General features: G+C 64.8%; 118 protein-coding genes and 2 tRNA genes (2 of these 120 running past the window's edge). 57 read left to right on the forward strand and 63 right to left on the reverse strand.

The window, feature by feature from the left end; all coding sequences use genetic code 11:
• Together NMP98_RS17085 and secF are read right to left on the reverse strand one after the other, a co-directional pair.
• On the reverse strand, positions 1-1,024 hold the 5' portion of the coding sequence (locus NMP98_RS17085) for a preprotein translocase subunit SecD (protein WP_254859060.1). The gene continues 575 nt to the left of window position 1, outside the view; the window shows 1,024 of its 1,599 coding nt (coding positions 1-1,024); the start codon lies at positions 1,022-1,024; its stop codon lies off the left edge, out of view.
• Positions 1,021-1,890 (reverse strand): protein translocase subunit SecF, encoded by an 870-nt coding sequence (gene secF, locus NMP98_RS17090; RefSeq protein ID WP_254859061.1) that lies wholly within the window; start codon positions 1,888-1,890, stop codon positions 1,021-1,023. Before secF ends, NMP98_RS17085 begins: the two co-directional genes overlap by 4 nt.
• Before the next feature lie 122 nt (positions 1,891-2,012).
• Here secF and NMP98_RS17095 point away from each other — a divergent pair, with 122 nt between their 5' ends.
• Together NMP98_RS17095 and NMP98_RS17100 are read left to right on the forward strand one after the other, a co-directional pair.
• Positions 2,013-2,813 carry an MOSC domain-containing protein gene (locus NMP98_RS17095; protein WP_254859062.1) on the forward strand — a complete coding sequence of 267 codons (801 nt, stop codon included), beginning with the start codon at positions 2,013-2,015 and terminating at the stop codon, positions 2,811-2,813.
• 63 nt (positions 2,814-2,876) lie between these two features.
• A complete protein-coding gene (locus NMP98_RS17100; RefSeq protein ID WP_254859063.1) occupies positions 2,877-3,974 on the forward strand; it encodes a hypothetical protein in 1,098 nt (365 codons plus the stop codon).
• Between the two features lie 4 nt (positions 3,975-3,978).
• On the opposite strand, the gene NMP98_RS17105 is transcribed toward NMP98_RS17100, so the two are convergent.
• Together NMP98_RS17105 and NMP98_RS17110 are read right to left on the reverse strand one after the other, a co-directional pair.
• Positions 3,979-4,443 (reverse strand): DUF5812 family protein, encoded by a 465-nt coding sequence (locus NMP98_RS17105; protein WP_254859064.1) that lies wholly within the window; start codon positions 4,441-4,443, stop codon positions 3,979-3,981.
• Positions 4,444-4,483: 40 nt separating this feature from the next.
• On the reverse strand, positions 4,484-5,014 hold the full coding sequence (locus tag NMP98_RS17110) for a DUF8056 family protein (protein WP_254859065.1): 531 nt from the start codon (positions 5,012-5,014) through the stop codon (positions 4,484-4,486).
• A gap of 119 nt (positions 5,015-5,133) precedes the next feature.
• On the opposite strand from NMP98_RS17110, the gene NMP98_RS17115 reads away from it, so the two are divergent.
• Positions 5,134-6,420 (forward strand): phosphoglucose isomerase-related protein, encoded by a 1,287-nt coding sequence (locus tag NMP98_RS17115; protein WP_254859066.1) that lies wholly within the window; start codon positions 5,134-5,136, stop codon positions 6,418-6,420.
• Here the strand turns inward: NMP98_RS17115 and NMP98_RS17120 are convergent, their stop codons facing one another.
• Positions 6,421-7,167: a CPBP family intramembrane glutamic endopeptidase gene (locus NMP98_RS17120; protein WP_254859067.1), complete on the reverse strand. Its 747-nt coding sequence runs from the start codon at positions 7,165-7,167 to the stop codon at positions 6,421-6,423. It lies immediately after the preceding gene.
• Between the two features lie 104 nt (positions 7,168-7,271).
• Between NMP98_RS17120 and NMP98_RS17125 the strand changes: the two genes are divergently transcribed.
• Complete coding sequence (locus NMP98_RS17125) at positions 7,272-7,403, forward strand: CopG family transcriptional regulator (protein ID WP_254859068.1); 132 nt, start codon at positions 7,272-7,274, stop codon at positions 7,401-7,403.
• On the opposite strand, the gene NMP98_RS17130 is transcribed toward NMP98_RS17125, so the two are convergent.
• Both NMP98_RS17130 and NMP98_RS17135 read right to left on the reverse strand, forming a co-directional pair.
• The gene (locus NMP98_RS17130; RefSeq protein ID WP_254859069.1) at positions 7,400-7,855 is read right to left on the reverse strand and encodes an NOB1 family endonuclease; all 456 of its coding nucleotides are present in this window, start codon (positions 7,853-7,855) and stop codon (positions 7,400-7,402) included. The genes NMP98_RS17125 and NMP98_RS17130 overlap by 4 nt on opposite strands.
• A gap of 6 nt (positions 7,856-7,861) precedes the next feature.
• A complete protein-coding gene (locus tag NMP98_RS17135; protein ID WP_156710424.1) occupies positions 7,862-8,101 on the reverse strand; it encodes a PRC-barrel domain-containing protein in 240 nt (79 codons plus the stop codon).
• A 114-nt stretch (positions 8,102-8,215) separates the two neighbouring features.
• On the opposite strand from NMP98_RS17135, the gene NMP98_RS17140 reads away from it, so the two are divergent.
• The 3 genes from NMP98_RS17140 to NMP98_RS17150 all read left to right on the forward strand — a co-directional run bounded on the left by NMP98_RS17140 (position 8,216) and on the right by NMP98_RS17150 (position 10,843).
• On the forward strand, positions 8,216-8,728 hold the full coding sequence (locus NMP98_RS17140; protein WP_254859070.1) for a plastocyanin/azurin family copper-binding protein: 513 nt from the start codon (positions 8,216-8,218) through the stop codon (positions 8,726-8,728).
• Positions 8,729-8,806: 78 nt separating this feature from the next.
• Positions 8,807-10,615 carry a translation initiation factor IF-2 gene (infB, locus tag NMP98_RS17145; protein ID WP_254859071.1) on the forward strand — a complete coding sequence of 603 codons (1,809 nt, stop codon included), beginning with the start codon at positions 8,807-8,809 and terminating at the stop codon, positions 10,613-10,615.
• 45 nt (positions 10,616-10,660) lie between these two features.
• Entirely contained in the window at positions 10,661-10,843 is a 183-nt protein-coding gene (locus NMP98_RS17150; protein WP_254859072.1) for a DUF8015 family protein, read from the forward strand.
• A gap of 12 nt (positions 10,844-10,855) precedes the next feature.
• On the opposite strand, the gene NMP98_RS17155 is transcribed toward NMP98_RS17150, so the two are convergent.
• Together NMP98_RS17155 and NMP98_RS17160 are read right to left on the reverse strand one after the other, a co-directional pair.
• On the reverse strand, positions 10,856-11,182 hold the full coding sequence (locus NMP98_RS17155) for a DUF5811 family protein (RefSeq protein ID WP_254859073.1): 327 nt from the start codon (positions 11,180-11,182) through the stop codon (positions 10,856-10,858).
• A gap of 99 nt (positions 11,183-11,281) precedes the next feature.
• Positions 11,282-12,340 (reverse strand): aldo/keto reductase, encoded by a 1,059-nt coding sequence (locus NMP98_RS17160; protein ID WP_254859074.1) that lies wholly within the window; start codon positions 12,338-12,340, stop codon positions 11,282-11,284.
• 207 nt (positions 12,341-12,547) lie between these two features.
• Between NMP98_RS17160 and NMP98_RS17165 the strand changes: the two genes are divergently transcribed.
• Entirely contained in the window at positions 12,548-13,444 is an 897-nt protein-coding gene (locus NMP98_RS17165; RefSeq protein WP_254859075.1) for an acyltransferase, read from the forward strand.
• Positions 13,445-13,454: 10 nt separating this feature from the next.
• Here NMP98_RS17165 and NMP98_RS17170 read toward each other — a convergent pair whose 3' ends face one another.
• Complete coding sequence (locus tag NMP98_RS17170; RefSeq protein ID WP_254859076.1) at positions 13,455-14,795, reverse strand: arylsulfotransferase family protein; 1,341 nt, start codon at positions 14,793-14,795, stop codon at positions 13,455-13,457.
• Positions 14,796-14,890: 95 nt separating this feature from the next.
• Here NMP98_RS17170 and NMP98_RS17175 point away from each other — a divergent pair, with 95 nt between their 5' ends.
• The 3 genes from NMP98_RS17175 to NMP98_RS17185 all read left to right on the forward strand — a co-directional run bounded on the left by NMP98_RS17175 (position 14,891) and on the right by NMP98_RS17185 (position 17,929).
• The gene (locus tag NMP98_RS17175) at positions 14,891-15,613 is read left to right on the forward strand and encodes an Nmad3 family putative nucleotide modification protein (protein WP_254859077.1); all 723 of its coding nucleotides are present in this window, start codon (positions 14,891-14,893) and stop codon (positions 15,611-15,613) included.
• Positions 15,614-15,660: 47 nt separating this feature from the next.
• Positions 15,661-16,218: a hypothetical protein gene (locus NMP98_RS17180; protein WP_254859078.1), complete on the forward strand. Its 558-nt coding sequence runs from the start codon at positions 15,661-15,663 to the stop codon at positions 16,216-16,218.
• 79 nt (positions 16,219-16,297) lie between these two features.
• Entirely contained in the window at positions 16,298-17,929 is a 1,632-nt protein-coding gene (locus NMP98_RS17185) for a potassium channel family protein (protein ID WP_254859079.1), read from the forward strand.
• Positions 17,930-17,933: 4 nt separating this feature from the next.
• Here NMP98_RS17185 and NMP98_RS17190 read toward each other — a convergent pair whose 3' ends face one another.
• Positions 17,934-18,338: a CBS domain-containing protein gene (locus tag NMP98_RS17190; protein WP_254859080.1), complete on the reverse strand. Its 405-nt coding sequence runs from the start codon at positions 18,336-18,338 to the stop codon at positions 17,934-17,936.
• A 311-nt stretch (positions 18,339-18,649) separates the two neighbouring features.
• Positions 18,650-18,720, reverse strand: a tRNA-Gly gene (locus tag NMP98_RS17195).
• 193 nt (positions 18,721-18,913) lie between these two features.
• Here NMP98_RS17195 and NMP98_RS17200 point away from each other — a divergent pair.
• Positions 18,914-19,741, forward strand: coding sequence for an NAD+ synthase (locus tag NMP98_RS17200; RefSeq protein WP_254859081.1), 828 nt, complete (start codon positions 18,914-18,916; stop codon positions 19,739-19,741).
• A 3-nt stretch (positions 19,742-19,744) separates the two neighbouring features.
• On the opposite strand, the gene NMP98_RS17205 is transcribed toward NMP98_RS17200, so the two are convergent.
• Positions 19,745-20,332: a hypothetical protein gene (locus NMP98_RS17205; protein ID WP_254859082.1), complete on the reverse strand. Its 588-nt coding sequence runs from the start codon at positions 20,330-20,332 to the stop codon at positions 19,745-19,747.
• Positions 20,333-20,403: 71 nt separating this feature from the next.
• A complete protein-coding gene (locus NMP98_RS17210) occupies positions 20,404-21,111 on the reverse strand; it encodes an enoyl-CoA hydratase/isomerase family protein (RefSeq protein WP_254859083.1) in 708 nt (235 codons plus the stop codon).
• A 59-nt stretch (positions 21,112-21,170) separates the two neighbouring features.
• On the opposite strand from NMP98_RS17210, the gene NMP98_RS17215 reads away from it, so the two are divergent.
• The 4 genes from NMP98_RS17215 (at position 21,171) to NMP98_RS17230 (ending at position 26,134) form a co-directional block, all read left to right on the forward strand.
• Positions 21,171-21,815, forward strand: a complete 645-nt coding sequence (locus NMP98_RS17215; RefSeq protein WP_254859084.1) for a DUF7114 family protein — start codon at positions 21,171-21,173, stop codon at positions 21,813-21,815.
• 29 nt (positions 21,816-21,844) lie between these two features.
• Positions 21,845-21,916, forward strand: a tRNA-Thr gene (locus tag NMP98_RS17220).
• Positions 21,917-22,124: 208 nt separating this feature from the next.
• Positions 22,125-24,032 (forward strand): type II/IV secretion system ATPase subunit, encoded by a 1,908-nt coding sequence (locus NMP98_RS17225; RefSeq protein WP_254859085.1) that lies wholly within the window; start codon positions 22,125-22,127, stop codon positions 24,030-24,032.
• Entirely contained in the window at positions 24,029-26,134 is a 2,106-nt protein-coding gene (locus NMP98_RS17230) for a type II secretion system F family protein (RefSeq protein ID WP_254859086.1), read from the forward strand. The genes NMP98_RS17225 and NMP98_RS17230 overlap by 4 nt, the downstream gene beginning before the upstream one ends.
• Here the strand turns inward: NMP98_RS17230 and NMP98_RS17235 are convergent, their stop codons facing one another.
• Genes NMP98_RS17235 through NMP98_RS17250 form a run of 4 tightly spaced genes read right to left on the reverse strand, consistent with a single transcriptional unit; the run spans position 26,135 to position 29,909 of the window.
• Positions 26,135-26,518, reverse strand: a complete 384-nt coding sequence (locus NMP98_RS17235; RefSeq protein ID WP_254859087.1) for a DUF7475 family protein — start codon at positions 26,516-26,518, stop codon at positions 26,135-26,137. It lies immediately after the preceding gene.
• Between the two features lie 24 nt (positions 26,519-26,542).
• Positions 26,543-27,802, reverse strand: coding sequence for an ABC transporter ATP-binding protein (locus tag NMP98_RS17240; protein ID WP_254859088.1), 1,260 nt, complete (start codon positions 27,800-27,802; stop codon positions 26,543-26,545).
• A complete protein-coding gene (locus tag NMP98_RS17245; protein WP_254859089.1) occupies positions 27,799-28,773 on the reverse strand; it encodes an ABC transporter ATP-binding protein in 975 nt (324 codons plus the stop codon). The genes NMP98_RS17240 and NMP98_RS17245 overlap by 4 nt, the downstream gene beginning before the upstream one ends.
• On the reverse strand, positions 28,770-29,909 hold the full coding sequence (locus tag NMP98_RS17250; RefSeq protein WP_254859090.1) for an ABC transporter permease: 1,140 nt from the start codon (positions 29,907-29,909) through the stop codon (positions 28,770-28,772). The genes NMP98_RS17245 and NMP98_RS17250 overlap by 4 nt, the downstream gene beginning before the upstream one ends.
• Before the next feature lie 103 nt (positions 29,910-30,012).
• On the opposite strand from NMP98_RS17250, the gene NMP98_RS17255 reads away from it, so the two are divergent.
• Positions 30,013-30,966, forward strand: coding sequence for an ABC transporter permease (locus NMP98_RS17255; RefSeq protein WP_254859091.1), 954 nt, complete (start codon positions 30,013-30,015; stop codon positions 30,964-30,966).
• Here the strand turns inward: NMP98_RS17255 and NMP98_RS17260 are convergent, their stop codons facing one another.
• Complete coding sequence (locus tag NMP98_RS17260) at positions 30,967-31,614, reverse strand: helix-turn-helix domain-containing protein (protein WP_254859092.1); 648 nt, start codon at positions 31,612-31,614, stop codon at positions 30,967-30,969.
• Between the two features lie 110 nt (positions 31,615-31,724).
• Here NMP98_RS17260 and NMP98_RS17265 point away from each other — a divergent pair, with 110 nt between their 5' ends.
• The 6 genes from NMP98_RS17265 (at position 31,725) to pan2 (ending at position 39,517) form a co-directional block, all read left to right on the forward strand.
• Positions 31,725-32,669: a ferritin family protein gene (locus NMP98_RS17265; RefSeq protein WP_254859093.1), complete on the forward strand. Its 945-nt coding sequence runs from the start codon at positions 31,725-31,727 to the stop codon at positions 32,667-32,669.
• 292 nt (positions 32,670-32,961) lie between these two features.
• On the forward strand, positions 32,962-34,032 hold the full coding sequence (aceA, locus tag NMP98_RS17270) for an isocitrate lyase (RefSeq protein WP_254859094.1): 1,071 nt from the start codon (positions 32,962-32,964) through the stop codon (positions 34,030-34,032).
• Positions 34,033-34,173: 141 nt separating this feature from the next.
• The gene (gene aceB / locus NMP98_RS17275) at positions 34,174-35,478 is read left to right on the forward strand and encodes a malate synthase AceB (RefSeq protein ID WP_254861339.1); all 1,305 of its coding nucleotides are present in this window, start codon (positions 34,174-34,176) and stop codon (positions 35,476-35,478) included.
• Positions 35,479-35,547: 69 nt separating this feature from the next.
• Positions 35,548-36,354: a tRNA pseudouridine(38-40) synthase TruA gene (gene truA / locus NMP98_RS17280; RefSeq protein WP_254859095.1), complete on the forward strand. Its 807-nt coding sequence runs from the start codon at positions 35,548-35,550 to the stop codon at positions 36,352-36,354.
• Between the two features lie 37 nt (positions 36,355-36,391).
• On the forward strand, positions 36,392-38,179 hold the full coding sequence (gene pepF, locus NMP98_RS17285; RefSeq protein ID WP_254859096.1) for an oligoendopeptidase F: 1,788 nt from the start codon (positions 36,392-36,394) through the stop codon (positions 38,177-38,179).
• Between the two features lie 120 nt (positions 38,180-38,299).
• Positions 38,300-39,517: a proteasome-activating nucleotidase Pan2 gene (gene pan2 / locus NMP98_RS17290; RefSeq protein WP_254859097.1), complete on the forward strand. Its 1,218-nt coding sequence runs from the start codon at positions 38,300-38,302 to the stop codon at positions 39,515-39,517.
• A 27-nt stretch (positions 39,518-39,544) separates the two neighbouring features.
• On the opposite strand, the gene NMP98_RS17295 is transcribed toward pan2, so the two are convergent.
• Together NMP98_RS17295 and NMP98_RS17300 are read right to left on the reverse strand one after the other, a co-directional pair.
• Positions 39,545-39,778: a hypothetical protein gene (locus NMP98_RS17295; RefSeq protein ID WP_254859098.1), complete on the reverse strand. Its 234-nt coding sequence runs from the start codon at positions 39,776-39,778 to the stop codon at positions 39,545-39,547.
• 83 nt (positions 39,779-39,861) lie between these two features.
• Positions 39,862-42,105 carry a heme-binding protein gene (locus NMP98_RS17300; protein ID WP_254859099.1) on the reverse strand — a complete coding sequence of 748 codons (2,244 nt, stop codon included), beginning with the start codon at positions 42,103-42,105 and terminating at the stop codon, positions 39,862-39,864.
• Positions 42,106-42,365: 260 nt separating this feature from the next.
• Between NMP98_RS17300 and NMP98_RS17305 the strand changes: the two genes are divergently transcribed.
• Both NMP98_RS17305 and NMP98_RS17310 read left to right on the forward strand, forming a co-directional pair.
• A complete protein-coding gene (locus tag NMP98_RS17305) occupies positions 42,366-42,617 on the forward strand; it encodes a DUF8028 family protein (RefSeq protein WP_254859100.1) in 252 nt (83 codons plus the stop codon).
• Entirely contained in the window at positions 42,614-42,868 is a 255-nt protein-coding gene (locus NMP98_RS17310) for a DUF7123 family protein (RefSeq protein ID WP_254859101.1), read from the forward strand. The genes NMP98_RS17305 and NMP98_RS17310 overlap by 4 nt, the downstream gene beginning before the upstream one ends.
• Before the next feature lie 39 nt (positions 42,869-42,907).
• Here the strand turns inward: NMP98_RS17310 and NMP98_RS17315 are convergent, their stop codons facing one another.
• The 3 genes from NMP98_RS17315 to pyrH form a co-directional block, all read right to left on the reverse strand.
• Positions 42,908-44,689 carry a site-2 protease family protein gene (locus NMP98_RS17315; RefSeq protein WP_254859102.1) on the reverse strand — a complete coding sequence of 594 codons (1,782 nt, stop codon included), beginning with the start codon at positions 44,687-44,689 and terminating at the stop codon, positions 42,908-42,910.
• A gap of 84 nt (positions 44,690-44,773) precedes the next feature.
• A complete protein-coding gene (gene lysS, locus NMP98_RS17320; protein WP_254859103.1) occupies positions 44,774-46,414 on the reverse strand; it encodes a lysine--tRNA ligase in 1,641 nt (546 codons plus the stop codon).
• Positions 46,407-47,093, reverse strand: a complete 687-nt coding sequence (pyrH, locus tag NMP98_RS17325; RefSeq protein WP_254859104.1) for a UMP kinase — start codon at positions 47,091-47,093, stop codon at positions 46,407-46,409. Before pyrH ends, lysS begins: the two co-directional genes overlap by 8 nt.
• An 83-nt stretch (positions 47,094-47,176) precedes the next feature.
• On the opposite strand from pyrH, the gene NMP98_RS17330 reads away from it, so the two are divergent.
• From NMP98_RS17330 to NMP98_RS17340, 3 genes are all read left to right on the forward strand, one after another.
• Positions 47,177-47,959, forward strand: coding sequence for a molybdopterin synthase (locus NMP98_RS17330; protein WP_254859105.1), 783 nt, complete (start codon positions 47,177-47,179; stop codon positions 47,957-47,959).
• Positions 47,960-48,248: 289 nt separating this feature from the next.
• On the forward strand, positions 48,249-48,488 hold the full coding sequence (locus NMP98_RS17335) for a DUF7123 family protein (RefSeq protein WP_254859106.1): 240 nt from the start codon (positions 48,249-48,251) through the stop codon (positions 48,486-48,488).
• Positions 48,489-48,597: 109 nt separating this feature from the next.
• Complete coding sequence (locus NMP98_RS17340; protein WP_254859107.1) at positions 48,598-49,767, forward strand: site-2 protease family protein; 1,170 nt, start codon at positions 48,598-48,600, stop codon at positions 49,765-49,767.
• Here the strand turns inward: NMP98_RS17340 and thiL are convergent.
• Positions 49,754-50,626, reverse strand: coding sequence for a thiamine-phosphate kinase (gene thiL / locus NMP98_RS17345; RefSeq protein ID WP_254859108.1), 873 nt, complete (start codon positions 50,624-50,626; stop codon positions 49,754-49,756). The two genes, NMP98_RS17340 and thiL, sit on opposite strands and share 14 nt — an antisense overlap.
• Positions 50,627-50,696: 70 nt before the next feature.
• Between thiL and NMP98_RS17350 the strand changes: the two genes are divergently transcribed.
• The 7 genes from NMP98_RS17350 (at position 50,697) to NMP98_RS17380 (ending at position 56,114) form a co-directional block, all read left to right on the forward strand.
• Positions 50,697-51,716 carry a lysylphosphatidylglycerol synthase transmembrane domain-containing protein gene (locus tag NMP98_RS17350; protein ID WP_254859109.1) on the forward strand — a complete coding sequence of 340 codons (1,020 nt, stop codon included), beginning with the start codon at positions 50,697-50,699 and terminating at the stop codon, positions 51,714-51,716.
• A gap of 66 nt (positions 51,717-51,782) precedes the next feature.
• Positions 51,783-52,238: a 30S ribosomal protein S19e gene (locus tag NMP98_RS17355; protein WP_254859110.1), complete on the forward strand. Its 456-nt coding sequence runs from the start codon at positions 51,783-51,785 to the stop codon at positions 52,236-52,238.
• Positions 52,239-52,445: 207 nt separating this feature from the next.
• The gene (locus NMP98_RS17360) at positions 52,446-52,796 is read left to right on the forward strand and encodes a DNA-binding protein (protein WP_156710317.1); all 351 of its coding nucleotides are present in this window, start codon (positions 52,446-52,448) and stop codon (positions 52,794-52,796) included.
• Positions 52,797-53,435 carry a DUF7411 family protein gene (locus tag NMP98_RS17365; RefSeq protein WP_254859111.1) on the forward strand — a complete coding sequence of 213 codons (639 nt, stop codon included), beginning with the start codon at positions 52,797-52,799 and terminating at the stop codon, positions 53,433-53,435. It begins immediately after the preceding gene.
• A 100-nt stretch (positions 53,436-53,535) separates the two neighbouring features.
• A complete protein-coding gene (locus NMP98_RS17370) occupies positions 53,536-54,189 on the forward strand; it encodes a potassium channel family protein (RefSeq protein WP_254859112.1) in 654 nt (217 codons plus the stop codon).
• A gap of 248 nt (positions 54,190-54,437) precedes the next feature.
• The gene (locus NMP98_RS17375; RefSeq protein ID WP_254859113.1) at positions 54,438-55,544 is read left to right on the forward strand and encodes a putative sulfate/molybdate transporter; all 1,107 of its coding nucleotides are present in this window, start codon (positions 54,438-54,440) and stop codon (positions 55,542-55,544) included.
• An 87-nt stretch (positions 55,545-55,631) separates the two neighbouring features.
• Complete coding sequence (locus NMP98_RS17380) at positions 55,632-56,114, forward strand: DUF7384 family protein (RefSeq protein ID WP_254859114.1); 483 nt, start codon at positions 55,632-55,634, stop codon at positions 56,112-56,114.
• Here NMP98_RS17380 and NMP98_RS17385 read toward each other — a convergent pair.
• Both NMP98_RS17385 and NMP98_RS17390 read right to left on the reverse strand, forming a co-directional pair.
• Positions 56,111-56,893 carry an SDR family NAD(P)-dependent oxidoreductase gene (locus NMP98_RS17385; RefSeq protein WP_254859115.1) on the reverse strand — a complete coding sequence of 261 codons (783 nt, stop codon included), beginning with the start codon at positions 56,891-56,893 and terminating at the stop codon, positions 56,111-56,113. The genes NMP98_RS17380 and NMP98_RS17385 overlap by 4 nt on opposite strands.
• Before the next feature lie 54 nt (positions 56,894-56,947).
• Complete coding sequence (locus tag NMP98_RS17390) at positions 56,948-57,601, reverse strand: non-canonical purine NTP pyrophosphatase (protein WP_254859116.1); 654 nt, start codon at positions 57,599-57,601, stop codon at positions 56,948-56,950.
• Between the two features lie 109 nt (positions 57,602-57,710).
• Here NMP98_RS17390 and NMP98_RS17395 point away from each other — a divergent pair, with 109 nt between their 5' ends.
• Positions 57,711-58,109 carry a hypothetical protein gene (locus tag NMP98_RS17395; protein WP_254859117.1) on the forward strand — a complete coding sequence of 133 codons (399 nt, stop codon included), beginning with the start codon at positions 57,711-57,713 and terminating at the stop codon, positions 58,107-58,109.
• Between the two features lie 9 nt (positions 58,110-58,118).
• Here the strand turns inward: NMP98_RS17395 and hisS are convergent, their stop codons facing one another.
• The 10 genes from hisS to NMP98_RS17445 form a co-directional block, all read right to left on the reverse strand.
• The gene (gene hisS, locus NMP98_RS17400; protein WP_254859118.1) at positions 58,119-59,414 is read right to left on the reverse strand and encodes a histidine--tRNA ligase; all 1,296 of its coding nucleotides are present in this window, start codon (positions 59,412-59,414) and stop codon (positions 58,119-58,121) included.
• A gap of 124 nt (positions 59,415-59,538) precedes the next feature.
• Positions 59,539-59,814 (reverse strand): DUF5808 domain-containing protein, encoded by a 276-nt coding sequence (locus tag NMP98_RS17405; protein ID WP_178918059.1) that lies wholly within the window; start codon positions 59,812-59,814, stop codon positions 59,539-59,541.
• 69 nt (positions 59,815-59,883) lie between these two features.
• A complete protein-coding gene (locus NMP98_RS17410) occupies positions 59,884-61,488 on the reverse strand; it encodes a bifunctional N(6)-L-threonylcarbamoyladenine synthase/serine/threonine protein kinase (protein ID WP_254859119.1) in 1,605 nt (534 codons plus the stop codon).
• 3 nt (positions 61,489-61,491) lie between these two features.
• Complete coding sequence (locus tag NMP98_RS17415) at positions 61,492-61,626, reverse strand: 30S ribosomal protein S27ae (RefSeq protein ID WP_254859120.1); 135 nt, start codon at positions 61,624-61,626, stop codon at positions 61,492-61,494.
• A complete protein-coding gene (locus tag NMP98_RS17420; protein ID WP_254859121.1) occupies positions 61,627-61,959 on the reverse strand; it encodes a 30S ribosomal protein S24e in 333 nt (110 codons plus the stop codon).
• 126 nt (positions 61,960-62,085) lie between these two features.
• Entirely contained in the window at positions 62,086-62,625 is a 540-nt protein-coding gene (locus tag NMP98_RS17425) for a GTP-dependent dephospho-CoA kinase family protein (protein WP_254859122.1), read from the reverse strand.
• Between the two features lies 1 nt (position 62,626).
• On the reverse strand, positions 62,627-62,824 hold the full coding sequence (spt4, locus tag NMP98_RS17430; RefSeq protein WP_254859123.1) for a transcription elongation factor subunit Spt4: 198 nt from the start codon (positions 62,822-62,824) through the stop codon (positions 62,627-62,629).
• Positions 62,825-63,394, reverse strand: coding sequence for a DNA-directed RNA polymerase (locus NMP98_RS17435; protein ID WP_254859124.1), 570 nt, complete (start codon positions 63,392-63,394; stop codon positions 62,825-62,827).
• 1 nt (position 63,395) lies between these two features.
• Positions 63,396-63,770, reverse strand: a complete 375-nt coding sequence (locus NMP98_RS17440; RefSeq protein ID WP_254859125.1) for a PIN domain-containing protein — start codon at positions 63,768-63,770, stop codon at positions 63,396-63,398.
• A complete protein-coding gene (locus tag NMP98_RS17445; protein ID WP_254859126.1) occupies positions 63,770-64,993 on the reverse strand; it encodes a translation initiation factor IF-2 subunit gamma in 1,224 nt (407 codons plus the stop codon). Before NMP98_RS17445 ends, NMP98_RS17440 begins: the two co-directional genes overlap by 1 nt.
• A 183-nt stretch (positions 64,994-65,176) precedes the next feature.
• Between NMP98_RS17445 and NMP98_RS17450 the strand changes: the two genes are divergently transcribed.
• The 4 genes from NMP98_RS17450 to NMP98_RS17465 all read left to right on the forward strand — a co-directional run bounded on the left by NMP98_RS17450 (position 65,177) and on the right by NMP98_RS17465 (position 68,244).
• The gene (locus NMP98_RS17450; protein WP_254859127.1) at positions 65,177-65,854 is read left to right on the forward strand and encodes a haloacid dehalogenase type II; all 678 of its coding nucleotides are present in this window, start codon (positions 65,177-65,179) and stop codon (positions 65,852-65,854) included.
• A 37-nt stretch (positions 65,855-65,891) separates the two neighbouring features.
• Positions 65,892-66,809 carry a winged helix-turn-helix domain-containing protein gene (locus NMP98_RS17455; RefSeq protein ID WP_254859128.1) on the forward strand — a complete coding sequence of 306 codons (918 nt, stop codon included), beginning with the start codon at positions 65,892-65,894 and terminating at the stop codon, positions 66,807-66,809.
• Between the two features lie 95 nt (positions 66,810-66,904).
• Positions 66,905-67,198 (forward strand): hypothetical protein, encoded by a 294-nt coding sequence (locus NMP98_RS17460; protein WP_254859129.1) that lies wholly within the window; start codon positions 66,905-66,907, stop codon positions 67,196-67,198.
• 77 nt (positions 67,199-67,275) lie between these two features.
• Positions 67,276-68,244 carry a DUF5787 family protein gene (locus NMP98_RS17465; protein WP_254859130.1) on the forward strand — a complete coding sequence of 323 codons (969 nt, stop codon included), beginning with the start codon at positions 67,276-67,278 and terminating at the stop codon, positions 68,242-68,244.
• 5 nt (positions 68,245-68,249) lie between these two features.
• Here NMP98_RS17465 and NMP98_RS17470 read toward each other — a convergent pair whose 3' ends face one another.
• The gene (locus tag NMP98_RS17470; protein ID WP_254859131.1) at positions 68,250-69,074 is read right to left on the reverse strand and encodes an MBL fold metallo-hydrolase; all 825 of its coding nucleotides are present in this window, start codon (positions 69,072-69,074) and stop codon (positions 68,250-68,252) included.
• Positions 69,074-70,393, reverse strand: a complete 1,320-nt coding sequence (locus NMP98_RS17475) for an ATP-binding protein (RefSeq protein ID WP_254859132.1) — start codon at positions 70,391-70,393, stop codon at positions 69,074-69,076. Before NMP98_RS17475 ends, NMP98_RS17470 begins: the two co-directional genes overlap by 1 nt.
• Before the next feature lie 241 nt (positions 70,394-70,634).
• On the opposite strand from NMP98_RS17475, the gene NMP98_RS17480 reads away from it, so the two are divergent.
• Positions 70,635-71,789 carry a thiolase family protein gene (locus tag NMP98_RS17480; protein ID WP_156710037.1) on the forward strand — a complete coding sequence of 385 codons (1,155 nt, stop codon included), beginning with the start codon at positions 70,635-70,637 and terminating at the stop codon, positions 71,787-71,789.
• Between the two features lie 125 nt (positions 71,790-71,914).
• Here the strand turns inward: NMP98_RS17480 and NMP98_RS17485 are convergent, their stop codons facing one another.
• The 3 genes from NMP98_RS17485 to hisB all read right to left on the reverse strand — a co-directional run bounded on the left by NMP98_RS17485 (position 71,915) and on the right by hisB (position 73,784).
• Positions 71,915-72,661, reverse strand: a complete 747-nt coding sequence (locus tag NMP98_RS17485; protein WP_254859133.1) for a universal stress protein — start codon at positions 72,659-72,661, stop codon at positions 71,915-71,917.
• A gap of 113 nt (positions 72,662-72,774) precedes the next feature.
• Positions 72,775-73,137, reverse strand: a complete 363-nt coding sequence (locus tag NMP98_RS17490) for a DsrE family protein (RefSeq protein ID WP_254859134.1) — start codon at positions 73,135-73,137, stop codon at positions 72,775-72,777.
• Positions 73,138-73,196: 59 nt separating this feature from the next.
• Complete coding sequence (gene hisB / locus NMP98_RS17495) at positions 73,197-73,784, reverse strand: imidazoleglycerol-phosphate dehydratase HisB (RefSeq protein WP_254859135.1); 588 nt, start codon at positions 73,782-73,784, stop codon at positions 73,197-73,199.
• Between the two features lie 74 nt (positions 73,785-73,858).
• Here hisB and NMP98_RS17500 point away from each other — a divergent pair, with 74 nt between their 5' ends.
• Both NMP98_RS17500 and NMP98_RS17505 read left to right on the forward strand, forming a co-directional pair.
• A complete protein-coding gene (locus NMP98_RS17500) occupies positions 73,859-74,032 on the forward strand; it encodes a hypothetical protein (RefSeq protein ID WP_254859136.1) in 174 nt (57 codons plus the stop codon).
• Positions 74,033-74,127: 95 nt separating this feature from the next.
• Positions 74,128-74,268, forward strand: coding sequence for a hypothetical protein (locus NMP98_RS17505; protein WP_254859137.1), 141 nt, complete (start codon positions 74,128-74,130; stop codon positions 74,266-74,268).
• Between the two features lie 33 nt (positions 74,269-74,301).
• Here the strand turns inward: NMP98_RS17505 and hisA are convergent, their stop codons facing one another.
• The gene (gene hisA, locus NMP98_RS17510) at positions 74,302-75,021 is read right to left on the reverse strand and encodes a 1-(5-phosphoribosyl)-5-[(5-phosphoribosylamino)methylideneamino]imidazole-4-carboxamide isomerase (protein ID WP_254859138.1); all 720 of its coding nucleotides are present in this window, start codon (positions 75,019-75,021) and stop codon (positions 74,302-74,304) included.
• Between the two features lie 87 nt (positions 75,022-75,108).
• Between hisA and NMP98_RS17515 the strand changes: the two genes are divergently transcribed.
• Together NMP98_RS17515 and fer are read left to right on the forward strand one after the other, a co-directional pair.
• A complete protein-coding gene (locus NMP98_RS17515) occupies positions 75,109-76,305 on the forward strand; it encodes an inorganic phosphate transporter (RefSeq protein WP_254859139.1) in 1,197 nt (398 codons plus the stop codon).
• 103 nt (positions 76,306-76,408) lie between these two features.
• On the forward strand, positions 76,409-76,798 hold the full coding sequence (fer, locus tag NMP98_RS17520; protein WP_156710029.1) for a ferredoxin Fer: 390 nt from the start codon (positions 76,409-76,411) through the stop codon (positions 76,796-76,798).
• A gap of 131 nt (positions 76,799-76,929) precedes the next feature.
• Here the strand turns inward: fer and NMP98_RS17525 are convergent, their stop codons facing one another.
• Both NMP98_RS17525 and NMP98_RS17530 read right to left on the reverse strand, forming a co-directional pair.
• Positions 76,930-77,781 carry a helix-turn-helix transcriptional regulator gene (locus NMP98_RS17525; protein ID WP_254859140.1) on the reverse strand — a complete coding sequence of 284 codons (852 nt, stop codon included), beginning with the start codon at positions 77,779-77,781 and terminating at the stop codon, positions 76,930-76,932.
• A gap of 95 nt (positions 77,782-77,876) precedes the next feature.
• On the reverse strand, positions 77,877-78,464 hold the full coding sequence (locus NMP98_RS17530) for a cysteine hydrolase family protein (protein ID WP_254859141.1): 588 nt from the start codon (positions 78,462-78,464) through the stop codon (positions 77,877-77,879).
• A gap of 180 nt (positions 78,465-78,644) precedes the next feature.
• On the opposite strand from NMP98_RS17530, the gene NMP98_RS17535 reads away from it, so the two are divergent.
• Together NMP98_RS17535 and NMP98_RS17540 are read left to right on the forward strand one after the other, a co-directional pair.
• A complete protein-coding gene (locus tag NMP98_RS17535) occupies positions 78,645-79,664 on the forward strand; it encodes an A24 family peptidase (protein WP_254859142.1) in 1,020 nt (339 codons plus the stop codon).
• A gap of 37 nt (positions 79,665-79,701) precedes the next feature.
• Entirely contained in the window at positions 79,702-80,424 is a 723-nt protein-coding gene (locus NMP98_RS17540; protein WP_254859143.1) for a hypothetical protein, read from the forward strand.
• Positions 80,425-80,433: 9 nt separating this feature from the next.
• On the opposite strand, the gene larC is transcribed toward NMP98_RS17540, so the two are convergent.
• Positions 80,434-81,741, reverse strand: coding sequence for a nickel pincer cofactor biosynthesis protein LarC (gene larC / locus NMP98_RS17545; protein ID WP_254859144.1), 1,308 nt, complete (start codon positions 81,739-81,741; stop codon positions 80,434-80,436).
• Between the two features lie 74 nt (positions 81,742-81,815).
• Between larC and NMP98_RS17550 the strand changes: the two genes are divergently transcribed.
• Together NMP98_RS17550 and NMP98_RS17555 are read left to right on the forward strand one after the other, a co-directional pair.
• On the forward strand, positions 81,816-82,862 hold the full coding sequence (locus NMP98_RS17550; protein WP_254859145.1) for a zinc-dependent alcohol dehydrogenase family protein: 1,047 nt from the start codon (positions 81,816-81,818) through the stop codon (positions 82,860-82,862).
• A 70-nt stretch (positions 82,863-82,932) separates the two neighbouring features.
• Positions 82,933-85,155, forward strand: coding sequence for a CDC48 family AAA ATPase (locus NMP98_RS17555; RefSeq protein ID WP_254859146.1), 2,223 nt, complete (start codon positions 82,933-82,935; stop codon positions 85,153-85,155).
• An 801-nt stretch (positions 85,156-85,956) separates the two neighbouring features.
• On the opposite strand, the gene phoU is transcribed toward NMP98_RS17555, so the two are convergent.
• Both phoU and pstB read right to left on the reverse strand, forming a co-directional pair.
• Positions 85,957-86,637, reverse strand: coding sequence for a phosphate signaling complex protein PhoU (gene phoU / locus NMP98_RS17560; RefSeq protein WP_254859147.1), 681 nt, complete (start codon positions 86,635-86,637; stop codon positions 85,957-85,959).
• Positions 86,638-86,698: 61 nt separating this feature from the next.
• Positions 86,699-87,544 carry a phosphate ABC transporter ATP-binding protein PstB gene (gene pstB, locus NMP98_RS17565; protein WP_254859148.1) on the reverse strand — a complete coding sequence of 282 codons (846 nt, stop codon included), beginning with the start codon at positions 87,542-87,544 and terminating at the stop codon, positions 86,699-86,701.
• Between the two features lie 307 nt (positions 87,545-87,851).
• On the opposite strand from pstB, the gene NMP98_RS17570 reads away from it, so the two are divergent.
• Together NMP98_RS17570 and NMP98_RS17575 are read left to right on the forward strand one after the other, a co-directional pair.
• Complete coding sequence (locus tag NMP98_RS17570; protein ID WP_254859149.1) at positions 87,852-88,847, forward strand: phosphate uptake regulator PhoU; 996 nt, start codon at positions 87,852-87,854, stop codon at positions 88,845-88,847.
• 30 nt (positions 88,848-88,877) lie between these two features.
• Positions 88,878-89,549 (forward strand): MBL fold metallo-hydrolase, encoded by a 672-nt coding sequence (locus NMP98_RS17575; RefSeq protein ID WP_254859150.1) that lies wholly within the window; start codon positions 88,878-88,880, stop codon positions 89,547-89,549.
• Here NMP98_RS17575 and NMP98_RS17580 read toward each other — a convergent pair whose 3' ends face one another.
• From NMP98_RS17580 to NMP98_RS17605, 6 genes are all read right to left on the reverse strand, one after another.
• A complete protein-coding gene (locus NMP98_RS17580; RefSeq protein ID WP_254859151.1) occupies positions 89,550-89,870 on the reverse strand; it encodes a DUF7126 family protein in 321 nt (106 codons plus the stop codon).
• Positions 89,863-90,780, reverse strand: a complete 918-nt coding sequence (gene guaA, locus NMP98_RS17585; RefSeq protein WP_254859152.1) for a glutamine-hydrolyzing GMP synthase — start codon at positions 90,778-90,780, stop codon at positions 89,863-89,865. The genes NMP98_RS17580 and guaA overlap by 8 nt, the downstream gene beginning before the upstream one ends.
• A complete protein-coding gene (gene pyrG / locus NMP98_RS17590) occupies positions 90,780-92,426 on the reverse strand; it encodes a glutamine hydrolyzing CTP synthase (protein WP_254859153.1) in 1,647 nt (548 codons plus the stop codon). Before pyrG ends, guaA begins: the two co-directional genes overlap by 1 nt.
• A 269-nt stretch (positions 92,427-92,695) precedes the next feature.
• Positions 92,696-93,106, reverse strand: coding sequence for a hypothetical protein (locus NMP98_RS17595; RefSeq protein ID WP_254859154.1), 411 nt, complete (start codon positions 93,104-93,106; stop codon positions 92,696-92,698).
• A gap of 39 nt (positions 93,107-93,145) precedes the next feature.
• Complete coding sequence (locus NMP98_RS17600; RefSeq protein WP_254859155.1) at positions 93,146-93,775, reverse strand: hypothetical protein; 630 nt, start codon at positions 93,773-93,775, stop codon at positions 93,146-93,148.
• Between the two features lie 54 nt (positions 93,776-93,829).
• Positions 93,830-94,429, reverse strand: coding sequence for an alpha/beta hydrolase (locus NMP98_RS17605; RefSeq protein ID WP_254859156.1), 600 nt, complete (start codon positions 94,427-94,429; stop codon positions 93,830-93,832).
• 87 nt (positions 94,430-94,516) lie between these two features.
• On the opposite strand from NMP98_RS17605, the gene NMP98_RS17610 reads away from it, so the two are divergent.
• The gene (locus NMP98_RS17610) at positions 94,517-95,326 is read left to right on the forward strand and encodes a PspA/IM30 family protein (protein ID WP_254859157.1); all 810 of its coding nucleotides are present in this window, start codon (positions 94,517-94,519) and stop codon (positions 95,324-95,326) included.
• Here NMP98_RS17610 and NMP98_RS17615 read toward each other — a convergent pair whose 3' ends face one another.
• From NMP98_RS17615 to gatD, 6 genes are all read right to left on the reverse strand, one after another.
• Positions 95,327-95,701, reverse strand: a complete 375-nt coding sequence (locus NMP98_RS17615) for an acyl-CoA thioesterase (protein WP_254859158.1) — start codon at positions 95,699-95,701, stop codon at positions 95,327-95,329.
• Positions 95,698-97,626, reverse strand: coding sequence for a threonine--tRNA ligase (thrS, locus tag NMP98_RS17620; protein ID WP_254859159.1), 1,929 nt, complete (start codon positions 97,624-97,626; stop codon positions 95,698-95,700). The genes NMP98_RS17615 and thrS overlap by 4 nt, the downstream gene beginning before the upstream one ends.
• 78 nt (positions 97,627-97,704) lie before the next feature.
• Positions 97,705-99,360: a class I adenylate-forming enzyme family protein gene (locus NMP98_RS17625; protein WP_254859160.1), complete on the reverse strand. Its 1,656-nt coding sequence runs from the start codon at positions 99,358-99,360 to the stop codon at positions 97,705-97,707.
• Positions 99,361-99,453: 93 nt separating this feature from the next.
• The gene (locus NMP98_RS17630; protein WP_254859161.1) at positions 99,454-99,882 is read right to left on the reverse strand and encodes a PaaI family thioesterase; all 429 of its coding nucleotides are present in this window, start codon (positions 99,880-99,882) and stop codon (positions 99,454-99,456) included.
• Positions 99,883-99,936: 54 nt separating this feature from the next.
• Positions 99,937-100,839 (reverse strand): GNAT family N-acetyltransferase, encoded by a 903-nt coding sequence (locus tag NMP98_RS17635; RefSeq protein WP_254859162.1) that lies wholly within the window; start codon positions 100,837-100,839, stop codon positions 99,937-99,939.
• 4 nt (positions 100,840-100,843) lie between these two features.
• A complete protein-coding gene (gatD, locus tag NMP98_RS17640; protein ID WP_254859163.1) occupies positions 100,844-102,088 on the reverse strand; it encodes a Glu-tRNA(Gln) amidotransferase subunit GatD in 1,245 nt (414 codons plus the stop codon).
• Positions 102,089-102,176: 88 nt separating this feature from the next.
• Here gatD and NMP98_RS17645 point away from each other — a divergent pair, with 88 nt between their 5' ends.
• Positions 102,177-102,683: a DUF8526 domain-containing protein gene (locus NMP98_RS17645; RefSeq protein WP_254859164.1), complete on the forward strand. Its 507-nt coding sequence runs from the start codon at positions 102,177-102,179 to the stop codon at positions 102,681-102,683.
• Between the two features lies 1 nt (position 102,684).
• Here the strand turns inward: NMP98_RS17645 and NMP98_RS17650 are convergent, their stop codons facing one another.
• Positions 102,685-103,365: an ArsR/SmtB family transcription factor gene (locus NMP98_RS17650; protein ID WP_254859165.1), complete on the reverse strand. Its 681-nt coding sequence runs from the start codon at positions 103,363-103,365 to the stop codon at positions 102,685-102,687.
• Positions 103,366-103,442: 77 nt separating this feature from the next.
• Complete coding sequence (locus tag NMP98_RS17655) at positions 103,443-104,252, reverse strand: hypothetical protein (protein ID WP_254859166.1); 810 nt, start codon at positions 104,250-104,252, stop codon at positions 103,443-103,445.
• A 235-nt stretch (positions 104,253-104,487) separates the two neighbouring features.
• Here NMP98_RS17655 and NMP98_RS17660 point away from each other — a divergent pair, with 235 nt between their 5' ends.
• From NMP98_RS17660 to NMP98_RS17675, 4 genes are read left to right on the forward strand one after another with little or no spacing between them, the layout of a single operon-like run.
• Positions 104,488-104,850, forward strand: a complete 363-nt coding sequence (locus NMP98_RS17660; protein WP_254859167.1) for a DUF5802 family protein — start codon at positions 104,488-104,490, stop codon at positions 104,848-104,850.
• 24 nt (positions 104,851-104,874) lie between these two features.
• Positions 104,875-105,753, forward strand: a complete 879-nt coding sequence (locus tag NMP98_RS17665) for a Vms1/Ankzf1 family peptidyl-tRNA hydrolase (RefSeq protein WP_254859168.1) — start codon at positions 104,875-104,877, stop codon at positions 105,751-105,753.
• Between the two features lie 52 nt (positions 105,754-105,805).
• Complete coding sequence (locus tag NMP98_RS17670) at positions 105,806-106,816, forward strand: N-acetyltransferase DgcN family protein (protein ID WP_254859169.1); 1,011 nt, start codon at positions 105,806-105,808, stop codon at positions 106,814-106,816.
• Positions 106,813-107,844 carry a dipeptide epimerase gene (locus NMP98_RS17675; protein ID WP_254859170.1) on the forward strand — a complete coding sequence of 344 codons (1,032 nt, stop codon included), beginning with the start codon at positions 106,813-106,815 and terminating at the stop codon, positions 107,842-107,844. The genes NMP98_RS17670 and NMP98_RS17675 overlap by 4 nt, the downstream gene beginning before the upstream one ends.
• Positions 107,845-107,851: 7 nt before the next feature.
• Here the strand turns inward: NMP98_RS17675 and NMP98_RS17680 are convergent, their stop codons facing one another.
• On the reverse strand, positions 107,852-108,802 hold the 3' portion of the coding sequence (locus NMP98_RS17680) for a hypothetical protein (protein ID WP_254859171.1). 189 nt of this gene lie beyond the right edge of the window; the window shows 951 of its 1,140 coding nt (coding positions 190-1,140); its start codon lies off the right edge, out of view; it ends in the stop codon at positions 107,852-107,854.

Consider the following 108,802-nt stretch of genomic DNA (forward strand, 5'->3'; position numbering starts at 1 on the left):
GTTCGCGGGCCTCCTCAAGGCTCGTCGTCGTCGTCTGGTACTGTGGGTTCTCGTCGAAAGAGCCGTCGCGGAACGACGCCGAGAGGTCGCGATTGATTCCCGCAGCGAAGACGACTTCGCCGTCGAGGACGGTCAGGAGACACCGACCAGGGTTGTTATCCTTGTTTTCGGCCAGCGACTCGTTGAGGTCGTAGTTACAGTTGGTTCCGCCCTGCTGGTCGAAGCCGAAGTCGCGCATCGCTTGGCCGAACTGCGGTCCCGCTTGCTCGGTGAGCGTCACCGGAACGAACGTTCGTCCCTGCTCTTGTGTCGCGCCACCGATGCTGGCGAAATCACGCTGGGTCAGAAGCGAGACGTTGCGGTACGTGCCGTTCTCGCCCGGGAACAGCGCGACGGTTTCGACCTGTCCACGGTCGCCGATGAGGTCGATGACTTCCGAACGGTTGGCGTTCGGCACCTCGACGAGCATGAACTGCTGGCCCGGCGAGGCGATTTGCGTCACGGTGCCGCCGGGGAGACCGCCCTGGCTAATCTTGTTCGTGAGCACGTCTTCGGCGCGGTCACGGGTGGTCTGGGTGACTCCCATCCGGATGTCGTCTTCACTCACGTCGAATCCGGCCTCGGCGAGGGCGGCGGCGAACTCCGATTGGTTCGTGTTGCCGACGAAGCGGTCGTCGAACACCTCGACGGTGTTGCCTTCTGCGTCGGCGCGTACGTCACCCGCCCCGAGGTCGAGCTCGTCCCGCACCGTCCGCTCGATGGCTGGTTCGTCGTCGACGCTGAACTCCAAGCCGCTTGCAGTCATCCCCGCAAGCGGCGCGCGAACTTGGGTACCACCGGAGAGTTCCAGCCCGAACTTGAGGTTCGTGTACTCCGAAGTGGTCGAATCCGCAGTCGCGTTCGCGGCGGTCGCGTTCGCCCCACCCGAACCGCTACCGAGCGGTGCAAACACCGCAATGGTGCTGACGAGGACGAACACGACGAGCAACCAGATACGCCAGTTCTCTCTAAGTTCCAGATTCATTGTGCGATTCCCTCGTATTTGTAGTAGCGAAGCAGACTCACGTTGAGCAGGTAGGTGTTCATCAGGTCGGCGGTGAGGCCGAACACGAGCACGATGCCGACCTGCGGCAACAGCGGAATGCCGAACTGGCCGGCGACAATGGTCATCACGACCATCGCGGCGATGGAGGTGACCGTCATCGTCACCCCGGTCCGCATCGCGCGGAACGTCGATGTGTAGAAGTCACCGTGTCGCCGCAGGACGTGGTTGTTCAACAGCAAATCGGAGTCAACGGAGTACCCGATGAGCATCAAAAGCGCCGCGACCGTGCCGAGTGTCAACTCGATGTCGAACAGTCGCATCAGCGCGAGCGGAATCACGATGTCGGAGAACGCGGAGGCGACCACGGCGATGGAGGGGACGAACGTCCGGAACATGAGGAACACGAGCGCAGCCATCCCCGCGAAGGCTATCGCGAGGCCGATGAGGGCCTGTGTCTGGGACTCGGCGGCGAAACTCGCCGACCGAGTGCCAGATGACTCTATCGTGTAGCCCTCATTCTCCGCCTGCGTGCGGAGCGTTTCGAGGTCTTCGTACTCGCCCTCTTGGAACTCGACCATATAGGAGTCGCCTCCCGCCGTGCCGACCTGCGTGATGGAGGCGACCGGTTCGTCGAACGTCTCCCGTATCTGGTCGGGCGAATCAGTCGTTTCCACCTGCAACTCGGCGCCGCCGGTGAACTCGATTCCGAGCGTCACCGGCGACCCCGCTATCGCTGTCGCGACGACGAGAATGCCGAGGGCAACCGCCAACAGCCCGAGCGGGAGGGCTATCAACTGACGGTTGGTGTAGTCGGCGTAATCGACAGTCGGTACCGTCAGGTCCATGCCGTTCGGTGTGGGGGCACCTCGAATAAGGGTTGTCGTTCGTGTCTCGAAAGGGTTCTCGGCGGTCGAACTCCGAGTCGCCGAACCGCACCCTTCAACACCGCCGGGTCCAATCGTCGGACATGTCCGCGACGCTGGAGCGCATCGTCGTCTACCCCGTCAAATCACTCGACCCACACGACACGATGGAGCGGGCGACGGTTCGGCCGGACGGCGGCCTCTCGTATGACCGGGAGTTCGCCATCGTCGACGCCGACGGCAACTACGTCAACGGGAAGAACGACCGCCGCGTTCACCAACTCCGGTCGTGGTTCGACCCCAAAGCCGGCCGGCTGACCCTCCGGGCGAACGACGGCGACCCAACGGCTTTCGACCTCGAGGATACCGGAACCATCGAGGCGTGGCTCTCGGAGTACTTCGAGCAGCCAGTCGAACTCCGCCGCGACGAGGCCGGGGGCTTTCCTGACGACACGCTCGCTTCGGGTCCGACCGTCATCGCCGAATCGACCATCGAGGCGGTCGCTGAATGGTTCGACGATATTGATGCCGACGAGATGGAGCGACGGCTCCGACCGAACCTCGTCGTCTCCGGCGTCGAACCGTTCTGGGAGGACCGGCTCTACCGCGACCGCGAGACGGCAATCGGCTTCCGAATCGGCGACTGTGAGTTCCTCGGGTCGAACCCCTGTCAGCGCTGTGTCGTCCCCACCCGAGACCCCGAGACCGGCGAGGAGACGCCCGGCTTCCGGGAGACGTTCCACGAACAACGCGAAGCGACGCTTCCGGCGTGGGCCTCGGAGGCGTGGTTCGACCACTACTTCCGCCTGATGGTCAACACGTTCGTCCCCGAGTCGACGGTCGGAAAGTCGCTCCGAGTCGGGGACGATATCGAGATACTCGGAGAACGGCCATACCCGGCCTGAGCGCCGAGACGGTGCGTCAGTTCGGAGCAGTTCTTTTGATGAGGGGCTGTCAACCCCTGCCGTATGAGCGACGACGGTGCGGCTGTCGACGGCACCGATAGTGGGACGGGGCGGAACGAAGACTCCGAGAACGGCGAGGCGTATCCCGACCTGTGGCTCGACCAGTTCGCGAGCTATCTGGGCTTCGGCCGTCTCGCGGCGCTCGTCGATGAGGACTTGCCACCGTCCTACGTCTACGCCACCACCACGATCGTCGGATGGCTCGCAGTCGTCGTCGGATACAGCGTCTACACTGGGACGCCGACGATATACGAGACGAATCCGTACTTCCTTCTCCAACCGATTGCGCTTCTCGTCGCGGTGTACGGCTCACACTCGCTTCGCCGCTCGTATGCCGACGTGATGGACGAGATGCGGATTCGGGACCGCGCGGAGAAACCGGAACAACTCATCGACATCGTACCGGAGTGGCTCCCGTGGTCGCTGTTCGCCTTGACGGCGGGTATGCAACTCCTGCGTACGTTTCTTCTCGACCTCACGTCGTTCTCGGCGACGGAAATCGTCGCCAACGTCTTCGTGTTCCCGTTCGTGTATGGGCCGATACTCGTCCAGTTCCTCTCGATATACATCGCTATCGAGTTCATCGCGCCGTGGCGGCTGACGAACTCCGAAGTCGGCATCCACTTCCTCGACCCACACGGCGTCGGCGGGCTTCGACCGCTCGGGGAACTCATCAAGAAGGCGTATTACTACGTCGTCTTCGGGCTGGTCGTCTACGCGCTGATAACGTACGCACCGGTGCTCGGCAGCCCGGAGCAGGAGGTTTCTGCGGCCGCCAGCACCATCTTCACCGCGGTATGGGTTCTCACCATCGCGACCATCGGCTTCGCCGTGTTCATGCTTCATCGGTTCATGCACCGGGAGAAACATGACGAGATACAGCGCCTCGAAGACGAACTCCGGTCGTACATGGTAGACCCCTGGGACGTGACGAAGTACACCATCGAGGACGGCAAGGAGAAAGAGGCCGAGGACATCCGCCGCCGAATCGAACAGGTGAGTTCGACGAGCGAATATCCCGCGACGTTCAACATCTGGTCGCAGTTGCTTCTCAGCGTCGCGATACCGAAGGCCGTTCAACTGCTCTTGTCGACGCTCTGAACCGCTAGGGCAGATACCGGACGCTGACGACGCCATCGTCGCTCCGAATCTCGACGCGGTTTACGCCCAGGCGGGCCGCCCGTGCGAGCGTGCCCTCGTCGTCGAGGACATCCTCGACGGCGGCTTCGGTTTCGGAGTCGGGAACGGTCAGGACGTGGAGTTCGCCCGTTCCGGCGCGCTCGCGCGTCGTCAACTCGCCTTCGGGCTGTTCGGCGGCGATGTCGCGTTCCTGTTTCGTCGGCGGTTCGGCGCTGTGTTCGACCGAGAGCCGACAGCGGCTCTCGAAGTCGACGAGTCTGTACTGTACCTCCATCGGCGGTTCCGGGGCGACCGTTCCTTCGATCACTTCCCGCTCTTCGACGCCGGGATTCTCCGCGAGCGTGTGGACCTGTCCGCGGTCGACGTCCTTGAGGACGGCCGACTCGGCGTCCGCGTGGGTCACGAGGAACCGACCTTCCTGCTCTGTCATGGATGGATGAAGGCGCTCGGGGCTTTTCCGCGTTTCGAGGCTACCGGAGCCACCGATGGACCAGATAAATCAGGGCCGCGCCGGCCAGCGGTATCGTCCAGGAGAACACTTCCGGAAGGGCGTACAGCGCCTCGACGAGCGGTGCGGCGAGTCCGCTCGGGTCGGGTCGGGCCGTCACCTCGCCGTCGAGTTCGAACTCCGCGGGCATCGAGGCGATGGCGCCCAGATACAGCGTCACGACGTAGACGGCGCCGGTGACCGCAAGCGCGAAATCGTACCGTGAGTCGTCGCCCTCTCGGCGGTGGTGGCGGGCGACGAACAGGACGGGCGCGAGAAGCGGTGCGACGACGACGAACCCCAAAAGCAGGAACACCGACCGGACGAACGTGATTGTTCCCCCGCCGAACCCCGCGGTGTTGGCGATGGCGACGACGAGTGCGAACGTGAAGAACACGCCGAGAATCGCGGCCAGCAGTCCGCCAATGACGACGTAGGCCCGGAAGAGCCGAGAACGGCTCCGTCTGAAGGCGTAGGGGAACGCACCGAGCAGTCCCGAGTACCCGTTGCTCATCGTCGGCCGTAGGCGCGTCCGCCGAATAAACCGCCCGGTTGCGGGCGCTTCTCTGTGCCGAGCAGACACGACCGAGGGGTATCGGCAACGCCTTTGTTGTTCGACCCGCCGCTACCACCATGCACATCGACTTCGGCAACGCCTTGTCCACCGAGACGACACACGGCGTCTCGGAGGCGTCCTTACAACGCCTCGACGAACGCGTCGTCCGCGCCCACGACCGCATCGAGACCGGTATCGAGGACCGCGAGTTCGGCTATGCGTGTCTCGCACTCCCGGAAGACACCGACGCCGACGCTATCCGCGAGGCAGTCGCGGGGTTCGACCCCGAAGCGGTGTTGACCGTCGGCATCGGCGGGTCGTCGCTCGGCGCCGACACCATCACCGCCGCGTTGGGCCTTGAGGGCCACTACACGCTCGACAACATCGACCCCCAATACACTCGACGGCTACTCGACCGACTCCCGCTGTCCGAGACGCTCGTCAACGTCGTCTCGAAGTCGGGAACGACCGCAGAGACGCTGGCGAACTTCCTCGTCGTTCGGGAGGCGATGGCCGACGCCGGTGTCGAGTGGACCGACCGAACGGTCGTCACGTCGGGCGATTCCGGGCCGCTCGTGGAGTTGGCCGAAACCCACGACCTACCGACGTGTCGCGTTCCGGAGGGGCTTCCCGGCCGGTTTTCGGCGCTGTCGCCGGTCGGTCTGCTTCCGGCGGCGGCGCTGGGCGGCGACATCGAGGCCGTTCTCGAAGGCGGTGCCGAGGGCCGAGCGTCGCTGGAACCGTCGCTGTTCGACTGTCCGGCCTACGCCTACGGCGCCGTTTCCTACGCCCTCGAACAGCGCGGCGCGACGACGAACGCCTTCGTCCCCTACGCCGAGGACCTCGAACCGTTCGGGGAGTGGTTCGCCCAACTGTGGGCCGAGAGCCTCGGCAAGGACGGCCTCGGGCAGACGCCCGCCCGCGCCCTCGGTGTGACCGACCAACACTCCCAACTGCAGTTGTACCGGGCCGGCCGGAAGGACAAACTCGTGACGCTCGTTCGGCCCCGGGAACGGACGGACATCGACATCCCGGAAACGAACGTCGAGGAGTTGTCGTACCTCGGCGGCGAGACGCTGGGCGAACTGCTCGACGCGGAGTTCGAGGCGACTGAAGCGTCACTCGTCGCGGCGGGGCAACCCAACGTCCGCATCGAAATCGACCGCCTCGACGCCCACGGCGTCGGTGAGTTGCTGTACGGAATGGAGGCGGCGTGTATCCTCGCCGGCGAATTGTCCGGTGTGTCGACGTTCACACAGCCGGCCGTCGAGTGGGGGAAACGCGCCGCGCGCGGACTCCTCGGTGCGGGGGAGTTCGAGGAGGCCGAGGCCGTCAAGGACAAGACCGTCCGACGCGTCGAGTAGTCAGACGAGACCCACGGCGTTGGCGTAGTTCGACCCGAAGACGACAGCGTTGTAGACACCGTGGGCGACGGCCGGAACGACGAGGTTCTCGGTGTGTTCGTACGCCGCACCAAGGGAGGCACCCAGAAGGAAGAGGACTCCAAGGGTCGTCGCGAGACTGGCGTCAAGCCCGCTTGTCGCCCCGTAGGCTGGGATGTGGACGAGCGAGAAGACCAAGGCAGCGACGGCGACCGCGGGAGTGGCACCGAACACCTCCCGGAGGCGGGTCTGGATGACGCCCCGGTAGAGGAGTTCCTCGGCCGGACCGGTGACGAGCACCGAAAGCGGGATGAGCGGGAGCAACAGCGCGGGGTTCGATTCGGCCTGTTGGGAAACGGAGTGTTCCGTCGCCGACAGTCCGAGTTGGTCGATGAGGAAACTCGCCCCCGCGAGGACGGCGAAGAGGCCGACCGTCGCGATGACCGCCCAGCCGAGGTCCCGGAGCGTGGGGCGTCTGATGCGGAGATACGACCACGAAACGTCCCTGAATCTGAGATACACGACCGCGACGCCGACGAGGCCGATACCCTGTCCGACGAGTGAGAGGGCGCTGGTCAGCGGTGAATCCGACGTAATCGGAAGGAATGCGCTGGCGATGCTGATGACGATGAGGCCGACGACGGCGCCGATGAGAAGCCCGACCAATCCGAGGAAGGCGACGCCGCCGACCGCGAGGGCCGGCGAGGACCGTTCGGCGGAGACGCTCATTGGTTCGTGTTGGGGCTTCGAGCCGATTAACCTTGTCAGTCGAGTCGTCCGTCCGTCACCTGTCTGACGGAGTTTTATGCGAACTGGTACCATACGTTCGTCGCATGCAGCGGTACACCCTCGTCTGTGATGAGACGACGGCGCAACAAATCGAGGGGCTGGCCGTTGAGTACGGCCTGACCGAACAGGAGGTCCTCGAACAGCTCGTCGGTGTCGGGCTCGAAGAGCTCGATTAGGGTCGCTTGCGTTCGAGGTCGCTCCCGCAGATTTCACAGCGCTCGCGGTGGTCGTCGAACGTCCGTCCGCAGCCCTGACACTGGAACTGCCACTCCCTTGTCTCGTCGATGCCGTCGCGCGCGATGACCTCGACGGCTACGTCGAGTTTCTCGGCGACGTTCTGCATCGCGTAGTCGTCGGTGACGAGCGTCCCGTCGAGTTCGAAGGCGGCCGCAAGCAGTCGGATGTCGGTCCGGGAGAGTTCCTCCGCGTCGCCCGTCTCGCGGGCGGCGCGTTCGACCCGCTCTATCGTGCTTGGGTCGGGAATGTGTATCTGCATCCCGGAGCCTTCGAGGGCGTCGAAGCGATAGCCGGCCTCGTCTTCGAGTTCCTCGCGGACGAGCGGGATGGTGACGATGTCGCTGCTGGTGGTGAAGTCGTGGATGAAGGCCGACGAATCGAGAATCTGCATCGAAAATTAGCGAGCAACGACGATGGTGTCTTTCACGGCCTGTACTCGACTGACCGGCACGCGGAGGTTCCCGTGTTCGTCGTGGTCGAACTCGGTTTTGACCGTCTGCTCGCCGGGGTCGACGACGAGGTTCTGTAGCGATCCGGTCTTGAGGTCCATCGTGATGTTGTACAGCGTTCCGAGGCTCGCACCGTCGGAGCCCATCACCTCTTTTTCCGAGAGGTTCTCGGCGAGTACGTCGGACATACTCCCCGCTTGAGCGTCATCCTGTATCAACGTTCGGGTCAGACGCCGGCTCCGGTCGTCGAGTGCGGTCGAATTTGGGTCAACGTTGAAGGGTGTGACCGCTCGAATCTGTGTATGCAACGACGACAGTACCTCCGAACGGCCGCACTCGCCGGGGCCGCACTCGGAATCGCAGGCTGTACCGAGGGCGGCAACGGCAACGGCGATACCGACGGGACGCCCGAGACAACACCGACGGAGACGCCAACGGAGACGGCCCCGCCGACGGCGGAACCGACGGACGAACCGACGGAGACGCCGACGCCGACGCCGACCCCCGAGCCACCGTCGGACCCCGACCAGCGGGTCGCGGTCGGCGACGGCCTCAACTTCGACCCCGAGGCGTTCGACATCTCCGTCGGGGACACCGTCCTCTGGGAGTGGGTCGGAGCGGGGCACAACATCAAGTACGATGACGGCGGCGTCCCCGAGGGGACCGACTGGACCGGCACCGAGGGCAGTCGCACGACGACCTACGGCGAGGGTCACGTCCACTTCCACACCTTCGAGACGGCTGGCGAGTACGACTACTACTGCGTGCCTCACCAGAGCAGCGGGATGACGGCGTCGTTCACCGTCACGGAGTAGCGACGCCACACAGGCGACCGGAGACTGAAACCGTTAAATGCCGCGGGCGGCCACTACACCAACAACGGAGTTCTTTCTATGTCTGACGCTCACACCACCGACGCCGGGGACGAAGCGGAGTTACGGACGCCTATCGTCGCCGTCTTGGGCCACGTCGACCACGGGAAGACGAGCCTGCTGGACAAAGTCCGCGGGTCGGCGGTCACGGCCGGCGAGGCCGGCGCCATCACACAACACATCGGCGCGACGGCGGTCCCACTGTCGACGATTTCGGACATCGCGGGCCGCCTCGTCGACCCCGACGACTTCGACCTTCCGGGACTGCTGTTCATCGACACGCCCGGCCACCACTCGTTTTCGACGCTTCGGTCACGCGGCGGCGCACTCGCCGACATCGCCATCCTCGTCGTCGACGTCAACGACGGCTTCCAACCGCAGACGCTGGAGGCCATCGACATCCTCAAGCGAACCCAGACGCCGTTCATCGTCGCGGCGAACAAAGTCGACACGGTGCCGGGGTGGAACCCCAACCCCGACGAACCGATACAGCAGACGCTGGAAAAACAGAGCGACCGCGCCGAAGAACGGCTCAATCAACAACTGTACGAGATTATCGGCGAACTCTCCGACAACGGCTTCTCGGCCGACATGTACTGGCGGGTCCAGGACTTCCGGGGTAACATCGGCGTCGTCCCCGTCTCCGCGGAAACCGGCGAGGGCGTCCCAGACCTCCTGACCGTCCTGATGGGACTGTCCCAGCGGTACCTCAAAGAGGAGATGTCCATCGACGTGGGTGGCCCCGGCGTCGGGACCGTTCTGGAGGTCAAAGAGGAACGCGGCTTCGGGACGACGCTGGACATCGTGCTGTACGACGGGACGGTTCGGGCCGACGACACTATCGTCGTCGGCGGGAAGAACGACCCCATCGTCACCGAGGTGCGGGCGCTGTTGCAACCGCGACCGCTCGCCGAAATTCGGACGGAAAAGCAGTTCGAGCAGGTCGAGGAGGTCGGCGCCGCGGCCGGCGTGAAAATCGCCGCGCCGGACCTCGACGACGCGATGGCCGGCGCGCCCGTCCGTGTCGTCCGCGACCGCCCACTAGAGGATGTCATCGCGGAAGTGCAGGCCGAACTCGCCGAAATCGACGTGGTCACCGAAGAGGATGGCGTCGTAGTCAAAGCCGACACCCTCGGGTCGCTGGAGGCTATCGCCTCCGCCTTAGCGGACGCCGAGGTCCCCATCGTCCGCGCGGAGGTCGGCGACGTGGCGCCCCGCGACGTGGCCGTCGCCTCCACCGCCGAGGAGGGCAAACATCAGGCCATCCTCGGGTTCAACGTCGACGTACTCGAAGACGCTGAACGCGAGGCAACCGAAAGCGACGTGAAACTGTTCGTCGACGACGTGATTTACCAACTCGTCGAGGAGTACGAGAACCACGTCGAGAGCATCGAGCGCGCCCAACAGGAGCAGGTGCTCGACAAGATTCAACGGCCCTGTCGGTTCCGCATCCTCGAAGACCACGTCTTCCGGCAGTCCAGTCCCGCTGTCGTCGGTGTCGAAGTCCTCTCGGGAACGCTGAAGCGCAACTCCCGCGTCGTCAAGTGGGAGGGCAACGACACCACCCGCGTCGGCGAACTCAAATCGCTGCAGGACGCCGGCGATGACATCGACGAGGCCCGCGCCGGCGAGCAGGTTGCCGCCTCCATCGACGGCCCGACGGTCGGCCGACAAATCGAGGAGGGCGACGAACTCTGGACGGAAATCCCCGAGAAACACGCCAAGATTCTCGAACAGGAACTCTCCGAGGACATCCCCACCGACGAACTCGAAGCGCTCGGGATGTACCTCGACAAACACCGCAAGCGGGATCCCTTCTGGGGCAAGTGATTCGGAGTAATTAGATTTAATTACCACCGGCCGCACGTCCCGGGTATGACGGAGACGCCCACTCCGAGTCACTACGACGGCCTGTTGGCGGCGATGCCGGCGTCGGTCGCCGGCGGCGCCGCAGTCGGGTGGGCGCTCGCGGTTCCCGTTCTCGTCGGAATGGCTGCAGGCAGCCTGCTCGCGGGGCTGTTGCTTACGGTGTCGATACTGTTGGTGCCGCCGCAGTAAAACGAAACCGCGTTACTTCGCTATCTGGGGTACGTCCTCGCTGGCGTGTTTGGCTTCGAGCGCAGCGCCAGCGGCGAGTTCGCGTGCGAGTTCGGCCTCGTCGGCGTCCTCGTCGAAGGTGAATCCTGCGGAGACGACCGACCCGGCGGGCGGTTGGACCGCGACGGTCGCCTGCAGGCCGTCGGCACCGTCGACGATTTCGGCGCCGACGACGAAGGTGTCCGGGAGCAGCGAGCGGGTAGAAGACGTGACGGCCTCGATGTTGCGACGCAGCGCTTTGCGCGCTTCGGTGGTGGGCTCCTCCGTGACCCGACCGGCGTGGGGCGTGTTTCCGTGCATGAGAACTTGTGCTGCCTACAGGAGGTGTCGGTAAAAACCCGTCGGCACCTGTACGGTGCAGTACATAACTCTCGGGAGGGCGACAGAGGTGTCCGTCGGTTAGCTTCCGGCGCTCTGTTTGTCCAGTCCCGCCGACTGGATGTCCTCGTCGTCGACCGACGAGCGGAGTGCATCCATCCCGTCCTCGCGGTCGATGCCGAAGTTGTCCGCATAGAGGTCGGCGACGCGGTCGAGTTCCTCGTCGGAAAGCGCTGGCACCTCGCTGGCGGCGGCCCACTCGTCGATGTCCTCGCGGGTGCGGAACGTCGGCGTGACCGAGGCGACGTGGTCCTGTGAGAGGAGCCACTGGAGGCTCGCTTGAGCCATCGTGCGTTCGCCGTCGCGCTCTAAGAAGCGCAGCGTCTCGATTTTCTCCCAGCCGGTCTCGTACCACTCGTCGGGGCGGAAGCCGCGGTGGTCGCCCTCGTCGAGTTCCGTTTCGGGGGTGACCTGCTCGTTGAGCAGCCCCGAGGAGTGCGGCACACGGGGGATGAGACTCGTCGAGGAGCCGGTCCGTTCGAGGGTTTCGAGGAAGTGGTTGCCGACTTCCTGTTCGAGGAGGTTCCACACCAGCTGCACGGAGTCGAACTCCTCCTCGATGGCGAGGTCGCCCTCCGCGAGCCAGCCGATAGAGGGGCCGAGCGCCAGTCCGATGGCGTCGGCACGGCCCTCTTCGCGAACCTCGTCGAGGAACTCCAAGACGTCGGCGTCCATCTCCTCGACGTTGGCGTTGTGCAGTTGCAACACGTCGACGCGGTCCATGTCGAGGCGGTCGAGTGACTTCTCGAAGGCCTCTTCGAGGTACTCCCGGTTCAGTTCCTTCGGCAGTTCGCCGTGGCCGGCCTGCGGATTGTTGTAGAAATCGTAGCCGATTTTGGTGGCGACGGTCACCTCATCGCGGTAGTCGGCGAGTGCCTCGCCCACCAACTCCTCGGAGCGGCCGTGGCCGTACACGTCGCCGGTGTCGAAGTAGGTGATGCCCTGTTCGACGGCGTACTGGAGCATCTCGACGGCCTGCTGTTCGCTTCGGTCGCCCCACCAGTCGCTGCCGACAACCCAGGCACCGAAGCCGATTTCGCTGACCTCCACATCGGAGTCGCCAAGCGTCCGATAGTTCATACCATCCCGTTGGGAGGTGACACACTTAGCGGTCGTGGTTCGTCTCAGCGAGTGGGACAGCTAACGAACGCGACCGCTCGACGGCGGTTTCGGTCCCTTCGAGGGAGCCATCGCCGCCCCGGGACCGCCGGCACTTCAGGTAACCGCGGTCGTGCGCGCACGTCACAACAGCAATCCCTAACACCTCTCGGTCCCCTCGACACGACAATGACGAAGCGACACGTCTCGCTGCCGGCCGACGCCGAGGAGGGGCTTCGAACCTTCATCGACGAGGTCGACCGCCGGCTATCGAGCGACGAGAGCACCTGTGAGGTCGTCGAAGACGTTCTCATCGACCTCCACGGGGACCGCGATGCCTACGAGCGGTGGCAGACCGGCGGCGACGTTTCCCCGGCCGAACGGGTCCGCCTGCAGGGGTACGACCCGTGTAACTCGACGCTGGAGAGCGAGTACTACGCCGAGAAGGACGAGGACGCCTTCGAGCAATCGAAACACCTCCAATGGCTCTGGCGACAGTTCGACGCCACACCGATGGCCGACAACGTCGAGTTCGCCCTTCGGTTCCGGCGAATGCTCGCCGACCACCTCTTCGAGTCCTGCGGGGAGAACTGTCGGTTCTTCAAGGGCATCTCGTTCACCTACGGCCACAACATCTCCGTCGGCGACAACGTCGTCGTACACGACGATGTCCACCTCGACGACCGGGGGAAACTCACCATCGGCGACCGCGTCTCGATTTCCGACGGCGTCCACATCTACTCCCACGACCACGACATCGTCGACCAGACCGAAGTCGAGAACTTCCACACGATAATCGGCGACGACGCCCGCGTCACCTACGACGCGATGGTTCGAGCGGGCGTCAGAGTCGGCGAGAACGCCGTCGTCGGTGCCCGGGGCGTCGCCCAGTCGGATATCCCGGACCACCACGTCGCGGTCGGTATGCCCGCGAAAAGCGTCCGCGTGAAACCCGGGTTCGAGGACGTGGCCGAACCGCTCGACGCCGATCACGCCGACGACCGCGAATCGCGACGCATTCCCTACGACCTCCCCAACGACATCAGGCGGTTCGACGAGTTCCAGCGGGACCTCGACCGGTCCTGACGCTCGGTTCTCAGCTCCGACGGTACGTTCGGATACCTTCCCACGTGAGACCGACGGCACTGCCGAACATCGTCAACAGCGCGAGCAGTCCCGGCAGGCCGACCCACGAGGGGAACACGAAGCCAATCCACGACTCCGCGAAGGCGATGGTGCCGGTGATACCGCCACCGTAGTCGGTGCCTTCGAGGTCGTCGCCCGGCGGGGCGTTTTCGGGTTCTTCACCCAACTCGCCGTCGGGCCCCAGCGGGTCGACGTCGTAGACGATGCCACGCTCCTCGCTGAAGTCGTGGCCCCAGACGACCGACCCGGTCTCGTTGACTTCGAGTATCCGGAAGTTCCGGGAGTCGGCTATCATCGTGTTGCCGTTCGGCAGGCGCTCGGCGTCCCGGGGCCACTGGAGGTGTTCGTCGGCCCCCGGTCCCGTCCCTTCGTAGCGCCAGACCTCCTCCATCGTCTCGGCGTCGTACTCGACGATGCGGTTGTTCTCGCTGTCGGAGACGATGACGTGGTCGTGAGCCTCGAGGTAGTTCGGGTCGTGTTGTTCGTGCATGATGTCCTCGTTGCCCGGTTCCCCGATGACGCGGACGATGTCGTCGGTTTCGGGGTCGACCTCGATGAGCACGTCGAAGTTCCGGATGGACATCAGGAAGTTGCCGTTGTCCAGTTGGTCGACGTCGTTCATGTGGGTCCAGTCCTGACTGCCGCCGGTGTAGCGGTGGTCCTCGCGTGAGGTCCCCTCGACGTGGTTCTCCCAGAACTCCGTCCCTTCGTCGAGGTGTTCGATCGCGGACCACTCCCACGTGATGTTGCCGCTCTCGTTGACCGTGAACGTCCGGTGTTGGCCCATGTCGATGATGACCGTCTCGCCGCTGTCCAGTCGGTCGGCGTCGTGGACCTCGTGGTAGGTGACGAAGTGGTCGTACCACGTGTAGGCCCAGACGCGCTCGTTGGTGTCGGGGTCGACTTCCTCGACGACGTTCCGGACGCAGTGGTCGCGTTGGCCCTCGGGACCGGCGTTTCGGAACTCCTCGGGACACTCGCTGTTGGGAATGTGCTGTCCGTAGGAGACCATCACGTTGCCGTTGTCGAGCATCTCGCCGTCGAACACCGCGGCTTCGTCGGGTTGATACTCCCAGACACGCTCGCCGCTCTCGTTGAGAACGAACACGTCACCGTTGTAGTTGCCGAACCAGCCGTAGGTTTGTACCGTCACCAGCGTGTTCCCCGGATACCGTTCCTCCGTGTCACCGTCGGTTTCGACGGGGTCGTCGGCGGTGACGGCGAGCACGCCGAGCACGCCGAGACACGCCAGGAGAACCGCAACCAGGACGACGACGCGTCGCTTTCTCATAACCACGGTGTTCGGGTCGCCGTGCAAATCTTTGACGGTCTTTCGTCGCCGGCGATATCCGCTCGGCTTTTCTTCGCCGACCCGCACGAAGAGGTATGCGGAGCGTCGCCATCAACGTCGGAGCCAACACCAACGAACCGGGGTTTCGCGGCCCGATTTACGACGACGGCCGTTTCGAGTACGTCCCCATCCCCGAGTCTGAACCCATTGACCCAGAGGCCACCGTGCCGACCTACGGCGACCTCGATTTGCACGTCGACGTGCGTTCGGTCGCCGACGTGTCGGTCCATCTCGACCCAACCTTCGCCGGCGTCCACGGCTCGGAGTTGTACACCTACGGCGACCCCCACGGCGTGAAGGCACGCCCGCTGCTCGAACTGGAGGCGGGCGATTTCGTCTTCTTTTATGCGACGCTCTCGACGGCCGGTTCGGACCCCGCCGACTGGATTGCTCCCGAGTGGGGAACCTACGTCATCGGCCACTTCCGTCTCGGCCGGGACCCGCTGTCGGCAGCCGACTACCACGACCTCCCGCCGTACGGCAAGGAGGTGTTCTCCGAGAACGCTCACTGCAAGCGCGAGAGCTTCGACGCCGAAGTGTTGCTGTACGGCGACGGAATGGGCTCGGAGTTGTACGACATCGCGGTGCCGCTGTCCTCGCGTGCGGCCGGCGTCGATGCCAACCGACTCGTCACCGACTGTTCGAGCGACTCCGGAAAGGGGCCGTGGTGGCGTCGCCCGATGAAATTCGACGCCGAAGGGACCGAAGAACTGCTCGAGATACACGATGCTCGTGCCCACGAGCGGGCGTTCCGCTGACGGCCACGAAGCTTATCCCCGACCGCCGGATATCGCCGCGATTGCCCATGAGTGATACAACCGGACCGCTTCGGTTCGTCCCGTCGTTCGAACAGCGGACCGTCCGACGTATCGTCGGCGGCTGTCTCGCGGTTGCCGGCTCGGTACTGTTGGTCGGGCTCTTGGCTGTCACGCCCGCAGTCGACCGCTTGGTCGCGGGGCTGTCGGTGTCGCTGTGGGACGCCGTCGTGGCCGTCCTGACGCTTCTCGTCGTCGTCGCGCTGGTGTGGCTCGCGCTGTCGGTCGAACGCGCCGTCGGACAGGCACTCGACGGCCCCGACGCCGCAGTCGAGAACGCGGCGGTGGCCGCAAAGCTCCTCGTCGGCTTCGTCGCGGTCACCGTCGGATACCACGGTTTTGAGGCCGTCGTGACGCCGTCGTTGGAGGCGTTCGGTATCGGTGGCTTCTATCACCTTGGCTTCTTGACGGCCGGACTGCTCGTCCTCGGCGCCTTCGCCCGGCGGTTGTATCGCTGTTGGACGCCCGTGACGGAGTTGCTCACCGACTACGTGATGGACGTGGGCAACAGGACCGACCGCGTCGAACGCCACCGGGTTGAAGAGTAACGGCCTGCGGGCCGCCGCTGACGATCCGTCTCCATGTTGTCGGTGATACTTTATCGTCTCCGGACGCAGCGGGACCTACATGGACAGTTGGCGGCGTCGGACGTTCTACTATCTTCTCGGCTTGGCGGCGGTGATACTGGCCTACGCCGCCGCCTACGACTACGCGATGTCGGTCTTCGAGAACAGCCCGCGGTCGTATCTCGAATCCCTCCAAATCGTTGTCGAGACGTTCACGACGACCGGCTTCGGCTCCGATGCGGCGGGGTGGTCATCCTGGGAGATGCTCGTGTTGGTCATCGTCATGGACCTGACAGGGGTCGTCCTCATCTTCCTGGCGCTGCCGGCGTTGGTGTTCCCGCTGTTCGAGGAGGCCATCTCGACGACCGCTCCGACGAGCGTCGAGGACCTCGAAGACCACGTCGTCATCTGTAACCTCACCTCCCGGGGCGAGACGCTCATCGACGAACTCGAGTCCAACGGCGTCGACTACGTCATCATCGAGAACGAACGCGAAGTAGCGGAGGAACTCCACGAGTCGGGGTATTCGGTCATCCACGCCGACCCGAAAACCGTCGACGGGCTCCGTGCGGCGGGGCTCCCGTCGGCCCGTGCGCTCGTCGCCGACGACACCGACCAAATCAACACGAGCATCATCCTGACCGCGAAGGAACTCGCCGACGACGTCGACGTCATCAGTTTTGCCGAGGACCCCTCCCGCGAGCGGTACCACCACCTCGCTGGCGCCGACGAGGTGTTCTCGCCGCGGGCGCTGTTGGGGCGGAGTCTCGCATCGAAAATCACGACCAGCATCTCAACGTCGCTCTCGGAGGCCATCGCGGCGGGCGACCAGTTCGAAATCGTCGAACTGCCCGTCCACCACGGCAGCGAACTCATTGGGAAGACCATCGACGAAATCGGCATCCGACAGCGGACCGGCGCGAACGTCATCGGCGCGTGGTTCCGCGGGCAGTTCGAGACGCCGCCGTCGCCGGACGCCGTCATCGACTCCGGTACGGTCCTTCTGGTCACTGGCCAAGAGAAGCAACTCGAACGGCTCAAGAACCTCACGCTGTCGGCCATCCGGCACTTCCGGAGCAGTCAGACCATCCTCATCGGTCGCGGCGAGGTCGGCGACTCCGTCGCCAGCCGGCTCGACGAGGAGGGCATCCCGTACACGACAATCGACCTCTTCGAAAAACCGGGCGTCGACATCGTCGGTGACGCGACCGACCCCGATGACCTCGAGGCAGGCGGGATTCAGGAGGCAAACACCGCCGTCCTCGCGCTGTCGGACGACACGACCACCGAATTCGCTACGCTCGTCGCTCGCGACCTCGCGCCCGATATCGAAATCCTCGCCCGCGCCGAGGAAAACGAGAACGTCACCAAAATTTATCGTGCCGGGGCGGACTACGTTCTCTCGCTTGCGACCGTCAGCGGTCGAATGTTGGCCTCGACGATTCTCGACGAGGAGGTCATCTCCTTCGACAAGCAAGTCGACATCGTCCAGACCGAGGCGCCGGGACTCGTCGGCACGACCATCGGCGAAGCGGAAGTCCGCTCGGAGACGAACTGTACGGTCATCGCCGTCGAACGGAACGGCGAGGTTCAGACCGAAATCGGCCCCGGGTTCCGAATCGAGGACGGCGACGAACTGATAATCGCCGGCACCGACGAGGGGACAAGCGCGTTCACCGACCGGTTCGGCTAGCGAGTCAGGCGGACACCGGCGACCGAAGTTCGGAGACGTAGGCCGTGAGGTCGGTCGTCGTGAGCATCCCGATGACGCCCTCCGTCTCGTCGACGACCGGCAGGTGGTGGATTCCCTCCTCGAGCATCGTGTCGGCGGCCTCCCGAATCGGGTCCTGTGCCGACGCCGTGGTGAGCCCCGTCGACATGTACTCCGAGACGGGCGTCCGGTCTTTCGGCTTCCGTTCGGCGACGATGTCGACGAAGTCGGTCGAAGTGAGAATCCCCTCCAGATGGCCCGACTCGTCGACGACGAGGACCGACCCGATGTCGTGTTCACGCATCACGGCCGCGGCGTCTTCAACCAGTGCATCCGGGGAGACCGTGTGTAAATCCGTGGACATCAACCGTGCGACAAAGATGTCGTCCATACCTTCCCTTCCCCGTGCCGTGTGTTAAGCATTGTCGTCGCGGAACGACAGGAGGCGCCGTCGATGTCCGGGCGTGAGAAAACGCGAAGCGTTTTCGAACTACGGATGGCGCACGACCGCAAGAAGTCGGTTTACGGGTCAATCCGCTCCCCGTTCGCGTTCCCGAGGCCTCACTCCGTTCGGCCTCGCTATGCGCCGTCCGGGAATTGAACCGGAGCCAGACGGTCGCCTTCGCTTCGCTCGGACGCTGCGACTGGCAGGGTTACAATTCCGGTGGCGATGATGTCTCTCACTGGCGTTCGAGACAATCATGCGCCGTCCGGGAATTGAACCCGGGCTATTAGCTTGGGAAGCTAATGTCCTACCACTGGACCAACGGCGCATTCGTCGCTTCTCTCCTCACGCCCCGCGGCTCGCGAACCGTTCCGGTTCGCTCACCGACGGCGTTCAAAGCAACGTACCTGACGCCCGCACTTGAACGTAGCGCCTCGGTGTCGCCATCGGAACCGGACGGCCGTCCAAGAAACCCCCACTGACGGGAGGTTATTAGTCACGAGCGAGCGAACGGACCGTCGATGACGAGTGCTTCACCACTGGTCGAGGGGACGAACGTGGACTTGCTGTTCTCCGAGGCGGAACTCGACGCTCGCCGCGAACACATCGTCGAGTTCATCGAGTCCGTCGTCGAGGACGCGGGTGCGGAGGGGGCCGTCCTCGGACTCTCGGGCGGCATCGACTCGACGCTGACCGCCCATCTCGCCGTCGAGGCGCTGGGCACCGAGGGACTGCACGGACTGCTCATGCCGAGCGAGTCCAACCCCGAGGCCGACAAGACCGACGCCGAGCGGGTCGCCGAGAACCTCGGTATCGAGTACGACGTAATCGACATCAACCCCATCGTCGACTCCTTCGTCGAGGCAGCACCCGACTACGCCGCTGACGACCGGATGGCGCTTGGGAACGTCCGGGTGCGAACACGCGGCGTGTTGAACTACTTTATCGCCAACGCCGAAAGCCGGGTCGTCCTCGGAACCGGCAATCGCTCGGAGGCGGCGACGGGCTACTTCACGAAGTACGGCGACCAGGCCGTCGACTGCAACCCCATCGGCAACCTGTATAAGTGTCAGGTCCGGCAACTCGCCCGCGAAGTCGGCGTCCCGGATGACCTCGTCACCCGGACGCCGACTGCAGGGATGTGGGAGGGCCAAACCGACGAAGAGGAGATGGGGCTTGGGTACGACGAACTCGACGCGGTTCTCGCGCTCCACGTCGACGGGCCGTTCTCGAAGGACGCCACCGTGCGGACACTCGGACTGCCCGAGGAGGCCGTCGAGCGTGTCGTCGACCTCTACGAAAAGAGCGAACACAAGCGGTCGATGCCGCCCGCGCCGGACCCGTTGTGAGAATCAGGCTTCGCTGACGACGATTCGGATGTGGTCGCCTTCTTGGAGGACGTAATCGGGCGATACGTCCTCGCCGCTGACTTCAACGACGACCTCGTAGCCCTCGCCGTCGACGTACTCCGTGCCGTCGTAGGTCACAGAGTTGTCCGTAATTTCGAACCCGAGGGTGTTCATGCCGTACTCCAGCGTCATGCCGGTCGCGTGTGCGTGCCAGCGGTCGTCGGAGCGCCCCTCGAAGTGGAATCGGGGATACTCCTGTGGCTGTTTCCACCGTGCCTGTGAGAAATCGAACGTCTCGCCGGTGATGGTGACGTTAATCGTCCCGTGGTGGTGGGCGCTTCCGGCCGGCCCGATGTCGCCGGCGGCGCTCCCGCTGCCGGCGACGAAGACGACGTAGCCGACGATGCCGAGGGAGGCGAGCAAAACGACGCCGAGGGCGATGGGACCGGTCGGGAGGCCGTCGTCGCCGTCGATGTCGCCGACCCGGCGCTTGTCGATGGGACCGAGTTCGTCGGCGTGGGCGGACTTCAGGTGTTCGAGATGAGCCTCCTCGGTGTCGTGGGAGGCACCGCAGTAGTCGCACTCGGGCATTTCTACCTCCCCTTATCCGTCAAGGCTTTCAACTGTTACGGTAATTGAAACGACTCCGTTCGGCGCCTGCCTCACTCGCCCAACTCGCGGAGGTCCTCGGCATGGGCTTCGACGAGTGCCTCGAAAGCGGCCACTTCGGCGTCCTCCTGTTCGGATTTTGGACCTCGGTCACGAATCCGCTCTTTGACGTGTTCGAGTGCAAGCGAGTCGTTTTCGGCCACCCGTTCGGCGACGGCCTGCGGCGACTCGACGACGCGGGAGACCAGCCCGATGCGAAGCGCCTCCTCGGCATCGATGACCCGCCCGGACAGCGAGAAGTCCAGCGCGTCGCCCATCCCGACGACCTCGGGGAGTCGGACGGTGCCGCCCCACGCACCGAAGAGGCCGAAGGTCACGCCCGGCTCGCCGAAGGTGGCCTTCGGAGTCGCCAGCCGCATGTCGCAGGCGAGCGCCAACTCGACGCCGCCGCCGCGGGCCGCCCCTTCGATGCCGGCGACGACGACCGACGAGGAACTCTCGATGGCGTCGGCGACCGCCTGCCCGCGGCGGACGAACGGCTCGACCGAGTCGGGGTCGCGTTCGGCAACCGTCGCAACCGTCGAGAGGTCGGCACCGGCACAGAAGGCCTCACCTGCCCCGCGGAGGTACACCACCGGCGCGGCACAGTCGGTGACCGCGGCCTCCAGTTCCGCCAGCGCTGCGGGCGTCAAAGCGTTACGGCGCTCCGGCCGGTCGAGCGTGACGACGCGCACGTTGCCGCCGTCTTCGACGCGTATCATACGGTGAGATTGCCACCGTTTCCAAAGGTCTTTGCCCTTCGCTCCCCAACATGTCGGCAATGGAGGAAGCCGCCGCGGTCCGGCGGGCAGCGTCCGAGTCGGTCGCGGATGTCGCCCCTGAGGAACTCCGCCGGACCATCGACGAGTACGTCGCAGATGGGTCCGTCGTCCCCGGCGTGTTGACGCTTCTGAGCGCCCGCGCCGTCACCGACGAACACCCAGAGGACCTCGTCGAACAGGCCGCCGGCGTCCAACTCATCTACGACGGACTGCGACTCACGCGGGACCTCGCACAGGAGGACTCCTGGAACGGTGGCGACCGCGACGCCGCCAACATGGCGATTCTCGCCGCCGACGTGTTGGTCGCCCGCGGGTTTTACCTGCTCGCCCGCACCGACGCCGCCGAGGACGCCGTCGGCGTCGTCCGCGCCTTCGGCCGCGACCAGACCGTCCGCGAATCAGCGCCCCCCGACCACGCAGCCGCCCTCGATGGCAACCTCGAAACTGACGTACTCGAACTCGCCATCCGCACCGGCGTCTCGGCCTCCGGCGGCCGAACCGACGACGCCGCCGGCCTCGCCGACGATTTCGCCCCCGAGAACTCGCCGTTCGACTCCGCGGAGGCGTTTTTCGACGACGGACGACGCGACCGCCTGGCAGGCCTGTCAATCGATAGCGGGCGGCCGCTGAATCGAAACGATTAACGGGGCAACCCGGCTACGGAGAAGTGCCTGCCTGGGTAGCTTAGCGGTAAAGCGCGTCCTTGGTAAGGACGAGAGCCCGGGTTCAAATCCCGGCCTAGGCTCTTTCTGCGTTTAATCTGGTAGAAATTCGTTCGCGGCCTGCCGCTTGTGTGGCGTTGCTAATTGCGGGCTGTATCTCGGCGAACTCGTTGCTCGTCTGTACGTCGTGGAACTGCCGGGAGGGTAGGCAGTCGTTAAACGCGATTGACCGTTTTCCGAACGTGAAACTAATAGCAAACGTTTAGGTGTGGTAACGTATATCACGTGTGTATGTGGGGTGACGACAGCGAGGGGGACTCAGAGAGTCGTACAGATGAGGATGGCTTTGAAGCGGCCTCCGATGGGGGCGTAACTGACGGTGAATCGACGGGAGAGCTATCCGTCACGCAAGCACCCAAACGGAAGCGTAGCGGACTCAGAGAGGCCTCTCGTATATTCAGGGACTACATCGACCTCCTCGTCGGTGGCGACGATTCCCTCTCCGAGGTTCCCGGAACGGGGGTCGACCGGCTTCCGATGGACGACCCGATTCGGGACCACCCGACGCGAATCGATGTCATCGCCGACGTGGTGGATTTCTCCGATGTCACGAACGACCTCCCAATCGAGACGCCCGACCCCGACGACCTCCGGGAGGAGTGGTTCGATTTCAGTTATCTCCGTTCCCACGAGGAAGTGGAACGCTACTGGGTCAACGAACCGTACGCGTACGTGTCGGTTCTCCGGAGCGACGCCGACGGCGAACTCCACTACCGGGTGACGGAACCGGCGCTGGGCGCCTTCGAGGAGTACATCTTAGAGGAGTTGACGCGCATCCTCCGGAACAACCTGATGTACGAGGACCTCGGCAGCGAGGCCGAGCGCGCCTCGATGTTCGACCGGCGGGTCATCGAACTCATCGACGACCATACGGCGTCGCTGTCGCCGCTGTCGGTTCACAAACTCGCCTACTACCTCCGTCGGGACTTCGTCGGCTACGAGCGCATCGACCCGCTGCTGTCCGACGACGCGGTCGAGGACATCTCCTGTGACGGGCGGAACCTCCCCGTGTTCGTCTATCACCGGGACTACCGGGATTTGGATACGAACATCACGTTCGGCGAGTCCGAACTGCGGTCGTTCGTCACCAGACTGGCCCAGCGAGCCGGCAAACACCTCTCGGTGTCGAACCCCCTCGTCGACGCATCGCTCCCCGATGGCTCCCGAGTGCAGTTGACCTTCGGCGGCGAAATCGCCACGCGGGGACCGAACTTCACGATTCGGCAGTTCTCGTCGGTACCGGATACGCCGGTCGACCTCATCAACTGGGGGACGTTCTCCATCGAGCAGATGGCGTATCTGTGGCTCGCCATCGAGAACAACCGTTCGTTGATGTTCGCCGGGGGGACCGGCGCCGGCAAGACCACGTCGCTGAACGCGGTGTCGTTTTTCATCCCCAAGAAGAGCAAAATCGTCTCCATCGAGGACACCCAGGAGGTGTCGCTGCCGCACGAAAACTGGGTGCAGTCGCTGACGCGGGAGTCGGCGACCGCCGACGGTTCCGGTGAGGTGACGATGTATCAACAGCTCCAGACCGCCCTCCGGCAACGGCCCGAGTACCTGTTGGTCGGTGAGATTCGGACCGAATCCCGGGTCGCGCTCACGTTCTTCCAGGCGATGGCGACCGGACACACGGCGTACACGACGGTCCACTCCGAGTCCGTGATGGGCGTCATCAACCGACTTGAGAACGAACCGCTCAGCGTTCCGACCCAGATGATAAAGGAGCTCGATATCATCTCGATTCAAAAGCAGGTGCTGTTGGGCGACGAGCGCGTCCGGCGAAACCAGAACATCACCGAGTTAATCAGCGGCGGCGAGGGCGACGACATCCTCGCAAACAAGGTGTTCGAGTGGAACCCCAGAGACGACAGTTACAACGAGGGCTTCGATTCGACCGTCCTCGAGGAAATCGCGGCCGACCGGGGCTGGTCGACCAAACAACTGCAGTCGGCCATCGACGGTCGAAAGCGGGTGCTGGAGTACTTAGTGGAGAACGACATCACGTGGTGGGAGGACGTCGCTCGCGTCATCCACTCGTTCATCGAGAACGAAGAGCGGGTGTTGGAGGACATCGAAAACGGTGAACTCGAACCGGCGGGGACGCTCGAAGAGGGCGTCTCCGGGGACGGACAATGAGCCACGACGACTCCGCAAGAGACCGTACGGAGGGGTCGGATGGGACGGCCGACGGAACCGCACTCAGCGACGGCGGAACCGAAGAGCAACTGCCAGTGCCGGAGTACGAGCGCAAGCAGTACCTCCCCACGAGCGGCCTTCCGACGGCACGACGCAAGGTGTTGGTCGAGAAGTTCGGCCCCATCCGGACGTATTTCAAAGCCCGTCCGGACGAACACTTCGGCCTCCAGCGTCGTCTCAATCAGGCCCGCCTCGGGCTTTCCTACGACGTGTACCTGACGCGAACCGTCCTGTATTCGGTCGTCGTTGGGTTGCTGTGTGCGCTGTTGGGACTCGGCTTGACGGTCGCGCTGTCGCAGTTGGGCGTTCTCGCGGGCATCGAAGCGCCCATTTCGACCTCCAGCGGGACGGTGCTGTCCGACATCGTGGTGTTCATCGCCGCCAATCGGGTGTTCTTCTTCGGGGCCACGTCCACGCTCCTGTTGATGTTCCTCGGCGCGACCGTGACGTGGATTGCCCAGTACTACTACCCCTACATTCTGGTCGACAGTCGGCGGCGGAACATCGACGTGATGTTGCCGCACGCCATCGTCTACATGTACGCGCTCTCCTACGGTGGGATGGACTTCGTGACGGTGTTGAAGCGGATGGCGGAGGCCGAGGACACCTACGGCGAAGTCGCCCACGAGTTCGACATGGTCGTCCGCGACGTGGAGGTCTTCGGCAACGACCTGTTCACGGCGATACGCAACGCCCGGAACCTCACAGCCAGCGAGAACATGGAGACGTTCCTCGACGACATGCTCAGCGTCCTCGACAGCGGCGGGAACGTCACCGAGTTCCTCCGCGACGAGAGCGACAAGTACATGCAGCGAAGCCAGGAGGAACAGAAGCGGTTCCTCGAGGCGCTGGCAATGCTCAGTGAGGTGTTCATCGTCGCCTTCGTCGCCGCGCCGCTGTTTCTCATCATCACCCTCATCATGATGACGTTCCTCGGCTCTGCGGGGTTCGGCATGCTGTTCGCTATCGTGTACCTCGTGCTCCCGCTCGGAATGGTCGGGTTCATCGTCCTGGTGTCGATGCTCTCTGAACCATACCGCTCGCCGAATCACAGCGTGACCACGGATTCGGACTTCTCTTCGCCGATCGAGTGGTTCGGCGACGACACACAGCACGCCGTCATCCGACGAATCCGACTCCGTCGTCGACTCGATACGTTCCTGTCGGCCCCGCTGAAGCCGCTGCGACGACGGCCGGAGTTGACGCTTCTGTTCTCGGCTCCCCTCGCAGCCGCGTATCTTGGCATCGCTGCCGTCGTGTTCGGCACGCCGTCGGCCGATGGAATCCTCTCGACGCCGTTCCGGACGACGAGCCTGTTTTTGGTTGCTCCGTTTCTCGTCGTGGCGACGCCGATGTCAATCGTCCACGAGCAGAGTCGCCGACAGCGGCGCCACGTCGCGTCGCGGTTGCCCGACGCCCTTGACATCCTCGCGAGTTCGAACCAGATGGGCGTCTCGCTCGTCGAGGGGTTTGGACTGGTCGCCCGGAACGTGACGGGCCGCTTCGCCGAGGAACTCCGCCACGTCCGAAACGACATTCGCTGGAACCACGACATGCGGAGCGCGCTGTTGTCGATGGCCGACCGGATGGCCGTCCCGCAGTTGACCAGGACCTGCAAAATTCTCGCCGAAGGGAGTCGCTCGACCGGGAACCTTCATCAGGTGTTGAAAATCGCTGCCCAGGACACGCGACACCGCCTCCAGATGGAACGGGCCCGCGAGCAGGAACTCCAAACGTACGTCGCGGTCGTCGCCATCGGCTTCCTCGTCTACCTCGGTACCGTCGTCGTCATCGACCAGAGTTTCCTCGCGCCGGTCATCGAACGCATCGGCGAGACCGAAAGCGGTGAACTCGACCAACTCATCAACGTCGGCGCCGGCGACGTGTCGACGTACAACGCGCTGTTCCTTCACTCGGCGCTGGTGCAGGCGGTCGGAACGGGTCTCATCATCGGCGAACTCGCCGACAGCGACGTTCGAAGCGGTCTCAAGTACAGCATCGCGCTCGTCCTCGTCGCGCTGGCGGTGTTCGCGTTCGTGTAATCACCCCTCGCCTTCGGACGCTTCGACCTCCTCGGTCGTCCCGACCTCCTCGAACAACAGGTACACGAACAGCACGAACAGGCCGGCTTGTACGACTTTGTCGGCGATGCCCAGAGACAGCAACGGCGCACCGTCGAGAACCCAGACGATGCTCATCACGCTGATGTATATCGCTCCGACGAGATACAGCACGGGATTCCAGAAGTTCGTAAAGAAGACGACGAAGCCAGCGAGGAGTCCAAGCGCCAGCACCGCGAAAATGTGGTTGCCGGTCGTCGTCGCCAGCGTGAGGTGGATGGCGGCGCTGACGAACGACAGGACGACGAGGGCTGCCTTCGGGAGCGTCCACTCGACGTCTCGCAACTCGAAGCTATCGGCGGCCATTGGCCCCGCTTCTTCGAGGAGTCACTAAAATGGCGACGATTCATCACGGCGATGACAGGCCGCCGAACCGGCGGCCGTTTCGTGGGTCTCGGGTTCGCGACGCTCACACACCGTGGTGAACGACGTTTCCAACTGCTCCAGCGCGGCCTCCTCGTCACCGGCGAGCAGGGCGTCGAGCGCCGCCGAAAGTGCCCCTTCGGCATCGTCGTCGGGAAGTGAGACGGGAACGCCGTATCGCTCCCGGAGCACCGCCCGAAGTCGTTCGTCGTCGCCGTCATCCAGTCGGTTTCGGAGCCGTTGGATGTCGACGTCGTCTGCGGTGACGGCGAGTCGCAAGTCCAGTACTGCCCGGAACGTCTCGGCGTCGATGTCGTACTCCTCGGGCGGGATGACCACTGGACAGCGGGTGTGGAACCGACAACCGGACGGAGGGTCGGCGGGGTCCGGAACGTCGCCACCGAGCGGTTTCGTCCCGCCGCGCTCGTCGGGGTCGAGCGTCGGCACGGCATCGACCAGCGCCTGCGTGTAGGGATGCTGTGGGTCCTCGAAGACGGCGTCGACCGGCCCCCGTTCGACGATTTCACCGAGATACATGACGGCGACACGGTCACAGAACCGACGGACTGTGCGGATGTCGTGGCTGATAAAGAGGATGGCGAGGTCGTGGCGGGCCTGCAACGTTTCGAGCAACGAGAGGATTCGCGTCTGGACGCGCTCGTCGAGGGCGCTCGTGGGTTCGTCGGCGACAAGCAGGTCGGGGTCGAAGACGAGCGCCCGTGCGAGCGCGAGGCGCTGCTTCTGCCCGCCGGAGAACTCGTGGGGGTAGCGGTCGGCCGTCTCGGGGTCGATGCCGACCCGTTCGAGGCGGTCGGCGACGAGTTCCTCGCGGCGCTCGGCGTCGCTCACGCCGTGGATGTCTATCGGCTCCGCGACGGATTCGCCGACCGGAATCCGGGGATTGAACGCCTCGTCGGGGTTCTGCAACAGCAACTGTGCGCGGCGGCGGAACCGGCTCAACTCGGCGTCGTCGAACGACCCCACCGACTCCCCGTCGAAACGGACCTCGCCGCCGGTGGGCGAGTCGAGGTGCAGTAGCGACCGCGCGGCGGTCGATTTCCCACACCCCGACTCGCCGACGAGCGCGAGCGTCTCGCCGCGCCGCAACTCGAGGTCGATGCCGTCGACGGCCTTGACGTGGCCGACCGTCCGGCGAAGGAACCCGCGTTTGACCGGATAGTGTTTTTTCAGGTCCCGAACCGACAACAGGGGGTCGCCGCCGCTCACGACCCTCCCCCTCCACCGAGCGTCGCGATGTCGTAGTCGGGGCCGTAGAAGACGCAGGCGACTTCGTGGCCCGCGTCGCCGTTGGCGGCGTGGAACGCAGGATAGCCGTCCGCACAGTCGGGGACTGCGTGAGGGCACTCCGACCGGAACGGACAGCCGCCGTCGGCGGGTGTCGGGCGGTCGTCGGTGCCCTCGGCGACTCCCCGAAGCGACCGGAACAGAAGCCGGGTGTAGGGGTGGGCCGGCCGGTCGAACAGCGCCCCGACGCCGCCGCGTTCCATCACGCGACCGCCGTAGAGGACGACCACTCGGTCGGCCAACTCCGCGACGACGCCGAGGTCGTGAGTGACGAGCAACACGGCGAGGTCGCGGGCAGAACTCAACTCCCGGAGGAGTTCCAGCAGGCCAGCCTGTAGCGTCACGTCCAGCGCCGTCGTCGGTTCGTCGGCTACGAGCAGGTCCGGGTCGGCAGCCAGCGCCACGGCGATGGCGACCCGCTGTCGCATCCCTCCGGAGAGTTGGTGTGGATAGGCGTCGATGCGCTCCGCCGGGGCGGCGATACCCACGTCTTCGAGCAGCGAAATGGCGCGGGCTCTCGCCTCGCTCCGGGAGGCGTCGTCGTGGAGGCGTATCGCCTCGATTATCTGGTCGCCGACGGAGTAGACGGGGTCGAGACTCGTCCCCGGTTGCTGGAAGACGTGGGCGATTCGGCCCCCGCGGACCGACCGGAGTGTCCGGTCGTCGCAGTCGGTCAACTCCCGGCCGTCGAAGTGGACCGACCCCGCGACCGCTGCGCCGTCTGCGATTCGGGTCAGCGCCTCACAGGCGGCCGTCTTCCCCGACCCCGTCTCGCCGACGAGACAGACGACTTCGCCGCGGTCGACGGTGAAGTCGACGCCGTCGACGGCCTTGACGGTCCCCTCGTCGGTCGGAAACTCCACCCGGAGTCCCTCGACCGACAACAGCGTCATCGGCCACCTCGTGGGTCGAGGGCGTCTCTGAGCCCGTCGCCGAGTACTTTACACGAGACGGCCATCGCCGCGAGGGCGACGACCGCGGGCGGTGAAACCCACCAGTGTCGGGCAGCGACGACGGTTCGTCCCCAAGACAGCAGGTCGGGGTTCGTCAGGTCGAGAAAGGCGATAGCCGCCTCGGTCAACACGAGTATCGGGACGAGGTGGGCCGCCACCGTGACGACGGCGTTGGAGACGTTCGGTAGGTGGTGACGGCGGAGGAGATGTCCGGTGTCCGCACCGAGGTTCCGGGCGGCCAGTACGTACCCGAACTCGCGGCGTTGACGCGTTTCGCTGCGTATCAGTCTGGCGGCGCTACCCCAACTGAACAGCCCGAAGAGGACGACGAACAGCGCGAGGCTACGACTCGAAAGGCTCACGATGAGGACGTAGACGATGATGGCGGGGACCGTCTGCTGGGCGTCGATGCCGGTCACGGCGACTTTGTCGACCCAGCCGCCGCGGTAGCCGGCGAGAAGCCCCACGACGGTAGCCAGCGGGACGACGAGCAAGGCCGCGACGAACGTGATAAGTGTCGCGATGCGAGCGCCCGCGACCGTTAGGGCGAGGATGTCTCGACCGAAGCGGTCGGTCCCGAGCGGAAACCGGAGCGAGCCGTGACATTGCCCGTCGACGACGACGCCGGCACACGAGGGAACCGCGACGGTCGGCCGGTCGAAGAACAGCGGCGGTTGGGTGGCATACAGGAGGTTATGGGAGACCGGGCGAACGAACGGCCCGAACAATCCCACGACGACGATGGCGGTGAACACACACAGAGCGAGGACCGAACCGGTGTCGGTCCGGAACCGTCGCCAGACGCGAGCGGCGTCCTCGCGCCGTCGGAGGGTCGCGACGACGAGTGCCGCAAAGACGGGCAGGGAGAGCAAGAACAGCCACTCCAGAAACGAGACGTTCCACTGGCCGACGAGGTAGACGTGAGCGACGTAGTGGTCGTACAGATACAACACGAGGACGGCCGCGACACCGACGAGAAGCGTCGTGATTGCCGGCGACGGTGAGTCAAACCCGGACCGTTCGTCTGACCAATCGATTCTCGGTAACTCTTCCGGCGGCATGGAGGGCAGGGACAACGGAAATGTCCGATGCCATTTGATAAAACTTTATGTTCTGAGGGAAGTTGCCACGCCACATGCCCTCCCGGCAACGAATCACCCGCCGACCGGTGAGAGTCCCATGAGCGTCCCTCGGCTCGTCGCTCGACGGCTCGTCCTCTCGGTTGTCATCGTGTGGCTGGTTCTCTCGTTGATGTTTCTCCTGATTACCGTTGCCCCGGATTCTCGACTCGGCGGTATCCTCGGTGCCGCCGCCTACGGCGGGGCCAACGTCACGGAACTGCAGACTATCGAACAGCAGTATCTCGAAACGTACGGCTTCGACCGACCGATAGAGGTGCGGTACGTCGACTGGATGACCAGCATTCCGACGTTTCAGTGGGGCGAGTCGTTCGTCTCGGGGGAGCCGGTTCGTGGGATTGTCGCCGACCGTCTGTCGCGGACGCTCCAGTACGTCCTCCCGGCGACGGTGCTGGCGACCGTCGGCGGCGTCGCCATCGGGGTCTACGGTTCGTTGCGGCCGCGGTCCAGCGGCGACCGGGTCGGTCGTCTGGCTGCCTACGTCGCGCTCGCGGTACCGAACTTCTATCTCGCCTATCTACTGGTCGTTTGGTTCGGGGACCTCACGCTACTGACCGACAGTGGGTGGGTTCCCGACGACCTCTGGACCGGCTACGTCTTCCCGACCGTACTGCTGTCGACGACGCTCGCGGGAGCGCTCGTCAGTTACACACGCGCGAGCGCGAACGAGTACGTCGACACGGCGTTCGTGAAGTTGGTTCGTGCGAAGGGTGGCTCCGAGTGGCGCGTCGCCGCCCACGTCCTGAAGAACGCCGCACCGCCGCTGTTTGCGCTGCTGTTCGCCGAATTGCTGGCGGCGCTTCTCGTCGCCGTCTTCGTCGTCGAGTCGGTGTTCGGTATCGACGGCTTCGGGTCGCTCGTGCTCACATCGGTGTACGACAGGGACGTGCCGGTTCTGTTGGCGATAACGTACGTCGTCGTGCTGGTCGGGGTCTTCGGAAACATCTTACAGGACGTCGTCTCGGCGACGCTGGACCCCCGAACCGAGTCGTGATTACTGGACCAGCGTCGACAGTACCTTCCCTTCGACCTTCCGGAGGTGTTCGCCGACGGTGCCCGCCGAGACGCCCACCTCGCCGGCGATGTCCTCGTGGGTCGCGTTGCGCGGCACCTCGTAGTACCCCATCTCGACGGCGGCCTCCAGAATCTCCTGTTGTCGTTCGGTGAGCACCGAAAACAGTTGCTCGGAGTCGGGGTGGTAGTCGCCGATACCCTCAAGCGACAGGGTCAGCGAGTCCGGGATGGAGTCGACGACGCGCTGGATGGTGCCATCGTCGCCGACGAGGGTCACGCGGACGCCGCCCGTTTCCAGACAGTCGATGGGCGTCTTCAGGACGATTTCGTTGTCCTGTGTAATCGACAGCAGGCGTCGGACCGTCTCCGTGGGCTGGAAGTGGATGTACGCTAGTCCCTCGTGGTCGCCGGAGACGTCGTGGGCGATGACATCGTCCTGTTCGTCCAATATCTCGGCGACGGCATCGAGGTTCCCGCGGACGCTGTACAGCGATACGCAACTGCCGTCCGACAGGAGGTTTATCTGGTGAATCGCGTCCCGGGTGACCGTCGGGTCGCCGGCGAGTGCTTGGTCCGCCGGCTGGAGTCCCCCTCCCTCCGGCGAGATGACGACGGTCGCATAGCGCATATCCCGAGGTGCGCGTCGAGGTGCCTTAGTGTTGTGTTCACACAGCGCTTTTAAACACCCCTCGGATGGCGGGCGACACGACGATTGCTCGTTCGCCTCTCCGTGGTGGTATGACGCAGATAGAAGACGCGACCCGAGAAATGCGAATCGACCCCGACACCGTCGGCGGTGGCTACTTCAAACACGCCGTCTACAACCACTGGGACCCATACGAGGACATCGAGCAGGAACTGCTGGAGCAAGACCGAAAACGGCTCGTCGAAAACGAAGAACTCGACGAGTCGGCGTTCGGTGACTTGATGCAGACCGTCGCGCTGTTCGGCGCGGGCGAGGAGGCGGTCACCGAGGACCTCGCGCCGTTGATGCTCACGCTTTCGGACATCAACGACCAGATGTTCGTCTCCAGCCAGATTTACGAGGAGGCCAAACACACCCAGTTCTTCGACCGCTACTGGCGAGAGGTCATCCTGCCGGTCGCCGAAGAGCGCGGCTGGGAGCAGGTCGCTCCCACCGACCAGCGCTTCTTCCTCGACGGCTACATCGAGTTGTTCGACCGCACCGAGGAGGCCATGGAGACACTTCTGACCGACGACACGCCCGAAAACCGCGTGCGGGCGTACTGCCACTACCACCTCGTCGTCGAATCCGTACTGGCTCAGACCGGCTACTACGGCATCACTTCCTCGATGTCCGACAGCGGGAGCGACGACGTGGCCAAGGAGGACCTCCCACATCTCGACGGACTGGTGAAAGGAATCTCCTTCATCCGCTCCGACGAGGGGCGACACGTCGGCTTCGGGATGCAGAAGGTCCAGGCTCATCTCGCCGAGGACGGCGTCGACGAGCAAATCGTCCGCGATACGCTTCAGGAGTTGATGCCGCTCGTCGCCGAGACAGTCAGTGCGACCGACGAGGTCATCAACCCGCTGCCGCTGGTCGACTACGCCAGCGAGAAGCTCACGCGTCGCATCGAAATCATCACCGACCAGCAGGCGACGATTCCCGATGTCGAAGAGCTCGTCGCTCTCGACGACGAGCCCGCCGCAGCCGACTGATTCCGTCGGTTTCCCTCGTTTCAACGACAGAAACGGAGGTTTCGTTTCGCCTCGCCAAGGGGTGTTAGAGAATCCCACTCCCTTAAAGACTCCAAACAGTCTAGCCAGTATTAACATTATAATTCATAAGGGTTTTGTACCAGTCCCCGCTCTTCACGAGTGCACAAGATGAGTGACTCCCAGCCCCGCTTCCCGGAGACCCGTTCGGAGGAGACTGGGCTGGAGGAACTCAGGAACCAAATCCGGCGACTCGAAGGCGCTGCCGTTCGGTCCCGGTAATCTACATCCAACCATGGCACACGACAACGACGGAGAGGACAAGGTCGCAAGCCGAGTCCAGAACACCGAATCGATCGTTCGAGACGTTGACAACCCGGCCGCTCGCGAACTCCGAGAGAAGTTCGACAAGCAGGACTTCACGTTCGCACCCGGTCTCTACCACGCGCTCGACGCCCGCCTCGCCGAGATGGCCGGCCTCGACGCCGCGTACATGTCGGGCTACTCGACGGTTCTGGGCCAGTTCGGCTTCCCGGACCTCGAGATGGTCACGATGACCGAGATGGTCGAGAACGCAAAGCGCATCGTCGAAGCGACGAACCTGCCGGTCGTCGCCGACGCTGACACCGGCTACGGTGGCATCCACAACGTCCGCCGAGCCGTCCGCGAGTACGAGAAGGCCGGCGTCGCTGCGGTCCACATCGAGGACCAGACGACGCCCAAGCGCTGTGGCCACATCGCTGGCAAGCAGATCGTCTCCCGAGAGGACGCCAAGGCTCGCTTCAGCGCGGCTGTCGACGCCAAGCAGTCCGAGGATACCGTCATCATCGCCCGGACGGACGCCTACGGCTCCGCCAACGGCGACTGGGAAGAGCACCTCGAGCGCGGCCGCATCTACGCCGACGCCGGCGTCGACCTCGTCTGGCCCGAGATGCCCGACCCGTCCCGCGAGGACGCCGTCAACTACGCCGAGACCATCCACGAGACCCACCCCGACCTGGACCTCGCGTTCAACTACTCCAGCTCCTTCGCGTGGAGCGAGGAGGAGGACCCGCTCACGTTCCAGGAACTGGGCGACCTCGGCTACCAGTACATCTTCATCACGCTGTACGCCCTGCACTCCGGCGCACACGCGGTCTACGAGGACATGTCGAACATCGCCGAGAACGACGAGGAAGCACAGTGGGACCTCGAGGACCGCTACCTCGGCCACGAAACCGAGAGCCACCACGAGCTTTCGTTCGTCTCCCGCTTCCAGGACATCGAGGCGCAGTTCGACCCCGAGGCCAAGGAACGAATGGAGAAGTCCGCGGGCTTCACCGAGGACGAGAACGAGCCGCTCACGTCCGAGCAGGACGACGACTAAGCGCGCTCTCGACACCCGAGTTTCTTTCTTTCGACCGACGCGGAGTCCCTACTGTACCCGCCGATACGACCGTCAATAGAGCCGATTCGGCCACCTTTAATAACCGCGGAGTAATCTCTCCGAGTGACTCAGATGACTGCAATCGACAAGCGACGACACGAGCGGAAGTTCGTCCGGACGTTCTTCACGACCCCGACGGCCGTTGAGGGCGAAGACGATTCCGCGAAGATGCTCGCGAACGCCTCCCAGCTCCGCGGCATGGAAGCCCCCGACGTGTGGGTCCCGGACAACGAGGACGCGACGGCACCGAACATGCGCGACGAGGGCGCCCAGAACATCATCGACGTTGTCTCGGAGAACGGCGCCGACTTCCCCGGCGAGATTCACCCCCGCGTCGTCTGGCACCGCGATAGCCCCCAGACGCGCTATCAGGGCTTCCAGCACATGCTCGAAATCGCCGACCCCGCAAACGGCGCCGTCGACGACATCGACGGCTTCGTCATCCCGGAAGTCGGCGACATCGACGACTGGAAGAAGGCCGACGAGTTCTTCACCATCGTCGAGAACGAACACGGCCTCGAAGAGGGTAGTCTCAAGATGTCGGTCATCATCGAGAGCGGTTCGGCCGAACTCGCGATGGGCAAGCTCCGCGACGAGATGGGCAAGCCGACCAACAACCTCGAACGCATGTTCCTGCTCGTCGACGGCGAGGTCGACTACACGAAGGACATGCGCGCCATCACGCCGACCGGCGAACTGCCGGAGTGGAAGGAACTCCGCCACAACACCTCCCGCGGTGCCAGCGCCAACGGCCTCATCGCCGTCGACGGTCCCTTCGACGACATCCGAAACGTCGAGGGCTACCACGACCGCATCGAGGCGAACAACGCCATGGGGATGCTCGGCATCTGGTCGCTGACACCGGGTCAGGTCGTCGAGGCTAACCAGTCGCCGCTGCCGCCCGCCGAGGGCAGTTGGCTCATCGACGCCGACGGCCGCGAGGTCGAACTCGAAAGCGCCGACGGCGTCGAAGTCTACGAGGGCGACCGCATCAGTCTCGAAGAGACCGGTGACGGCTACACGCTGACGGTCGGCTCCGACACCTACGAACTCGACGACGAGGAGGCGCTCCACGAGGAGCTGCTCGGCCTGCTCGATTACGTCCCCAGCATGGACGACATCGTCGACTCCATGGAGGAGTTCGAGGCCGCCAAGGAAGCCGGCAAGGGCGCCATCGCGATGACCCAGTCGGCGACCGTCCGCATCGACGGCGTCGAGGTCGACGTCGCCAAGGACCGCATGTGGGACGAGGCGACGTATCAGGCACTCATGACGCCTATCGCGCTGTTCCAGGACGTCTACGAGAACCGTCCCGACCAGCACGACGACCTCGCGGAACTGTACAGCGAGGACGTCGTCGAGCGCGCCGTCGAAGTCGGTAACTGAGGACACGCGTCTCATTTCTTTCGACGCCGGGCCGACACTGCCAAGAGTCGGCGGGTCTCCCTTCTCGGTATGCGCGCCTTTCGGGTGGCCTACGACGGGACCGGCTATCGAGGGTATCAGCGCCAACCCCACGGCAACACCGTCGAAGATACGCTGTTCGAGGCGCTGTCGGAACTCGGCGTCGACTTCGAGGATGGGTCGCCGGTCGGCTACGCCGCGGCGGGTCGGACCGACGCCGGCGTCTCCGCACGCGCCCAGACGGTCGCCTTCGAGGCGCCCGAGTGGCTCCGGCCGCGGGCGCTTAACGGCGAACTGCCGGCCGACGTGCGGGCGTGGGCAGACGCCGACGTTCCGGCGTCGTTTCACGCCACACACGACGCCGTCGAGCGGACGTATCGGTACTTCCTGTACGCGCCGGACCTCGATGTCGAGCGGGCCGCCGAAGTCTGTACACAACTCTCCGGGGAACACGACTTCCACAATCTCACGCCCGACGAGACGGGCACCGAACGGGACCTCTCGGTGAGCGTCGAACGCGACGGCTCGTTTCTCGTCGTCGACTGTCGGGCCGGCGGCTTCGCCCGGGAACTCGTCCGCCGGGTGGTGTCGCTGCTCGAAGCCGTCGCGACCGGCGAGCGCGAGGCGGCGTTCCTCGAGCGGGTACTTTCGGCGGAGCGACTCTCCGGTCCCGACGGGGTCGCCCCCGCTGCCCCCGAACCGCTGGTGTTGCTCGACGTTCGCTACCGGGGCGTCGAGTTCACCGTCGACGAGGCAGCAGCCGAAAGCGTCCACGAGGTGTTCGACCGGCGGCGCCGCGAACGGTTGGCGGGCGCACGCGTCGCCGAGACGCTCGCGGGCGACCGACAGCGGGGATGACGACGGGTTTAGAAAGACACGCTTCGTAGTCGTGGCCATGAGTTCGGTTCCAGAACGGAGTGACATCGACGAGGCGTACACGTGGGACCTCACGGACCTTTTTGCCGACGACGAGGCGTGGGAGGACGCCTACGAGACGGTCGAAGAGCGACTCGAGGACCTCAGGGCCTACGAGGGCCGCGTCGCCGAGGACGCCGAAACCCTCCAAGAGATACTGGAACTTCGGGAGTCGGTGATGCGTGAGGTGTCGAACGTCGCCGCCTACGCGCGGATGCGGAAAGACGAGGATACGACGAACCAGCAGTATCAGGCGCTGTCGGCGCGGGCGCAGTCGCTGGCGGCCGACGCCTCTAGTGCGGCGAGCTTCATCGAACCCGAACTGCAGGAACTCGACCGAGCGGCGATAGACGAGTTCGTCGAGTCCAACTCCGACCTCTCGGAGTACGACCATTACTTCGACGACGTGTTGCGGATGAAACCCCACACCCGGTCGGCGGAAATCGAGGAACTGCTGGCGGATTTGAGCGAGGTGACGGGCGCGGCCGGCGACGTGTACAACATGCTGACGAACGCCGACATGGAGTTCCCCTCGGTCGATGTCGACGGCGAACCGCAGCGCATCACGCTGTCGAACTTCACGAAACTCCAGAAACACCCCGACCGGGACGTTCGCCGGCGGGTGTACGAGGCGTTCTACGACGAGTGGAGCGAGTACCGCAACTCGGTCGGGACGGCCTACAAAAACAGCGTGAAGGCCGACTCGAAACTCGCGGCAGCGCGGAACTACGACTCCGCACGGGAGGCCGCACTCGACGGCCCGAACGTCCCCGCTGAGGTGTACGACACGCTGGTCGAGACGGTGGAGTCGAACCTCGACGTGCTCCATCGACACGCCGACCTAAAACGCGACGCCCTCGGAGTCGAGGAGTTGAAGATGTGGGACCTCTACGCACCGCTCGCTGATTCCGAAAGTCCCGACCTCCCCTACGAGGAGGCCAAAGACCACGTCATCGACGCCGTCGAACCGCTCGGGGACGCCTATCAGGAACGGATGGCGGAGGGCTTGGAGTCCCGGTGGGTCGACGTCTACGAGACGGCGAACAAGCAGTCGGGAGCCTACAGCGGCGGCACCTACGACAGCCAGCCCTACATCCTGATGAACTATCAGGACGACATCGCCTCGATGTACACGCTGGCCCACGAACTCGGACACTCGATGCACTCGGAGTTGACGAGCGAGGAACAGCCCTACGTGTACTCCGGCTACGAGATTTTCGTCGCGGAGGTCGCCTCGACGGTCAACGAGGCGCTGCTCACCCACCACCTGCTGGAGACCGTCGACGACGAGACGTTCCGTCGGCACGTCATCGACGAGTACCTCGAACGGTTCCGGTCGACGCTGTTCCGACAGACGATGTTCGCCTCCTTCGAACACCGCGCTCACGAACTGAGCGAGGCCGGCGAGGCGCTGACTCCGGACCGACTCGACGGCATCTACCGCGACCTCAAGGAGGACTACTACGAACCCGCCGACGTCGACGACCATATCGCCCGCGAGTGGATGCGTATCCCGCATTTCTATCGCGCCTACTACGTCTACCAGTACGCGACGGGCATCTCGGCTGCCAACGCCATCGTCGACCGCATCCGTGAAGACGGCGAGGGGGCGGCGGCCGACTACCGCGAGTTCTTGCGGTCGGGCTCTCGCGAATATCCGCTGGAACTGCTCGAAACCGCCGGCATCGACATGTCGTCGCCGGCTCCTGTCGAGTCTGCCATCGAGACGTACGACGAGATGGTCGCCGAGTTCGAGCGACTCAGATAGCCACGGGGATTTCGACCGGTCGAAGAGAACGAATACCCCTGCAGGCGGTGTGTCAACCCCTACCGCAAGCGTCTCCCACACCCAAAGCCACTTTTAATCTCGAACGCGTAGCACCCATCAATGTCGCATAGTCCTTCGCTCCCCGACCGGCCGACGTTGGACCTCGACCCCGAGATGTCGGAGTCCGAACGGCTCTCGGCGCTTCGGGACCACTACATCGACGTCGCACGCGTCCACGACGAACTGTCGGCACAACTGGAGTCCGCACGGTCGCGGCAGTCGGAACTTCGCGAGGAGGTTTCGGCGCTCCAGGAGGAAAACGAGGCGCTGAAAACCTCCTCGCTGTACATCGCGACGGTCGAGGAACTCACCGACGACCAAGCGTTGCTCAAACAGCACGGCAACAACCAGGAAGTCCTCACGGACGTTTCGCCGCGGCTGTACGACCGCATCGAGGCCGGCGACCGCGTCGCCATCAACGACTCCTTCGCCATCCAGACGCTGTTGGACACCGAGACGGACGCCCGCGCACAGGCGATGGAGATTTCGGAGAAACCGGGCGTCGACTACGAGGACATCGGCGGTCTCGAAAGCCAGATTCAGGAGGTTCGGGAGGCAGTCGAGGACCCACTCACCAACCCCGAGAAGTTCGAATCCGTCGGCATCGAACCGCCGACCGGCGTCCTGTTGCACGGGCCACCGGGCACCGGGAAGACGATGCTGGCGAAGGCCGTCGCCAACCAGACCGACGCCACCTTCATCAAGATGGCCGGCTCCGAGTTGGTCCAGAAGTTCATCGGCGAGGGCGCACGCCTCGTCCGTGACCTCTTCGAGTTGGCCGCCGAACGCGAACCCGCCATCATCTTCATCGACGAAATCGACGCCATCGCCTCCAAACGGACGGAATCGAAGACCTCCGGCGACGCCGAGGTCCAGCGGACGATGATGCAACTGCTCTCCGAGATGGACGGCTTCGACCAGCGCGGCGATATCTCCATCATCGCGGCGACGAACCGCTTCGACATGCTCGACCGCGCTATCCTCCGTCCCGGCCGCTTCGACCGCCTCATCGAAGTGCCCGAACCGGACATCGAGGGCCGCGAACAGATTCTCCGCATCCACACCCAGCGGATGAACCTCGCAGACAGCGTCGACCTCGCGGAACTCGCCGAGGAAACGGAGGGCCTCTCGGGCGCCGAACTCGAGAGTCTCGCCACCGAGGCTGGCATGTTCGCCATTCGCGACAACCGTACCGAAGTGGTCGAGGCCGACTTCCTGGAAGCCCTCGATAAGGTTACCCGCGAGGAATCGCCCGGGAAACCCATTGCGTTCTACTGACGAACTCCTTTTTCGCCGCTCGCTTCGCTACCAGTCTATCATTCTCGTCGCGAACCAGTAGAGTCCGTAGATGCAGGCCGCGACGACGACGAGGGTGATGATGGGGCCTGCAACGTCTCGGGGGAGGCCGAGGGCCATCAGCGCCTCGGTGCCGAAAACGAGACTGATCGCGACGAGGAGAGCGGCGCCGACCAGCAGCGCCGAAAACAGCAGGCGGCCGAGTCGAGCGAGCGCGACGTTCCGTATCGCATCGAGAACCATACTGCTCGTGCTTCGCACACCGATAAAAAATTCGGGCCTGATTCGCTCGTCGAACCCGAGGAGTTGACGGTTGTTCGGGCGGTTCAGGCGAGGAAGACGTGTCGCGGTCGGCCGTCGAGGACTTCCCGGCCCCACTGGACGGTCTCACGGAAGTCCTCAGAGCGGAAGAAGGCCATGGCGTCGTCCTTCTCGCGCCACTGACTCGCGATGAACATGTCGTTCTCGTCGGTTTCGTTGACCATGAGCCGCGTCTCGAAGTGGCCCTCCATGTCGTCGAGGGCGTCGCCGACCTCCTCGAAGGTGTCGACGAACTCCTCGCGGTACTCCGGTTTGACGGTGTAGAACATCCCCATCGTGCTGAAGCCGCTTTCCTCGCCGGCGCGAGCGACGACGCCGGGCAACTCCGAGAGGAACCCGCCGGCGGTGTCGGCGGCCTCCTTGGTGTCCCAGATTGAGACGATAGCGGTTCGGTCGTCACCATGTTCATCGCCGTAGACGGCGGATTTGACGTGGGTGTCGTAGTGTTCGAACCGCTCCCGGAGGCCGTCGAGTTCCTCGCGGAGTTCCTCGGAGTCGGCCTCGGAGTACAACACCAGGGCATAGACGTCTTCGCCGTGCGGTTGTCCGGCGTAGATGTTCAATTCCTCCAGTTCCCCGCGGATGTCGTCGTCCTCGTCGGTACCGTAGGTGTCGGCCTCGTCGGCGCTGTCGGCCGATTCGTCCCCGAGGGCGGCGCCCACGCCGGGACCGGAACCGGGCAGGTCGGCGAGGAAGCCGGAGGCGGTGTTGGCGGCGCGTTCGTTGGCCCACAGCGAGACGACGGCGGTGTCCCCCGAATCGGCACGGACGGTCGTGAGGACGTGGGTGTCGTAGTGCTCGAAGTTCCCTCGGAGTCCGTCGACCTCGTCGACGAGGTCCTCCGCAGGAGTGTCGGAGTGGAACAGTAAGGCGTAGCCCGCATCAGGGTGTTCCGTCAAATCGATGCCGAAGCGGTGGACGCGACGCTGGAACTCCTCGACGTCGACTTCCTCGTGTTCGGGGCCACCGGTGTCGGGACGACCGCCGCCCGAGGAGTCCTGTTCGTCTTCGGAATCGCCCTCGGAATCGCCCGCAGTGGGCTCTTCGTCGTCGAGCGGCGCCCCGACGCCGCCGGTGACGCCCGGCAGGTCGGCGAGGAAGCCGGAGGCGGTGTTGGCGGCACGTTCGTTGGCCCACAGCGAGACGATTGCCACAGAGCCGTCGCTCGTTCGGACTTCGGTGAGGACGTGGGTGTCGTAGTGGTCGAAGTTCCCCCGGAGTTCGTCGACGGACTCTTCGAGGGTGCCGGCGTCGGCGTCGGATTCGAAGAGGAGGCCGTAGCCCGCGTCCGTTTCGGCTACGTCGACGCCGTAGGTACCGGCCCTCCGGGTGAACGTGCTGGGGGCGACGACCTCGTGGTCGGCGTCGGTCGAGGGCCGCCCGCCGCTGTCGTCCTCGTCGGTGCTGTGGTCTTCTTCGCTTTCGGCGTGCGAATTGGCGGACTCTCCGTCGGCGCTGTCGTCGGCCGGGACGGTCTCGCCGGCGAACAGCGCGCCGAGGTCGGACGACGGGAACCGACGGCCGACGTAGAATGGTCCGAACTCCGCGAACTTCGAGGAGGAGGGGTCGAACCGCATCTCGTACAGCAGGTGTTTGATGTCGGTCATGTCGTCGGCGAACAGCGTGACGCCCCACTCGTGGTCGTCGAGGCCGACGCTGCCGGTGATTATCTGGGTCACCTTGCCGGCGTACTCCCGTCCGATGTCACCGTGGGCGGACATGTACTCCTTGCGCTCCTCGAAGGGGAGGTCGTACCAGTTGTGCTCCGGACCGCGACGCTTGTCCATCGGGTAGAAACAGACGTGTTCGGCGTCCGGAATCTCCGGGTAGATGCGCTGTTTCATGTAGTTGCGCATCCCCGCGTCCTCGATGTCGTCGAGGCCGTCGGTGAGGTCCTCGTGCATGTACCCCGAAACCTCGGTGACGGAGACGTACGAGGAGGCACGTTCGGTGAATTCCGCGAGTGCCGTCGACTCGAAGCGGCGCTCGGCGCGGTCGAGGTGTTCCAGCGTCGGCCGCAGATGCAGTATCATGAGGTCGGCCTTGTGACCGACGATAGAGAAGACGGCCGACCCGCCCTCTTCGGCGTCGACCACCGCCTCGTGGTTCTGCAAGTAGTCGATGCCCTCTTCGAGCGCCCGCTGTCGGGTCCGTTCGGGTGCCTCGCGCCACGCGTCCCAGTCGATACGGCGGAGGTCGTGGAGCGCGTACCACCCTTCTTCGGTCCCCGGCGGTCGTCGTCGTACCATGGACGGACGTTCGGACGGCCGGATAATGGGGCTTTTGAGTCCGGCGAACGGCGAGCGTTCCGGAGCCGTAGTCTCCCCGACTACCTGATATAATACGTTAGATTGGTCTATAAAAGTTCTAAAAGAGTCTCAGGCGGTTTCTAAACAATTCATTTTTGCGGCTGAAACGTCGAGAACTGAGCGAACGGTGCTGAATTTATCGCAAGGCTCTGGCGTTTATATGGGGGTGGCGGACACAGAGAGAAGCGAGGAAAGTCCCTATGTCGAGCGCCACCCAATCGAACACCCCCTCCATCACGCCCGGACTCCCGCAGTTGGTGTCCGGCTGCATCGAACGACTCACCACCGGCGTCCGCGCGGCCGCGTTCTGGGCCGCCGCCCTGCTACCGCTCGTCGTCATCGCTGGGCTGGCGACGGGACTGGCCGGACAACATCCCGAAGCCCTCGCTGGTGCACTGGCACTGAACGCCGCCTGTGCGGTCGTCGGTCACGGCCACGCTCCCCAACGATGAGTACGAACGCCTCCACCCAATCGGCGTATCGCTCCCGGAAAGCGAAGCGACTCGTCGAGTACCTCCGTGCGGAGGCCGAACGCAACGACGGCGACCTCTACATCAAAGGGAAATTCATCGCCGACGACGTGGACCTCTCCCCGAAGGAAATCGGCGCGCTGTTGTCGAACCTCCAGGGGTCGGTCCACGGACTCACAATCGAGAAGTGGTCCTACACCTCCGCGACCACGTGGCGAATCTCCTCGGCCTGAATCGTTCGGCGCTCGCCGGTCCCCGTTTTTGCTTCCGTCCTACCCCAGTAGCTGCGGCACGAACAGCATCCCGAGGAGGCTGAGTATCATCGAGGCGCTGATGGCGACGGTCACCGCCGTCGCCACGGCCGGGTCCGGTTCGATCGGCAGTCGCGCTATCGTCGCCTCGACCGCCGACCGAAGGATGTGCCCGCCGTCGAGCGGATACGACGGGATGCAGTTGAAGATGCCGAGGTTCAGATTGACCCAGCCGGTCCAGAACAGCACGTTGATGAGTCCGAAGACGACGCCGGCGCTGAGCGGACCGGACACCGAATAGAAGTTCGAGATCTCGCCGTTGAACCCCGCGAAATTGTACGCGAGGTTGGGGTCGACGACGCTGGCGAACGGCAAGACGAGCACCGCAAAGGTTCGGGAGATGAACGTCGAGACAGGGTCGTCGCCCCAGCCGCTGCCCCCGAGGAGGGCGTGATACTGCGAGGCCGGGTAGGTGTCGATACCGAAGTCGTCGACGACGATGCCGCTCGTGCCCTGCTGGATGCCACCGACGCCGAGGTAACCGTATTCGCCTTGTGAATTCTCCCCAAGCGTCACCTCGTAGACGTGGCGCTCGCCGCTCCAGGGGTCGTCGCCGTCGCCGTGGTAGGCGACGACTTCGACGGTGTCGCCGGGTTCGGTCTCCTGAAGCACCGTCGAGAGCGCCTCGGGTGTCGGCGTCGGTTCGCCGGCGACGCTGTGGACGAGCATCGGCCGGTCGGGCGCTCCGCCATCGGCCCCCAATGGGTCGTCGGCGGGGACCGCACTGACGAAGACGCCGACCGGGAACTGTGTCGTCCCCTCGTCGGTGTCCAACTCGACGACCTCGTTGCCGGAGACGGCGGCTTCGAACTCCGATTGGGTGTACACCGGTTCGCCGTCGACGGCTTCGATGGTGGTCTCGGTTCCGAACGGTGCGTCGACGACCGCACGGGTGACCATCAGGCGGCGCTGGACGGTGACGGTCTCGCCGTTTCGCAACTCGACGGTCACCTCCCGATCGGCCTCGGCGAGGGCCGCGTCGAAGGATGCTTGGTCCTCGACGGGTTGGCCGTCGACGGCAGTAATCACGTCGCCGCGGTCGATACCGGGGTCGCCGGCATCGCTAGCCGGCGACCCCGGTAGCGTTCCGCCGATTGCGACACCTGGAACGACGGTAACGAGACTGGCGACGAGGCCGAACAGCAGCGCGAACGTAATCGCGGTGACGAGGAAGTTGTTCGTCACGCCGGCGGCGAACATCCGCGTCTTGCCGCCGCGGTCGGCCGACCGCTGGCTCTCTTCGTCGGGTTGGACGAAGGCACCGAGCGGGATGAACGCCAGCAGGGCGACGCCCATCGACTCGATTTCGATGTCCTCGACGCGACACAGAAGCCCGTGGCCCCCTTCGTGGACGACGAGCCCCACGAGCAGGCCGACGAGGATGTCAACGGCGGCGGCCCACGGGAGGAACTGATTGACGCCCGGGATGACGAGGGCGTCTTGGGGACGGGCGATGCGGGCGGCTTCGGGTGAGGTTATCGCACTGAACGCCGAGAACAGCACGGCGACGAACGACCCGACCATGATGACGACGGCGATGCCGACGCCGAGGTTGCCCCACGCGCGCCAGAATCGCTTGGGTTTGGCGAGCCACTCGAGGGCGGCCCGCCCGCGTTTCGTGTGGATGGTGAGAATCGGCCCCGACACCCGGAACGACGACGGCAACACTCCGCGGGCGTTCAGCGCCATCGCTACCGAGGTGTAGATGAGAACCCCGACCAGTATCCACAGCAGCGTGTTCATTACAGTTCCGTAGGGGCTCCGTGGTTCAAAAACCCGACCTTTCGGACACTCGTAAGGCGGTCCCACCGTTCGTGTCGAGGTCGGCTAGGCTTCCCGGCGGAGCCGTCGCGTCACGAACTCCTCGTCCATCGGCGCGAGGAACGGTCCGAGACGTGGCCCCTGTGATTCGTCGAGGAACAGCCGGTAGCCGGCCTCGAAGAAGTCTCCGACGGCAACGTCGTTTCGCTTTGCGGTTTCGTAAATCTCCCCCTGTAGCGAATCCGCGTCGGGGGATTCCGCCTCGATGAAGTCGGCGAGGTCGTCGAGTGCGGCCCCGACGCCGCCGTCGAACTCGACCTCGGGGAGGTCCTCGGCCAGTCGGTAGTTGAACTCGTTGTCGGTGCGTTCGGCCCACGCACGGGCTTTCTCGACGCGTGCGAGTGCGGCTTCGAGTTCGGCGTCGGTGGCGTCGGCCGGCAGATGTCCCGACCGGCGGGCCATCTGAACCCGGAGGTCGCGGTTGTCCGTCATCCCGAGGACGGCCGCGAACGTGTAGGGGATGCGGACGGGCGGGGTTTCGCCAACCTCGTCGACGACCATCGGGTAGGCGCGGTCGGCGCGTTCCCGTTCGTCCTCGTCTGCGTCGTCGGTGGTGCCGTAGTAGACGCGCTCGAAGCGGTCGAACTCCTCGACAAGTCGGTCGATATTGTCGACGTTGAAGTCACGCTGTTTCTTCGGGTTCTTCGTGAAGAAGTAGCGCAACACCGGCACCTCAAGCAGTTCGAGCACCTCCTCGACGGTGATGATGTTGCCGGCCGACGACGATAGCGCGTCGCCGTTCAGCGTGAACCACTCGTACACCATCGGAACGGGCGGCTCGAATTCGAACACCTCGCGAGCGACGGTCTCCCCGGAGGGCCACGACCCCTCGGCGTGGTCCTTCCCGAACGGCTCGAAATCCACTCCCAGCGTGAGCCACTGGGCGGGCCACTCGAAGCGCCACGGGAGTTTCCCCTCCCGGAAGGTGGCCGTTCCCTCGTGGCCACAGCCCTCTATCGTGTCGTCGCCGGCCTGTACGTCTTCACAGACGTAGTCGACGGTTTCGGCTTCGAGGTCGATTCCGGTGATTGTCTCGGTGAGGTTGCCACACTCCGAACACTGCGCGAAGAAGGGGACGTAGGAGTCGTCGACCTTGTCCTGGAACTCGCCCAACACCTCGCGTGCCCGGTCGCGGTGTTCGAGGACGTGCCGGACGGCGTCGTCGAACTCGCCCGATTCGTAGAGGTCGGTGTTGGAGACCACGTCGATGGGGACGCCGACGGCCTCGGCGGAGCGGGAGAGGAGTTCGGTGAAGTGGGCGCCGTAGGAGTCACAGCAGCCGAAGGGGTCGGGGATGTCGGTGTAGGGCTTTCCGAGGTTGCGGCCGAGTGCGCCGGCGTCGACCTCGCCCAGTCCGACGACGTTCCACTCGAGGTCCGCGAGCTTTCGGGGGAGTTTCCGGAGGCGGTCCTTGTCGTCGGTGGTGAACACCTGCCGGACCTCGTGGCCGCGTTCCCGGAGGGCCTCGGCGACGAAGTACCCGCGCATGATTTCGTTGAAGTGGCCGAGATGTGGGACGCCGGAGGGAGAGACGCCACCTTTGACGATGATGGGCTCTTCGGGGTCGCGGGCCTCTATCTCGTCGGCGACTGCGTCGGCCCAGAAGGCCCGCTGTCGGCCGGTTCCGATGTCGTAGAGGTCACTCATTCGGGACGACCTCGGTGCCGTCGAAGGCGTCACCGGCGACGGCGTCGGCGATTCGGTCGGGGTCGGTTCCGTCGAGAACGACGGCTCTGAGCCCCGAACGCTCGATGATTTTCGCGGCGAGTAAGTCGACCGGCGCGTTCGACCCGGCGGCGGTCTCGATACTGGAGATGACGTCGACGAGTTCGCTTGCAGTCAGGCGGTCGTAGCGTTCGGCGTCGTCGACCTCCTTCGGGTCAGCCGAGAAGACGCCCGGAACGCTCGTCGCGTAGATGAGCAGGTCGGCGTCCACCATCTCCGCCAACAGCGCCGAGACGGCGTCGGTCGTGTGGCCGGGAACTGTCCCGCCCATGACCGCGACTTCGCCGCGTCGAAGGGAGGCGCGGGCGGCTTCGTGGGATTCGGCGGGTTCGGGAGTCGCCGAACTGTCGAGGGCCGTGACGAGCAGTCGCGCGTTCAACCGGGTCACGTCGATGCCGAGGGCGTCGAGGTCGTACTCCGAGGCTCCGAGTTCGCGGGCGGTACCGATGTAGCGCCGTGCGACGCCCCCACCGCCGACGACGGTTGCGACCTCGTGTCCGTCCTCGACGAGCCCGTCGATGACGGTGGCGTGGCCTCGGACCCGCTCGGGGTCGAGGTCGGGTGCGAGTACGCTCCCGCCGATAGAAACGACGATTCTCATTAGGTTCGGGTTGCCGTGTTTCGGTCTTAAGGGTTGTCAACATCTCCGACACCTACAAGCCCCAGCGGTCGAAGGAACACGCTATGTACGCGTTCGCCCTGCTCGGCGATGGTGCCGAGCGCGCAGTAGAGCGACTGGCCGTCGCCGTCGAGGGCCGTGTCGGCATCGTTCGGGTCGGCGAGACCGCCACCGACGGCGGCGTGACGGCCGGATACGGGGACACGGAGTACGTCGTCGACGAGCGGTGGCAAGCCACCGGCGACGGCCTGTCCGTTTCGGACGCTCTCGACCGACTGGCGCCCGACCACGACTACGCGGCAGTCCTCGGTGACGACGAAACCGGGTTACCGACGATTGCAGTCGGTGACGGGGTCGACGACGCGGTCTTCGAAGCCGACGACGCGAGGAGTTTCGATACGGAGGCGGCCATCGAGGCGATTCACGGGACCGAACCACACGAGACGCTCGAATCGCTCGTCGCCGAGGTCAAACGGTCACAGTCGGCCGACTACGCTGGCGCCATCGCCACCTTCACCGGGCGGGTGCGGGCCAAAGAGGACACCGCAGACGACCGGACCCACTACCTCGAATTCGAGAAATACGAGGGCGTCGCCGAGCGGCGCATGGACACCATTGAGACCGAACTCGAAGAACGAGAGGGAATCCTGAACGTACGGCTCCATCACAGGACGGGCCGGATTCCGGACGGAGAGGATATCGTGTTCGTGGTCGTCCTCGCCGGGCACCGCCGAGAGGCGTTCCGGTCCGTCGAGGACGGAATCGACCGACTGAAAGACGAGGTGCCGCTGTTCAAGAAGGAGGTAACCGACGACGAGACGTTCTGGGTCCACGAGCGCGAGACGTAGGTGTGCGCCGAGGCAGTTGCTGGCGTGTAGCCGTGGTAAATTTGAGGTGAAATTGACCGATAAATAACTGATTTGGCGCCCCTCACCGACGATAAGGCCCGTATTAATTGCAAACAATATAGTTATGCAAAAATATTTGAGAAGAATTTATAAAACGTCTAAAGGTTCCTAATTGCTTTGTGAAACGTCGATACGTTTCCGCAAAACGTCCGAATCGATGCGAAGCGGCCCTAAGGTTCCTTCCTTTATATGTTGATACGGAAGATAGCCGTAAGTGAGGAGATAGAAAATGAGCGCAACTATGGAAGCCTCCACGGACACCAAGGAAGGTCGCCTCCGAACGTACCTGCGTCAGCGAGTGGAGGACGGTGAGGTCTACATCAAGAGCAAGTTCATCGCCGACGACGTGGACCTTTCCCCGAAAGAAATCGGTGCGCTGATGGTGAAACTGCGCGACTCCGCCACCGACATCGAAGTCGAGAAGTGGTCCTACACCTCCGCGACCACGTGGCGAGTCAGCCCGGCCTGAGGCGGCATCGAGACACAGTCCCACCGAGGCAGGCGCTTGCTTGCGCTCGGTCCCCGTTTTTCTGCCCCTGTCAGGGGATTTATCCGCGGCAATCCCCTTCCGTAGCGTGATGACCACTGCCGAACCGGCGTCGGATCACGAGGGACCGCCGCCGGAGGCCCTCCTGCCGTCGTTCCGCGTCACCGACGTGGAACGAGACGACGACCGACTCATCTACTACGGTCGTCCCCAGACCGAGTATCAGCGGCTCGAACAGCAACTGTGGCCGCTGTTCCGGGAGTACGGCTACGAGGTACGACTCGATGTCGTCTCCGACAGCGAACCCGACCCGATAACGGGCGTCGCGGTGACGGAGAACCGACAGGCGCTCGTCGCTGAACCCCGAAGCGTCGGCGTCGACAGCGTCCCCTGGACCAACGTCGTGATGTTCGTCGCGACGGTTCTCACGACGCTGTACGCCGGTACCATCTGGTACTATCAATCGGTCGAGGGGCCGCTGGACCTCCTCGCCGGCTGGCCGTTTTCGCTTGCGGTTCTCGGTGTCCTCGGTGTTCACGAGTTCGGCCACTACGCACTGTCTCGGTACCACGATGTCGAGGCGAGCCTTCCCTACTTCATCCCCGTACCGACGTTCATCGGCACGTTTGGCGCCGTCATCAAGATGAAGGGCCGCATCCCGAACCGGAAGGCGCTGTTCGACATCGGTGTTGCGGGGCCGTTGGCGGGTCTCGTCGCCGCCGTCGGCGTCGCCATCTTTGGGCTGTATCAGGACCCGATTCCGGTTCCGCCGGAGGTGCTGAACAGCGAGAGCGCCATCCAACTGGAACTCGGATACCCGCCGCTGTTGCAGTTCCTCTCGTGGGTGACGGGACAACCGCTGACCTACGAGAACCCCGCGTTGGTGGCGAGTCCCATCGTCTTCGGCGCGTGGATTGGACTGTTCGTCACGTTCCTCAACCTCATCCCGGTCGGCCAACTCGACGGCGGCCACATCATCCGGTCGATGGTCGGCGAGCGCTCCGAGACGATTGCCGCGCTCGTCCCCGGCGGGCTGTTCGCTCTCGCCGGCTACCTGTACCTGTTCACCGGCGTCAGTTCGAATGCGCCGTTCCTGTGGGTGTTCTGGGGCCTCATCGCGCTTGGGTTGGCGTACGTCGGACCGACGCGACCGGTGTTCGACGAACCCCTCGATAGAAAACGGATGGCTGTGGGCGTCCTCACCTTCGTCCTCGGTGCGCTGTGTTTCACCCCGGTTCCGTTCGAACTCATCGGTGCGTGAAGCCGCGGTCCGAAAGCGGCTCTCCGTCGGACAGAACATCGCCGTCCGTGACCTCGCCGATTCGTGTCACCTCGACCGGGGCGGCCGCTCTGAGGCGGTCGACAGCATTCTCCGGTGCGGTGAACACTAACTCGAAGTCCTCGCCGAAGTGAAGTCCCAACTCACGTCGCATGGCGTTGTCCTCGACAACATCGTCCACCGCCGGGTCGATAGGGATGTCGTCGTAGCGAACCGAAAAACCGCAGTCGCTCGCCGCCGCGAGTTGGTGCAGCGAGCGCGCGAGGCCGTCGCTGGAGTCCATCATCGCGGTAGCGTCGTCGCCGACCGCTCGGCCGGCAGCCACCCGTGGCTCGAACTGGAACAGTTCGTTCGCCCGCGCAGTCTCGCCGTCCTCGAACAGTTGGAGGGCAGCCCCGCTTCGACCGACCGAACCGGTCACACAGACGGCGTCGCCGGGAGCGGCACCGGTACGATAGACGGGGTCGTCGCTTCGGCCCACCACTGTCGTGGCGACGGTGAATTCGTCGTGGCCGTCGAGGTCACCGCCGACGTATTCGGCGTCGACGGCTTCACACACGTCGGTACAGCCACGAAGGAACGCTGCTATCTCCGTCTCACGGAACGACGGCGCACCGTACACCGCGACGGCTGCCGTCGCCTCGGCGCCCATCGCGGCCACGTCCGACAGGGAGGCCCCGACTGCTCGCCAGCCGGCCGTATAGCGGGTCGTTCCGTCGGGGAAGTCCGTCGTCTCGTGGAGCATGTCGGTCGTCACGACGAGGTCGTCGAGAACCGCACAGTCGTCGCCCGACCCCTCGACGTACTCGCCGACGAGCGAAAGCGCCGCCCGTTCGTCCATATCCGAACCTCTCCCCCTGCGGTCAAAGGGCCATCGGTGCGTTCAAGCGCCCGACGGCCGACCGGCAGGTATGGCGCTGGACGTTCGTGCGACCGTCGCGGGCTTTCTCGGCGCCGTGGTCGTGTTGGCCGTCCTCGCGGTCGTCGTCGGCGTCGGAGAACTGCTGTCGACGCTTTCGATGGCGCGTCCGCCGCTCGTCGGTGCCGTCCTCGTGGCGGCGTCGCTGTGGCTGTTCGCGTGGGCGCTGGCGCTTCTGACGGTACTCGACGCCCTCGATGCTCACATATCCGTTCTGCAATCGGTTGCGGTCTACGCCGGCGTGTTGTTCTCCAACAACGTCACGCCGTTCGGTCAGGCCGGCGGCGAACCGGTGAGCGCGCTCCTCATCTCGGAGGCCGCCGAGACGGAGTACGAGACGGCGCTGGCCTCGATTGCCAGCGCCGACGCGCTGAACTTCGTTCCGTCGACGGCGCTGTCGCTCGTCGGCGTGGCGTACTTTTCCGTCGCCGCGACGGCCGGGACCGAGGCGCTGCAGTGGGCGGCGGCCGCGGCCATCGGGTTGGCGGTCGCCCTTCCGGTCGTCGGCTTCCTCGGGTGGCGGAACCGCGGACAACTCGAAACCGCAATCGGACGAGCAGTAACGCCGATTGCGCGAGCCGTGGGTCGGTACGTCCCTCGAGTCGACCCTCCCGAACGGACGGCGGTCGAACGCCGCGTCGGTGGGTTCTTCGAGTCGATAGAGGCCGTCGCGACCGACCGGTCGACACTGCTCGCTGCGCTCGGCCTGTCGTCGCTGGGGTGGCTGGCGCAGGCATCGGCGCTGTGGCTGTCGCTGTACGCCCTCGGCGTCACGGCACCGATAGCGGCCGTCCTCGTCGCGGTTCCCGTCGGTGCGATGGCCAGCGTCACGCCGCTTCCGGGCGGACTCGGCGGCATTGAGGCCGCCCTCGTCGCCCTGATCGTCCCGCTGGCCGGCGTCAGTGGAGCGACCGCTGCGGCGGCGGTGGTTCTCCATCGCGGGGCGATTTATTGGCTTCCGACGCTTCTCGGCGGTGGCGTCGCCTCGGCGCTCGGCGTCGGCCGCGTGTGACCGCCTCACGACCGCCCTCGGGGGAGACCAACAGCGTTAAACGCGGGCGACGGGAATCGAATCGTAATGACGACGCTCTACGACGTGCCCGCTGAGGACCTCATCGAGGCGGTCGCCGAGAAGCTCGAATCCGAACTGGACGAACCCGAATGGATCAACTACGGTAAGACCGGCATCAGCCGCGAACTCCCGCCCGAACAGGAAGACTTCTGGGCGCGACGCGCCGCCAGCCTCCTGCGGAAAGTCGCCGTCGACGGCCCCGTCGGCGTCCAGCGACTCCGCACCCACTACGGGAAGTCCGTCAACGGGACGACCCGTTACCGCGTCCGTCCGGACCGCAAGACCGAGGGCTCCGGCAACGTCATCCGCACCGCTCTCCAGCAACTCGAAGACGCCGGCTACATCGACTCCTACGAGGGCCGCGGCCGCACCGTCAGCGGCGAGGGGAAGGCCCTCCTCGACGAGACCGCCGAAGAGGTCATCGAGGAACTCGACCGGCCGGAACTCGAGCGTTACGCCTGAACCTTTTTCCACGGTCGCTGGGAGCAGCCGGCAAAAACGTCCATCAAAAAGACACTTCGACCCGTACCTCCGACTTCGGGATACGTTCGTCCGCTTCCGACGAGGAATCGAGGAAGAACGCGCCGGTGGGTGTGGCCGAACGGAATCTGCCATACTGAAGAAACTCGGAGGGCACTATTTTTCACTCCGCACGAGTAACGGGTAGATATGAGCGGCGAACCCACAGACGAGGACCTCGAAGAACTGCGCAAGAAGAAGATGGAACAGCTCAAAGACCAGCAGGGTGGCGAGGGACAGGCGGAGGCCGCCGAGGCCCAACGCCAGCAGGCCGAAGCCCAGAAGAAGGCCGTCCTCCGGAAGGCGCTGACAGACGGCGCTCGCAAGCGGCTCAACACGGTCCAGATGTCGAAACCGGAGTTCGGCGAAAAGGTCGAACAACAAATCGTTGCGCTGGCCCAGAGTGGCCGACTACAGGGCAAAATCGACGAGGAGAAGATGAAGGAACTCCTCTCGGAGATGAAACCCGACTCCCAGAGCTTCGACATCAAGCGCCGATAGATGGAGTGCGGACTGCTGTTCAGCGGCGGGAAGGACTCCTCGTTGGCCGCGTTGCTGCTCGACCGGTTTTACGATGTGACGCTCGTCACCGCTCACTTCGGCATCACCGACGACTGGAAACACGCCCGCGAGGCCGCTGACGCGCTCGGCTTCCCGTTCGACGAAATCGAGATGGACAGCGAGTTTGCCGACGATGCCGCCGAGCGGATGCGCGAGGACGGGTTCCCACGGACCGGCATCCAGCAGGTCCACGAGGACGCTCTGGAGGCGGTCGCCGCCCAATACGACGTGGTCGCGGACGGAACACGTCGGGACGACCGCGTTCCGACGGTGTCGCGGGCGGTGGCCCAGAGCCTCGAGGACCGAAACGGGGTCGATTACGTCGCTCCGCTGTCGGGATTCGGCCGAAGCGCGGTCGACCGGCTCGTCGACGAACATCTCGTCGTCGAGTCTGGCCCGAGCGAAGAGATTCCGAAGGGCGACTACGAAACGGAGCTCCGGGCGCGCATCCGCCAGCGGTGGGGTGGCGACACGGTCCGAGAGGTGTTCCCCGACCACGAGCAGACGAGAGTGGTGGGGCGCAACGAGACCCAGACCGGCGGGAAGGGTCTCGGGGAAGCGAGTGCCTCGGAGAAGTGAGCGTCGAGCAGAGCGAGCCGTGAACAGCGAGACGGATGTCCGTCGGGCCGCCCGCAAATCGGCGCACAGCTTTTTGCCCCACCGTGTCATACGCTCCCACATGAAGTTCGTCATCGTCGGGTACGGTCGAGTCGGGATGCGCACCACGGACATCCTGGTGAACGAGGGTCACGATGTCGTCATCGTCGATGTCGACTCCGAGAAGGCTCAGCAGGCCCGCGACGCGGGGTTGGAGGTCATCGAGGGTGACGGGGAGGACGAGCGGGTCCTCGAACGCGCCGACCTCGACGAAACCGACGCACTCGCGGCTTTGTCGGGGGATTTGAACGTCAATTTCACTGCGTGTATGATAGCCAACGGCCACGGCTGTCGGACGGTGTTGCGAATCGACGAGGACTACCGACAGGAAATTTACGAGAAGTACGCGGCCGACGTCGACGAGGTGGTGTACCCCGAGCGGATGGGTGCTGCGGGTGCAAAGACGGCGCTCCTCGGCGGGAACCTGAACGTGCTCGCCGACCTCACCGAGCATCTGACCGCAACGAGCATCGACATCCCCTCGGAGTCGCCGGTCATCGGCCAGCGGGTCGTCGAGTTGGACCTCCCCGGCAACGCTCGGCTGTACGCCCACGGCCGACGCAAGGAACCGATGACGATTCCGCTCCCACAGACGAGAATCGAGGCGGGTGACCGCGTCGCGCTCATCGCCGAACAGAGTTCCCTTGAGTCGGTCCAGACGATGCTAACCGGGTAACGTCCGTTGGCGACGTGAAAAGCTCGGGCGCGCGATGGGGAGGATGGGGAAAGTTTGAGGCCGTCGGTGCGCGCCCATCCGTTGGGTGGTCGGGGTGTCACATAAATCCGCGTCAGACGGACGTGTGACTGGCGGCACGAGCCGCTTTCTCGCCGTCGCGAGAAACGACCGATGGTTTCGTCTCCGCCCGCTCGAAATCATATGTAGTTTCTGAAAACTGACATATGGCTGCCGGCGAAGGGTGAGCCATGGCGACGGTCGGGTCCACGGAGGGAGGGTTCGCGTTCGATTACAGTGAGGTGACCGGCGCCATTGGCGATTCGATGACGGTGTTGCCGTTGGTCGTCGCACTCGGGGCGCTGACACCGGCGTCGCTGCCGCATCTGTTGGGCGGGTTCGCGGTCTTTCAGGTCATCTGGGGACTCTACTACGGCCTTCCGCTGTCCGTCGAGCCGATGAAGGCGCTTGCGGGCCTCGCCATCGCCGGCGCCATCGGCTACGGCGAGTTGGTCGCTGCGGGTCTACTCGCTGGTGGTGTGCTACTCGTTGCCGGTCGAACCGGTGCAGTTTCGCGGGTCGCGGCTGTCGTCGGCGAACCGGTCGTCCGCGGCGTCCAGTTCGCAGTCGCCTGTCTGCTGGTCGTCGCGGCGGCGGACCTCGTTGCCGCCGCACCGAGCGTCGCCGCCGTCGGCGTCGGTGTCGCAGTCGTGGTCGCGGTCGTCTCCCGCCGCGCCGTCGCGCTCGCCGTTCTCGCCATCGGCTTGGGGTGGGCCGCCGTGACGACGGGCGTTCCCGCTCTCTCCGTCCCGTCGATGGCGCTGTTCCCGAGCGGCCTCCCGAGGCTTTCCGTCGGCGCCATCGAGGGCGTCGCCGCTCAGTTGGCGATGACGGTCGGCAACGCCGCCGTCGCCACGTCGCTTCTGCTCGCCGACTACTACGACGCCAACGTTTCACCCGACCGTCTGGCTGAGAGCATGGGGGCGATGAACCTACTTGCGGTTCCGCTCGGCGCGCTGCCGATGTGTCACGGTTCCGGCGGCCTCGCCGGTAAACACGCTTTCGGTGCCCGCACGGCGACGGCCAACGTCTTCGCCGGATGTCTGTACGCCCTCCTCGCCCTCCTCGCCGGCCTGCTCGTCGCGTTTCCGATGGCGCTGCTCGGCGTGCTGTTGGTCGTCGTGGCGCTGTCGCTCGCTCAGACGGCGTTCGCATCGACCGACAGGTGGCTGTTCGTCGCCTCGGTCGGCGGTCTGGCCGTCCTCACCAACGTCGGCGTCGCCTTTCTGGCGGGTGCTGTCTGGTGGGTATTCCGTTCCCGGGCGCCGCGCTTTTCGTCGTTGAACGACGAGTGGTGAGTATGTCTTGGGAAGACCTCTTCGAGCGGGCGGAGGCGTACGACGTGTCCCTCGAAGACGTGACTGAAACCCTTCGAAAGCGACGCGATGACCGGTAACGACCACGACCCCGACTACACTCGAATCGTCGCCGACGCCGACGTGCTGGCGGCGGACCTCCTCGTCGGTGGCGCCTCGCGGGCGACGCTCGATGTCCTCCGGGCGCACTCGTGGCTCACGCTCGTCGCGACCGAGCGGCTTTTCGACGACGCGGAGGCCGTCGTCGCCGAGTTGGCCGATGAGTCGCTGGCCGCCGACTGGCGCGAGCACCTCGAAGAGTGGGCCGTCGTCGTCGAGCAACCCGAGGGTGACCATCCGGCGCTCGCGGCAGCCTATCGCGGAAACGCCACTCAGGTCGTCTCCTTGGACGAGCGACTGTTGGGTGCGAAAGCCGCCGCGGCCCTCGGCGGGCGAATCGACGTGAGCGTCCGTCCACCGGATGCTTTCGAGCGCCTTTTCGACCCCAAGAGCATCTATGAACTGGCCTTCGAGGAGCAGTATCCGGGTCCCGACAGCGACTCTCGACGTTAGTCGGGGGTATTGAGGTTCTTCGCGGTCCGTCCGGTGAAGCGGTTCGGGAGGACGTTCGAAATCCGGGTGAGGAGTTTGTACTTCCAGCCGGTGACGACGACGGTGTCGTCCGCCTGCAGTCCATCGTAGCCGGCTTTCGCGACCATCTCGACGTCCTGCATCGACCCGCTCCCGAGCGGCGTGTTCTCGTTTTCGGCGCGGGACTGAAACTCCGTCTCGACGGGGCCGGGACACAACACCGTCACCGTGACGCCCTCCGTTCGGAGTTCCTCGGCGATACCCTCCGAGAAGTTCTTCATGTACGCCTTCGAGGCGTAGTAGATAGCCATGAACGGCCCGGGGAACCACGCGGCCGTCGAGGCGACGTTCAGGACGCCGCCGTGGCCCCGGTCGGCCATATCCCTACCGTAGCGATGGACTAGCTCGGTCGGCGTCACCACGTTCAACTGCAGTTGGTCGAGTTCCCGGTCGAGGTCGTTGTCGACGAACGCGCCCTGCGTCCCGATGCCGACGTTGTTGACGAGCACATCGACTTCGATGTCCCGGCGTTCGGTCTCTTCGTACAACGCCGCCGGTGCTTCCCGAGTCGAGAGGTCCTGAACGACCGTGTGGGTTTCGATACCATGGTCTTCTTCGAGCGTCTCGGCCAGTGCGTGGAGTTTCTCCTCGCGGCGTGCGACGAGGACGACGTCGTGGCCGCCCGCGGCGAACTGCTTGGCCAGCGCCTTCCCGATTCCCGCCGACGCGCCCGTCACGAGCGCGGTTCCATCGACTGCCATACCCGAGTGCCGTCCGAGACCGCCCTAAAGCTACGGGCGGGCTATCCGGGCCGTTTAATCCAGTCGGCGGTTCGCGTACCACTCGGCGAACTTCCCCAGGGCGCGACCGCGGTGTGAGATTGCGTTTTTGCGTTCGGCGCTCATCTCGGCGAAGGTGGTGCCGTCGTGTTCGAAGATGGGGTCGTAGCCGAAGCCACCCTCTCCGCGCGGTTCGACGATGGTTCCGGGGACCGCCCCTGTGAACAGTTTCACGGGCAGGTCGCTTCCAGCGACGGTGTCGTCCGTCGTCGCACTCGCCCGGTCGTCGGCCGAGAGGTCCTGTCCGCGGCGCTCGCCTGTGTCGACGGGTTCGGGCGAGGCCTCGAAGCCCTCGCCGTCGCAGTAGGCGATGACACACCGGAACTGCGCTCGGGTGGCGTCCTCCCCTCGCGCGAGTCGGCCCACCCGTTCGATTCCCAGCGTGTTCTCGACGTACGCCGAATACGGGCCGGGAAATCCGTCGAACCCCTCGATGTAGAGGCCGGCGTCGTCGACGATGACCGGTTCGTCGGCGAACTCGAAGGCCGACCGGGCGCCCTCCGCGGCGACGGCTTCCAGCGAATCGGCCTGTATCTCCGGATAGTCGTAATCGAGCGCAGCGATGTCGTCACCGAGGTACTCCTCTGCCTCCCTGACTTTCCCCTCGTTCGTCGTCACGTACCGAAGCATGGAGATCGGTTCGGCGGGAGAGCGAAAAGCCCCACCGATACGAGACGGCAGCGGTCGCGTTTCGCTGCCACCCTGAGGCTTATGCGCGTGTGAACCGTACGCACGGCCGATGACCGATTCGGATGCGGACCCGGACGAGATTCGCGACGTGCTGTTGGAGTACTCCGACCACCGGGCCGTCCGCAACGTGTTCAGCGCCCACCGTGGACAGGGGTCGGCGGACCTCACTGACTACGTCGAGGCGATGCGGGCAACCGACGGCACACTCGCACTCGTCGCCAGCGATGGCGCCGCTGACGTGTACGCCCGCTGGGACGGCCGCGGCGCACGCTACGAGCATTTGACGCTGTGGCCGCCGTGGAGCATCGGCGGCTACGACCACAAGGACAGCGCGACGCTGGCGACGTATCTCGGCCAAAAAGACGACCTCCGGCCGACGCTCCACGACTACACGCCCTTCGCCGACCAGCAGGTACTGTCGAGTCTCTCACACCGAATCTGGCCCTGAGCGGGGAACTCAGTAGTCGTCGTACGTCGGCCGGTCGTACTCGCCGGGGAACGCCTCGAGTGGCACCTGTTTCTGGTCGCCCGACGCCATGTCCTTCAGCGTCACGGCGTCGTCTGCGAGGTCCTGTTCGCCCACGACGACGACCGTTTCGGCGTTGATACCGTCGGCGTAGCCGAGTTGGTCACCGAACCCGCGACCCGTCAGATTCGACTCGACGACGTTGCCGGACGCCCGGAGTTGACGGGCGATATCGGCGGCGACGTCGCGGGTGTCACCGACCGTCAGGACGTAGTAATCCGTCGTCAGTTCCTCCTCGGGCCAGACGCCCGCCCGCTGACACAGCAGGCTCAGGGTGGCGTGGCCGATGCCGACGCCGACCGCGGGCGTCGGTTGGCCGCCGAACCCCTCGATGAGGTCGTCGTAGCGACCGCCGCCGAACACCGACCGCGACACCTCCCCGGCGGTGTCGAAGCACTCGAAGACGACCCCGGTGTAGTAATCCAGTCCGCGGGCGGTCTCCAAGGAGACCGTACAGAACTCGTCGGCACCGAAGTCGTCGGCGGCGTCGAGCACTGCACGCAGGTTCTCGACGGCCGACGCCACGCGGTCGGTGCCGGCGAACTCGACGAGGTCGTCGAGGTCGTCGGTCGCCAACACCGCATCGAAGGACTCCGCTTCCTCCCGTGTTAGACCGGCCTCGACGAGCAACTCGTGGTACTCCGCGTCGTCTATCTTCTGGCTCTTGTCGACAGCGCGAATCGCATCGGCGATATCCACGTCGCTGTCGAGGGACTCCAACAGGCCACCCAATATGTCGCGGTGGGAGACCCGGAACTCGAAGTCCTCGGCGGTCAATCCGAGTTCGGTCAACACGTCGGCGGCGGCCGCGAGGATTTCTGCGTCGGCTTCGGGGTCGGAGACGCCGAAGATGTCGACGTTCGTCTGGTAGAACTCCCGGAACCGGCCCTGCTGGACCTGTTCGTAGCGCCAGAACGGCCGCGTCGAGAACCACTTGATGGGCTTCTGTAACGCCTGCTGTTTGGCGACGACCATCCGTGCGACCGTCGGCGTCAACTCCGGCGTCAACGCGACGTTTCGGCCGCCTTTGTCCTCGAAGGTGTACAGCTCTTCGACGATTTCCTCGCCCGATTTGTCGACGTACATCTCGGTCCGCTCCATCGCCGGCGTCCCGACCTCTCGGAAGCCGTACCGACGCAGTTGCTCCTCTACGGCGTCGGTGACCTCCCGCCGGGCAGACATCTCGCCGGGGTAGAAATCGCGGAACCCCTTCAGCCGGTCGTACATGCCAACGGCTTCGAGAGGGGAGGCACTAAAAGGTGCGATTGTGCGTGGGAAGCGAGGCGTTCGCTACTCACGGCGGCCGCTGGCCGCCGTTCGTTCGAGGCTTTTCTCTTCGGTCAAAGCCTCGCTAGTCGTCAACAACGACTTCGACAGGCTCTTCGGTGTCGTCCTCGGTCGCGGCTTCGCTGGCCTGTCGCTGCTGGTAGAACAGCGCGCCGGCGACGGCCAGCACTATCCACGACCGCCAGTTGGCGAGGTTGAGCGTGTAGCCGATGCCGAACGGCTTCTCGACGAGCATGCCCTCGTCGGGTTGCCAGTAAGCGCTCATCATCCGTCCGAGCGACGGTCGTTCGAAGTTGTACGGCACGCCGAACAGTTCGCCGGACTGCGGCTTGTCGGTCATGTCTCGCCGTACGGCGGGCCGGAACTTATAGCCACGCCCCTCGCCACGACTCCGCCTCACATTGCGGTGTCACTGGTATCGCCCGCGGCCCTCTATCTCCCGTAACTGCTCGACGGCACGGGCGTCGCCCGCTTCGCGATAGGCGTCCTCGAAGGCCTCGAGTAGCTCGGGTGCGTCGTCGGCCGTCCCACTCAACGCCCCCTCGAAGACGTGGAGGTCCATCGCGTAGTCCTCGATGTCGTCGGTGTAGTATCCCAGCCCGAAGTCGATGAGGTAGGTCCGGTCGCCGTCTTCGCCGCCGACGCGGGCGTTCCGCGGCGTCGGGTCGCCGTGGACGAATCCGGCCTCGTGACAGCGAGCGAGATGGTGCCCGACATCGCGGACGCCGGATTCGTCGAGATCGTCTCGCAAGTCCGCATCGCCGACGTACTCGAAGACGAGCCGACCTTCCGTGGGGTCGACGTCGAAGACGACCGGCGTCGGTACGCCGAGGCGTCGGGCCTCGCTCGTGAGTCGGGCCTCCGAGCGCGTCCGTCGCGTCCGGAGCGCTGCGTCGAGTTCCGGATGCCGGTACGGCTTCGAGAGTCGCTGTTTGTGCGCCCGCCGGCCGTCGAGGTCGACGACCGCCTCCGCGCCCTGCTGGCGGTCGTCGTCGGCGACCGGCTCGGCGACGGCCTCCCCGGAGCGCCACGTCACCGCCACTTCATCGGGTCGGAAGTTCGGCAACACGCGGGAGTCGCCGATGTCGACGGTGTCGCCGGCCTCGTACATTTTCGCGCCGAGGACGGCTATCATACCGGCGTTGTCCCGGAGGAATCGAGGTTCGGGGGCGTAGAAATCCGCCCCGCGCTCTTCGCACATCGATTCCAACATCGACCGCAGGCGGTCGTTCTGGGCGACGCCGCCGCCGAGGACGAGTTCCTCCGCCCCGGTCAACGACAGCGCCCGCTCGCTTACTTCGGTGAGCATGGCGAAGACGTTCTCTTGGAGGCCACAGCAGACGTCTTCGACGGGAACTCCGTCGTCGTAGGCGGCCTTCGCCGCTGACATGATGCCGGAAAACGAGAAGTCCATTCCCTTGACGACGTACGGCAACTCGACGTACTCGCCCTCGCGAGCGTGGGCTTCGACCTTCGGGCCGCCGGGGTGGGTCCAGCCGACGTGTCGGGTGAATTTGTCGAGAGCGTTGCCGACGCCGGTGTCCATCGTCTCGCCCAACACGCGGTACCGGCCATTCCGGTAGCCGAGGACGTGGGCGTTCGCACCGGAGGCGTTCAGACACACCGGCGAGTCGAATCCCGACCGGTGCCGCCCGATTTCGAGGTGGGCGACCATGTGGTTGACGCCGACGAGCGGTACGTCCAAGCTTCCGGAGAGAGCCCGAGCGGCCGTCCCGACGATGCGAAGACAGGGGCCGATACCGGGGCCTCTGGAGAAGGCGACGGCGTCCAGCGCCTCGCTTGGGTCGCCGTAGGTCTCTCGACCCTCGTCGAGAACCGTCTCGACGACGGTCGGAATCGCCTCGCGCATGTGCTCGGCGGCCTCACGCGGATGAATGCCGCCGCTGTCCGGTTGGTAGGCGTCGGATTCGATAGAAACGGTGTCCATCTCGGAATCGAACAGCGCCGCACTGGCACACCAGGCGGTCCCCTCGATGCCGAGTACGCGCGTCACGACCTACTTGAATTCGGTGTAGCTACACTTCCCGCAGTGGGTGCGGTCACCGTAGTCACCGAGGAACGTGTCGCCACAGCGGGGACACATTTCCTTGTCCGTCGTGCCGTCGTCGTTGTAATACTCGTGGCGCGCCATCTAGGCTTCCTCCGCTTCCGTGTCGGCGTCCTCGGCCGCTGCCTCCTCGTCGTCGGCGGTAATCTTGTTCCGTTCGAGCATGTACTCCTGCTCGACGGCCTTGGCGTTGTCGGCGCTGTCGTACACCTTCGCGTAGCCGACGGACTTCCGCATGCCGTATTTGGTATCGAGTTTGTGGACGACGACCTCGCCGGCGTCCTTGTTCAGTTTCGCGGCCAGCGAGTCGCGGACCGACAGTCGCTCCGGCGTCGCCTCCTCGTGAGTCAGCTGGAACCGGACGTCCGTCCGGTGCAACATTGGGTTCTCGTCTTCATCGATGATTTCGACGTCCATGGTTACGTTGCCCGAACTTTCCCCCGAAGCGCGTAAAAGGATTTCGAAGCGCGAGACGGCGGCCAGAGGCCGTTTCGGGTCCACACAACCCGTCGAAAGCTGGGCGACTGGAGGGTCTCCGTGGCCTCAAACGCCGAGAATATCGAACACCCGCTCGGAATCGCCCTCCATCCGCTCCAGTAGGTCCCGACACTCCGCTCGAAGGGTCTCATCGACGGTAACGAGCACCATCCCTTCGTCGGGTTGCCCGTAGACGACGGCGGCGCCCTCGGGCGCGGCGACGATGGCGGGCAGCGCCGCGAGGTCCTCCTCGCCGACGACGGTGATGACGGTCGTTCCCTCACCGTCGATGGCGCCGACGAGCACCTCCAGCAGTTCGGCCGTCAGCGTCGCGGGCGGGTTCTCGACTTCGCGTCGGGAATCGAACCCCTCGATGGCGTCGAGGATTTCTCGCTCGACGCGTTCGCGTTTCGTCTTGCCATCCACCAACGCCACGTCGGGACGGTAACCCGCCTCTAGGAGGTGATACGTGACGATATCGCCGACGGCGATAATCGGGCCGTCGGTGTCGGTCAGAAGTGCGTCCGTGTCGGTGTAAACCGGGCCGAGCGGCTCTTTTAGTTCGCCGCGTAGCTCTTTCTGCAGTTCGACGAGGACATCGACCATCTCAGCGGACCTTCAGCGCGTAGCGTCCGGGTTCCGTGATTTCCATCTCCGAGGCGATTTGGCTCTCTTCGGGGTGGGCGATGACGACGTACCCGGCCCAGTCTTCGGTCAGGGAGTTCGAGGCACAGACGGGGCACTGCTCGCCGTCGTCGATTTCGAGGACGCGGTGACAGTCCCGACACACCAGTCTGTCTGCCATTTAATCACCGGCCTCCGCCTCATGGCGCTCCCGGTCCTCCTTGAGCCACCCGTGTTTGCCCAGTCCCGGCTGTTTCGCGGTGAGACCGATTTTCGAGTCCCGGGGGTTCCGCTCGTCGATGCTCTTGGTGACGATACGCGCCCGGACGGAGTCACCGACGCTGAGCACGCGATTGGAGTCACGCGAGGCCAACTGTTGGTTCTCCTCGTCGTAGGCCAGATACTCGTCGGATATCTGGGAGACGTGGAGCAGACCGTCGACGGGGCCGATGCCGACGAAGGCCCCGAAGTTGACGACTTCGACGACCTCGCCGTCGACGACCTCCTGCATCTGGGGGTCGTAGGTGACGGCGTCGAACTCCGCCTCGTAGTAGACGCCCGGCCGGTTCGGCAAGACGGCGCCGTCGCCGATGTCGTGGACCTCCGTCACCGAGACGACGCTGCCGACCGATTCGTCCATCCGTCCTTCGAGCTTGTCCTGCAGCAGCCGCTTGACCAGCTCGGGCGACACCTCCGCGAGATGCCGCGGCGGCACCTCGACCGTGTCCTTGAGTCGTACCCGTTTGTACATGTTATGGTTGAGTTACTTCGAGTTTGTTACGCCCCCGTAAACTAATTACGGGAACGTTTTCGTCCAGTAGCCGCCGCCGCAGCGGCATGTCGTTCGTGACCGCACCGTCGACCTCGCGGGCGATTTCGAGGACCGCATCGTCCGCATACGCCGCCTCGTGCTCGATAGGTTCGCACTCCCGGCGTGCGAGGTCCGCACCGACGCTTGCGGCCTTTGCCTCCTCGCCGTTGCCCTCGGCGAGGTCGTCGAGTTCATCCAGTACCGCCCGCGGGACGACCGTCTCGTGGTCGCCGAGAAGGCGGTCCAACTCCTCGAACGTCCGGACGCCGACTTCGACCGGCATCATCAGTGCGTTCGTATCGAGCACCACGCGCATCACCGAAGCGTTCCGACGCCGATGAGTCGCCAGCGCGCGCCGACTCGGCGATTGATTGCGATTTTCGCCCCTTCGGCGGCACAGACGGGACGTTTGAGGTTCACTTCACACTCGCCGTCGCGGGCGCTCGTGACTGCACCGACGGTCGTCGCCGTCCCGATGGTCATCATCAACGGCTCGCCCGTCGATATCTCCTCGACATCGCCCTCGCCGACGATGCGGTCGAACAGTTCGACGTCCATCGTGAACGCCTCGTGGGTCGGCGGGAGGCTCCCCGGCGGGCCAGCGACCTGTCCGGCGAGGGCGTCGCCCTTCGTCAGCGAGGGGTCCAGTCCCGTTCCGACGCCGAGCAGTCCGCCCGGTGAAACCTCGTCGACGAACTCGCCGCCGGCCTGCAGCGACCGAACCGTCGTCTCGACGGGCTGGTACTCCGATTGGCCGCCCTCCTCGATTTCGCGGCCGGGTTTGATTTCGATTTCGTCGTCGACTTCGAGTTGTCCCTGAGTGAGCGACCCGCCCAACACGCCGCCGGTGAGGTCCTCCCAGGTCGTCCCGGGTCGGTTGATGTCGAAGGAGCGTGCGACCTGCAGTCGCGCGTCAGTATCGGGGTCTCGCTCCGGCGTCGGGATGGTCTCCTCGACGGTCTGAATGAGGAGGTCCATGTTGACGTTCTGCTGGGCCGAGATGGGGACGATGGGTGCGTCCTCGGCGACCGTCCCCTCGACGAACTCCTCGATTTGCTCGTAGTTCCGGAGCGCCTGCTCGCGGTCGACGAGGTCGATTTTGTTCTGGGCGATGACGATGTTCTCGATGCCGATGATGTCCAGTGCCATCAGGTGTTCTTCGGTCTGTGCCTGTGGCACCGGTTCGTTGGCACCGATGACGAGCACCGCACCGTCCATGATGGAGGCACCCGACAGCATCGTCGCCATGAGCGTCTCGTGGCCCGGTGCGTCGACGAACGACACCGTCCGAAGATGCTCACTGGGCGAGCCGTCCGGGCACTCCTCCTCGACGGTGTAGCGTTCCGGCTCGTCGAGGTCCGGGCAGTGCCGGAACGTCGCGTCGGCGTACCCGAGGCGAATGGAGATGCCTCGCTTCATCTCCTCGGAGTGCTGGTCGGTCCACTCCCCGGAAAGCGCCTGTACGAGCGTCGTCTTCCCGTGGTCAACGTGGCCGACCAGTCCGATGTTCACCTCCGGTTGTCGGTGTTCTTGCGTCATTTAGTAATGATGTGGATATCCACCCGTGCGCATCATAACGCTTCCGCTTCGTTCGCTCCGTCGAGTGGCCGCGCCCGCCGCTGTCGTCTTTTGTTTCAGGACCCGGAGGCCGCTAGCAATCGAGTGTGTCCGTCACACGTCCACTGCCCACAGGGATAAGCCGCCCGAGCGCAATCACTGGGTATGACCTCAGCCGAAACGGTCACGTTCGATTCCTACAGCACGCTCCTCGATGTCGACGCCGTCGAGGCCGCCCTCGCAGATGCCGTCGAGAACCCACGACCCGTCTCCCAACACTGGCGGTCGCGGTCGCTGATGTACACGATGGTCGCAAACGAAATCGACGCCTACGACACGTTCTACGCGTTCAATCGGGCGGCACTGGAACACGCCCTCGAAACCCACGGCGTCGACCTCACCGAGACCGAACGCGAGGAGATTCTCGCGACGTATCACGACCTGCGGGTCTTCGACGACGTTCAGGACGGGATGGCCGCTCTGACCGATGCCGACTACGACGTGTACGTCGTCTCCAACGGCAACCCGGAGATGCTGGATTCGCTGGTCGAAACCGCCGGTATCGACGAGTACGTCGAAGATACCATCAGCGCCGACGAGGTCGAGACCTACAAGCCGAACGCCGAAATCTACCGCCACGCCGCTGCTCGAACGGGAACACCGATAGGCGCGATTGCTCACGTCAGCGCGGGCTTCTTCGACGTGCTCGGCGCCCAACACGCCGGCATGACCGGTGTCTGGCTTGACCGCGGGAAGGTCCCGTGGGACGGCTTCGCCGGCGACCCCGACGCGACCGTCTCGGATATCCGCGACGTGATAGACGTACTACAAAAACGCGATTGAGCGAAGATATTAGCCGGAGGCTGCTCTTCGTGTGGGTATGAGTGACGCAGAGGGAACCTCTACGGAGCCCGAGGACCGAGGCGCCGTCTCGCCGTTCGACTGTGAGGCGTGTCTCGCCCCCGCAGAGGCCTTCGCGGTCGTCGGCAACGAGACCCGATTCGCCATCCTCAAGGCGCTCTGGGAGGCTCCGGACCGCCCGGTGACGTTCTCGGCGCTCCGAGACCGCGTCGGGATTCGCGACAGCGCACAGTTCAACTACCACCTCCAGAAACTGACGGGCCAGTTCGTCCGCAAGACCGACGACGGCTACGACTTCCGGAGCGCCGGCCGCGCCGTCATCCAGGCGATTCTCTCGGGGTCGCTGAACCAGAACCCGGAGTTCGGCCCGTTCCCGGTCGAAGGCGAGTGTATCGACTGTGGGGCTGGACTGCAGGCCCACTACGAAGAGGAACTGCTCTACGTCGACTGTCCGGCCTGTGGCCGCGCTCACACCGACTGGCAGTTCCCGCCCGGTGGACTCGAAGGGCGTGACCGCGAGGCGGTGATGGACGCGTTCAATCAGCGGGTTCGACACCTGCTGTGTCTCTCCGCCGACGGCGTCTGTCCGGCCTGCAACGGGCGCATGCAGACGGCCATAGCCCACGCCGACGCGGAAGACGACATCGACGTTGCGGTGACCCACCGATGCCGCCGATGTGAGAACACGACGAAGACGACCGTTGGCATCGCCCTCCTCGATGACGCGGAGGTGGTCTCCTTCTATCGGGACCACGGTATCGACCTCAACGCGGTCCCGTTCTGGACGCTCGAGTGGTGCGTTTCCGACCGCTACACCGAAATCGTCGACGACGATCCCTGGCGAGTGGCCGTCGAGATACCGCTGGACGACGAACGACTCAGCGTGGTCCTCGACGAGTCGCTTTCGGTCGTCGATGCCGAGCGTTTGTACGCGTAAATATCAACTAGCTAACCTAATTGTGTTTCAGTCGGTTCGTCTACAAAAGTGTATTTCTGCGAACATATATTCTGGTGTGGGTCGTTCGTACTGATATGAACCAAGGAACCACACAGGCCGGACGCACCGCCTCCGCTCCGCCCGCATCGGAACGTGTCACACGAACCCAACGTGGGGACCTCGTGGTCACCATTCCGGCGCTGGCCGTACGGGTGCTGTCGGTACTCGCCGTGTTGGTCGCTGGTATCGCCGTTCCCGCCGCCGTCGTCGGCGTTCTCTCGGTCGTTGGGACGCCGCCGCTGGCGTTGCTCACCCTCCCCGCGTTGCTCGCCGTCGGCTTCGTCGCCCCCTTCGCGGCCGTAGGCGTCGCCGCCACGTTGCTCGGATAGCCGTCCCGACGCTCGGCCCTCCAACGGCCTCCGTCGGTAACCGACCGTTTTTGCTCCTCGCGACCCCACGTTCGGTCGTGCGGGAGTACCCCTTCGAACTCGCGGTGTGTGCCGCCGTCGAATCCGAAAGCGACGGCCTCATCGCCCGACAACTCGGCACGCACACGCGCATCGTCGACGCCGTCGAAATCCGTCCGGGCCCCGAGTTCGAGGACCGTATCGCCATCACCGCCGAGTCGATTCCCGACCTCGCCATCGAGAGCGACGTTGGCGCGGGGCGAGCCCGCTACTGGAAGGACGCCATCGACGCCGCTCCCGACCGCGCCAGGGGGGCCGTCGACCGAGCGATTGAAATCGGTTTCTTCGAGGCCGAGCGCCGCAACGGCCGCCGATACGTCCGACAGACGGCGCGATACCCCGACTGGGTCGGCGGACTGCGGGCTTTCGAGAACAAACCCGACCTCGGCCGTCCCGGTGACCTCGAACTCCAGTTGCGGAAGGACGTCTCGCTCGCGCTGTTCGACGAAGTCATCCTCGTCACCGAATCCTACGTCACGGGCGCACACCTCAATCGCATCCCCGACTCCGTCGGCGTGTGGCGCTTCGACGCCGAAGCGGGTGATATCGAGGTGGTCCGGGAGGCCACGCCGCTGCCGACCGACGAACCGGGAATCGCCGTCCTCGATGAGTCGCCGGCCCGGGTCGATATCGAACCCGTCACCGCCGCCGAGAAGGCTCGCCTCCGCCGACGAATCGCGGAACGCGCCTACGGAAAGGGCTGGCGTCCAGGGACGCTTCCGGCCTGTAGCCAAGCCGACGCGCGTGGCCCGCCGTTCCGGACGGACGATGCGCTTCCCTACTGCGAGTGGAAGGGTCGACTGGTCGACCCTTCCCGGGAGTGCGGCGCCGAATGCGGCGGGTACGACCCCGCCGACCCACCGGACGCCGACGGCGAGGCGGCACGCGAACGTCACACGCCGTGGACCGCCGACCCGGCGGGAACTGACCGAAAACAGACGGGATTGGACCGCTTCTCCAGGACGTAACGCGTCTACACCACGAACTGCTCGCCGTCCAGCGCCATATCGTCGTCGAAGGCGTCCTCGGCGGCGATGTAGTGTGAGAGGTGGACGAGACGGTACTCCTCGATGGAGAGGTCCTCGGCGAAGGCGCGTGCGCCCTCGATAGTCATGTGTTTCGTCCCGAAGGTCCGGGGGATACCGTTCTCGTCGGCGTGGTCGCCGCCGTAGGGGTGGTACTCGCAGTACGCGGCCGGAACGATGCCGTCGACGAACAACAGGTCGGCGCCGGACAGCACTCCTCGGGAGCGCTCGGAGACGCCGTAGTTCGTATCCCCCGACAGCGACAGCACTGCGCCCGTCTCGGGGTCCTCGACGCGCAGGCCGTAACACACCAGCGGCGGGTGTTCGACGGGGACGAGGGTCACCTCGAACCCGCAAGTCTCGAACGGTTCGAACGGCGACTCCGGCGAGACGGTGACGGCGTCGAGGTAATCGTACTTCTCTTCGATGGTCTCGGCGACGCTCTCGCCGGTGACCGGGTCGGTCTCGTCGGCCGCGAACACAGGCACGTCCTCCAGCAGACGGTAGGCGTTGCCCAGTCCGTCGAGGTGGTCGAAGTGGATGTGTGAGATACAGATGGCGTCGGGCAACGCGACGTCGTTGTCGAGGAACTGCTGGCGGAAGTCGGGGCTGGCGTCGACGAGCAGCGACTCGCCGGTGCGTTCGTTGTGGACGTGGACCGAAAACCGAGAGCGCTCGACGCCCCGTTTTCGTGCCTCGGTGCAGGTGTCACACTCGCAGTTCGGCGTGGGCGTCCCCGTCGTATCGCCGGTTCCGAGCAGCGTGACTTCCATCAGTCGTGGTCGTGATCGTGGCTGGGACTATCCGAACCGCCCGCGACGAGCGCGTCCGCGTCGCCCTCTATCATGTCCATGTTCTTGAGGTTGTCACGCTCTTCGAAGTCCTCGATGGCGTCCAGGAGGTCCTCTTGGGTGAGCGTCGTCCGGTTTTCGGTGAGGGCATCGAGGACGGCCTCACGCAGGACGAGTCGAAGGTCGCTCCCAGTCAGCCCCTCCGTCGCCTCGGCGAGTTCGTCGGGGTTGAAGTCGTCGACATCCATCCGCCGGGTGACGATGCGGAGGATGTCCGCACGCATTCCCTGGTCGGGTTTCGGGAAGTTGACAATTTCGTCGAAGCGGCGCCACGCCGCGGCGTCGAGTTGGTCGGGGTGGTTCGTCGCGCCGATGAGGAGCACGTCGTCTTGAATCAACGAGATTTCGTCGATGCTCTTCAGCAGCGTGTTGACGGCGCGCTTGATGGCGGCGTGTTCGTCCGACGAGCGTGTCTTCGCGACGAAGTCGAACTCGTCCATGAAGAGGATACACGGCGAAAGCCGCTTTGCGACCTCGAAGGTCTTGTCGACGTTCTTGGCCGTCTCGCCGAGGTACTGACTCGTTATCATCGAGAGTTTCACTTCGACGAACGGCAAATCGAGGTCCTGTGCGAGCGCGCGGGCGACGGAGGTCTTCCCTGTTCCGGGCGGGCCGACAAAGAGGAGTTTCCCGATTTCACGCAGGCCGATTTCCGCGAGGTAATCGCGGTGTTCGATGGCCTTGACCACCTTGTGAATCTCGTTTTCCTGGTCGGCTGTGAGGACGAGGTCGTCGAGGGTCATCTCGATTTCCTCGGGGGCGCGCACGTCCACGAGGTCGAGCATCTCCTCTTCGTCCTCGTCGAACATCTCCTCCAACAGTGAGTCTATCCACACCCGGTCGGCGTGGATTGGTCGGTTCTGCTCGCGGGCGGCCTCGTAGTCGACGCCCAACTCCTCGCCGAAGGCGTAAGCGAGCGTCGGATTGCCGAGCAGTTGTTCCTCGGAGAGGCGCTCTTTGAGCCACGATTCGGCCATCCCGCGGTCGGTGAACTCTATCTTCCCGGAGAAGTCGTCACGGTCGGTGAACATCAGCCCCGAGACGGCCTCCCAGGGGCGTTCGACGCCGGTCGCCGCCGCCGCCGTGTTCGTCGTGGTCGTCAGCGGCCGTTCGACCTCGCCATCCTCCCAGAACACCCGACGATAGCGGGGTGGAAGGTCTCGCTCGTCGAGGTCGTGGTTCTCCGTGTAGATGGCCGCAGTCAACAGAAACTCGACTACATCGAGCTCGGGGCTGCTCATTCCCCGAAACCTTACCGGGTCGGAAGTATAAGCCCGTCGAAAGGCGCTGATATGCGCCCACGGTTTCGGAACGGGCAATTCCGCCGCTCGCTGCCGGCGGTCACTCACGGACACCTTCGTTCTTTATAAATTACCTTCTCCACGAGGTTAACAGAATATGTCTACTGTCCCTAATGCGCTAACATGAGAAAAATGACCGAGTAGAAGCTTTAACGTGCGAGCAAAAATAATGAGGGTTCGTATGAGTGCCAACACACCGGTCGTAGTCAAAGCGTATCGCACCCCGTTCGGGAAGGAAGACGGCGTCTTCTCCGAGGTCCGTCCGGAGGACCTCTCGATTCCGCTCATCAACCGCATCCTCGAGGAGACGGACCTCACCGGCGAGGACGTCGACGACCTCCAGTGGGGCTGTGCCCAACAGCGCGAAGAGCAGGGCAACAACATGGCCCGCGTCATCGCGCTGATGTCCGAGTTGGGCGAGGACACGCCCGCGACGACCATCAACCGCTGGTGTGCCTCCTCAGCGCAGGCGGTCATCTCCGCCGCGGACGCGATTCGGGCCGGCCAGCGTGACTGTATCATCGCCGGCGGCGTCGAGTCGATGTCCCGCGTGAAGATGGGCCAGAACAACGAGATTCACCCGGGCCTCAACGACCACCACAACATCGCCGCCCTGCAGATGGGCATCACCGCCGAAACCGTCGCCGAGCGCTACGACGTGAGCCGCGAAGAACAGGACGAGTACGCCGCCCGCTCCCAGCAGCGCGCCGTCGCCGCCACCGAAGAGGGCCGCTTCGACGACGAAATCGTCCCCATCGAGGGCCACGACGACGAGGGCAACGAGATTCTCGTCGAGGAAGACGAGGGGCTCCGTCCCGGCACCACCGCGGAGAAACTCGCCGAACTGCCGACCGTCTTCCAGGCCGACGGCACCGTCACGCCCGGCAACGCCTCCCAGACGACCGACGGCGCCGCCGCGCTGTTGGTCACCTCCGAGGAGTTCGCCGAGGAACACGACTTCGAAATCCTCGCGGAAGTCGGCAACAACTCCGTCGCCGGCGTCGAACCCGAGGTCATGGGCATCGGCCCCATCCCGGCGTGTGAGGAACTGTTCGAGCGCTCCGGCACGACCGCCGACGACTACGACCTCGTCGAGTTGAACGAGGCATTCGCCTCCCAGTGTTACTACTGCCAGCAGGAACTCGGCTTCGACGACGACATCTACAACGTCAACGGCGGCGCCATCGCCATCGGTCACCCCCTCGGTGCCACCGGTGCGCGGCTGCCCGTCACGCTCATCCACGAGATGCGCAAGCGCGACGACGCCGAACTCGGCCTCGCCACCGAATGCGTCGGCTTCGGGCAGGGCGCAGCCATCGAGTTCGAGCTTCGATAAACGCCGACCCCATCGAACGACTCACGCCTTTTTCCAGCGAAACCCGACTCAATAGCCGGTAGCATGGCCCTATCTGTCGTGTCGGTGAGCCTCGAAAACGCGTGCGGACTTCGCTATCGGAACCGTCACTCCGTATCGGTCGCCGCTTCCTCGACCTCCGGTTCCTCGTGTTGGATGACGAAGACCGGACCGAGGAACTGCTTGGCGACCTGGTCTGCGGTCATCCCGAACAGGAAGGTCGTCACCGATGGGTCGGATTCGCCCATGACGATTGCGTCGTTGTCGTCGGCAGCATCGAGGATTAACTCCTGAGAGTCGTCTCCACGCGCGATTTGAGTCTCGATTAACTCCGGGGAGACGCCTTCTTCGGAGAGTCGAGTCGCGATTCCGTCCAGCAGCGTCTCGACGTCCTCGTCTGATTCGTCCGCTTCAGCGACGTGATACAGGGTCACGCGTATATCGAGCGGTGCGAACAGGCCCGAAACCAATTTGATGAATCGGTCGACACCGACGATTCCGCGGACCGCGACCAGAACGTTCTCGAGCGGCCTCGTCGCGTTCGGAATGAGGGTCGCGAGACAGTCGTGTTCGTCCGTCATCCGGTCGATTGTCGCCTGTCCGTCGTGGGTAAACACGACCCGTGATTCGACTGTCGCTCCCGCGTGTTCGAGTATCGCCGTGAAATCCTCGAGACGGCGAATGGCCTGGTCTTCGAACTGCTGGCGCGCCTGGTCGGTGGCGGTCTGTTCCGGCACGACGTGGTAGCCGAGCAGGACGACGTGGGCGTTCGTCAGGAGTTCGGGAACGCCCTCCGGAATCGATTCCCCTTCGAGAACGCTGACCGGGAGCAGGATGGTTGGTCTGTCTTCCATTGTCTGAACGCCCCGTCGAATCCGATGGGACTGACTTAGATGTCAGATGCGCTCCGGTGATAAAGCCAGCGTGCGTTCGGTCGCGCCTCGGGGCCGTTCGCTCTCGTCGTCTCTCAGGGCAGTTTGAGGTATCCGTTGCCGTGCCACTGCAATCGCGTCACTTCGGCGACCCCGGAGTCGACGGTTTCGACGCCCTCTGCCAGCTCCTCCGTCGAAACACCGAGTCGCTCCAGCGAGTTGGAACAGGCGAGAATCCGGACGCCGGAATCGGCGAGTCGGGAGAGGCGGTCGGCGTCCGGTTCGTCCGCCTGCAGGAATCGGGTCGCGTCGCCGTTGACGACGATGGTTATCAGATTCGGTTCGATTGGCACGCTCTCGTCGCTGTGGAGGTTCGTGACGTTTCGGAGCGCCTGCTGCCAGTCGTTGGCGTCGGGACTCGTGATGTGGACGACGACGCCATCGATGTGGCCGCTCATGGCCGTGTTTCGTTCGACTGGGGGATAAAGTCCGCCCCGGTTCGACCGCCGACGCTCACCTACAGTTCGCCTTTCGTGCTCGGCGTGTCGCTGCGGCGCTCGTCGATTCGCATCGCATCGTCGAGCGTCCGCGCGAGGGCCTTGAACAGTGCCTCGATTTCGTGGTGGGCGTTCTCTCCCGACACCGACGCATGCAGCGTCAGGCCGGCGTTCAGCGCCAGCGACTCGACGAAGTGCCGCGCCATGTCGCTGGTAAAATCGCCAACCGAAGGCTGGCTGAACTCCCCGTCGAAGTAGAACCGCGGCCGCCCCGACACGTCGATGACGACCTCGGCGACGGCCTCGTCGAGCGGCACCTTCCGGTCGGCGTAGCGGACGATGCCGCGTTTGTCGCCCAGCGCCTCCTCGAAGGCCGCACCGAGGGTGATGGCCACGTCCTCGACGGTGTGGTGGTCGTCGATAGCGAGGTCGCCGTCACACCGGACGGTTACATCGAAGAGGCCGTGTTTCGCCAACGCCTCCAGCATGTGGTCGAAGAATCCGACGCCGGTTTCGACGGTGGCGTCGCCGTCGCCGTCGAGGTCCAGCGTCACCTCGATGTCCGTTTCGGCGGTTTCGCGGGTTCGTGCTGCCGTCCGGTCTGTCATGTGCGGTAGTTCTCGCGCTTGCTTAAGGTGATTGCGGCGACGTGATTTTTATATATGGATGCCGAACTGTCAGTATGCTCGAACTGCTCGGATTGGCGTGGTCGGCGTGGAAACTCAGCGTCAAGCGGGTGGGGCCACTCGGCGCGGCGGTGGTCGCGCTCCTCGTGGTCGTCGGGTTCGTCTTCCTTCGTGATTACCTCGTCGAGAACTACCCCCGTCTCGGAAAGGCCGTCGACGACGCGGTGTAGGGGGTGTGTTGGCGTCGAACCGCCGTCGTCGTGCGGATGCGTGACGGCTGTCTGACTGAACGTTTTGACCCCTCGGCGACAACGTCGGGCGTTGTATGAGCGCGCGAAACCTGCTCCCCGTCGCCGCGGCGCTGGCCGAACCCGTCGCGCCACAGCTCCCGGCGACGACCAAAGCGGGACTGCTCGCACGCGCGGCGGCGCTGTACCGTCGGGTTCGGGCGAGGGTTCGCCGATAGGACGGCGTCCGCCCCGGCGACCAGCGACGGCGCCTACACCGACTCCATCGCTTCTTCGAGCGTGAACCGACCCTCGTAGAGCGCTGTTCCGACGACGACCGCCGCTGCACCGGCATCCTTCAGCGCACGCACGTCCTCAAGCGTCGAGACGCCGCCGCTGGCGACGACAGGGATGTCGACCGCGTCGACGACCGCCTCGACCGGTTCACGTCGGATTCCCTCCAGTTGCCCCTCGACGTCCACGTCGGTAAAGAGGATGGTACCGGCGCCCTCGTCCTCGTAGCGCGCGGCGGCTTCGGCCGGGTCCAACCCCGTCCCCTCGGTCCATCCCGAGACGACGACCTCGCCGTCTTTCGCGTCGAGGCTCACCATCACGCTGCCGGGGAAGTCCTCGCTTATGGCGCCGACGATGGCGGGGTTCTCGACGGCCGCGGTCCCGAGGATGACGCGGTCGACGCCCAACTCTAGGAGCGAACAGGCGTCGTGGGCGGTCCGGATACCGCCGCCCAACTGGACGTCTACGTCGACGGCGTCGAGAATCGCCTCGACCGCGGGGGCGTTCTCGCGGTCGCCCTCGAAGGCACCGTCGAGGTCGACGAGATGCAGCGTCTCCGCGCCGGCGTCGACCCACCGCTCGGCCGCCTCGACGGGGTCGCCGTAGGTCCTGCCGGTGCCGCGTTCGCCACCGACCAACTGGACGACCTGTCCGTCCTGCATGTCGACCGCAGGGATGATCTCGAACTCCGGAAACATACGTCTTCAACCGGTGGGGGCGGCCAAAAACCTGCCCGTTGGAACGCGAGCGTGGCGCTTATTTGTCGACCAATCCACCAATCCCGTATGGAAGCGTTGCTCGTCGTGGGCCTCCTCGTTGCGGTCTTCGTCGGCTACAACATCGGTGGTGCGAACACCGCCCCCGCGTTCGGACCTGCCGTCGGTGCCGATATCATCCCGAAGGCCGGTGCCGGACTGTTGATGACGGTGTTTTTCTTCGTCGGCGGCTGGACGCTCGGCCGTGAGGTCGTCGAGACGCTGGGCGGGGAAATCGTCCCTGCCGAACTGTTCACGACGCAGGCGAGCATCATCGTCCTCTTTTTCATCGGTCTGGCGCTGTTCATCTCGAACTTCTTCGGCGTCCCCGCCTCGACGTCGATGACCGCCGTCGGCTCCATTGCGGGACTCGGACTGGCGACCGGCAACCTCAACTGGGTCGTGATGGGCCAAATCGTCAGCTGGTGGGTCGTCGCCCCCATCGTCGCCTTCTGGGTCAGCGGCGTCATCGGCCGGTACCTCTATCCGTACCTCAACCAGTGGGTCGCCATCGCGGGCACGGAGGGCGGTCCGTTCCGAATCGAGCGTTCGGGCCGGATACCGACGGTTCGCCTCGCCGAGGGGACGACTCGCCGTGAACTCACAGGCACGCTGCTTCTCGTCGCAATCGGCTGTTTCATGGCGTTTTCCAGCGGGGCATCGAACGTCGCCAACGCCGTGGGTCCGCTGTTCGGCAGCGGCGCGATAACGATGAACGTCGGCATCCTGCTGGCGTCGGCCGCCGTCGGTCTCGGCGCGTTCACCATCGCCCGCCGGACGCTCGATACGATGGGCAACGACCTCACCCAACTTCCGCTGACCGCCGCCATCGTCGTCGCCGTCGTCTCCTCGACGCTGACGGCGGGGCTCGCCGCAATCGGCGTTCCCGCCAGTTTCGTCATCATCGCGACGATGTCCATCGTCGGTCTCGGGTGGGGTCGTGCGACGCGGACGACGACCGCTCGCGATGCGGTTCGCGGCGAGGGGGAGGGAGCGAACGTTTCCGTCGGGGCGCTGGCGGCCGACGACGCTGCGACCGTCGGAAGCACCGACACGGACGGCGCTTCGGCACGACCGATGGGCGAGGAAAGTCCCGAAGACATCCCCGCGGCATCGGACCTGTTCGACCCGGAGACGACGGGTCGTGTCATTCTGATGCAGAACGTCGTCCCCGCGGTCGCCACTATCGGGGCGTTTCTCGTATTCCGGTTCACGCTCGTGGCATGATGGGAAATATTGGCAAAGAAAAGTGAACGAACGGTCGAGTTACGTCGGAACCCCGTCTCCTAACAGCAACCTTCAACACAGAGGCGCGTGAACTCACTCAGTGATGCCCACGGTAGAATACCTCAATTACGAAGTGCTGGACGACCACGGCTGGGACATCGACGACGACGGCCTCTTCGATGAGGCCGCCGACGCCGGCCTCGACGACGAGGACTACGGCACGCTCGATGTCGCGGAGGGTGAGTACATCCTCGAATCCGCCGAGGCGCAGGGCTTCGACTGGCCCTTCTCCTGCCGCGCCGGTGCGTGTGCGAACTGCGCGGCCATCGTCAAGGAGGGCGAAATCGACATGGACATGCAGCAGATCCTCTCCGACGAGGAAGTCGAAGAGAAGGGCGTTCGCCTGACCTGTATCGGCAGCCCCGCTGCCGATACGGTCAAAATCGTTTACAACGCCAAACACCTCGACTACCTGCAGAACCGCGTCATCTAAGCCGCGCGTGTCCTGTCTTGGGACACCGTTTGCGTATCGTGTAGCGCCGCGCTCGCCGGCTGACGGCGCGCGTGTCGTTTTTCCTTTCGACCGGCAAAACGACCCGTTTATCCCGGGTTTGGAAGGCGAGACTAGTCCGTCGACTCCGTATCGAAGTCCTCCTTCGACAGGCGCTCGGCGTTCCGTTCGTAGCGTTCGAACGTCGTTTCGCCCCACTCACGAAACGCGGTGTTCGACGACTGCACAAGCGCCCGCGGAATCCCCTCGCCGTCTGCGACGCCGATTTCGATTCGTTCGTCGTCCGGTAATCCGAGGTAAAACGGGAGCGAGCCGTCGGCGATGGCCGCCTCGAATCGGCCGGTAGCGAGCTTTTCGCGGAACAGTTCGGCGAACGGTTCCTCCCTTATGTGGTCGGCACACGCCGGTCCGAGGACGATGCTCGCGGTGAACGCCCCGTTCGTGATTCGGTCGTGGACGAGTTCCGTTCCGTCGAGTTCGATTGCGGGCAGGAATCCCCGGAACCGGTCTGCGGTCCGTATCGTCTCGGTTTGGGTCTGTGCCGGTGCGTACGGTTCCGCTGCCGTCGACACTGTCAGTTCGGCGTCGGCGAGCCACTCCGGCTCGATATCGAACGACGACGGCGGGACGTGTTCCAACAGCGGCGCGAACTCCTCGGTGAGCCGGAGGGTCTCCGAGAGTCGAGTGAACTCCGTCGCCACGAGCTCACCGGCCGCGGTCACCTGGTAGCCGTCCTCGGTCGATTCGACCCAACCACGGCTCAGGAGCCCTTCGAGCGTCCGCCGAACCGTCGCACGGGAGGCGTCGACGGACGCACGAACGTTCCGACGGCTCATCGCGTCCGGTCCACGCAGGAGGTTCAGTATCCGCAGGCGGTGCCGCGACCCGGCGAGGAAGTCGATATCCGACACGACGGGGGCGTCACCGAGTTGGGCTGGCTCGTTCGCACGTCGTTCGTCACCCATTGCTAGACGGCTACCGCCCGGAACCATTTGAAGGTCCGCGTGGGCATCGGACGCTGAGACTTCGCTGTGTCGTTTTGTGGTCCCACCGCGTTCCGCTACGAGTTGGCTTCCAGCGCCGCCAAGAGCGTCGCGGTCTCGACGACGGTCGCGAACTCCTCGGAGAGTTGTGCGAGGGCGAGTCGGTGGTTCTGCTCGGCGGCGTATCGAGTGCCGTCGAACTCGCGGTCGAAGGTGACGGAGGCGTCGCTGACGAGATACACTTCGAAGCCGAGGTTCTCGGCCATGCGGGTCGTCGTCGACACGCAGTGGTCGGTGGTGAAGCCGGCGACGACGAGCCGTTCGACGCCCGCATCGCGCAGTCGACGTTCGAGGTCGGTTCCGATGAAGGCGCTGTTGACCCGCTTTTCGACGACGGCTTCGTCGCCTCGGGGTTCGGCTTCGGGCTTGAACTCGTTTCCGGGGCGGCCCGGACGCAGCGGCGAATCCCGTTCCGTCGAGTCGTGTTTGACGTGATAGATGGGGCGGCCGCTCTCGCGCCACTCGCCCAACAGCTCCGCGATGTGGCGCTCCGCATCGGGGTTGTTCCGCTCGCCCCAGCGGTCGTCGTCGAACCCCCGCTGTACGTCGACGAGCACGAGCGCGGCGGCGTCCAGATTCAACGTCTCGTAGTCCCGAAACGGCATAACCCTGTTCGGTCCCCGATAGTGAACCCCAGGGGATATACTTTCCCTATCGAGCGTATTCTGTGGGCAATATAGTGAACGAACGTCCGAAAAGACGGCCCAAATACACAACGAACGGAATTCAAACTCGGCTGACGAAGAGTGCTTGCGTTTAAGAGGGATGTGGACACACTCCCCTACGTGTCGTCGCTGCTCTTCGATTTCGCGACCGGGCCCGACATCATCCGACTGCTGGCCGTTCCGGTGTTCGGGTGGGCCGCCTACCGCGACATCGAAACCAGACGGGTACCCAACCGGACGTGGCTTCCCCTCGCCGTCGCCGGCCTCCTCGCGCTGGCGTGGGACGCGTGGCTCGTGGCCGACGCCGCCGCCTTCGAACAGCGACGCTTCGCGGTACAGGTCGTCCTCTCGGTCGGCCTCGTCGCGCCGCTGGGGTACATCTTCTGGCGACTGGGTGGCTTCGGCGGCGCCGACGCCAAGGCCATCATGACGCTCGCGTTGCTGTTGCCCGTCTACCCGGCGTTTTTCGTCGGGACGGGCGTGTATCCGCCGTCCGGAAACCAACCGCCACTCGGCGTCTTCTCGCTGAGCATCCTCTCGAACACCGTTCTCGTCGGTCTCGCCTATCCGTTCTTCCTCGCGGGCGTGAACGCGCTCCGAGGCGCGTTCACGCCCGCGATGTTCATCGGCCGTGCCGTCGCCGTCGACGACATCCTCTCGGAGTACGGCCGTCTGCTCGAAACGACCGAAGGATTCACTCGGCAGGGACTCGATATCGACGCGCTCCGGATGTATCTCCGCTGGCGGGGCGTCTCCTTCGAGGCGGTTCGGGCGAACCCCGACCGGTATCGGCACCCGCTTCCGACCGAACGCAACGACCCCGGCGACGGCTCCATCCAGTCCGACGAGCGCGCGTTGACCGACGGCGGGAGCGTCGCCGACGGACTCGATTCTTCCGAGGCGGCGATTCGACCCTTCGACGCGTGGGGTGCCGAGCGGTTCCTCGAAGAACACAGCGCCTACGGGACGACGCCCGAGGAACTCCGGGAAGGGTTGGAAGTGCTCACCGAACCGGACCGGCAGTCGGTCTGGATTACCCCCGGTGTCCCGTTTATCGTCCCGATGTTCGTCGGCTTGCTGCTGGCGCTCACCTTCGGCGATTTGCTGTTCGTCCTCCTCGGGCTCTTCGGGGCGGCGTAGGCGTCGGGCTTAAGCCCTCGCAGGCGAACTCTCTGCCGTGATTGTCGTCGCCACGGACGATTTCGAGGTGTACCACGGCGTCGTCGGCGAGCTCCGTGACCGCGGCGTCAAGTTCACCACGCTAGAACCCGGCGAGTCGCTTCCGAAGGGGGCTCGCGTCGCCATCGTCGGCCCCGAGGACGAACACCCCGACGTGGAGACGGTTCGGGCGACGCCGGACGACCCTCGCCGTGCGGTCGACGCCGCCCTCGCGATTCTCCGTGGCGACGGCGGCCGAACCGTCGTCGGCATCGACCCCGGTGACCATCCGGGCATCGCCGTTCTCTCGGGGGAGACCGTCGTCGCCGCCTTTCAGGTGCCGGCCGACGAGGCCGCGGCGGCCGTCGCCGAGGAAGTCGCCGACGCCCCCGACCCGCTGGTCCGAATCGGTGACGGCGCGCGATTGCAGGGTGCGAAAATCATCGAGGCTCTCGACGGCGTACCGGTCGAACTCGTCGATGAAACGGGGACGACGCCGTATCTCGGGACCGGTGCACGCGGCATGGGCGACGTGCTGGCTGCGGTCAACATCGCCCGACTCGACGGCGAGCGAATCGAGAGTCGGGACATCGAACCGACGGCCGGCGAGATTCAACGCATCAAGAACCGCTCGCGGCGGCGGAGCGACGACGACCGCACCCTCGACGAGAAACTCGCCAGACGGGTCGCTGTCGGCGAGTTGACGATGGAGGAAGCCCTGCAGCGACACCGCGAGCGTTGAGACGCCGCCTTACCGACTGTCGTACTCCTGCCGATAGGCCGTCTCGGCGCGGCGAACGACTTCCCGAATCGCGAGGTCGGTGGCGTTCGCGACCGCCGCGGCGTCGTCGTACTCGGCGCTCACGTCGTACACCTCGCCCGCGTCGTCGGCCGCGATTTTGACCGACACATCGAACGTCTCGCCGCCGATGTCGAGTTCGACCGTCTCGAAGGACCGCTCGGCTATCCATCGGTGGCCCGCCGCCGTCTCGCGGACGCCCAGTGTTCCCGTCTCCTCGGCGAGGCGTCGCGCGACCGACGCCACGTCCTCGGGCTTGACGATGACCTTCACGAGGTGGCCGGGGCGGGATTTCTTCATCGTCGCCGGAACGATGGTCACGTCCCGTGCGCCCGCGTCCGTCAGCGTTTTCTGGAGCCCGCCCAGCATCTCGGGACTCGCGTCGTCGAGGTTCGTCTCCAGCACGCGGATGTCGTCGTGTTTCAACCCGCCCTTCGACCCCCCGACCATCGCCCGGAGGACGTTGGGGTGGTCCTCGAAGGACTTGCTGCCAGCGCCGTAGCCGCCGCTGTCGATGTCCATCGACGGCAGGGAGTCGACGCCTTCGGCGAAGTGTGCGAGAATCGCCGCCCCCGTCGGGGTGAGGAGTTCCTCGTCGAGGGGTCCGCCCTGCAGTTCCCACGCCGCCGCCTCGGCGATGTACGTCACGGCGGGCGTCGGCACCGGGTAGACGCCGTGGCTCATCGAGGTCTCGCCGCCACCCGCGGCGACCGGCGTCGTCACCACGCGGTCGACGTCGAGGTCGTCGAACAGCAGCGCCGCCCCGACGATGTCGGCGATGGCGTCGTCGGCCCCCACCTCGTGGAAGTGTGTCGCTTCGAGGTCGGTCCCGTGGACTCGGGATTCGGCTTCCCCGAGCAGCCGGAACACCGCCTTGGCGTCGGCTTCGACGGCCTCTGGAAGTCCCATCTCGGTGACGATGTCCCGACACTCCGCGTAGGTCCGGTTCGGGCCGTGGCCCTCGGCGTGGGTGTGTTCGTGTTCGTGAGTATGGTCGTGGCCGTGTTCATGGCCATGTTCGTGGTTGTGGTCGTGTTCGTGAGTATGGTTGTGAGTGTGTTCGTGGCCGTCGCCGTCCACCAACACGTCGACGGTCGCCGCTCGGATACCGTTCTTCGTCGTCTCGCCGATGCGGTAGGTCACGTCGAGTGCGTCCTCGACGGGCGAGAGCACCTCGGGGTCGGCGCCAGCCGCCACCAGCGCGCCGAGGACCATATCGCCGCTTGCGCCGGTTCGGCCGTCGAAGGCGAGCGTTTTCATGCGAATACGTCGGCCGCGCGAGGCGAAAAGTGGTGTGGTACACGGTTTATGCGGGCGCGGTCCGTGGTTGTAGTATGCGCGCCGCTATCTATCGCGAACCGGGAGACATCGCCGTCGAAGAGGTGCCGAAACCCGAAATCGAGGAGCCGACCGACGCCATCGTCCGCGTCACTCACACTGCGGTCTGTGGGTCGGACCTGTGGTTCTATCGCGGCCAGCGGGACCGCGAGGAGAACTCCCGGGTCGGCCACGAACCGATGGGCATCGTCGAGGAAGTCGGCGACGATGTCCGGTCGGTCCAACCGGGCGACCGCGTGTTCGCGCCGTTCGTCGTCAGTTGCGGGGAGTGTGAGTTCTGCCGAAAGGGACTGCACACCTCCTGTCGGAACGGCGACTCCTGGAACGGCGACAACGGCGGCGCACAGGGCGAGTACGTCCGGTCGCCGCACGCCGACGGGACGCTCGTCCGGGTTCCCGAGCGGCACGCAGACGACGAGGAAACCCTGCAGGCACTGCTTCCGCTGACCGACGTGATGGGGACGGGCCACCACGCCGCGGTCAGCGCCGGGGTCGATGCGGGCGACACCTGCATCGTCATCGGCGACGGCGCAGTCGGACTGTGTGCCGTCCTCGCGGCGCGTCGACTCGGTGCCGAGCGCATCGTCGCGATGGGCCACCACGAGGACCGACTCGAACTCGCTGAATCCTTCGGTGCGACCGAGACGGTCTCGGCGCGCGGCGAGGAAGCCGTCGAGCGCGCCCGCGAACTCACCTACGGCGGTTCGAACCACGTTCTGGAGTGTGTCGGCGCGGCGTCGTCGATGGAGACCGCAATCGAGGTCTGTCGCCCGGGCGGCACCATCGGCTACGTCGGCGTCCCGCTCGGCGTCGAGGAGGAGGGACTCGACCTCTACTCGATGTTCGGCGCGAACATCTCGCTTCGGGGCGGCGTCGCACCGGTTCGTGCCTACGCCGAGGAACTGATGGCCGACGTACTCCAAGGGACGTTGGACCCCTCGCCGATTTTCACGAAGACGGTTGGAATGGAGGGGGTTCCGGACGGTTACCGCGCGATGGACGAACGGGACGCTATCAAGGTGTTGGTGAATCCACAGGAGTGAATCGGCCCGCTGTTCCGGGGCGTGGCAGCAAAAAGCATATCTCCGGCGCGACCGGAGTTCACGTATCAGGATGAACGAGGTTCAACTGGAGGTCGCCAAGGCCTACCCGAACGACTCGGGGCGGGGCATCGCGCGACTCGACCCGGATACGCTTTTGCACCTAAAGCTGTCGCCGGGAGACATCATCGAAATCGAGGGTGCCGACACCACCGCCGCGAAGGTGTGGCGTGCCGACCGGCAGGACTGGAACACCGACACGGTGCGCATCGACGGGTTCACCCGGCAGAACGCCGACGTGGGCATCGGCGAGCGCGTCACCATCCGGAAGGCCGAGGCGACGAAGGCGGACAAACTCGTCCTCGCGCCGCCCGAGGAGGCGTCGGTGCAGTTCGGCTCCGACGCCGCGGGGATGGTCAAACGGCAGATTCTCAAGCGGCCGGTCGTCGAGCGCGACATCGTCCCCGTGATGAGTTCGACGAACCACCCGTTCATGCGCTCGCCGGGGCAGGCGATTCCGCTCATCGCCGTCGAGACCGAACCGGACGGCGTCTGTCTCATCACCGAAGACACCGAGGTCGAACTCCGGGAGGAACCGATTTCGGGCTTCGAGAAGACCGGCGGAGGAATCACCTACGAGGACATCGGCGGCCTCGGAAACGAGATTCAGCGGGTCCGAGAGATGGTCGAGTTGCCGATGAAACACCCCCAGATTTTCAAGAAACTGGGTATCGAGCCGCCACAGGGGGTGTTGTTGCATGGCCCGCCCGGCACCGGCAAGACCCTGCTGGCGAAGGCTGTCGCGAACGAGACCAGCGCCTCGTTCTTCTCCATCGCCGGCCCGGAAATCATCTCGAAGTACTACGGCGAGTCCGAACAGCAACTGCGGGAGATATTCGAGGACGCTACCGAGGAGTCGCCATCCATCATCTTCATCGACGAACTCGACTCCATCGCGCCGAAACGCGAGGACGTCACCGGCGAGGTCGAACGCCGCGTCGTCGCCCAACTGCTGACGATGATGGACGGACTGGAATCGCGCGGTCAGGTCATCGTCATCGCGGCGACGAACCGCGTCGATTCGGTCGACCCCGCCCTGCGTCGGCCGGGCCGTTTCGACCGCGAAATCGAAATCGGCGTCCCCGACGAGACTGGCCGGAAGGAGATCCTCCAGATTCACACTCGTGGGATGCCGCTGGCCGACGACGTGAGTCTCGACCACATGGCCGACGAGACCCACGGCTTCGTCGGCGCCGACATCGAGTCGCTGACGAAGGAAGCGGCGATGAAGGCGCTCCGTCGGTACCTGCCGGAAATCGACCTCGACGAGGAGGACATTCCGCCGAGTCTCATCGACCGGATGATAATCAAACGCGACGACTTCCGCGGTGCGCTCAACGAGGTCGACCCCTCGGCGATGCGGGAGGTGCTCGTCGAACTCCCCAAAATATCGTGGGACGATGTGGGCGGTCTCGACGAGGCGAAGGGGCAGGTCAAAGAGTCCATCGAGTGGCCGATGAACTCCCCCGAGAAGTTCCAGCGGATGGGCGTCGAACCGCCGAAAGGCGTGCTGCTGTACGGCCCGCCCGGAACCGGCAAGACGCTGATGGCGAAAGCCGTCGCAAACGAGACCAACGCCAACTTCATCTCGGTTCGCGGCCCGCAACTGCTATCGAAGTGGGTCGGCGAGTCGGAGAAGGCCATCCGACAGACCTTCCGGAAGGCCCGACAGGTCGCGCCGACCGTCATCTTCTTCGACGAACTCGACAGTCTCGCCCCCGGACGCGGCAGCGACACCGGGTCGAACGTCTCCGAGCGGGTCGTCAACCAACTGCTGACGGAGTTGGACGGCCTCGAAGAGATGGGCGACGTGATGGTCATCGGGGCGACGAACCGTCCGGACATGATAGATCCCGCGCTCATCCGGAGCGGGCGCTTCGACCGACTCGTGATGATAGGTGAACCGGACGTGGAGGGTCGAGAGCAGATTCTCCGCATCCACACCAAGGACACGCCGCTGTCGCCGGACGTGAGCCTCCGTGAACTCGCCGAAATCACCGAGGGCTACGTCGGCTCCGACCTCGAATCCATCGGCCGCGAGGCGGCGATTCAGGCACTTCGGGAGGACGACGACGCCGAAGCCGTCGAGATGCGACACTTCCGGCAGGCTCTGGAGTCGGTCCGGCCGACCATCACCGACGACATCCGGGAGTACTACGAACAGGTCGAAGACGAGTTCCGCGGTGGCGGCGCCGACACCGGCCGTCGACAGGGCGGCCGCATCGGTTTCCAATAGAAACTTTTTGCACGCGAGCGCCGCTGGCGCGGCGAACCGCTTCGAGGAGGTTCTATCGAACCCCTCTCACGGATGCGATCGAGAAGTGATTGTTTGTTTCAGCGCTTGTTCGGTGAAAGACTCGATCAATAGAGGTGCGAATTGAACCCCGCGTTCTAGTAAATATGTAATAAATTAAAGTAGTTATGGGAATGACTACTCTGGTACTAGTACATGAATCGGCGGCAATGTCTCGCTTCAATAGCCGGTGGGGCTAGTATTTTCGTCTCTGGATGTCTCTCCGACCCCGGGGCAGAAGGTGGACAAGTACAGACCTTTGAGATGGATGAATCACCCGATGGGTCAGTTACCGAGGCATCGGACGAGCGAATAAGTGATGTTGCCCCGATTCAGGAGGCCCTTCGGATAGCGAGTAGTGGGTCTGGTACAGCGTCTATCACTGTCTCTGAACGTGAATTTGACACCGTAGCGCAGGCTCTCTCGGAGCTTCCATGGTACGAGACAGACCCCACCGATACCAGCCCTCCGCGCCTTTCGGGCAACTACATCCGATTCAAGAACACTCCGTACGTCGTCGTTTTAATTCCGTTTTGTACGGATTCGTGGCTTATCGATGCGCAGAGTGAACGTGGCGAGTATGGCTGGGGAGGGTGTATCGGACGATAGGCAAGCCCCCTCTATCGACCGAGCGGTTCCGCGCGCGCCGCAGGCGCGCGGGACCAAGGCCCGACTGTAAGGAGGGCCGCCGTGTCTTTTTCATGAAAGTTTTTGCCGGCGCCCTGCGGGCGCCGGCAAAAAGTTTCAATAGATGAGTTCGTCGCTGTTGTCGACCATGTACAGCGTCCGCGCGGCGATGTTGACCGCGTGGTCGCCGACGCGCTCGAGGTCACGGATGGTGAGGAGGAGCCGTGAGACCTCCTGCATCAGCGACTCGATTTCCTCGTCGGAGGATTCGGCGTCGATTTCCGTCTCGATGAGGTCTCGGACGACGGTACTGGAGGCGGTCTCACACATCGCGTCGACGTCGTCGTCTCGGTCGTCGATTTCGAAACACGCGTCGATATCCTCGTCGGCGTAGGCCGTCATCGAGTCGTCTATCATCTCGATGACGGCGTCGCCGATACCCTGTACGTCGACGTCGGGGTAGAGGTCGCGTTTCGCCTGCAACGTGTAGTCGCCGAGATTGGTCGCGAGGTCGGCGACGCGTTCGAGGTCGGTGATGATTTTGAACGATGCCGCGATGAACCGGAGGTCGCCGGCGACCGGCTGTTGGAGCGCGAAGAGGTCGATGCAGTCCTTCTCGAGTTCGAGGTACATCTCGTTGATTTCGTGGTCGCCTTCGATGACCTCGCGGGCGAGCGATTCGTCTTTCCCTTCGAGTGCCTGGAGTCCCATCCGGAGCCGTTCGAGGACGACCTCGCTCATGTAGAGGACGTTCTCTCGGAGCTCGCTGAGTTGCTCCTGAAATCCCTTGCGTGCCATACAGGTCCGTTCTCGGGTCTCGGATTTGTGTCTTCGGGAGGCGTCCGACGCCCGTCAGCCGTTATCCGAACTTGCCGGTGATGTAGTCCTCGACGCGGTCGCTGTCGGGGTTCTCGAACACTTTTTCGGTGTCGTCGAACTCGACCAACTCGCCGCCGGTGAGGAAGACGGCCGTCTTATCGGAGATGCGGGCGGCTTGCTGCATGTTGTGGGTGACGATGACGACGGTGTACTCGGACGCGAGGTCGTCGATGAGGTCTTCGATTTTCGAGGTGGCGACGGGGTCCAGCGCCGACGCTGGCTCGTCCATGAGGACGACTTCCGGGTCGGGGGCGATTGCCCGGGCGATACAGAGTCGCTGCTGTTGGCCACCGGAGAGGTCCAGCCCCGAGGAATCCAGTTGGTCTTTCACCTCGTCCCACAGCGCCGCGGCTTTCAGCGATTCCTCGACGCGGGCGTCGATGTCGCCGTCGTAGCCCTGAATCTTCAGGCCGTAGGCGACGTTCTCCCGAATCGTCTTCGGGAACGGGTTCGGTTTCTGGAACACCATGCCGACCTTCCGGCGCAGTGCGACGGGGTCGACGTCCTCGTCGTAGACGTTCTTGCCACGGAGTTGCAGTTCCCCCTCGACGCGGGCGGCGTCGATGAGGTCGTTCATCCGGTTTACACACCGGAGGAACGTCGATTTCCCGCACCCGGAGGGGCCGATGAGTGCGGTGACTTGCTGTTCGGGTATCTCCATCGAGATGTCCTTCAGCGCCTGGGTCTGGTCGTACCAGACGTTGATGTCGCGGGCGCTGATGATGGTCCGGCCGTTCCCGCGGTCGGTCGATTCGAGGCCGGCGGTCGGTCCCTGTTCGACGAGCGATTCGGACGAGGCGTCGGCGGTGGATTCGTTCCGGCTCATTGGATAAGTCCGTCTCGGCTGAGGGCGAGTACCGTGTCGAGAGACTCGACGGCCGTCCATCGCTGGATAGCTGTCGGAGACGATACACTCGACCGCCCGTACTTACGCCTCGTGGCTGCCGAGTCCGTAAATACTCCACTATGATTGCTATATAGGCCTATATTCTTCCACGTATTCTGGCAGGGGTGGTGGGTCTCTGTTCGAGCCGGCCCGGGGACTTCGGGAGCAAAGGGTTCGGTTTAGGGGCTCTTCGGAACATAATATATATTTCGATGGTAATTTATATTACTGGTGGAAAGGGATGCCTATGGAGACGCGAAAGGTGCAGGTGACGGGTGGTTCTACATACACAGTCTCACTCCCGAAAGAGTGGGCGACGGAAAACGACGTTAGCGGCGGGAGCGTCGTCGAGTTCCATCCCGAGGAAGACTCGCTTCTGTTGACGCCGCGTCGCGACGAGGAGAAAGTCGAAGGGTCCCTCGATATCACCGGACTGGAGGGCGACCAGTTGATGCGCGCGGTCGTGACGATGTACGTCAGCGGCTTCGACATCATCACTCTGGAGACCGCCCGCGTCAGCGCCGCCCAGCGCCGGACGATTCGGGAGGCGACACAGGGCCTCGTCGGACTCGAGGTCATCGGTGAAACCTCCGAGCGCGTCCAACTGCAGGACTTACTCGACTCCTCGGAACTGTCGATGCACAACGCCATCACGCGGATGCGCCTCGTCTCGACGACGATGCTCGGCGACGCCGTCACCGCGCTACTGGACGACGACGACGACCTCGCAGCCGACGTGGTCCAACGCGACGACGACGTCGACCGACTGTGGTCGATGGTCTCGCGGGTGTTTCGGTCAGTGCTTCGGGACCCCTCGGCGGCCGCCGAAATCGGCCTCGACCGAGAGACGTGTTTCGACTACCACTCCAGTGCCCGGCAACTCGAACGCGTCGGCGACCACGCGGCGAAAATCGCAACGCACGCCGAGACGCTCAGCGCGCCGCCGGAGGAAGCCGCCGAGGCGATCGAGGCGCTCCACGCTGAGGCGACCGAAATCATCGAGATGGCGATGGACGCCCTGCTTGAGGACGACTCCGACCGCGCGACGCGACTCGCGAACGACGCCCGACAGCGAGTCACCGAAATCGACGAACTCGCCCGGCGGGTCGACGACCGTATCCGCGAACTGGAACCGCAGCAGGCGCAGTTGCTCGGTCTCATCGTCGACTCGCTGTCCCGAAGTGCCGACTACGGCGGCAACATCGCCGAGACGGCACTCCAGAAGGCCGCTCCGAAGCCCTGATTTTTATTATCGGCGCTCGTTCCTCCGGCTATGATGACCGAACTCCGCGAGGGCGTCTGGTGGCTCGACTGCACCGGCGTCAACGCCTACCTCGTCGAAGACGACGAGGCCCTGACGCTCGTCGATACGGGAACCCCCTTCGACGCCACGCGAATCGAGGCCGCAATCGAGACCGTCGGCTTCACGCCGTCGGCAATCGACCGCATCCTCATCACGCACTACGACCTCGACCACGTCGGCTCGGCGGCGAAACTCTCGACGGACGCACCCATCTACGTCGGCCGCGCGGATGCGCCGCTCGTCACCGGCGAGGAGCGACCGTCGCTGTCGGGACACAAGGCGCTCACCCAACTCGTTTCGGGACTACTCGTTTCCGACGTGCCGGCCGACCGCGTCCACCCGGTCGCCGACGGGGACGAAATCGGTGGCTTCACTGCCTATCACACGCCCGGACACACGCCCGGTCACACCGTCTACCTCCACGACGAACACCGGGCGGCATTCCTCGGCGATATGGTCATCGAACGCGACGGCGACCTCCAGCCCTCACCGTGGCTGCTCTCCTACGATACCGACGAGGTTCGACGGAGTATCGACGCGTTCGTCGACCGCGCACCCGCTTTCGAGGTCGCGGCGATGGGTCACGGAACACCGTTCCTGAAAGGCGGTGGCGTCCGCCTCAGCGAACTCGCCGCGGAGTAATCAGATAATCTCTTCGGCGACGGTGTCGGCGTCGAGCAACTCGGGGTCGACGATGTGGCCGGCCTGTCCCTTCACGAACTCCGGCACCGAATCACGAGTGTAAACGACGACTCGGAGGTCGGGATTGAGGTCCTTCGCGACCGAAACCGACGTTGCCAGTCCGGCGTCGGTAACGACGAGCGTGTCGGCGTCGACGATGCCCGCCTCCTCAAGCGCGGGGCGATTGGCGGTGCCGTCGGCGTAACCCACCTCGGCGCCGTTCGCCTCCAGTGCCGCGCCGAGCCCGTCGGGGTCGCCCCCAGCGATGACGATTTTACTCATATTCAATTGTTGCCGGTGGTTTGTGCGTCACGTCGTAAACGACGCGCGAGACGTTGTCGAGGGTGCCCGTGATACGCGACTGGATTCGCTGGAGCGTCTCCCAGTCGATTTCCTGTGCGCGGGCGGTCATGCCGTCGCGGGATTCGACCGACCGGACCGAGACGACCCACCCGTGGACGCGGTTGTCGCCTTTCACCCCGGTGGCCTTCCCGAGCACGGCCGCGAGCGCCTGCCAGGGGTCGTACTCTTCGAGTTCCTCCTCGATGATGTAGTTGGATTCGCGGGCGACCTCGAGTTTCTCCTCGGTCACTTCGCCGAGGACGCGGATGGCCAGTCCCGGGCCGGGGAACGGCATCCGCTCGGAGACGACCTCTTCGAGGTCCAGCGCGCGGGCGACTTCCCGGACCTCGTCTTTGTAGAGGTCTCGCATCGGCTCGACGATGCCCTCGAAGTCGACGACTTCGGGGAGGCCGCCGACGTTGTGGTGGGACTTGATGGTCCCCTCCGACTCGATGCGGTCGGGGTAGATGGTTCCCTGGACGAGGTAGTCGGCGTCGACCTCGCGGGCGACCGTCTCGAACTCCCGGATGAACTGCTCGCCGATGGCGTGACGCTTCTCCTCGGGGTCGGTGATGCCCGAAAGCGCATCGAGGAACCGCTCGCGAGCGTCGACGATTCGCAGGCTGTCCATGTAGGCGAAGGTCTCTCGGACGCTTTCGGTTTCGCCCTTCCGCATCAACCCGGTGTCGACGTAGACGGGCGTGAGGCGGTCGCCGAGTGCCTCGTAGGCCAACGCCGCGGCCGTCGAGGAGTCGACACCCCCCGACAGCGCGATGACGGCGTTGGCGTCGCCGACCGAGTCGTCGATTTCGGCTATCTTCTCGTCGATGAACTCCTCGGTGTCGACCATCAGGCCGTCACCTCCTCGGTGTCCGTCTCGTTGTCTCCGAGTATCGTCTCGACCAACCCGACGAACGGCGGCGACGCGCGGGTGGGTCGCGACCGGAACTCGGGGTGGAACTGCGTCCCGAGGAAGTACGGATGGTCGGGCAACTCCAGTATCTCCATGCGGTTGTTCGCCCGGCCGGAGAACCGCATTCCCGCCGATTCGAGTTTCTCGATGTACTCGGGATTGACCTCGTATCGGTGACGGTGTCGCTCCGTACAGGAGTCGGTCCCGTACACCTCGTGGGCCAGCGTCCCCTCGGAAATCTCGGTCTCGTGGGCGCCCAGTCGCATCGTCCCGCCCATGTCCTCGACCTCGTACTGCTCGGGGAGGATGTCGATGACGGGGTGAGGAGTATCCTCGACCATCTCCGTCGAATCCGCACCCTCCAGCCCACAGACGTTGCGGGCGTACTCGATGACGGCCATCTGGAAGCCCAGACACAGCCCGAGGAACGGGACCTCGTTTTCACGGGCGTAGCGGACTGCCTCCATCTTTCCTTCGGTGCCGCGTGCCCCGAAGCCGCCGGGAACAATGATGCCGTCGGCGCGTTCGAGGCGGTCGGCGTGTTCGTCGTCCATCTCGTCGGCGTCGACCCACAGGACGTTTACGTCGGTTTCGGTCTCGAAGCCGGCGTGTTTCAGCGATTCGTGGATGGACATATAGGCGTCCTCCAGCCCGTACTTGCCGACCAGCGCGATGTCGATTTCGTCGGTCGGGTCGGTGGTGACGATTTCCCGCCAGCCGTTGTCGCGGTCGGCTTTCGGAATCGCCTCCTCGGCCAGCCCCAACCGCTCCATGACGTACTCGTCGAGTCCCTCGTCTTCGACCATCAGGGGGACGTGATAGATGTCCGCGACGTCGGGATTCGAGAAGACGGCGTCGGTGGGAACGTCACAGAACAGCGCGATTTTCTCCTTCGTCTCGGGGTCCAGTTTGTCCTCACAGCGGCCGACCAAGATGTCGGGCTGGAGGCCGATAGAACGGAGTTCCTTGACGGAGTGCTGAGTCGGTTTGGTCTTCTGTTCGCCGTTCTTCGAGTAGGGGACCAAGGTGACGTGGGTAAAGAGAATGTCTTCTTCGTCCTCCTCGTGGGCGAACTGCCGGAGTGCCTCGAGATACGGCATCCCCTCGATGTCGCCGACGGTGCCGCCCACCTCGATGAGACAGATGTCGTGGCCCTCGGCGGCCTCGCGGATGCGCCGTTTGATGTCGTCGGTGATGTGCGGGATAATCTGAACGGTGTTCCCGAGGTAGTCGCCCGCGCGTTCCTTCTCGATGACGTGGCGGTAGGTCTTTCCCGTCGTGACGTTGTGGTCGAACGTCATGTCGATGTCGAGGAACCGCTCGTAGTTCCCCAAATCGAGGTCGACCTCGCCGCCGTCTTTCAGGACGTACACTTCGCCATGCTGGTAGGGGTTCATCGTCCCCGCGTCGACGTTGAGATACGGGTCGATTTTCACGGCCGTCACGTCGAAGCCGGCGTTGGCGAGCAATCTCCCGGTGCTCGCCGCAGTGATGCCTTTCCCCAATCCTGACATCACGCCGCCGGTGACGAAGATGAATTTGTTCCCCAATGAGGGGTCGTACTCAGTAAGTTCCGTCGGCATACCGACGGTCCGCGAGCGTCAGACAAAACCGTTTCGGACCGACCTTTTTCCACGGCGCGGCAAAGCCGCGCCGGGAAAAACGTCGATGAAAAATAGCGACTCGTTCCCTACGGTCACTCGTCGTCCTCAGAAACGCTTCGCGTTTCTGATGGGCTGCGGAAATCGCTATGCGATTTCCGAACGCTACCGCGCTCGCTTCGCTCGCGCGGAGAACCGCTCGGCGCGCTTCGCGCGCCTCGCGGATGCTGGCACAACGACTCAATGTTCGGCTATATCCTTTTCTCCGACAATCGGTCTTCGAACACCGCAGCCAGCAATCCCAGTGGTGCGAGGACCAGCCCCACCGCACCGACCACCATTGCCATTTGTAGTCTGTTCGCGGCGAAGGCGAGGTACAGGGCGGCGACGAGTGCCACGAGCATCAGCCCCGCGAAGACGCTGGCCCACGGGTCGACCGATTCATTTCGGCGTCTCCGGTCGGCGTTTTCGATGAGGACGACGACAGCCGCCGCGACGGAAGCGACGACACACAGCCAAAACGCACCGATGACGAGGAACGCGCCGCCGATGTACGGCCCGCTCGTCAGTTGGACGCCGGCGAAGACGACTCCACAGAGGGTAGCGACGACGGCGTAGCCCCCGACGACGAGTTCCTCGGTCAATCGATTCGTCGTGGGCATTACACACTCGAATCGACGGTGTCGAACCAAACGTTCGGGTCAGTCTTCGAGTTGCTCCAGCGGCCCTTCGTCGGTGGCGACGAGTACCCACGCCAACCGATACCGTCTGTCGACGACGACCATCGTGAAGTTCCAGTGTGGCTCACCGAACCACTCACACCACGCTTCTCGCGTCCGGTGGACGGTCACCTCCTCGTAGCGGTCCTCGACGACGGAATCGCGGAACTCCTCGGCGAGTCGCTTGGCCTTCGCGAACGTTCCGTACTGCTGGTCGAGCGTATCGCTGTAGGAGACGGTGCCGCCGTGGACGAGCTGTTCGGCGAGGGTCCCGTCCATCGACAGCGCCGTCTCGACGGTCATCGACACGTCGGGGTCATCCGTCACGTCGAGGTCGAGTTCGTCGGTGACGGGCTCCGAGCCGAGGAGTCGGCCGAAGAACTCCGCGTCGGCGAGGCAGTTCCGGGAGGCGAACCAGTCGATCTCCGGCGAGTCGGGGATTTCGACACAGCAGTAGCGAGCGTCGCCGTGGCGTCGGGTCGCCGCCATCGCGTCGACGTACTGCTCGATTGGTTTCGCGCCGAGGTCGACAGGTTCGAACGCCGACGACCCCCACACTTCCTCGAGACTCCCCCCGCGTGGTCGAGTGGCACCCCAGTTCGGGTCGTGCATACCAGCGAAAACGGACCTATACGTAAACGTTTCGTGCCAGCGTCTGCCGGACGTTTAAGTTCCCCGTGCCCCAGCGAAGAACTCGCCGACCCGGTTTCCGACCTTCGCTGCCTGACCGACGAAGTGGTGGTCGGCGCTCATTACCTCGACCGTGCCGCCCCGTTTCTCGACGGCTCCGGCGACGGCTTCGGCGTCGACCGTCGTGTCGCGTTCGCCGTAGACGACACAGAGTGGACAGTCGATGTCCTCGATTGCGGCTACGGCATCGATGTCGTCGGTGATGTGGTCGGCCGGGGCGAGTGCCGCCACCGCGAACGGCGCCGTTCCCGTCTCACTCTCTCGGGCGGCGGCGACCACGGCGAGACAGCCGCCGAAACTGTAGCCGAACAGCCCGACGGCGTCGTACCGCTGTCTGGCCCACGCGTAAGCGTCGCGGGTGTCTGCCAACTCACCGGGTCCCTCGTCCCACGTGCCGTAGTCGAAGCGAAGACACGCACAATCGAGGGCGTCGCTCACCGCCTGCAGGCGGGGGTCACTCCGGTTCCCGCCCATCTGGGGGTGCGGCGGGCAGGCGACCACACAGGCGTCGCCCTCGGGGGAATCGAGGCTCCCCCGAACGTCGCGGTCCGACGGAATCACGACCGATTCGCTCATGGGCGACCTTTCGAGCGGTGGGGCCTTGAGGCTGTACCCCGCCGCTCGGAGAGCGTTTTAAGGGTTCGGAACCCATCACGACGATACATGGGCATCCTCTCTCGGGCGTCGTACGTCATCCGCTCGAAACTCAACGCCGTCCTGAACCGCGCGGAAGACCCCTCCGAGACGCTCGACTACTCTTACGAGCGCCTCCGGGACGAACTGCAGGACGTAAAGAAGGGTATCGCCGATTTGACGACACAGAAGAAGCGCCTCGAAATCCAGAAGCGCCGCCTCGAGGAGAACGTCGAGAAACACAACGAACAGGCCAGACAGGCCGTCGAACAGGACCGCGACGACCTCGCACGCCGCGCACTGGAGAAGAAGAAACAGAAGATGTCCCAAATCGAGGAGTTGGAGACCCAAATCGCGGACCTCCAGAACACACAGGACAATCTCGTCGAGAAGAAGAACGAACTCCAGAGCCGCATCGAGCAGTTCCGCACGGAAAAGGAGACGATGAAGGCCCGCTACGAGGCTGCAGAGGCCAGCACTCGCGTCAGCGAGGCGATGACCGGCGCCGGCGACGAGATGGAGAACGTCGGCCGCTCCATCGAGCGCGCCCGCGAGAAGACCGAGGACATGGAGGCTCGCGCCGCAGCCATGGACGAACTCCAAGAGAGCGGCGCCTTCGAGGACGCCCTCTCAGACGAGGACGAAATCGACCGCGAACTCAACTCCATGCAACGGGACGGAGAGGTCGAGGCCGAACTGGAGACGCTGAAGACCGAGGCCGGCAAGGGAAGCGTCGAGGAGGACCCGTCGGTCGACGCCGAGTCCGAAGCCGAAACCGAGACCGCCGACCCAGAAATCGAGGCCGAATTGGACGAACTGAAAGACGACGACGAGGAGTAGCTACGTCAGATTCGCCCGCCACTCCTCGGGGACCGGTGTCGGTTCGTCGGTTTCTGGGTCGACGATGACCTGCACCGTCCTCGCCGTCGCGACCGTCTCTTCGTCGGTCGCCAGCGTGATTTCGGTCGTGACGCTCGTCGTTCCCACGTCGAGTACCTCGACGGTGCCGACCACGCGGTCGCCGGCGAACAGTTCGGCGTGGTAGTCGACTTCCATTCGGACTGCCGGCCGGTAGTACTCCTCGAAGGTCGGCACCGTCTCCCGGAGGAACGACTCCCGAACCCGGCGGACGTACGTCGAGAACACCGCGTCGTCGACGTGTCGCTTGCCGGTGTCGAGGCTTCCGACGACGAGTTCGTGCTCGTAGTCGGTCATTCCTCGACGAAGTCGGGTTCGATGCGCTTCTCGTCGACTTCGCCTTCGAGGTGGTCGCGGAACGTCTCGACGTCGACGTCTTTGCGCTCGTTCTCGAAGCGGTCCCGAACCGAGACGGTGCCGGCCTCCTGTTCGTTGTCGCCGACGACGAGCATGTACGGCACCCGGTCGTCGTGGGCCTGCTGAATCTTCTTGCCGACCGTCCACGAGCGGTCCTCGATTTCGACGCGGAAATCACCGAGATAGCGGTTCTGGAGCTGTTTGGCGTAGCCGATGTTGTCGTCGGAGACGGGCAGGATGCGCACTTGCTCGGGCGCCAGCCACGTCGGGAAGTTCCCGTTGAAGTGCTCGATGAGTACCATGAAGAACCGCTCGTAGCTGCCGTACAGCGCGCGGTGAATCATCACCGGGCGGTGTTCTTCGTTGTCCTCGCCGGTGTAGGACAAATCGAACCGCTCGGGCATGTTGAAGTCCAGTTGGACCGTCGGGCCGTCCCAGTTCCGCCCGAGGGCGTCCTCGAAGGCGAAGTCGATCTTCGGGCCGTAGAAGGCCCCGTCGCCGGACTCGATGTCGTAGTCCATCCCGCTGGCTTCGAGTACGTCTCGGAGTTGGGATTCGGCCTGCTCCCAGATTTCGTCGCTGCCGACGGACTTCTCGGGGCGGGTCGCAAGCGCCACCTCGTAGTCGAGGTCGAAGGTCTCCAGGACCTCGTTAATCTGGTCCATGATGACGTTGACCTCCCGTTCGATGGACTCCGGCTTGACGAACAGGTGGCCGTCGTCGATGGTGAACGCCCACACCCGCGAGAGCCCGGAGAGTTCCCCGCGCTGTTCCTTGCGGTAGACCTTCCCGTTTTCGGCGTACCGGACGGGCAAGTCCCGGTAGGACCAGTTGCCCTGATTGAACACGGTCGCGTGGCCGGGGCAGTTCATCGGCTTGAGGCCGTACTCCTCGTCGTTGACATCGAGCAGGAACATGTCGTCGACGTAGTTGTCGTAGTGGCCGGACTTCTTCCATAGCTCCGTCCGGAACAGGTGTGGCGTCTCGACGAAGTCGTACCCCTCGGCGTCGTTGAGGTCGTCGACGAAGTCCTCCAACTCCCGCAGGACCGTCTTGCCGTTGGGGTGATACAGCGGCAGTCCCGGCCCCGTCACGTCGGGAATCGAAAACAGGTCCAACTCCTGGCCGAGTTTCCGGTGGTCCCGTTCCTTGGCCTCCTCGCGTCGCTGGAGGAACTCATCGAGGTCGGACTCGCTCTCGAAGGCCGTCCCGTAGACGCGAGTGAGCGTCTCGTTGTCCTCGTCGCCACGCCAGTACGCCGCCGCGATGTTCAGGAGTTCGATGGCACCGACTTTCCCCGTCGACTCGACGTGTGGCCCCTGACAGAGGTCCTGCCAGTCGTCTTGGACGTAAAACGAGACGGGGTCCTCGTCGGCGGCCTCGGTTTCGAGGATGTCTCGTTTGTACTCGTTGTCCTCGTAGATGTCGAAGGCCTCCTCTCGGGAGCGTTCGACGCGTTCGATGTCGTAGTCGGCCTCGATAATGTCGTACATCTCGGCCTCGATGTCTTCGAGGTCCTCGGCGTCGAGGTCGACGCCCGTGATGTCGTAGTAGAAGCCCTCGTCGGTCGGCGGGCCGATGGCGAGTTTCGCCTCGGGGTAGAGCCGCTGCAGCGCCTGTGCGAAGACGTGGGCCGCCGAGTGACGGAGGACGCGGAGATACTCCTCGGACTGGTCGGTGACGATGACGAGTTCGCAGTCCTCGTAGAGTGGTTCGACCTTGTCGACGAGGTCTCCATCGACCACGCCGGCTTTCGTGTCCGACCCGAGTCCGGGTCCGATTTCGTAGGCCACGTCCTCGACCGTCGACCCCTCCTCGACTTCGAGTTCGGAGCCGTCCGGCAAGGTGACGACGATATCGCTCATGCCTACGCAAAGCCAAGGCGGGCGGATAAGTGTTTAGAGACGGTGGCGAGTGTTACGGAGTGTCACGCCCCGGATTAATTACAGTTCCTCGCTCGACGACAGCGGCCCGTCCAGTCGCTCGGCGGCGTCCTCCTCCAGTTTGTACCGCTGGACCTTCCGGGTGCCACTCCGGGGGAGTTCGTCGACGAAGAACACCCGCCGGGGGTGAGCGTAGGTGGCGACGTGGTCGAGCGCGAACTCCCGGATTTCGCGCTCTGTGGGTGCGTCCTCGACGCCGGGTTCTAAGACGACGTAGGCGACCGGTGCCTCGCCTTTGACCTCGTGGTCGGCGGCGACGACGGCGGCGGCCTGTACGTCCGGGTGTTCGAACAGCGCATCCTCGACTTCGGCGGGGTAGACGTTCTCGCCGCCGACGATGAGCATGTCGTCGGCGCGGTCGACCATCCACAGAAAGCGGTCCTCGTCGACGCGGGCGATGTCGTCGGTGTAGAACCACCCCTCCTCGTCGAAGACCGCCTCCGTTTTCTCTGGGAGGCCGTGGTACCCCTCGAACACCTGCGGGCCGCGGATGGCGAGTTCGCCGGTGACCTGTGCTTCGTCATCGGGGTTGATGCCGTGGTCCTCGAGCGTCGTCGCCGACGTGGGGTCGAGCGCCTCGGCGGGCACCCGGAGGTCTCGGGTCATCGGGTCGACCAGTTTCAACTCGACGTTCGGCAGCGGCTGGCCGATACAGCCCGCGCCCTTGTGGACGCCGTACGTCGAGGAGGTGGTGCCGGCCGGTGAGGTCTCTGTCATGCCCCATCCCTCCGTCAGCGGCGTGTCGAAGGCGTCCTCGATGCGCCGTCGGGTGTCGTCAGCCAGCGGTGCGGCGCCGCTTCCCAGCGTCTTCAGACTCGAAACGTCGTACTGGTCGGGATTGTCCTCCATCTCGGCGAGCATCTCAATGTAGACGGCGGGGATGCCCGCGAACTGTGTCACCTCGAACTCGGTAATCGCCGACAGCAACTCCGAGGCGACGGGCATCGTCCGGAGGACGACCGTCGCGCCGTTGTAGAGACCGGTGAGCATCACGACGCTGAGGCCGTACATGTGGAACAGCGGGAGGAAACACAGCGCCACGTCCTCCTCGGGGTCCGCTCCGCTGCGGGAGGTGTAGGACTGGACCGTCGACAGGAGGTTCTCGTGGGTGGTCAACACGCCCTTCGGGTCGCCGGTGGTCCCGGAGGTGTAACACTGAACGGCCACGTCCTCGAAGTCCCGGTCGGGGCGGTCGAACTCCGTCGAGGCCGAATCGACGTGTTCGTCGTAGTCTTCCAATCCTTCGGCACCGCCGGGGATGAACGCCAGCGGCACCTCCTCGGCCAGTTCCGTGCCGACGCTGGGAAACACCGGCGAGGTAATCAGCGCCGCCGCGTCGGCATCTGCGAGGATGTACTTCAGCCGGCCAGTGTCCATTCGGTGATTCAGCGGTACGGCCACCGCACCCGTTTTGATGACCCCGAAGAAGGTCTCGGGGAACTGCAGGGAGTTCTCCAGATACATCGCCACCCGGTCGCCGGGTTCGATGCCCGCCTCGACGAGGGCGTTGGCCACTTGGTTCGACCGCGACTCCAAGTCGGCGTAGCTGTACTCCTCGCCGCGGTATTCGAGTGCGAGTGTCTCGCCGTAGCGTTCGGCCCCCATCGCCGGCACGTCGCCGACGTGCCGAAGCGGCTCCTGCTGGAAGTACTTCATCGATGGAGACGTGCTTGTGACGTGTTATCAAAAACCTTCGCCCTGTGGACGGAGGCGTCTTTTAGCCGAGGCCGAATCACACGACAGTCGCGCTCACTCGTAGCCGACCTCAGCGTCCAACTCGACGCCGCTCTTGGCGAAGGTGCCGGTTCCGCGGGCGAGTTGGTTCCCCTCGCCGTCTTCGAGGACGCCGTCGGCGATGAGTTGTTTCGGGTGGTCGTTGACGACCTCCGCCCGCGCAACGAGTTCGCCGGCCGAGACGGGGCGGGTCAACTGCAAATGGAAGTCCGTCGTCAACACGAACACGTCTTCGACGAGGGAGTTCGCCGCGAAGAACGTCGCGTCGTCGAGGGCTTTGAAGTAATAGGAGCCGTGGACGCCGCCGGCGGCGTGGTGGTACTCTTCGCCCACCTCGATTCGGAGTTCGGCAACGCCCTCGCGTTCGATGTGTAGCGTGGGGTCGGTCTCGTCGTTGCACGGCGCGGCGTGGTACATCCGTTCGAGTTTCCGGAAGTGTTCCATCCTCGGAGGCCTCGAAGCGGACGGTAATCGGCGTGTCGGTCGCCCCTTCGGGAGTCAGTACCGGGTCAAATCCCGTTCGAGGACGAAATCCGGCTCCTCGGAGATGGGTTGGCGGGCGTAGGCGGCGTCGGAGACGTGCCGGGGGGTTTCGGGAATGAGCATGCGAGCCTTCTCGGCGCCGGCCTCGGCAGCATCGCGGGCGACCGCAGCGGCCAACGACCGCAGCGCCTCGTGGTCGCTCCACGCGCCGACGCCGTATTCGGCCCACTGCCGTTCCTCGCCGTCTTCCTCCCGCTGGAAGGTTCGCGTCCGGTAGGTCGTCCCACGGACGCTGTCGGCGTCGGCGACGGTCAGCGTCGCCTCGGCGTCGGCCAGTCGCTCCGGGGTCAGTTCCGCAAGCGCCCACGACTCCTCGAGGTCGAGCCCGAGTCCCGAGAGTTCGTGGTAGGCGTCGCTGCCGTGGAAGGCGCTCCACGCCGCTTTTGAGTCGCTGAGTACGTCGAGTGTGGGGTCGGCCGTCTCATCGGGGTCGGGTTCGACCCAGCGGAACTCCGCCAGCGGCTCGAACCCCATCGACCGCGACTGGCCGAGGCCGGCGGCGTTCCAGGAAAAAACCATGTTCCGACAGACGGTCGCACCCCGGTCTGCGGCCCACTCGAAGACGGCCTCGGTCAGCGCAGGGCTGATACCCTCCCCGCGGTAGTCGGGGGCGACGCGCATTCCCTGTGCCCACGCCTCGTGCTCGGAGAGGGTCACGCCCTGACAGATGCCGACGGGGTCGCCGTCGACGACGGCGACGAGCGTCCGCTGTGTCGGCCCATCGGTGTCGACCCACTCCTCGAAGACGCGAGGGATGTAGTCGCCGCCCAACTCCGGCCAGGTATCCTGGGTGAATTCGACGACCGCCTCGCGGTCGGCGTGTCTGGCCTGCCGGACCGTCACGTCGGGTTCGCTCATCGGGTCAGGTCCACGGCACCGACCGTTCCTGCAGTTCGCCGGCGATGGGTCGCCGCATCGTCTCCTCGACGCTCTCGACGTTCGAAAGCGCCCACATCAGTTTGACGTACGCCGTCGCCGGAAGGGTGTCGCCGGCCTCGACGACGCCGGCCTCCAGGAGGTCCCGACCCGTGTCGTAGACGCGGTCACAGACCCGCCCCTCCAGACACTGACTCGTCATCACGACTGTTGTGCCGTCGTCGACCAACGCCTCGATTTTTTCTATCCACTCGGTGTTGACGTGACCCAGTCCCGTCCCTTCGAGGACGAGTCCAGAGGCGTCGGCGGCGAGGTCGAGCGTCTCCGCCGAGCGCCCGGGTACGAACTTCACGAGTTCCACGTCGGTAGCGAGGTCGGCGTGGATGTCCAACTCGACGGCATCGCGGTCGGCCACCTCCCGGCGGAACGACACCTCGCCGCTCTCCCACTCGACCTCGCCGAGGGGTTCCGCGCCGACCGTCTCGAAGGCGTCCCGCCGGGAGGTGTGGTTCTTCCGGACGCGCGTCCCGCGGTGGAGCGCGCAGGTGTCGTCGGACTCGGTTTCGTGCATACAGACGAGTACCTCGGAGTGTTCGGCTTTGGCCGCTTCGACCGCACAGACGGCGTTCATCACGTTGTCCGAGGAGGGTCGGTCCGCCGAGCGCTGGCTGCCGGTAAAGACGACGGGAACGGGCGTATCGAGCGTAAACGACAGCGCCGCGGCGGTGTACTGCATCGTGTCGGTGCCGTGCATGACGACGACGCCGTCGGCGCCCCTCTCGATTTCCTCGTGGACGGCTTCGGCGAGGTCGGTCCAGACGTCGGGCGTCATGTTCTCCGAGAGGATGTTCGCGACGACGCGACCCCGATAGTTCGCCCGGCCGGCGAGTTCGGGCACCGCACGCAGTACGTCTTCGGCGTCGAACTGGGCGGTGACCGCACCCGTCCGATAGTCGACCGTCGAGGCGATGGTACCACCCGTCGAGATGAGCGCGATGGTGGGCAGGTCGTCCTCGAAGGTGATTTCCGATTCGGAGTCGCCGTCTTGGGCGCTCTCGACGTCGTAGCTGTCGGTCTCCAGTACGTCGACGTTCGCGTCGGCGCGGTCGACGCCGACGTTGTAGCCGCCGTCGAGTTTGACGACGAGGTGGTCGGCGGTCGTCGAGGGCATGAGGACGCCCTCGTAAGTCGCTGTGCCGCGGTCGACGCGGACGCGGTCCCCGGGGTTCATACGTCCGGCTACCGTGCGGGCGGACTTGAAAGCCTCCCTTCGGGGTGGCTGGGAAAGACCGATACCGTTGGCGACGAAACGTGAACCCATGAGTCGCGACCGAATGCGGACCCGCGAGCGGTCCGACGAGGCCGACACCGTCGACACCTCCGAGTTCGATGTCGGTGCGGACGTGGCCGGCGAGGCGAGCGCCCCGAGCGAGACCGGCGAGTCGTCGGGACTTCGGGGACGGTTGGCCGCCCGCACCGAACGGCTGTTCTCGCCGCGTGCGTTCCTCGCCATCCTCCTGTTGTCGGTCGCGGGGCTGTTCACCGCCGGTACCTTCCTTCCGCTGCCGGGGTCGGGGTTGCTCGGCGTCTTCCTCGCGACGTTCGCTTTCGGACTGGTTGCTTCGGACCGTCGGTACGCCGAGGCCGCCGTCGCTGGCGGTATCACCGTCGGCGCCAGCGCGTTCCTTGACGCCGCCGTCGTCGCCTTCCTCGGCGGCTTCGGCGTCCCGCTTGCACTGCTCGGTGGCGGCGTCGGCGCGGCTGTCGCCGTCGTCGGAACATACTTCGGCCGGGACCTGCGGGCTGGACTGACGCGAGAAATCTGATTCAGACCAGCCGCCACGTCTTGCCGTCGCGTTCGACGACGCCGTGTGCCGACAACCCCTCCAGAGCGTCGGTGACGACGTCGGGTGGGGCTTCGACGCGGCGACTCAACCGTTCGGCCGTCGCGGGGCCGTCGGCGAGCGCCCGAAGCAAGTCCGCGTAGAACCGCCCGTCGAGTCCCTCGAAGTGTGAACTGATTCGGTCGAGCGTCTCCGTCAGCCGGCCTTGTACCCACCGCTGAGCCATCGACAGTTCGTTCTCCAGCCGTTCGAGTTCCTGTAACTCCTCGGTGAGGCCGGCGAGTTCGGGGTCGGCCGCGTCGGGGTCGCCGTTCTCGTCACCGGGGCGACAGCACTCCACGTCGAGTGAGACGTATCGCCAGGAGGTGATGTCGAAGTTCGGCGACGCCGAGTAGGCGCTTTTCGTCCCGAAGTCGTACGGCGAGACATTGACCTCCAGTCGGAGGTTCCGGGCGATGGAGAAGTACTTCCGGCGCCCCTCGTCGACAGTCGACTCGACGAGACCCGCCTCTTCCAGTTTCCGGAGGTGGTCGATGACTGCTTTCGGGCTGACGCCGAGGTATTCGCTGATTTCGGTGACGTAGCAGGGCTTTCGGGCGAGGAGCCGTAGGATGCGTCTACGGTTCTCGTTTCCCAGCAGGTCCAACAGCGCCGCCGAGTCCATTACGTTGGGCTTCGGTCCGCGGACGAAAAAGGGTGCCGCCCCGCCGCCAAGGGTTTTTCGAGTCAGTCGCCGCCGTCTCAGCGGTCGCTGCCGTTTCGTTCGGGGTCTTCGGCTGCAGCGTCGGCGCCGGCACTATTGTCGTCGCGTTCCTCGCTGTCGTCGCTTTCCTCGCGGTCTTCGGGCGCGCTACTGCCGCTGGAATCGGGAGAGCCGCCGTCGCCGTCGTCGGATACCGGGTCATCGCTGACGTCCGTCTCGACGGGCGGGCCGCCACCGTTCGAGGCCCCGGGAACGTCGACGGAGGTGTTCGAATCGCCGTCGGCATTACCGGTGTCCTCCGGTGGGCCGCGCTCGCCGTCGAACATCGGTCCAGCGAGGTCACGCGCCAACTCGGCCACCTCACCACCGCTGAGATTGTGGGCCTCGTTTCGAAGCGCGTCGAGTCGCGTCGTATCGACGCCGGCCTCCGCGGCGACCGATGCGGTCTCGTTGGCTGACTCCTCCAGTCCGTTCGCACCGGTCGTGACGTGTGCGGCTATCGCGCGGTTACGGACCTCCGAGTCCTCTTCCGAGATGGCCGCTCGGCGGTTCGCCAGCCGCTGTTGTCGTTGTTCGAGTTGCGCTTGCCGCTGTTCGATGAGTTCGCGCCGCTCCTCTTGGCTCTCAGCCCTATTCAACGACGCCTTGAACATGCCGTCGTCGACCTCGCCTTCGGCCTCGGCACTGCTGGCCTGCATGAACGACGAGACCGTCGCTCCGAAGGAGGCGTTCCCGCCGTCCGTCGTCTCGTTCGTCGGCTGGGTCTGTGCCGCGACGCCGCCCATCCCAGCCGTGAGGAGGACGGCGAGTGCCACCAAGACGCCAATACCGACAGCGATTCGTTTCATCACTGTTCTCTGGGGCACCTGACTCGGAAAAACCCCCCCCTCCGTTCTCATCGTTCAGTAGACGCCGAAACGACCCCAAACGGTCCAATAGAGTTTATACTGCTGTTAGGGGACTTCGAATCCACCTCTCGACACCGCCGTTTCGGATGACAGTCACGTCGGCTCTCGGGGTCCGATACCGCTTCCGTCCCGGACAAAGCTTATGCGTGTGACTGTCTAACACTCGCGTAGCGGCATGTTCGAACCGTTCTCAAGCGGCTACTACCTCGGGCGGCTCTACGTGGAGCCGCACGACGGCGACTGCGCAGTAATGCACCACGAACACCACGAGCGGGTTAATGACCGATTATACACCGAAAAAGCGGATTATTCCGGCCCGTTGGTGATGAAAATCGGCTCGGCACACGTTCCGGTCCACGGCGCCGAGGGCGTCCCCGGCCGGACCGTCGCGCTCCCGGAGTCGGTACTGCCGGCGACCGGCGTCGACAATCCGCCGACGCTCAGCGAGGTACTGTTGGCGAAAGCCGACCGCGCCGCCCAACTGCTGGGTATCGACGGCGATGCCACGGACTGCACCGACGGGGCCGCGGGCTTTTAGACGCCCGGCCACCTCGGTCCGGCGATGCTCGACGACCTCCTCGGCCGGACCGCACTGAAGGAACGCATCGCGGAACTGGAAGACGAGCGCGACCGTCTACAGGCGCAACTCGACGCCGAGAGCGAGCGCCGTGCCGACGCCGCCAGCGCCAGACAGGAGGCCGAAGAGCGGGTCAACCGCCTCGAAGACCGCATCGCCGACCTGAAGGGAAAAGTCGACGCCGAACACGAGACAGCCGACGTCGCATTTCGACACCGCGAAACCGTCCGCGGTTCCCGACTCGCCGAGATACGCGGGCGACTCACGTCCTTTGAGGGGTCCACCGAGACTGTCCTGACGGCGTTCGTCGACGACGAGGTGCCCGACGACGTTCGCGAACTCCTCGGTGACCGCACCCCGCTCGTCTCGCGGGCCGCGCCGTGTCTCGTCTGTGCCGACGACGCCGGCCTCCTGGCGGTCGCCATCCGGCCGCCGGTCGCTCCCGACCCGTTCGTCGAGTGGAACGCGACCCCGCGAATCGACCGCGAGTGGATAGCGCCGACCGGCCGGTTCGCGCTCGCGTTGGTTCGCTCGGACGTCTTCGCCGTCGGCGTCTACGAGGGCGACGAGCGCGTCGACTACGAGGGCTTCGAGAGCGACGTAAAGAGCGACCACTCGAAAGGCGGGTTCTCGCAGTCCCGTTTCGAGCGACTCCGCGACGAGCAAATCGCCGACCACGTCGAGAAGTGCGAGGACGCCCTCGCGGCCATCGACGCCGACCGACTGTACGTCGTCGGCGACCGCCGTCTTATCGGTGAGTTCGATGCCGACGTGACCGCCGCCGTCGATGCCACCGGCAAACCGCGAGCGGCCCTCGAGGACGCCTTCGATGACTTCTGGACCGTCCCGGTGTACGGACTGTAAACGCGCGGCGCGGACTGATGCGTTTATACTCACGGGTGGTGTCTTTCGGCGTATGCGCATCGCGATTCTCGCCCACGAGCAGTTCCCGGACAGCGCCAAAACCGCCGTCGGCATCCTCAGATACGGCGACGACGATGTCGTCGCGGTGCTCGACCGCGATTCGGTCGGAACGACCGTCTCCGACCACCTCCCCGATGTGGATTCCGATGCCCCGGTCGTCGAAAGCGTCGACGACGCCCCGGAGTTCGACGCCCTTATCGTCGGCATCGCGCCCATCGGCGGCGGCTTCGACGAGTCTTGGCGCCCGGACGTCCGCGGCGCCATCGAACGCGGCGCCGACGTAATCGCCGGCCTGCACTACTTCCTCGAAGACGACGAGGAGTTCGCCCGCCTCGCCGACGAACACGGCGTCGAGTTACGCGACGTACGGAACCCGCCCGAGGACCTCACCGTCGCCGAGGGCGTCGCCCGCGACCTCGACTGCGAAATCGTCCTGACGGTCGGCACCGACTGCTCGACCGGCAAGATGACGACGACGCTTGAGTTGGTCGAAGCCGCCCGCGAGGCCGGCCTCGACGCCGGGTTCATCCCGACGGGCCAGACGGGCATCATGATTGCCGGGTGGGGTATCCCAATCGACCGCACAATCAGCGACTTCACCAACGGCGCCGTCGAGCGCATGCTGAAGGAGGCCGCCGACGAGTACGACTACCTCTTCGTCGAGGGGCAGGGCTCGATTATCCACCCCGCCTACTCGGCGGTCACCTGCGGCATCCTCCACGGCGCGATGCCCGACCACCTCGTGTTGTGTCACGTCGCCGGTCGGGAGGCCATCCACGGCTACGAGTCGTTCCCAATTCCCGATCCCGGCGAGGTGGCGACGCTGTACGAGGACCTCGCGGAAGGCGTCGCGCCGACGGAACTGCTCGGCGGCGCGTTGAACACCTACGGCATGTCGCCCGACGAGGCCGAGGCGGCCATCGAAGCGTACGAGGACTCCATCGGCGTCCCCGCCGCCGACCCCGTCCGAGACGACGCCGCGAAAATCATCGAACAGTTATGAAGACCGACTTCGAGACCGTCGAGTTGCCACTCGACGTGCCGTTTACCATCTCCCGCGGAACGACCGAGACGACCAAAAACGTCGTCGTCACGATTGAGCACGGCGACGAAGTCGGATACGGCGCGGCCGCACCCTCGCGACACTACGGCGAGACACCCGCCACCGTCGAGGCGCTGTTGCCGGAGTACCTCGATGCGGTCGAGGCGGTCGGCGACCCCTTCGCTCGCCGCGAGATTCACGACCGGATGCTGTCGGTCGCACGCGACAACCCGGCGGCCCGCGCCGCCGTCGACATCGCCCTGTGGGACCTCGCGGGAAAACTGCTCGACCAGCCGGTGTACCGCCTGCTCGGTGCGTCGGCCGAAACCGAGCGTCCGCCCACCTCCTTCACCGTCGGCATCGACGACACCGACGCGATGAAGCGCCGCGCCCGCGCGGCCGTCGAGTCGGGGTATCCGGTTCTGAAGGTGAAACTCGGAACCGACCGCGACCGACGCATCATCGAGGCGATTCGCGCCGTCGCCCCCGACGTGTCCCTTCGGGTCGACGCCAACGAGGCGTGGACGCCGACCGAGGCGGTCCGCAACTGCGAGGCGCTGGCCGACCACGACGTCGAGTTCGTCGAACAGCCGGTTCCCGCGGAGAACCGCGAGGGCCTCCGATACGTCTCCGAGCGCTCGCCGCTCCCTATCGCGGCTGACGAGTCCTGTCTCACCGCCGTCGACGTGGCCGAGGTTGCTGACCGCTGTGACATCGTCAACCTGAAACTGATGAAGACGGGCGGCATCACGCCCGCTATCGAGGCGATTCACACCGCCCGCGCACACGGGCTGGAGGTGATGTGTGGCTGTATGCTCGAAACGAACGCCGCCATCGCGGGGGCGGTACACCTGCTACCGCTGCTCGATTACGCCGACCTCGATGGGTCGCTGTTGCTGGAGTCGGACCCCTACGAGGGCATCCCCGTCTCCGAGGGCCGGTTCGTCCTCGGTGCGGTCGAATGCGGGACGGGCGCTACGCCGCGGTGACGGCTGCTCAGACCACGTCGAAGGCGACCGCGACGGCGCCGTCGCCGATGACGCCGAAGTACGCGAACCGATAGCGGCCGGCCGACAGGTCCGGACACACCTCGAAGCGGTCGCCGGCTACCGCGTCCTCGATCAATTCGATGCGCCACTCGAACCCCTCGCTGGGTGCGTGTCCGATTGCCACGTCGGTGTAGCCGAACGAACTCTCTGACCCGCCGCGGACGTCCTGCCAGCCGTCCTCGGTGTACACCTGCAGATTGAACTTTCGTCTGTTTCCGGTCGAGACCTCCCGGTCGGTGACGTTCGTGAGCGAAATTTCGACGGTGTCGCCGCGCTCGTAGCTCGTTTCGGCGACCCGAAGCGCGAACGTCGGTTCGCCGTCCGTCTCGAAGTCGCCGTACTGTACGTCGGCTTCCTCGGCCCACTGCGGGTGGCGCTCGAAGGAGTCATCGTCACACGACAGCGGCGCGACGGGGTCGGCCTCGTCGTCGGGGCGGACGTACCCCGGCAGGTCGGCGGGGTCCGGCGACAGGGGGTCGTCGGCGCCTGCGGTGACCGTCGCCGTCTCACCCCACCCATCGGTGATGTCGAGGGATGTGTCGGTGACGGGTTCTCCGTCGAAGGTGACGCGAACGAGCGCCGACGGGAACGTCACCGCTTGCCCGCACCCTTCGTCGTCGCCGCTGGTGTCGACGGCAGAGGCCTCGCCGACCAGCGCCTCGTCCTCGACAGCGAAACCGCCGGCGTCGACCTCGGTGTAACAGGTGTTCGGACCGACGGCGGCGACGAGCAACACGACGCTCTCCTCGTAGTCGACGCCATCGAGGAACGAGCCGACGGCCTCGCGCCGGCTTTCCGGTAGTTCGTGGGGCCGAACGACGGCCTCCTGTCGCTGTTCGCTGTCGATGACGACGACGTGGCCCGTCGTCGACTCGTCGTACCACTCGGCCGAGCTATC

Source organism: Natronomonas gomsonensis (assembly GCF_024300825.1).
GTDB lineage: Archaea > Halobacteriota > Halobacteria > Halobacteriales > Haloarculaceae > Natronomonas > Natronomonas gomsonensis.

Coding starts and splice junctions, on each gene's coding strand:
- NMP98_RS17185 (WP_254859079.1), top strand. CDS start 16,298: ATGGACAGTTGGCGGCGTCGGACGTTCTACTATCTTCTCGGCTTGGCG.
- NMP98_RS17210 (WP_254859083.1), bottom strand. CDS start 21,111: ATGATACGCGTCGAAGACGGCGGCAACGTGCGCGTCGTCACGCTCGAC.
- NMP98_RS17630 (WP_254859161.1), bottom strand. CDS start 99,882: ATGGAACACTTCCGGAAACTCGAACGGATGTACCACGCCGCGCCGTGC.
- hisA (WP_254859138.1), bottom strand. CDS start 75,021: ATGTTTCCGGAGTTCGAGATCATCCCTGCGGTCGACATGCAGGACGGA.
- NMP98_RS17150 (WP_254859072.1), top strand. CDS start 10,661: ATGACGGAGACGCCCACTCCGAGTCACTACGACGGCCTGTTGGCGGCG.
- NMP98_RS17200 (WP_254859081.1), top strand. CDS start 18,914: ATGACGAGTGCTTCACCACTGGTCGAGGGGACGAACGTGGACTTGCTG.
- guaA (WP_254859152.1), bottom strand. CDS start 90,780: ATGGTCGACACCGAGGAGTTCATCGACGAGAAGATAGCCGAAATCGAC.
- NMP98_RS17110 (WP_254859065.1), bottom strand. CDS start 5,014: ATGAGCAACGGGTACTCGGGACTGCTCGGTGCGTTCCCCTACGCCTTC.
- NMP98_RS17570 (WP_254859149.1), top strand. CDS start 87,852: ATGGAGACGCGAAAGGTGCAGGTGACGGGTGGTTCTACATACACAGTC.
- thrS (WP_254859159.1), bottom strand. CDS start 97,626: ATGAGCGATATCGTCGTCACCTTGCCGGACGGCTCCGAACTCGAAGTC.
- NMP98_RS17215 (WP_254859084.1), top strand. CDS start 21,171: ATGGAGGAAGCCGCCGCGGTCCGGCGGGCAGCGTCCGAGTCGGTCGCG.
- NMP98_RS17100 (WP_254859063.1), top strand. CDS start 2,877: ATGAGCGACGACGGTGCGGCTGTCGACGGCACCGATAGTGGGACGGGG.
- NMP98_RS17555 (WP_254859146.1), top strand. CDS start 82,933: ATGAACGAGGTTCAACTGGAGGTCGCCAAGGCCTACCCGAACGACTCG.
- NMP98_RS17515 (WP_254859139.1), top strand. CDS start 75,109: ATGGAAGCGTTGCTCGTCGTGGGCCTCCTCGTTGCGGTCTTCGTCGGC.
- gatD (WP_254859163.1), bottom strand. CDS start 102,088: ATGAACCCCGGGGACCGCGTCCGCGTCGACCGCGGCACAGCGACTTAC.
- NMP98_RS17450 (WP_254859127.1), top strand. CDS start 65,177: ATGACCTCAGCCGAAACGGTCACGTTCGATTCCTACAGCACGCTCCTC.
- fer (WP_156710029.1), top strand. CDS start 76,409: ATGCCCACGGTAGAATACCTCAATTACGAAGTGCTGGACGACCACGGC.
- NMP98_RS17305 (WP_254859100.1), top strand. CDS start 42,366: ATGTCGAGCGCCACCCAATCGAACACCCCCTCCATCACGCCCGGACTC.
- NMP98_RS17160 (WP_254859074.1), bottom strand. CDS start 12,340: ATGAACTATCGGACGCTTGGCGACTCCGATGTGGAGGTCAGCGAAATC.
- phoU (WP_254859147.1), bottom strand. CDS start 86,637: ATGGCACGCAAGGGATTTCAGGAGCAACTCAGCGAGCTCCGAGAGAAC.
- NMP98_RS17595 (WP_254859154.1), bottom strand. CDS start 93,106: ATGCCCACGACGAATCGATTGACCGAGGAACTCGTCGTCGGGGGCTAC.
- NMP98_RS17105 (WP_254859064.1), bottom strand. CDS start 4,443: ATGACAGAGCAGGAAGGTCGGTTCCTCGTGACCCACGCGGACGCCGAG.
- NMP98_RS17470 (WP_254859131.1), bottom strand. CDS start 69,074: ATGGAAGTCACGCTGCTCGGAACCGGCGATACGACGGGGACGCCCACG.
- NMP98_RS17610 (WP_254859157.1), top strand. CDS start 94,517: ATGGGCATCCTCTCTCGGGCGTCGTACGTCATCCGCTCGAAACTCAAC.
- hisS (WP_254859118.1), bottom strand. CDS start 59,414: ATGTACGACCGGCTGAAGGGGTTCCGCGATTTCTACCCCGGCGAGATG.
- NMP98_RS17120 (WP_254859067.1), bottom strand. CDS start 7,167: ATGAGCGTCTCCGCCGAACGGTCCTCGCCGGCCCTCGCGGTCGGCGGC.
- NMP98_RS17350 (WP_254859109.1), top strand. CDS start 50,697: ATGGCGCTGGACGTTCGTGCGACCGTCGCGGGCTTTCTCGGCGCCGTG.
- NMP98_RS17670 (WP_254859169.1), top strand. CDS start 105,806: ATGCGCATCGCGATTCTCGCCCACGAGCAGTTCCCGGACAGCGCCAAA.
- secF (WP_254859061.1), bottom strand. CDS start 1,890: ATGGACCTGACGGTACCGACTGTCGATTACGCCGACTACACCAACCGT.
- NMP98_RS17170 (WP_254859076.1), bottom strand. CDS start 14,795: ATGAGAAAGCGACGCGTCGTCGTCCTGGTTGCGGTTCTCCTGGCGTGT.
- NMP98_RS17480 (WP_156710037.1), top strand. CDS start 70,635: ATGAGTGCCAACACACCGGTCGTAGTCAAAGCGTATCGCACCCCGTTC.
- pan2 (WP_254859097.1), top strand. CDS start 38,300: ATGTCGCATAGTCCTTCGCTCCCCGACCGGCCGACGTTGGACCTCGAC.
- NMP98_RS17475 (WP_254859132.1), bottom strand. CDS start 70,393: ATGAGCAGCCCCGAGCTCGATGTAGTCGAGTTTCTGTTGACTGCGGCC.
- NMP98_RS17140 (WP_254859070.1), top strand. CDS start 8,216: ATGCAACGACGACAGTACCTCCGAACGGCCGCACTCGCCGGGGCCGCA.
- NMP98_RS17425 (WP_254859122.1), bottom strand. CDS start 62,625: ATGGTCGATGTCCTCGTCGAACTGCAGAAAGAGCTACGCGGCGAACTA.
- NMP98_RS17655 (WP_254859166.1), bottom strand. CDS start 104,252: ATGAAACGAATCGCTGTCGGTATTGGCGTCTTGGTGGCACTCGCCGTC.
- NMP98_RS17635 (WP_254859162.1), bottom strand. CDS start 100,839: ATGAGCGAACCCGACGTGACGGTCCGGCAGGCCAGACACGCCGACCGC.
- NMP98_RS17405 (WP_178918059.1), bottom strand. CDS start 59,814: ATGACCGACAAGCCGCAGTCCGGCGAACTGTTCGGCGTGCCGTACAAC.
- NMP98_RS17260 (WP_254859092.1), bottom strand. CDS start 31,614: ATGCGCTATGCGACCGTCGTCATCTCGCCGGAGGGAGGGGGACTCCAG.
- NMP98_RS17580 (WP_254859151.1), bottom strand. CDS start 89,870: ATGAGTAAAATCGTCATCGCTGGGGGCGACCCCGACGGGCTCGGCGCG.
- NMP98_RS17615 (WP_254859158.1), bottom strand. CDS start 95,701: ATGACCGACTACGAGCACGAACTCGTCGTCGGAAGCCTCGACACCGGC.
- NMP98_RS17445 (WP_254859126.1), bottom strand. CDS start 64,993: ATGACGCAAGAACACCGACAACCGGAGGTGAACATCGGACTGGTCGGC.
- NMP98_RS17095 (WP_254859062.1), top strand. CDS start 2,013: ATGTCCGCGACGCTGGAGCGCATCGTCGTCTACCCCGTCAAATCACTC.
- NMP98_RS17130 (WP_254859069.1), bottom strand. CDS start 7,855: ATGCAGATTCTCGATTCGTCGGCCTTCATCCACGACTTCACCACCAGC.
- NMP98_RS17355 (WP_254859110.1), top strand. CDS start 51,783: ATGACGACGCTCTACGACGTGCCCGCTGAGGACCTCATCGAGGCGGTC.
- pstB (WP_254859148.1), bottom strand. CDS start 87,544: ATGAGCCGGAACGAATCCACCGCCGACGCCTCGTCCGAATCGCTCGTC.
- NMP98_RS17330 (WP_254859105.1), top strand. CDS start 47,177: ATGTACGCGTTCGCCCTGCTCGGCGATGGTGCCGAGCGCGCAGTAGAG.
- NMP98_RS17340 (WP_254859107.1), top strand. CDS start 48,598: ATGACCACTGCCGAACCGGCGTCGGATCACGAGGGACCGCCGCCGGAG.
- NMP98_RS17335 (WP_254859106.1), top strand. CDS start 48,249: ATGAGCGCAACTATGGAAGCCTCCACGGACACCAAGGAAGGTCGCCTC.
- pepF (WP_254859096.1), top strand. CDS start 36,392: ATGAGTTCGGTTCCAGAACGGAGTGACATCGACGAGGCGTACACGTGG.
- NMP98_RS17135 (WP_156710424.1), bottom strand. CDS start 8,101: ATGTCCGACGTACTCGCCGAGAACCTCTCGGAAAAAGAGGTGATGGGC.
- NMP98_RS17490 (WP_254859134.1), bottom strand. CDS start 73,137: ATGAGCGGCCACATCGATGGCGTCGTCGTCCACATCACGAGTCCCGAC.
- NMP98_RS17360 (WP_156710317.1), top strand. CDS start 52,446: ATGAGCGGCGAACCCACAGACGAGGACCTCGAAGAACTGCGCAAGAAG.
- NMP98_RS17245 (WP_254859089.1), bottom strand. CDS start 28,773: ATGACGCTGTTGTCGGTCGAGGGACTCCGGGTGGAGTTTCCGACCGAC.
- infB (WP_254859071.1), top strand. CDS start 8,807: ATGTCTGACGCTCACACCACCGACGCCGGGGACGAAGCGGAGTTACGG.
- NMP98_RS17665 (WP_254859168.1), top strand. CDS start 104,875: ATGCTCGACGACCTCCTCGGCCGGACCGCACTGAAGGAACGCATCGCG.
- NMP98_RS17295 (WP_254859098.1), bottom strand. CDS start 39,778: ATGGTTCTCGATGCGATACGGAACGTCGCGCTCGCTCGACTCGGCCGC.
- NMP98_RS17190 (WP_254859080.1), bottom strand. CDS start 18,338: ATGGACGACATCTTTGTCGCACGGTTGATGTCCACGGATTTACACACG.
- NMP98_RS17485 (WP_254859133.1), bottom strand. CDS start 72,661: ATGGAAGACAGACCAACCATCCTGCTCCCGGTCAGCGTTCTCGAAGGG.
- NMP98_RS17435 (WP_254859124.1), bottom strand. CDS start 63,394: ATGTACAAACGGGTACGACTCAAGGACACGGTCGAGGTGCCGCCGCGG.
- NMP98_RS17315 (WP_254859102.1), bottom strand. CDS start 44,689: ATGAACACGCTGCTGTGGATACTGGTCGGGGTTCTCATCTACACCTCG.
- NMP98_RS17265 (WP_254859093.1), top strand. CDS start 31,725: ATGACGCAGATAGAAGACGCGACCCGAGAAATGCGAATCGACCCCGAC.
- NMP98_RS17645 (WP_254859164.1), top strand. CDS start 102,177: ATGAGTCGCGACCGAATGCGGACCCGCGAGCGGTCCGACGAGGCCGAC.
- NMP98_RS17255 (WP_254859091.1), top strand. CDS start 30,013: ATGAGCGTCCCTCGGCTCGTCGCTCGACGGCTCGTCCTCTCGGTTGTC.
- NMP98_RS17660 (WP_254859167.1), top strand. CDS start 104,488: ATGTTCGAACCGTTCTCAAGCGGCTACTACCTCGGGCGGCTCTACGTG.
- NMP98_RS17165 (WP_254859075.1), top strand. CDS start 12,548: ATGACGAAGCGACACGTCTCGCTGCCGGCCGACGCCGAGGAGGGGCTT.
- NMP98_RS17180 (WP_254859078.1), top strand. CDS start 15,661: ATGAGTGATACAACCGGACCGCTTCGGTTCGTCCCGTCGTTCGAACAG.
- NMP98_RS17175 (WP_254859077.1), top strand. CDS start 14,891: ATGCGGAGCGTCGCCATCAACGTCGGAGCCAACACCAACGAACCGGGG.
- spt4 (WP_254859123.1), bottom strand. CDS start 62,824: ATGGCAGACAGACTGGTGTGTCGGGACTGTCACCGCGTCCTCGAAATC.
- lysS (WP_254859103.1), bottom strand. CDS start 46,414: ATGAGTGACCTCTACGACATCGGAACCGGCCGACAGCGGGCCTTCTGG.
- NMP98_RS17230 (WP_254859086.1), top strand. CDS start 24,029: ATGAGCCACGACGACTCCGCAAGAGACCGTACGGAGGGGTCGGATGGG.
- NMP98_RS17115 (WP_254859066.1), top strand. CDS start 5,134: ATGCACATCGACTTCGGCAACGCCTTGTCCACCGAGACGACACACGGC.
- NMP98_RS17525 (WP_254859140.1), bottom strand. CDS start 77,781: ATGGGTGACGAACGACGTGCGAACGAGCCAGCCCAACTCGGTGACGCC.
- NMP98_RS17300 (WP_254859099.1), bottom strand. CDS start 42,105: ATGGTACGACGACGACCGCCGGGGACCGAAGAAGGGTGGTACGCGCTC.
- NMP98_RS17650 (WP_254859165.1), bottom strand. CDS start 103,365: ATGGACTCGGCGGCGCTGTTGGACCTGCTGGGAAACGAGAACCGTAGA.
- NMP98_RS17235 (WP_254859087.1), bottom strand. CDS start 26,518: ATGGCCGCCGATAGCTTCGAGTTGCGAGACGTCGAGTGGACGCTCCCG.
- NMP98_RS17455 (WP_254859128.1), top strand. CDS start 65,892: ATGAGTGACGCAGAGGGAACCTCTACGGAGCCCGAGGACCGAGGCGCC.
- NMP98_RS17600 (WP_254859155.1), bottom strand. CDS start 93,775: ATGCACGACCCGAACTGGGGTGCCACTCGACCACGCGGGGGGAGTCTC.
- NMP98_RS17205 (WP_254859082.1), bottom strand. CDS start 20,332: ATGCCCGAGTGCGACTACTGCGGTGCCTCCCACGACACCGAGGAGGCT.
- hisB (WP_254859135.1), bottom strand. CDS start 73,784: ATGACAGACCGGACGGCAGCACGAACCCGCGAAACCGCCGAAACGGAC.
- aceA (WP_254859094.1), top strand. CDS start 32,962: ATGGCACACGACAACGACGGAGAGGACAAGGTCGCAAGCCGAGTCCAG.
- NMP98_RS17625 (WP_254859160.1), bottom strand. CDS start 99,360: ATGAAGTACTTCCAGCAGGAGCCGCTTCGGCACGTCGGCGACGTGCCG.
- larC (WP_254859144.1), bottom strand. CDS start 81,741: ATGAAAACGCTCGCCTTCGACGGCCGAACCGGCGCAAGCGGCGATATG.
- NMP98_RS17365 (WP_254859111.1), top strand. CDS start 52,797: ATGGAGTGCGGACTGCTGTTCAGCGGCGGGAAGGACTCCTCGTTGGCC.
- NMP98_RS17500 (WP_254859136.1), top strand. CDS start 73,859: ATGCTCGAACTGCTCGGATTGGCGTGGTCGGCGTGGAAACTCAGCGTC.
- NMP98_RS17605 (WP_254859156.1), bottom strand. CDS start 94,429: ATGAGCGAATCGGTCGTGATTCCGTCGGACCGCGACGTTCGGGGGAGC.
- NMP98_RS17310 (WP_254859101.1), top strand. CDS start 42,614: ATGAGTACGAACGCCTCCACCCAATCGGCGTATCGCTCCCGGAAAGCG.
- pyrH (WP_254859104.1), bottom strand. CDS start 47,093: ATGAGAATCGTCGTTTCTATCGGCGGGAGCGTACTCGCACCCGACCTC.
- NMP98_RS17550 (WP_254859145.1), top strand. CDS start 81,816: ATGCGCGCCGCTATCTATCGCGAACCGGGAGACATCGCCGTCGAAGAG.
- NMP98_RS17380 (WP_254859114.1), top strand. CDS start 55,632: ATGACCGGTAACGACCACGACCCCGACTACACTCGAATCGTCGCCGAC.
- NMP98_RS17390 (WP_254859116.1), bottom strand. CDS start 57,601: ATGCTTCGGTACGTGACGACGAACGAGGGGAAAGTCAGGGAGGCAGAG.
- pyrG (WP_254859153.1), bottom strand. CDS start 92,426: ATGCCGACGGAACTTACTGAGTACGACCCCTCATTGGGGAACAAATTC.
- NMP98_RS17675 (WP_254859170.1), top strand. CDS start 106,813: ATGAAGACCGACTTCGAGACCGTCGAGTTGCCACTCGACGTGCCGTTT.
- truA (WP_254859095.1), top strand. CDS start 35,548: ATGCGCGCCTTTCGGGTGGCCTACGACGGGACCGGCTATCGAGGGTAT.
- NMP98_RS17505 (WP_254859137.1), top strand. CDS start 74,128: ATGAGCGCGCGAAACCTGCTCCCCGTCGCCGCGGCGCTGGCCGAACCC.
- NMP98_RS17460 (WP_254859129.1), top strand. CDS start 66,905: ATGAACCAAGGAACCACACAGGCCGGACGCACCGCCTCCGCTCCGCCC.
- NMP98_RS17125 (WP_254859068.1), top strand. CDS start 7,272: ATGCAGCGGTACACCCTCGTCTGTGATGAGACGACGGCGCAACAAATC.
- NMP98_RS17415 (WP_254859120.1), bottom strand. CDS start 61,626: ATGGCGCGCCACGAGTATTACAACGACGACGGCACGACGGACAAGGAA.
- NMP98_RS17225 (WP_254859085.1), top strand. CDS start 22,125: ATGTGGGGTGACGACAGCGAGGGGGACTCAGAGAGTCGTACAGATGAG.
- NMP98_RS17530 (WP_254859141.1), bottom strand. CDS start 78,464: ATGCCGTTTCGGGACTACGAGACGTTGAATCTGGACGCCGCCGCGCTC.
- NMP98_RS17575 (WP_254859150.1), top strand. CDS start 88,878: ATGATGACCGAACTCCGCGAGGGCGTCTGGTGGCTCGACTGCACCGGC.
- NMP98_RS17395 (WP_254859117.1), top strand. CDS start 57,711: ATGACCGATTCGGATGCGGACCCGGACGAGATTCGCGACGTGCTGTTG.
- NMP98_RS17375 (WP_254859113.1), top strand. CDS start 54,438: ATGGCGACGGTCGGGTCCACGGAGGGAGGGTTCGCGTTCGATTACAGT.
- NMP98_RS17385 (WP_254859115.1), bottom strand. CDS start 56,893: ATGGCAGTCGATGGAACCGCGCTCGTGACGGGCGCGTCGGCGGGAATC.
- NMP98_RS17440 (WP_254859125.1), bottom strand. CDS start 63,770: ATGCGCGTGGTGCTCGATACGAACGCACTGATGATGCCGGTCGAAGTC.
- NMP98_RS17420 (WP_254859121.1), bottom strand. CDS start 61,959: ATGGACGTCGAAATCATCGATGAAGACGAGAACCCAATGTTGCACCGG.
- thiL (WP_254859108.1), bottom strand. CDS start 50,626: ATGGACGAACGGGCGGCGCTTTCGCTCGTCGGCGAGTACGTCGAGGGG.
- NMP98_RS17155 (WP_254859073.1), bottom strand. CDS start 11,182: ATGCACGGAAACACGCCCCACGCCGGTCGGGTCACGGAGGAGCCCACC.
- NMP98_RS17370 (WP_254859112.1), top strand. CDS start 53,536: ATGAAGTTCGTCATCGTCGGGTACGGTCGAGTCGGGATGCGCACCACG.